We start from the raw sequence: 115,343 nt of genomic DNA on the forward strand, positions 1-115,343 counted from the left end.
ATGAGTCACGACAACGCGATCAGTCTTGCCCTCGCGACCTCCCCCACGGCCAACGCTGATCCTCTGGCCACGAGCACCCACATGCCACCGGCCCGTTTCTTCGAAGACGGCACTGCGCTCAACCGGTTATTGCTGGAAGCGCCGTACCTCGCGCGGTGCAGCGACGACAAAACCGCGACCCGCGTTCGTCCACGTGAATACGCGCTGCGTTACCCCTACATGCAGGTCAATCGTCCTGGCATGGTGTCCTGGCTGGTGTTCGACCTGGACCATGCCAACGCCTTGGCCTGGGACGATGCCGGGTTACCTGCGCCGAACCTGATGGTGCGCAATCGCAAAAGCGGCCATTCCCAGCTGTTCTATGCCGTGCCGTCCGTGTGCACCACCGAGAATGCACGGGCCAAGCCGATTCAGTACATGAAGGCGATCTATGCCGCGTTTGCTGCTCGCCTCGACGCGGACGTGGACTACCACGGTGGCCCTGTGGCCAAGACACCGGGTCACCCTTGGTGGGAGACGACCGAATTCCACAGCCACATATACGAACTGGGCGAACTGGCGAGTGCGGTGGAGTTGACCGTCAAGCCGTGGGCCACCGGCCCCAAGCTTGACCAGGTCAGTCATTCGCGGCACTGCATCCTGTTCGAGCAATTGCGTTATTTTGCGTACAGCATCGTCAATCGCGAGCGCGAGCTGGGTTCGTTCGAGTCGTTCATGCGCTCGCTCGATGCGTATGCGTACAACCACAACAGCTTTCTGAAGCAGGGGTTTTCGGAAAACCTGCCGCTGTCGTCGATACGCGCCACGGTCAAATCCGTAGGCCGCTGGACGTGGGATCGCTACACCGGTGATCGCCGTTGCCACCGAGGGGCCATGCAGCTCGATGGCAGCTTGTCGCTCACCGAACGGCAGAGCCTGGCGGCCAAGCGCACTAATGAGCTGAGGCACAAAGCCACAGAATCGAAGATCCGCGCCGCGTGCAGGCAGCTTCAGGACCAGGGCAAAGCGTTGGTGCGTTCTGCCATTGCCACGCTCGCCGGCGTTTCGGTGAGAACGGTGGCCAGCTACGCGCACATCCTCACGGAAGTCTCCCGACCGGCCACTGTGAGCGTTCTCAGGGCCAGCCGTAAGGCTGTGTCCGTACCACCTCGGCAAGATCGTTCACCTGCTACCCCACCCGTTCAGGCCCACGTTGGTCAGCCTGCTGATGGCCGCGCCTCGAGTGTGCAATCCGGTGTACATCAGATATCTGCGGTACCGCAGGGGCCGCAAGCCGGAGAGCTCTTAAAAACAGAACATGATGATTGTTCATGATGGGGCGTGGTTGAATGAGTTAATTGCGACCAGGCAGTGGTTCATGCATAGGAATTTCAAAATGCCTATGCATCAGGCTGACGCTATGACGGAGGCGTCATGCCTTCAATGCATAGGCATTTCAAAATGCCTATGCATGAACGCTTTGCTCATCTGCGCAAAATACAGTTTTTGCGCTTTGCCACGCCTTTCCATGCGTAGCGCCTCATACACCCGGGGTAGCTGTCGGCCACAGACGCGGTTGGCCAGAAATCCAAAATACCGGATCATCCGAAAGTGCTTCTCCGGGATGTGCTGCACCACCCGGAAAAGCATGTCGGCCTGGCTCAGCGTTTCCTGCTGATAGGTCTGTGTGCGGTGATCCAGGTAGGTGAAGCTCAACGTGGCCCCGTTGGTGTAATGCGCCAGACGACTGCCCGAGATGGGCGGTTTTTTCAGGTAGCGGCCCAGGTAATTGACGGTCTTTCGGCCGTTTTTCGTCTTCTTCGACAAGTGGATGTGCCAGTGCTGGCCACCAGCGGTCAGTATCAAACGGCGCCAGTCGCTTTCACAGAGGATGTGGGCCAGCGGCGGCGGCATCGTCAGTTGCGAAAGCGGCTGTCCCAGCAGGTAATCGCGCACCAGCCACATCCAGCGCCGCCGCAGGGCCTCTTTGTGGAACGACAGATTTTTCCAGACGCCCTGCTCATCCAGGCCGCCCGCGGTCACCGACAGGTGGACGTGGGGATGCCAGTTGAGCCGCCGGCCATAGGTGTGCAGCGCCCCTTAAATCCCGACGCGCAAACCGCGCCGCTTGGCGGCGTAGATCAGGTTATCGGCCGCCAGCCGAAACAGCGCATCGAGCAGCCAGCGGTTGTAGAAGAACAGGGGCCATAGCGTGTGATGTCGCGTAAGCCGCCCTCCTCGAGGAGGTGTGCCCAGCACTGGTTAGCGGTGAAGAGGTTTTTGAGCGGTCGAGGTGTGTAGGCAGGACTCATCTGAAGCAGCAGCGGTGGGTAAGCAGGCTTCATGATGGTCAATAACGGGCCTCATGGCAAAGCTCAAATCGATGTTTCTGCTGCTACGCGATCGTAAGAACGGGCGATTTGCAGCCGCAGGCTGCCCTGTTCATATGATGCGAAAATGACGTACACATGGCGTAAACGCTATGTAACAGTGATGTAAAACCCTCCCAGCTGGAGAAAGCCACATGGCCAACCTCTCACCCATCGTTTCAGAATTCGAAACCGATGAACAGGCCGCAAGCTACGACCGCTGGTTTCGCGCCAAGGTCGCCGCCAGTCTGGCCGATCCGCGTCCGGCCATCCCTCATGATGAGGTCATGGCGGAAATAGAAGCGCTGATCGATCAGGTTGAAACCCAACGTGAGAAACGCTGATGCTGCCGGTGGTCTGGCTCAGTCCCGCACTGGATGATCTGCGCGAAATCGCAACCTACATCGCATGGGAAAACCCGAGCGCAGCGCGCCGGTTGAAAAGCCTCCTGCAGGAGGCTATCGAGCCGGTAGCCGAACACCCCTATTTATATCGTTCTGGGCGAGCGCCAGGCACTCGCGAGCTGGTGGCTCACCCAAACTACGTCTTGGTCTATCGTGTCACCCTCAAGCGCATCGAGGTCGTGAACGTAATCCACGCTAGGCAGGAATACCCCTCTCCCTGATTGGTGGCGTATTTGCGGGTATTAAGCGGCTGCTTGCTGAGCGTCCGTAGGACGATCCTCTTTCGGACAGCGTATTGAGCAGATTACCGTGAGCTCAGGAGAGTCCTGCGGCTCCTTAAGTCGGTTGGCTGTTCCATTGCTCCCCGGCCCCCTAGAACGGAGCCTCAGGCACCACGGATTTCATCGGTACAAACGCTGCCGTGCAATCGACCGGTGTTCCGTTACCAGGACTTCCGGACACCGTGACGTCATCCTTTATCGAAGGCGCCAGTTTGTTGGCGAAACTGACCGGCCCTGGCCCCAATATGAAGTGGGTCGAGGTGAGTCCGGTGAAGCTGGGTTGGGTTCCGTCAAAGACAACGTTATCCAGCGTGATGAAAATCGGTCGTTTTTGGCCGTTGTCATTGTATCCGACAAAAGTCGTCTTACCGCCACCGAAGCGTTGGCTGCCCAGGTAGTGGAAGCCTTTCACGGTGATACCACTGAAATCAGGGTACGAGGTTCCGCCGGCGCTGCCGTAGTTGGTGTCGAACACTAGCGGGAATTTGACGTTGCGCATGCATATGTTCGCGTAGCTGACGCTGTCGACGGTCCCTCCGCTCTTGGCTCCTGACTTTATTCTCAATCCAATGCCGTCCTGGCTGTCTGCGCCATCTGCTGCCAGATCCACAACGCTGACATTGTGTACGCCGCCGTTGGTTTCACTGCCGATGGACAAGCCGTGCCCATAGTAGAAGTGATTGTGCGCGAACATCAGGTCCCGGCTGCCGGGGAGGCGGCTGGACTTTATCGCTACGTTGTCATCGCCTGTACTGATATAGGAGTAGGCCAGCAGTACCTTGTGTGATTGGCCGGGGTCGAAGCCATCGGTGTTCTTCACGGTTTCCGGGGTAAAGCAGGTGCCCGGGGTTTTCTGGTCAGGCGTCGAGCCGGTCGGGCAGTGATAACCCTCAACCGTATAGACGCGGCTGGGATTCAAAATCTTGATCCCCCAGACAGTCACCCCTGTCACGCCGTCAGTCACAATGTTGAAGGCCGGCGCGTTTTGCAGCGTTAGCCCCTGGATGACAAAGTCTGTCCCCCCACTGACCTGAATCAGGCGCGGTTTTTGCTGGTAAGCATTGGACAAGGTCTTCTGGTAAACAAGGTCCCACCAGCTGCGCAGATTGGCATTTGCCCCTGAGGTAAGCAGACTCCCGCCGCGACCATCAATCACGCCTTTTCCGATCACGCCGCTGGCGCGGGTGTTTTTTGCAGAAATCAGCGAGTTGCAGGCGTCCTGATTGGCGACCGTGGTCACTCCGCAGGTGCCCTTGCCGTTGTCATAGTCTTTGGGGTTGCGTGACGCGAAAAGCGTAACGCCCTCGTCGACCCACAGCGTAACGCCAGACTTCAGTTGCAGAGGACCGCTGAGGAACGCTGAGTTGTCACCTGTGCCTTTGACAAGCTGGACGGCTTGTCCGGCGGCACAACCGTCGATTGCACTCTGGATTCTGTCCTGGTCAGGTCGGGAGTCGAGCGCCGCACTGTCGACACTGTCCAGTGAGCCGTTCCTGGGCGTTAGTGTGGCCTGTATCTGCTTGCAAACTGGCGGGCTGGATGGCTCGCTTACCCTGCCCCAGGACGTGACTACTGCAGCGTCGCTGGCCGCCTGCGTGGGTAAAGTGACAGTAAGCGAAATACCCACGGAAGTGGCTATCCAGAATACGTGCCGAAACGTGCAGGCACCGTATTTTTGCCCCGCCGCGATGAAAGATTGCATGTTCATGAAAGCTTTCCTACCTATTTTTTGACCAATGAGCGCCACCGACACTTATGAATGATGACAGGCCTGGGCTTGTGTTCAGTTACCTTTCTATCAATGTCTCTGCATTGAACAATGGCGACTTTCGGTGCTTCAATCCCGATACGCACAATCTGATCGAACTCTGAAACAACGAGGACTTGGATCTCAATCCCACCCTCAATCATAATATTTTCACCTTCACGGCGAGTCAGAACAAGCATAGAGTTTTCCTCTCTTATTGATTGCCTGGAGGTGGACATGGACGAGCCTCTACTGATTAGGCCCAGCATGTAGCGGCTGGGCATGCTTGGTCACGACTCCGGATCAAGAATCTTCACGCAAGGATTTCAAGGCCGCCAAGCCTAGTTCTGCCAGAAAGATTACAATTGAAGCGATGAGCGCCAAAAGCCCCTCTTTAACAAGCACAAGGTCAGTAGTGGGAAGGCCAATTTCAAGCAGAAACTCTCCGAAAATGAGCACTCCAATGCATGCAATTGAAAGCTTCATAAGACATTTCGTGCCTCTTTTGCGGGGAGAAAATTAAGTTCTGCTAATGTGGACCTGTCTTTTCTCGTGATTTTTAGATAACGCAGTCTTTGGTTGGCGTTCATAGTCATTAGGTTCCACCAGTACGAAACCAAGAGCCCCCGTCATTGACTTGTATCAACAAAAGCATCGAGAAGGGGGGGGGGAGCCGGCCCCTTATAAAATTCCGTTCCCCCCAGCTCCAGCCTGTCCAGGTCGATCATTTGCCGCTCTGGAAGGTGTAGTGGCCGTTCAGTAGAATGTGACGCCAGGCCGCCGGTGAAATCAATGTCGGTGCGCTTGGTGAACTCCTCCTTTCCACCGACCCGCGCGATGGTCGTCCCCAGCCGGAACCAGACCCTATACACTCGCGCGCCGACTCACTACATGTTTCCTCCAAACCCTCTTAAGTCAGCTTCTGCAAGTCCAGACACTATTAATTTGCCAATGATCAGACTGCCTTCCCCCTGCAGTGACTTCCCAGCTATCTAAAACTACAGAGTGAGCATTACCGAACTGTTTTCTACAGTTATCGTAAGCTTGACTCCAGTGCGAATTCCACACCTGCTGATTTGTAGGATTTGCAGGCTTTACATCACCAAACACTGAAACTGCTCCTAGATCTTCTGCGTAGGTTGAAGTTGATATAGCGAAAAAAAAAGAAATTCCGAATACCATTGTAGCAAATAATGTAAAATTATTATTTTTGGGTAATATTTTCAGCATGAATTTTCTCCGCCATGGCTGATATTTGATAGCTTGAAGTTGATTTTTTATTTTTCGATATTAAACGATTCATTTTGCTGTTGCAAATAGAGGCCTAATCAGGGGGGGCGCAAAATTCTGAAAATAGCTAGTTGTGCGAGATCCGTAAACGGCTGGGTCTTTCTCTCCAACTCATGCTGAAGGGTAGCCAGAAGTCTTGTGAAATGCTGCGCAAAGGCAGTGGAGGTCCGTCCGAACGCCGCATTCAGTTCACCAGACGCGACGAACGCACGGGTAAGAACCTGCTGCGACGATTGCGCATGACTGTTTTCGGCTGAAGAGGAAGTACGAGAAAAACTCGGCGGGAATGAATGGGGGAAGCAGGTGATCCGAGCTGGATTCATTGGTCTATTCCTTCTCTCAGCGGTGTAGCTTTCCATAAAAATATGAGTGGTGCTCCGCCCAGAAAAGTTCCTAGAGATTGGGTGAAAATTCATCGCTGCCTAATATGTAACGGCTTGCAATCGAAAATGGGCGTGCTCGCAGCCAGCGACTTTTCAGCTCAGATTATCTGCGACTGACGGAGCCCTCGGGCTCACATTAGTTGCGAGCGAGCTTGCATTCAACTGCGTCTGCTTGCATTACATCGCTGGCAACTCACATTAGCTGCGAGTGAAAATGAGCGGGGCAGATCGGCAAATCCGCTGCGAGCATTTCGTCGCGCAGTGTGTCCATGTCAGTGGTGTGCTTCCCGCTCGACGCATTCGCCGGTTTTGAGTCTGTCTTTGGAACCCAAGAGCCCTTGCGACCACACATTGGATCTGATTAATTCATCCGGGACAGCTAATAGAGCTATGAATCCTCTACGATCTATTCAACACAACATTACAACTCCCCCAATCAGTGGCGGTCAGCCATTAGACGCGGTGGGCCCTCAGGCCCAGCAATCCCATCCTAAAAGGATTTCACCTTCTCAATTGAGCCAAAGCGCTCACCAGGCTCTAGAACGCCTTTCAGCTAATGCCGAACACCAACGCCTTGCATCACTGGTACGCAACGCTCTGCAGGATGGCACATTTCAATTTCAATCCAGTAACCACACGCAAGTAACCTATAAAGCGTCAATCTGTCTGCCAGCTGACACCGATACCGTGAGAACCGACCACTTGATTAATAACGAGCTGACGGTTCAGGCCCGATTAAATGATCAATCGGAGTACGACATCGTCAGCGCACATTTGCATGGCTCTTCGAAAGCCATATCCTTCGACGTACCCAGCCCCCCACCCGCACATGGTTCAGCATCTTCTGTCTTGAGTGAACGGACCCATCTAGGTATGAGTAGCGTTCTCTCACAAGATGCAGTGGATAGCAGTAGCCTGGAAACTCCGTTAGTGAGCTCGCCAGACCATTCTCGTCCGCCATCACAGCCAAAGCCCGTGCATATCGGGTCGGTCCGCAGGGACTCTGGTAGCCTTGTTTCCGATAACCCGGTAGTGCAGGCCCTGCTATCGTTTGTGCAGGCCGACCAGGCATTTCCACCACAGGCCGCGAGCATTGCCGGGGTCCAGCTGGAAATGCGGTCACGTCGGGATATTGAGCAAGCACTTGAGGAATTAAAAGGCGCCTTCACGGTGGAGAAGGCGCAACTGATGTCCGGGGGCAGCTCGTCGGAGCGGGTAGATGAGGACGTCAACGCAGACATCCATATACCCTTATTGCTCAAGGCTATCGAGCGGGGGGCTGGGGCATTTGGCCCAGGCGCGTTGATTGAGATCGCGGATGGCGGCCAGATAAGCGCGAAAGCATTTCTCGCCTCATGTGCTCCCACGATCACGTCCAATGACGATGTCCTCTCCGAGTTCATCAACCAGAAACTCAAGGGGGACGACGATCTTCAGGTTCGCCTGGGCGCACAGGAATTGTTGCATGTAGCCACCAAGAAGGAATTCCAGCTCGGCGGTCTAGCCGGCAGCATCGGGGTCAGCAGCATACTCGGCTCGGCATGGGAGCTTGGCGCTTCTGAGCTTTTGAAAAATGCCATCTTCGGCAAAAATTTCTCACCGAGCCAATATGCCCTGCAATTGGCTGGAATCGATTCAGTGCCTCCTTTTATTATCGAGGCCATGGACTCCTTTTGCGTACTTGTCATCATCAAAGGCATGAAAGGTGAGTTGTGGTCCATGAAAGATCTACTCCCCAAGGCGTTGAAGGCAGGCGCCATCTCCTCGGCGATGTCATTCCCCAATAATGTTTTGCAGTACGCAGGCTTCAAATCCAGAGTCGCCGATCTTGCGGCAAACTCGATAACAACTGAAGCGGCCATCTTTGGCGCCGCCTCCGGTATCCCACCCGAGGTCAAGGAAAGTGAAGAGCTGATGCGTGCTGGCTTATTCCAGAGCATGAAGGACGGCGTGATGGCTCATCCAGGCGAGGGGATGGATACCAAAGAGACGATTGAGCGGATGACGCGCCATGCGCTGGATATTGCTCCGGGTGAGAGCACCGCTGTCAAGTCCATGGGACTGGCAGCGATTGTCGGGATGATTCCACTGATTGCCAGCAGCAAGGCAACCGGGCTAGTGTCGGAACAGATACTGCGTATTTTCCGGAACGCCGTCTTCAATCCAATCGAAGCCATCGCTCTGAACGCGTTGGCGCTTGGCGGGCGTGTCAACGTTCCCGGGCTATTTGATTCCGACAATGCCAAGCATGCACGCGTGGCACAAACCATCCTTGCGCGGGCCAGCCAGCACATGGAAGCTGGAGACCGTGAAATTTCCGCAGAGGAGCTACATCAAATGCTGGCTCCCCGGAGCGAGTTCCTGCGCCATGTGGGATCTGCGATTGTCAACGGCATGAATGCCAGCTTTGAGGCAATTCCCGCCCTGGTTCGGAAGCTTGGATACGGTGAGGCTCCATTGGCCGAACGTATTCCGTATCAAGACCTGGCTGTGCCCGACACGTCGCGGCAGCCCGCACCCTGAATCATAGTCGACGCGACCTACTGGACTTCACGAGCAGCAGTCAGGCGGGTAGCATGGTTTTTCACCGTGCTACCCTCGCCATCGCGGATGCTCCCACATTTGTCGGCACTACGGGTCAATCTGGGGCTACCGTCGACTGGACAAGCGCAGATTTGGCTAAAGCGGACATCAATAACTTTGCTTTCTCTGGATGCGTCACATCATCTGGACCTACTTGCTCTACAACACCAAATCCTTCTGTGTGTATAGCTTTTGGTTTAAATAGCAGTTTTGCCGCCCCTGGCACTGAGGCCAGTAATGTCAGAGGATCATACAGGTTTAGCTTCGTCACCTTAGGCCAGATATCTTCAAACGAACTCTCTTTATTTTTATCCAGTTGTGCTGCTTCAATCTGTGCATTTGGCATGAACGTCCGAAAGAACCATGAGTCATCCAACCCGGGAAGCAATCCAGCTTGAATACCTTCCCAGAGGCCTTTCAACGCACTCTTCTGAACGTCTCTCAGGTAGTGGCCTACTGGATGTCCGCTCCCCGCTATCCCTTCGTAAAATGAAGGCGAAACCGCCGTTTTATAGGCCGCCTCCTTTGTCACTATACGAAGTGGAATGCCAAGCTCCTGCGCTTTCCGATAAAGACTGCGCGCAGCATCCATGTCGGTCGCATTGTTGTAAGCGCGTGCATCAGGCTGTACAAAACCATCTGCGTCCTTTAAAGGCTCGACGCCGCCCATGATGGTAATGTCATCAACCCGTTCGCGCACCATATCCGGGCAGGTAGTGATGAGAGCATTGATATCACTCATGCCTGCAATTACGACAATACCGACTCCATGTGGCGCACGGGCCAGGCGCCTGCTCATGTCCTGCAAGCTGTCGCGGTGTATTTCACCAGGTCCAGCCCTTAAAGCATGACCTTCCAGTAAAAATTTGGCATGTTCCTTCGACTGAAGCGAATTCATCGCGTAATCCCGACCACGCGACACATGCACGTCATGCAACCCAAGCTTGTTGAACACGCCTTTGGCCATCTCGGCACGTTGAGAGCGAACTTCAGCATCACCCAGTGTTGCCACTACGTCCGTGATGTGCACAAAGCCCTCAGCCTGCAATTGCTTGCCCAAGGTGTAGGTCACGACATCATCCGGGTCCTTGTTAGGATCAGTGAAAAACCACGTATCCTTAGGTAACCGGGGCTTGTGTAATCTCAGTTCATTGATGGCCATGTTTTCGTCTGAGGTCAGATGAGAGTTACAGGCTCCCACTTGTGCAAGCATCGTGCGCTGTGCCGCAGTCAATAAAGCTGGCGCACTTTTCGACCGCTCCAAAACTGGGCTGCTCATGCTTGCTTGCTGAGAAAGTGCTGATTGCACGCTACTTTCCGATGGGGTACGTGATATTTGTTTTAACTGATCTAGGATGAGACGTGAGGTGGTATGGCCTGCGGTGATAGGACGATGCATTGAGTCGACCTCCTGGATAGATGAACCTGCTGTGTGGCAAGCAACGCCGTTTCGGTTTCATCACCAGGGTCAAGTGCAGCTCGCTCCGGGTTAGAACAGGGCAGCCTGCGGCTGCAAATCGCCCGTTCTTGATCATCATGAAGCCTGCTTACCCACCGCTGCTTCAGATGAGTCCAGCCTACACACCTCGACCGCTCAAAAACCTCTTCACCGCCAATCAATGCTGGGCACACCTTCTCGAGGAGGGCGGCTTGCGCGACATCGAAGTCGAGTCCGTCACCAAAATGCTGGCCTGCGGCACCTCGATCCTGGGCGTCAAACACTACACCTGCGGCAACGACAGCTGCCCGCACGTCAAATACCTCTGCAACACCTGCAGTTGCCGCGCTTGTCCATCCTGCGGTAAAAAAGCTACCGATCAGTGGATCGCCAATCAACAGCACCGCTTACCCGAGTGTACCTGGCAACACCTGGTGTTCACATTGCCTGACACCCTGTGGCCGCTATTCTTTCATAACCGTCACTGGCTCGATGCCTTGTGCCGCCTGGCCGTCGACAACCTGCTCTATGCGGGCCGACGCCGGGGCGTGGAGGTGGGTGTTTTCTGCGCCATCCACCTACGGCCGGCGACTTAACTGGCACCCACACATCCATGTCTCGGTCACCTTGGGTGGAATCGATGACGCAGGTGTCTGGAAAGATCTGTCGTGTCATCCATCAGCCTTGCGTCGACGCTGGATGTGGAATGTACGCCAGTACCTGCTCAGTCAGTGGGAGCACACCACCGTCCCACCTGAAAACGCTCATCTGCAGAGCGAAAATGACTGGCGTCACCTTGTGCTCAACGCTGGTGGTCAGCACTGGCACATCCACTTGTCGAAGAAGACGAAAAACGGCAAAAAGACCGTCAATTACCTGGGCCGCTACCTGAAAAAACCGCCGATCTCGGGCAGTCGTCTGGCCCATTACACCTGCGGGGCCACGTTGAGCTTCACCTACCTGGATCACCGCACACAGACCTATCAGCAGGAAACGCTGAGCCAGGCCGACATGCTGCGCCGGGTGGTGCAGCACATCCCGGAAAAGCATTTCCGGATGATCCGGTATTTTGGATTTCTGGCCAACCGCGTCTGTGGCCGACAGCTACCCCGGGTGTATGAGGCGCTACGCATGGAAAGGCGTGGCAAAGCGCAAAAACTGTATTTTGCGCAGATGAGCAAAGCGTTCTTGTATCGGGATCCGTTCAGCTGCGTGCTGTGCGGAGCACGGATGGTTTATACCGCAGCCATCGCCGGGCTGACGGTGCAGGGACTGGTCCTCAACGCTCAGGCGATCGCGCAGATGAGGTACGTGAAGCCCTGACAGGGGGAAGGTGCGTCCGCACCTAGGCTTCGCGGTGAAATAACCTGCATTAACGCTTGCTGATAGGTATTGGGGAGTATCAGTTTTTTTGTGTTCGGGCTGGTTAGGGCCTGCCGTCAGGCAGGCCCTTGTTTTACCAGCTCGGTCTGGTAAATCGGTCTCCGTATAGGATCGCAAATTGATTCATTGCCACTTTCCAGTCGTGTGCCGCATGACCCCAGTTGGCGGTGATGTTGCGCAACCCAAGCCATATCAGTTTCGTCGCAGCCTCATCGGTCGGGAAGTGCCCTCGAGTCTTGATGATCTTGCGTAACTGGGCATTGATGCTCTCGATGGCATTGGTCGTGTAAACCACTTTGCGAATGCCCGCCGGAAAAACAAAAAACGGTATAACCCGATCCCAGGCGCGACGCCATGCAGCAACTACAGTCGGATACTGCTTGCCCCAGGGGCCCGCTTCAAAGGCGTTAAGCTCTTGCTCAGCCACATCGGCATTGATCGCCTGGTAGATCGGCTTGAGTGCTTTGGCCAGTGCCCGACGTTTATCCCAAGCGGCATAGTCCAAGCTGTTGCGGATCAGATGCACGATGCAGGTTTGCAGCGTCGTGGCAGGAAAAACCGCCCCCAACGCCTCCGGTATTCCTTTGAGGCCATCCGTGACGGCGATCAGAACATCTTCAACGCCACGAGTCTTGAGGTCGTTGAACACCTTCATCCAAAACTTGATGCATAGGAATTTCAATAATTCCTATACAGGGTAATCCTCCTAAAAAGGCACCCTCTGCGTGATGCCAACGTGGCGTCGATGTCGGCAAAAAGCTTTTTTCACCGATCACCCACGCCGAAAAATGGATTGAAAGCAACTTTTCTGTACCTTTTCCAGATTTTGGACGCACCTCTCCCGTCTAAGGCCGGCACGTACCTCAATTGCGCGATGCTTTGAGCGTTGTTGATCAAGCCCTGCACGGTCAGGCCGGCGATGGCTGCGGTATAAACCATCCGTGCTCCGCACAGCACGCAGCTGAACGGATCCCGATGCAAGAACGCTTTGCTCATCTGCGCAAAATACAGTTTTTGCGCTTTGCCACGCCTTTCCATGCGTAGCGCCTCATACACCCGGGGTAGCTGTCGGCCACAGACGCGGTTGGCCAGAAATCCAAAATACCGGATCATCCGAAAGTGCTTCTCCGGGATGTGCTGCACCCCTCGGCGCAGCATGTCGGCCTGGCTTAGTGTTTCCTGCTGATAGGTCTTGGTGCGGTGATCCAGGTAGGTGAAGCTCAACGTGGCACCGGAGGTGTAATGGGCCAGACGACTGCCCGAGATCGGCGGTTTTTTCAGGTAGCGGCCCAGGTAATTGACGGTCTTTTTGCCGTTTTTCGTCTTCTTCGACAAGTGGATGTGCCAGTGCTGACCACCGGCGTTGAGCACGAGGTGACGCCAGTCATTTTCGCTTTGCAGATGAGCGTTTTCAGGTGGGACGGTGGTGTGCTCCCACTGACTGAGCAGGTACTGGCGTACATTCCACATCCAGCGTCGACGCAAGGCTGATGGATGACACGACAGATCTTTCCAGACACCTGCGTCATCGATCCCACCCAAGGTGACCGAGACATGGATGTGGGGGTGCCAGTTAAGTCGCCGGCCGTAGGTGGATGGCGCAGAAAACACCCACCTCCACGCCCCGGCGTCGGCCCGCATAGAGCAGGTTGTCGACGGCCAGGCGGCACAAGGCATCGAGCCAGTGACGGTTATGAAAGAATAGCGGCCACAGGGTGTCAGGCAATGTGAACCTCAACGCTCAGGCGATTGCGCAGATGAGGTACGTGAAGCCCTGACAGGGGGTAGGTGCGTCCGCACCTAGGCTTCGCGGTGAAATAACCTGCATTAATGCTTGTTGATAGGGATTTTCACTGCATAAGTAACGCATCAGCGTCTTCCTACCCATCGCTTTGAAGGCATGACGCCTCCGTCATAGCATCAGCCTGATGCATAGGCATTTTGAAATTCCTATGCATGAACACCAGGTGTTGCCAGGTACACTCGGGTAAGCGGTGCTGTTGATTGGCGATCCACTGATCGGTAGCTTTTTTACCGCAGGATGGACAGGCGCGGCAGCCGCAGGTGTTGCACAGGTATTTGACGTGCGGGCAGCTGTCGTTGCCGCAGGTGTAGTGTTTGACGCCCAGGATCGAGGTGCCGCAGGCCAGCATTTTGCTGACGGCCCCGACTTCGATGTCGCGCAAGCCGCCTTCCTCGAGGAGGTGTGCCCAGCATTGATTGGCGGTGAAGAGGTTTTTGAGCGGTCGAGGTGTGTGGCTGGACTCATCTGAAGCAGCAGCGGTGGGTAAGCAGGCTTCATGATGATCAATAATGGGCCTCATGACAAAGCTCAAATCCATGCTCCTGCTGCTACGCGATCGTAAGAACGGGCGATTTGCAGCCGCAGGCTGCCCTGTTCTAAATAGGCTCCATTAGCCATCTCATTTAGCTAGTACTAAATCTTTTGCAGTGAAGGGAGGTCTTACGTTACAGTTTTTGCCATGACGCAACCCTGATTGGCTATGCCCGCTGCTCGACCGACAAACAAGACCTCGCTGTTTAGCCGGAAACGCTCCCCTTAAGTCGGTTCGCTGTTCCAGCGCTCCCCGGACCCCAAATCGTGGCCAAAGTTTCCGATCCGGAAACTTTCCTACAGAGAGGAGAAGGAGGGCCGGGCTGCACGATGGTTCACGGGCAGACACTGAGCTTAAGTGCACTTTCTGTTCCGTTGTTCCCTAACCCCAGAATCAGCCACAAAAGAATTTGCTATAAATTTTTTGTTTAAAGAAAAAATTCGGAGTTGCAAAATAAGGGTAACTGACAAAACGGCAAATGCTTGCAAGGAAATAAAAATGTATACCGACACGTTATCGAGCGAAGTAAAATATATTATTGGAATCAAAATAAAAAGCATTACTAAATTTATAATTATCTGCGGTGTTAGAGTGTCACTCATAGCGCGTAAATGGCTTGTAGTAACCATGAAGAAACCAGAGCTTGCCATAGAAAAAGAAATAACTAAAAAGGCCTTTTCTGAAAACTCTAAAGAATTATCTCCAAATACATAAAACAAGGGTTTTCCACCGATAAGCAAAAAAATAGAAACTAACAATATCAAGGCTGTACAGGTGATAATACCTTTTAAATACAAATTATTTTCAGTGGCGATATTTTTGCTAGTATAAACGCTGTGCATTTGAGAAAAAGCAACTAAAGGTATACTTAATAAGCCGATGACAGACATGCAAATAGACAAATGTCCCGCTAATGAACTATCTAAGGATAAGAGCTTTTCATTCAACAGGTAGTAGTATAGCTTTTGCCCTGCCAGACCGGCCGCTATAGGAAATCCAAGAGACACCACATCATGTAGTATTGCTGACTTTTTATTTGCTTCAAAAACATAACCTTGCCTTTTAGAGAGCAAAGCTAAAGAAACTAATATGAGTATTTCAACCAAAGAAAAATATCCAATCGCAAAATATGAAAAAAACTTATCCTTTGATATGAAAAAAGCCAGTCCTAAAACTGCGCATCCTGAAAGGATACTCCATCTCTTTATTTTTGCACAAATGTAAGAAGCCCCTGTAGACTCATGAAAAATATGTAGATAAGTGTTCAAAACCAATAATGGTATAGCGGGTATATAAATAGCGGACAACAAAAAAAATTTTTCTCCATCTATTTTTAATCCTGCTCCGGCTAAGGAAAAATATACCAAAATAGCCACAAAAAAAGCACAAACGGAAAATACAATAGATATTTTAAAGCCTTCTTCAAAGATAGCTTGAGGCGTTAATTTGTCTCGATGGAGGTGAAAAATGTTTCCAATAGATGCTAAAGGCATAGAAAATACAGTTGATACTACAGAGTATACTGCTAAAGTGTATGCGAATTCTGGAAGATCGTGAATGTTCTTATGGGCTAAGAGTGCTGCGGATATAGAGACGCCAAAAAAGGGAAATAATCGACTTTCGATAAAACTGAGCAGGTTTTTTTTTATGTTCTGTAGGTATGGAGGCATTATTACTCCCATATATTTGTCATATAGTAGCCAAATTCTTCTTTATATAAGTCTTGAACTAACTTAAAAGCGATGCGAAGATTTTTTTTATCTTTTTCTCCACGAGTTCCGAAATAAGGGTAATGATGAAAATAATAACCAAAAATATGTTCACAATCCGTAATGTATGCTCTAGTATCCAGAATGTGGTGATGCCAAATTTCATCAACTTCCAATAATGGAGGTAACACATTGTATTTACGCTGATATTTTTTGTTTATATATAAAAGATTTCTATAATACTGTATACCAATTTCAGCCTCTAGGTATCCTCTGAAAAAGCCCATTTTTTTGGAGAGGAACCGGGCTGGAGCGCCTATATTTACTGGCTTCGACTTTTGAAGAAAAGGCTTTTTCAGACCTTCCCTAGCGGTGACCATCGTCTACATAACAACGGGTCATCACTGCAAAGCTTTTCTTGTATAGCCGAAAAATCTATACGTTCTATGTACTTAACTGCCTCATCCAGACTAGGCTCACTTTCGACATTTTTAGCAACCATCGAATGTGGTAGCGTATCTACTATAGAGTAGTATTGCTCGTTCATCATAATACCTAAAAGGGTAGGTCGATCGCCCAAAGGCGACCGACGCACGAATTGCTTACCAGCCACCGCCGCCTTGGCAGTGACCACCACCACCATTATTTTTAGCGGCAGCTTGGCGAGCAGCGATATACTGCATGGCCGCTATTGAAAGTTTTTGTGCTGGTTTAGTGCTTTCAAAAGTAGTTTTCATGTTTAGTTTATCCTTAAAAAATTCTAGACTGCGAAAGCAGTCAATATCAAAAATAAACTCTCTAAATCAGCTAGTCAACGCTTCAGTGCGTCATCGTGACGGGCTACATTGGATGTCTCCGTAGAATGCTGAGTAGCCATGCTGATTTCTTCGCGTATTGCTGTGGTTAGGTGTAACGACCTGCAATCGAAATGGCCCGGACCTGCAATCATCGCGTTTTTCGACCGGGATTGATTGCGTCTATCCGGCACCGCGAACCAGCATTGACTGCAAACGAGCGTGCATCCAACCACTTCGACCTGCAATCGAGAGCGGCCGACCAGGATTAAATGCGACTGAAAACCGATGATTTTAGCGGGGTTTACGCGCATGCACTCGGCTTAGTGCACTTTCTGTTTCATTGCTCCCCGCACCCTGTACTGCGATCACACGATTCAGTCCGGTAGCCCGGTAGCCCGGTAGCGCTGCTGTTGGAAGCTCCAACCTCTTACCTCCGTAAGGTGCCATAGTCAAGTTTTTCTCTTTAGACTCTAGAATTTGTGAACGTACCGTATCAAAAATTAAAAGCCGCCCTATTGAGACGCAAAAAGCGTCTCGGCCATACGTCTCACAAGAGTGTACTTATCTGAGACATCAACGGCGAGCAATCACTTGCAAATAATTCCGGTTCATGACGGTCGATTGCAGGTCTAACCGGATGAATGCAGGTTCATTCGCAAATAATCCCGGTTTGCTGGCTCGGATAGACGCAATCAATCCCGGTCGAGAAACGCGATGATTGCAGGTCCGGGCCATTTCGATTGCAGGTCGTTACACCTAGTCGGATTAATTCCGGGCGGTCGGCATGGCTGCCACTGGCATTTTCCATGTAGCACGATGCGATGGCCTTGCCGTAGCCGGAGACAAACGTTTCCAAATAATGACGCGCTCGACTTGCGTCCTGGTCATCGGTCGATGCTCGAAGGTATGCACGAATGAACATCGGTAGATCTGTCTCATTTTGGGTGTAGTCAAATCATTGTATCAAATTGGGTGTACGTTAAGTGTGCAAAGCTGAAATCTGTTCGTGCTGATTTTTGTGTCACTTGGGGTATACCCTATGTTGACGATAATAAGTAGCACCATGTGGTGACAAAAGTGCAGGTAAAATAAAAGAGGCTAGATATACGTAATCTCGTATAATTAGTCCATGAACAAAGTCCTCAAACAAATCATCTTTATGGGCTCAGCTCTAAACGACCTGAGAGCGTTCCCGATCTCTGCCCGCCGTGAGGCCGGCTTTCAGCTGGATAGGGTGCAGGTGGGCAATGATCCTGACGATTGGAAGCCCATGTGATCTACATTGCGAAATTAGCGACGGCGGTTTATGTCCTGCACTGCTTCCAAAAGAAGACGCAAAAAACGAGCAAGCATGACCTTGACCTCGCCGCCAAGCGGATGAAAGAACTGATTAAGGAGTTGAACTAATGACTGAATCAAATCAAGCCTTCAGCAGCGTCTGGGACGCCCTGGAGGACTCACCAGCCGAAGCAGAAAACATGCGTATTCGCACCAGCCTAATGACGGCTATCCGAGACTTTATCGAGGTGCGTCAGCTCTCGCAGGCTGACGCTGCGCAGCTGTTCAACGTAACGCAACCCCGCATTTCAGAACTCCAGCGCGGGAAGATCGACCTTTTCAGCGTGGATCGATTGATCAACATGCTCGCCCAGGGCGGCATGCACGTTGAAGTCAGTGTCAAAACTGCAGCTTGATACAGGTTACATGTGGTTGCGATTCCTGTAGTTTTGACTTCTTTCAGCCTGGTCTGCCCCTATGATTGTCGATCCTGACCTGCCTGGTCTTGCAACGAAGATCACTCAGAACTACAGCAACGCCCAGATTGCCCAATTGATCAGGATGATCAGTCCTGTTTCACCCTGCGCCCTGATGGCCGCGGACGAATTTGAGCGGGTCATGGCCGTGCTTGCGGGCCAGAATCGACGTCGGGCGTTCTCCGATCGCTCGATAAGTGCTGCCAGGCTTGTCTTGGTCATGGGTGCCAGCGTGTCCGAAGCAGCCTTGGAGACTGGATTGACCCGGCAGGTGGTTCACAGGCTTATGGCACGCATTCGGGCACGCCTGGAGGATTTGCCGGCTGATTGGGTCAAGGTTGAAGCCTGGCTTCCCCCAGCAGCTGCAGGTGACGTTCTGGCTTTGGCTCAATCACTCAGATCTGCTCGATCGTAATAGGAGAGGCGTGCCCTGGCTGTTTCAGCCTCGGTGCAGCTTGACCGCTGACAACCTCTGACGTGCGTTCCCTTCGCTGCGCTCAGGGCCGGGCTTACGTGCTGCGCATTGAGCCAGGCCATGAAGCCGACCCGTCTCGCCCCTTCGGGCTTCAATCCACGCCGGCGAGTCGGCTCTAACGCCTCCGGCCTCTCGGCCTGCGCGCTGTGCAGACCAAGCGCGCCCGTAATCCTCTACCCGCGTCAGAACGATCTGGCGGTTGCTCTGCGTGAGGTTGGCCGTGTGGAGCGAACACTCTTTACTATTGAGTGGATTCTAGACACGGACATGCAGCGGCGCGCCCAGATCGGCCTTAACAAGGGTGAGGCTCACCATGCTCTCAAGAATGCGTTGCGCATCGGCCGCCAGGGCGAAATACGTGACCGCACAAGCGAAGGGCAGCATTACCTGTAACGACCTGCAATCGAAATGGCCTCGACCTGCAATCATCGCGTTTTTCGACCGGGATTGATTGCGTCTATCCGAGCCAGCAAACCGGGATTATTTGCGAATGAACCTGCGTTCATCTGGTTCGACCTGCAATCGACTGTCATGAACCGGAATTATTTGCGAGTGATCGCTCGCCGCTTATGTCTCATTTGAGCACACCCTTGCGGGACGCGTGTCTGAGGCGTTTTTTATGTCTCAATAGGGCTGATTTTCATTTTTGATATAGTACTGTCACAAAATCTAGAGCCTAAAGAGACAAAAGCGCTATTGGGGTAGAGGACTGAATCTTGTGACCGCCACTATGGTGCTCTGGAATACAGGGTTTGGGAGTAACGAAATAGAATGTGCACTTAGCCCAGCTCCTGAAGACCACTGTTTGATGGACGCTAAATCATCGGTTTTTCAGTCGCATTTAATCCTGGTCGGTTGCGCTCGATTGCAGGTCGAAGTGGCTGGGTGCAGGTTCGTTTGCAGTCAATGCTGGTTCGCGGTGCCGGATAGACGCAATCAATCCCGGTCGAAAAACGCGATGATTGCAGGTCGAGGCCATTTCGATTGCAGGCCGCTACAATTACCGGATTGCTGGGCTCAACCTGCTCACCGCAATCATTATCTACTGGAACACCATCCTCTTTCGGACAGACGCTTAGGTTCGGCTCATGGAGAAAGAAGGCCAATAGCCACTATCCTTAAGTCGGTTCGCTGTTCCATTGCTCCCCGGACCCCTAGTCCGGTTGATCAGCCCAGGCTCCAGCTGTGGCTTGATGAGTCCTGAAGCGTTTGAGCGAGTCATGGAAATAATGGCAGGCCAGAGCCGAAGCAGGGCGTTCTCTGATCGATCACGGCATGCCGCCAGGCTAATCCTGGTCATGGGGGCTAGTGTGGCCGAGGCAGCTGCAGCCACTGGTATGGCTAGGCAGGTGGTGCACCGTTTGATGGCCCGAATTAGAGCCCGAATGGAAGCATTGCCTACCGACTGGGTGAAGGTAGAGGTGTGGCTGCCGCCAACGGAAGCCCGTGAGGTCCTGGATCTGGCAAGGATGCTTAGGACTTCGCATGAACTCCCTGCAGGTTTTGCAGAAGAACGGTTAGGACCCTGGCCAGGCTAAGTAGTTGTAGCGACTTCCATCTACCTATCAATGCCGATGTTCGTGGCTAGCCGGGCAAATTATCGTGATGAGCGAGCTGCTGGGCTGAACGCACGAAGAGCGCCTGCTCGCACAGGCGTTCTTTAGGCCTCATATGAGAACGACGTGTCAGCTTAGCGTCACGTCCTTCATCGCAGGAATATAACCGTAGTCATATTCTTCCTGCACGAACGAGCGATCCCCTTTCAAGAGGATTCTCACCGTCGGCGCTTCGGTCCCGCCGATACGATAATCCTCGCCTTCGGTGGGCACGCTGTCGATGAACGAGGTCACCAGACCGTTCGGCATGACGCAGTGCGAATACGTCTGGAAAGGCTGCTCGGGCGGATTGCCGAGCACCAGGCCGGAAGCGTTCATTGGCCGGTACGGACCGAACAAATGTTCGCCGACAAAACCGTAGACACCGTCTGGCCCTGTAAGACCTTCGGCATACGTAAACTTGTGACTGATGGTGAACAAGTAATACTTGCCGTCTTGAAAGACATAGTGCGGGCGCTCGGTCTGATCGTTCACGCCGACGGCCGTCACCAATGGCGGAAGTATTTCCCACTCTTCGCCACTGAGATCTTTTGCAACCGCCAGACCGATACAACCCACCTGGAATCTGGCACCCCCCACGTCTTCATGACCCGGCGGCACAGGGCCAAGTTCGGCAGCCCCTACTGTGTGCGAGCCGCGTTCACCGGCGACATTGCCTTCAAACACCATGTACAACTTGCCGTCATTAGGATCAATGAACGGACTGGGATCGCGAAAGTTCCAGCTCGAGTTCTGCGCTTCGGTTTGATAATACGTTCCGTCGGCCTCGAACAGTTTTTTGACCTGGGTAAAGTCTTTCAACTCCACGCCTTGATCGGACGTCACAATACGGCCACGTACCTTGGCGATCGCTGCGCCGGGTGTGACGCAGGTGTAATAAAGATCAATATCGCCTTTGTCATTCAACAGTATGGGTGTGCCCGCCCACTCTCGAGTGGTGGGCGATACCCCCTCGGCCATTACACGACCACCAAAGATCCAGTCCTTGCCGGTACGCGAGTACCAGTAGCACATGCGTGCGCGGCCATGACGATCTTCCCAGTCACGCTTGATGTCATAACGGCCATTGGCGTCGAGGTATTGCGGATCATTGGGGTGACGGTCAGCCGTCAGGGTCAGGATAACCGACCAGCCGTTGACCGAAACCACCGTGCCATCCAGCTCGCGCAGCGGCATGGTATCCCAGATGAATACCGTATCACTCATGACCGGAAAGTCCGCACTGACCAGTGGCTGCGTGGTGGTCGGGTCATTTTCATTGACCTTCAGCGCATCGGCGCGGGACCAGACAGTGGGTTCGTAGTTGATGTTACCTGCTAGAGGACTATTTTTGAGCTGGCTTACAGCAGAGCTGCTAGTGGACATAATTGATACCTTTAAATAGCTTTGGGAGGCAGCAGCGACGCTGCTGTACCTCTTTCGCTCAAAGGCGATAACTCAAGGCTCACGGCCTTCACATGATTCAGCGTCCCGCAGCGGGAGCACTTGATTTGGAGTTCGGTGTAGTCACCCATGCGGGCCAGCAGCTTCTTGCACTGCCCGCATCGGTAGTCTTTCAACATTTGCATTGGTCTCCTTGTGCTTCGCCCAATAAAAAACCCCGGCTGGGCGGGGTTTGGGGGATCGCAATTTACCGTTTGGCGCTGTTTAAAAGCCCGTATCCGGCGGCTGCCCTGAGGCGCAAATCGCATATCGTGGTGCCTTTTTACCTCCCTCCGGAAAGGCTGGAAAGGGGCAGTTTCGGGGTAGGTCGAGTTTGGCCGGAGTTCAACATGAGTTCGACCACAGCTGCGCCATTGACCTGGATAAACGGTACGTGTATCAGCTTGCAATCGAAAACCTGCGGGCTCGCATTAATTGCGACTATCAGTAGCCGCTGGCTCGGATTATGTGCCACTCAGCTCATGGTATTTGCGACCAGTGTCGGTTTCTGAAATAAATGCGACATCTGATTGGCGAAGGCCTCAATCGGCGGCTTTGGATTTTCGAAATAGCTGCGACGGCTAAGGGCAATTAATGCGACTGCCTTAGGAAAGCCAGACGTTGAGCGAGTCCGGCTAACCGAACGTGCGCTCGTCATCCGGTGTTTCAATCCACACCAGTGTCTCGGCGAACGTTATCGGCGGACTGTAGAAGTTGCCTTGCACCATTGTGCAGCCCAGACTCGTCAGCATATTCAGCTCGTCCTGCGTCTCGACACCCTCGATCACGCAGTCCAACGACATGTCCAGGCTCAGGGCTACCAGCGACTTGACGATCTTGTAACTGGTCGGATTGTCATGCACGCTCGTCACAAAACTGCGAGCAATCTTCAGTTTGGTCAGCGCTAGGGCGTGCAACTGACTGAGACTGGAGTAACCGGTGCCAAAATCGTCAAGGGAGATACCGCAACCTAGCTGGCGAAACTGGGCAATCGCCTGTTGAACCTGCCCAATGTCCTGCATGACGGCCGTTTCAGTGATTTCCAGATCAAGTCGTGAGGCGTCAAAACCACTGTTCTCTATTATCTCGACAATTTTCTTGACGCTTTCCCAAGTCGCGCAGTCATGGGCCGACAAATTGAACGACAGCTTGATCGGCGACGGCCAGGACAATGCTCGCTGTAGTGCCTGCGTCAACAAAGGGGCGGTCAGCTCGTTGATCATGCCGATCCGCTCAGCAATTGGAATGAAATGCGCAGGCGATACCGCGCCGAGTTCTGGACTGTTCCAGCGTGCCAGCGCCTCGAAAGCCACTGTTTCGCGTGTACAGCTTTCAATGATCGGCTGAAACAAGACGTGAAACTCCGTCTCCAGGTTCGCCCGACGCAATGCCTGCTCGGTTACGCCATCGGCATTAAGTTGTTCACGGTGACTGGCCGAAAACAGGCAAGTGGACCCGGGGTTGTGGTTCTTCCCTTGATAAAGGGCGTAATCTGCATATTCATACAGTTGGGCGGCATTGTCGGCGGTAGCCGGAAACGTCGCGAAACCCAGGGTCGCGCCGATCTGGATCGGTATTTCCGAGAGTTCGAAACCTTCATGTATCAACGTGCAAATGTGCTTGCCAAACATCAGCAACGCTTCGTCACTGATGTCGCCCTTGACGAGCAGTGCAAACTCGTCACCGCCCAGCCGCGATACCTGCACGGTATCGCTGACAGCGCTGATCAGCCGTTCAGCGACCAGCATCAGCAGCCGGTCACCGACACTATGGCCATACAGGTCGTTGACAGGCTTGAACCCGTCCAGATCCAGCACACCCACCGCTAGCCCGCTCCGCTGTAGCAGTGCCTCGTTCATCGCCGTATCCAGTGTCTGGAAAAAATGCCGACGATTAGGTAGGCCGGTCAGGCTGTCCCGATTGGCCAACAACAGGTTCGCGTTGCTCAGTTGTTCAGTCTTGAACTGGGCGTTCACCAGGCTGGTGAAGGCGCGGTACTGATAGCGAAGAATGATCAGCATGCCGATCGATACCAGCACAATATTTGCCGCCGTGGCGATAAACGTGATGTTGTGTGTTGAGGCGAAGAAAATAACGAACGCTGTGTTGACGATCACTGCGGTAATCAAGGCTGCAGACTGCAAATGCATCATGCAGAAAATGCACACAATCACGGTGATGCCCATGAAAAACGCCACTTGCGCCTGGGTATAGGCATCGCCATAGGGGTACATTGATAAAGACCATGCCGCAAATGCGGTGGAGATGATACCCACCAGCCTATTGGTGCCGCGAAGCGTCTCGAGAATAGTGCTTGAAGCTGGCGGCGGCTTGTTTACCGTAAGCAGCCACTTGCGCGCGCGAATGCCGCACCCGATGGTAAGGACTGTCGGTACCAGCAACGTCAGCCACATCGGGGCAGTTGCCCAATGGGTAAAGGCAAGCGCCCAGGTGTTGACCAACAGCACGAAGTACATCAGCGGCAGTTGTCGGGACAATGCGATGTATTGAGCTTGCAGCAGCCGAGGATTATCGGAGGGCACGGACATCAGGGTGCGCAAGGCCCCCATCATTTTTTTCAGCATCGCAAGGCTTCTCTGTCAGTACATTCAAAGCGCAAGCGGCTTGCTGCTCATCATGCGAGCCAGGTTGTAACCTGCTCACCTGTAATGCTCTCGGCAGCGATAATTAATTCTTTACGGTAAAACAGGACTGAGCATTGGCGCGCTATGACGTGATCGAGAAGGATCACCGTCAGTATTACGGATACGACGAGCCGGAGGTGGCTGGGCAAGACGGTGCATGAGTGAACTGTTGGAGCACACCAGCCATATCGAGGATCGGCTGGTGGAACTTGATCGAGCCATCAATCAGATCGCTCGCGAAGATGATCGTAGCCGTAGGCTGCTGCAATTGCGTGGGGTTGGCTCGACCACTGCAAGTGCTTTAGTGGCCAGTATTGGAGATGGGCACGACTTCAGAAACGGACGCCAAGTGGCTGCCTGGCTCGGTTTGACGCCAGGCCAATACAGTAGCGGCGGCAAGCAGCGCCTGGGGAGTATCACCAAAGCCGGGGATGCCTATTTACGCAGTCTACTGGTGCTTGGAGCTCGATCTGTCATGGCCAACCTGGGCGATAAGCAAGACCCTCTCAGTCGCTGGATCCGCAACCTCATAGAGCGACGGGGTTACTGGCGTGCGGCCGTGGCGATTGCCGCCAAGAATGCGAGGATGGCCTGGGCCGTTCTGCATTACGGCGACACGTTCAAGCCTGAACAGGCAGAACCAACGGGCGCGTAAACACCAGAGGTCATGACTGATCACCTTGTAAGGCGTTAGGGCGAGGATCATGAGCGGATAAAAGGATCAATGTGCACTGCCGTCGTTGATGTGAAGCGGGTTGGACCTGCGTGGGGGATACCTGAAAAATCGTATGGGAAATTCAGTCCCGGTTAGCGAACGAGGCCCTCACGTGCGTCTTTCATCAGGGTCCGAGCGATCAGCTCAAGATGACCGTTTGTAGTACCGCAGTCCTTCACCTTCTTACGTCGATCCGGCATATGCAGCTGAGTCAAACAGCAACTATTGGGCTTGTGCTCAATGGGGAAGCCCTTGTAGTACGATTTTTTCCGAATTCTCTAGGCTCCCCAAGAAGGCAATCGATAACCGAGGCATACGGATCGTCTCTGTGGATCCGCCCACCAGCCATCAAGGCATGACGGCTTAGTCGGGTGATGAGTTCACCGACCGCATGTCCCATTCGTTGCGTAAGATGTTCACCCTTCTAGCATTTGTGATCAGGGTTCCTGTGTGCCCTCCCCAGGAAATCAATTGGACTGAATCATCTCACTGTCGCTCGAATTCGATCCAAACCAGAATGGGATAGTCATACATTGTCTTTGGCCTGAAGCGGCTCAGTACACGACACGTTATGAACCCCGTGACAGGGGTAGGAATCTCGTTCATAAAATGTCCCTCAGCGCTTTGGCTGTGCAGCGGCCCAGCAATCCTGCCAAGTCTATTATCAGACTCTGTTTCGAAGCTGTCTTTGGAACCCTCCTGTGATTTTCGAACACTCATTGGCGGGGCGTCGGCTCTTGCCGGCTGGTCAAATAAACAACAATGTCGAGGCAGCGATGAAGCCCGTTCAATCAGTTAGTGCAACACAACACTACAATCCTCTAACCAATCTTGGGCAAGAAGCGTCATGCTCTCATGAAATAAGTGGCATCACGCAAACAGAGGGAATGCAGGCCACCGCTGCAACGACGCAGACCGCAGAGCAACTTACCACGGCGCGCGTTAGAGACATCACGGCGGCGGCCAAGGTCATACCGGACGGGACGACTGTGATGTCGCGCAAGCCGGAAGACCTCAGCCAATTGCAGACTGCCTATCTGGCCGCCAAAAATGCGCCCACGCACCCTGACCTCTACCTTAAGCTCTGCGAAACTTTTCGGGTACACGACGAGCGCCACGCCAGCGAAGGCCATGAGAACATCTGCGCGAAGACCATGACTGCTCGGATAGACGACGATGCGATCCGTGTAATGGCATATGCCTCTAGGGGCATGCATGGCGGTGATGTGAACAATTTCCTAAAGTTCAGCTTCAACTCTGGCCTGCCAAACCCTATCAGCAGCGCGTTACCCAGTATGCTTACGTTCGGTGCGTCAAGCTTCATCGGCGCCGTCCACGGACCGTGGTCTGGTTTCGGCAGCGCGCTTGCGTTCGCGGCCGCCAAGCCGTTCATGGCCGGCGGCATTCAGCCTGCCATTGTTTCGTTGTGCGACAACATCCGCGGACGTAATGCGCCAACCGTGCTGGCCAAAGGCGAAGTCAATGACGAGATCTGGTTGGATGCCGCAGCCCAGACTCTGGAGGGCCTGAACGAGGACACGCGTCGTGCTCTGACTTCTTTCGATGATGCTGTGCAGGCCGCGATTACGTCGGTGGGGATAAGGGATCCAAAGTTTCTCGAAACGGACGAAGGACTTGAATTGTTTTTCGATCATTTGAGCGATACCCACTTCAATTGTCTGCGCGAGGCCCTAGAGGGCGTCAATAATGCGCTGCAGAACACCGCTCCGCAGACTCGGGAATCACTTAGAGCCTTGGAAGAGGCAAGCCGCCCGAACATGCTTGAGCAACGCGAGACTACGCTGAAAGCCGAGTTTTCAAACCTTCGCCAGAAGGAAGGAAATGATTGGCAGCGCATCCCGCGCAGTCTCCGCGCGTCGGGCGGTACGTTGACCTCCGGACTGTCAGGTCTGAAGAGAGACGAGATACCGACACGCATGAATCCTGCTCTTGACCGGAAAAGCCATTTTGAGGGGCTCAACGCGCTCGCAAGCCCGGCTGTCGGTACCTCCTATGCGGCAGCGATCTCGCTATTACAGTCGCCTATGGCTGGCTTGGACGAGCGGAACAAGCAGAAATTCAATGTCAAGGCAGCTATCGTGTTCTACGACGCCTTCACGCCCGAAGGTAAGCAGCGCTATTTGGCCGGTGAGGAAATGGACCCGGACCGCGACGTCGACCAAGCGAAGCTGCGCGGGGTCTTCACTTCGGTGTCGGAGTACATGGTCAAGTCGACCCAAGAGAACCTGAAACAGCGACAAAAAGTGCTTGGCGTCGAAATCAGCGAGGCGGGGCATGCGCTCAATGCCTTGCCTGAAAACACTTCAAGCATCACTCCTCCCGAGATCCGCGCAAAAGTCGAACGCTATAAGGCGCTGTCGGCCGACATGTCTGCGGTGACTCAAGCCATCCGCGAAGGGAATCCGAACTTCTTGACCGATTTGCCGGACGGAGAAGTAAAGAAGGCTTTCGACGACTGCGTAAATAGCGGCGGCATGCACGTATTGGAAAACATGACCAAGGTGAAGTACGCAAAGCAGGGCGAACTCAAGGCCCAGTGGACGCAGAAGGTCTCCACGGACGTATCCATGTTCGGCCTGGCCGGCCAGTTCACACCCTCGATCGTCAATAAACTCGCTGCAGCGATCTGCGGCGGCGCAGGTCATATCCCCAATGCGGTTGTCGGATTTCTCGGTGCCTACAGCCTTGCGGCCTCATTCATCGGTGCTCAGACGCAGTTTGCGGCAATCAACGCAAAGAATAACTTCCGCGAAGGTAACCCTAAGCCAACGAGCCTGGAGACATTCATGCGCGGCAACCTTGCGCCGGTTATGCAGGCGAGTGCCAATCGCCATAGTCAGCATGCGTTGCAGGGTGCGGAGCAAGCGATCAGCACTGCTCGACAGGCTTTAAACAGCAGTCTCGGCCAGAATTTGCGCCGTCGCCCTAGTGCCCGCACGCAGCAGGAATAAGTGTCATCTTGCTGACGCTGCTCTTGGGGCTTGCTGTAGACCTTGATCCAGGCGTAGAGGCTGTGCACGGACATGCCCAGGCGCTGGGCGACATCGGCCACAGGTTTGCCTTTTTCAGTCACTTGCTTGACCGCTTCGATCTTGAATTCTTCGGGGTAACGCTGACGACTCATGGCACCTCCTATTTGGGCCTCAGTTTAAGGCATGGAGGTGTCTACGAAACCCGGGGCGATTCATTTCTCGTGAGTTAGGTAACGCAGCCTTTAGTTGGCGTTCATAGCAATTAGGTTCCACAAGCACAAAACCAAGAGCGCCTGTCATTGACTTGCATCAACAAAAGCATCAAGTAGGGGCTGTACCCCGGAATCCCCGAAAACTCTGTCGGAAAACATCACCAGAGTGGTTGGCCGCGATCTGCGCTTGGCGCCGGCGCGCTTTCGCTGGCTCAAGGGGGTTAACCGTACTTTGTGGTATGCCTTGCACAGTGCCGACACGGCCAAGGTGTTTGTGGAAGGCGCCGGTGTTCAGGCTCAGGCGCGGGCAGAAGTCCATGCCAGTAAGCTGGGGCTGCCACGTCCTGGGTTGATGGTGACCCAGGCCATCGATGGCTTGCAGGCCGAGTTGGAAAGCATCGGTCTGGTATTTGCGCGACATGTCATCACGCCTAAACGCCGGGAGGCCTCTGACCTTCCTGTCATGACGGCGGTGTATGCCGCGCAGCCACCTGTGGTTGATGAGCCTAGTGAGTAGGAGGCTGGTATGACACGGCCATGCGGCTAGCCAAACGCTCCAGGCGCTTGTCTAACGTCCAAAGCGCTGTGCCGCTCAATAACGCGGAGGCCAGGAGCGTCATATCCACCAGTCCACAGCCCAGGCCATAGAGCTTGTGGGTGTTCAGAAAGGCTATGACTTCACTCACCGTGGGTTGTTGTGCACCTCGTAGGTCGCCAAGGTCGGTCAAGGTGTTGGAACGATCAGGCGGCGTACCACACGCCAGTTCTCCGATCACCATGGGGTGTATGAGTACCCGGTCCTGGCTGAGCAAGTTCACCAGTTCTGGACTGTTGTTGCGAAAGTGCTCAACCCAAACGGAGGTGTCTACCAGGACGCCTTTCACAGTGCCTTCTCGTGTCGGCGGGCGATGTCTTCCATCGTTGGCAGTGTGGCCCCTAAAGCCATCAATCGTTTAGCCGCTTGAATGCGCACAAACGTCTGAACGGCTTCACGGAACAGGTCGGCCTTGTCCATCGCCGGATCGGCGACTTCCAGAGCACGTTGGTACAACGCATCGTCGATGGTGACGGTCGTTCTCATGATGACTCCTTGCTTCAATTTTGATGTAACTCTACATCAAATTTGATTCCAGAAAACACTATTAATTCTTTACTTTAAAAGAGGAAACCCCATGGCCTCGGCATCTTTGCGCGCCCTGTTTTCGGTGGACATCCAAGGCGATCAGCTTGTTGTCTATCAGGCAGATCAGGCAGAAGGTATCGTGACGCGCACGATTTGCACCCTGGACCTTCGCCATCAGCACTCGTTTTATCTGAGCAATGACGGTGTGGTCTGCCGCGATGTTCAGGGTTTTGAATTCTCACTTGAAACCCATGACAGTGACGAAACCCATGAGCTACTGGCTGCCCGAACTGCCAGCGTCTGGAGTCGTCCCTCAACACGCTCTCCGACGCCTTCAACGTGGTGGTGTTTCCTGTGCCGGTGATTGGTAAGGAAAAGTCGATCGCCGCCATTACGCCCGTGCTGTGCTTGCCGCCTGAGCAGCGCAAAACCGCGTGGGATCGCCTGTTTGATGCAGCCCCCGAGGGTGTAAACCTTGGGAAAACCCAGTTAAAGCCGGCGTCGGAAGGGGTGGAAGTGAAAGCGGCGCAACCAGCAGGCACGTGCGATGTGGCAGAAAAGGCCTTGGGGATCAACCAGACGGCCTATCAGGCGTATCGCATACCGGGCACGCCTTGGGTGATCAGCGACGATGGGCGCTATGTGCCGCAGACGCTGTTGCGTGACTAAAGCCTTCCTCGATGAGCAACCTGCCCGCCAGGTTCAGGAGGTGTCGAATGCGCCCCAATGACTACGCCGTCGAACGCACGCGCCTAAATCGGCGGGTTTACCACTCGGCACTGGCTGAGTGGTTGATGGGCCCCGGTAGTCTGACGCTGGGCCTTGCCGGGTCTGTGGTGGGAGGCGTCCTGTACCCGGTCAGCCTGTGGCTCAGTCTGCCGGCCTTGCTGGTCTGGTCACCTGTCATGCTGCTCGAACCCTGGCAGATGCCCATGCGCATGCCTTCAGACATGGACCGCCTCGACCCTTCGACGCAACGCCAGGTGAGGCCTTACGCAAGATCTCGTTAGCTTGACGCAACTGACGGTTCTCACGCTCCAACAGCTTGACTCGCTCACGTTCATGCATAGGAATTTCAATAATTCCTATACAAGGTAATCCGCCGAAAAAGGTCCCCTCGGCGTGATGCCAACGTGGCGTCGATGTCGGCAAAAAGCTTTTTTAACCCATCACCCACGCCGAAAAATGGATTGAAAGCAACTTTTCTGTACCTTTTCCAGATTTTGGACGCACCTCTCCCGTATCAGGCCGGCACGTACCTCAATTGCGCGATGCTTTGAGCGTTGTTGATCAAGCCCTGCACGGTCAGGCCGGCGATGGCTGCGGTATAAACCATCCGTGCTCCGCACAGCACGCAGCTGAACGGATCCCGATGCAAGAACGCTTTGCTCATCTGCGCAAAATACAGTTTTTGCGCTTTGCCACGCCTTTCCATGCGTAGCGCCTCATACACCCGGGGTAGCTGTCGGCCACAGACGCGGTTGGCCAGAAATCCAAAATACCGGATCATCCGAAAGTGCTTCTCCGGGATGTGCTGCACCACCCGGAAAAGCATGTCGGCCTGGCTCAGCGTTTCCTGCTGATAGGTCTGTGTGCGGTGATCCAGGTAGGTGAAGCTCAACGTGGCCCCGTTGGTGTAATGCGCCAGACGACTGCCCGAGATGGGCGGTTTTTTCAGGTAGCGGCCCAGGTAATTGACGGTCTTTCGGCCGTTTTTCGTCTTCTTCGACAAGTGGATGTGCCAGTGCTGGCCACCAGCGGTCAGTATCAAACGGCGCCAGTCGCTTTCACAGAGGATGTGGGCCAGCGGCGGCGGCATCGTCAGTTGCGAAAGCGGCTGTCCCAGCAGGTAATCGCGCACCAGCCACATCCAGCGCCGCCGCAGGGCCTCTTTGTGGAACGACAGATTTTTCCAGACGCCCTGCTCATCCAGGCCGCCCGCGGTCACCGACAGGTGGACGTGGGGATGCCAGTTGAGCCGCCGGCCATAGGTGTGCAGCGCCCCTTAAATCCCGACGCGCAAACCGCGCCGCTTGGCGGCGTAGATCAGGTTATCGGCCGCCAGCCGAAACAGCGCATCGAGCAGCCAGCGGTTGTAGAAGAACAGGGGCCATAGCGTGTCGGGCAGCGTGAACACCAGATGCTGCCAGGGGCAGTCGGGCAGACGGTTGTTTTGCACGGTGATCCACTGGTCGGTGGCCTTTTTGCCGCAGGAGGGACAGGCCCGGCAATGGCAGGTGTTGCACAGGTATTTGACGTGCGGGCAGCTGTGGTTGCCGCAGGTGTAGTGTTTGACGCCCAGTATCGAGGTGCCGCAGGCGAGCATTTTGGTGACGGACTCGACTTCGATGTCGCGTAAGCCGCCCTCCTCGAGGAGGTGTGCCCAGCACTGGTTAGCGGTGAAGAGGTTTTTGAGCGGTCGAGGTGTGTAGGCAGGACTCATCTGAAGCAGCAGCGGTGGGTAAGCAGGCTTCATGATGGTCAATAACGGGCCTCATGGCAAAGCTCAAATCGATGTTTCTGCTGCTACGCGATCGTAAGAACGGGCGATTTGCAGCCGCAGGCTGCCCTGTTCACTCGCTGGTGCGTGTTACTCATCATTGTGTTGGGCGGCTATTCCTATGTACACCGTACCCGTGATGGGTACTAAGTTTTGATAGGCCCACTTGTCGCACAGGAGCACAGTCATGCCGCCGGTAACCATGATCGAAGGCTTGTCAGACGCTGAACGTGAATTGGTGATCAAAGGATTGCAAGCATTGCGTCGAGAACGCGGTTTCGCGTGGAATGTGGCGTGTGATGTGGCTGCGCGGAGTAATGTGACGGTGTCACCGTCACTTTCCCTATATGGCATCACCGAGATTGAACACCTGGCGCGCCGATTTGGTGGGTCAGCGTTGCATTGGAGCGAAGCATGACAACACGGACCGATCACCCCGATACGTCAGGCGGCGATTTTTGGTTGCCCCCTAACATTTCTGTTACCCGCCAGCCCTTGCCTGACGGGATGGTGTACGCCTTTCGTGACATAGATATGGGTGAGTTGGGCAGGTTGGTGATCGAATCCACGGTTGACGGTGAAACGCGAATCTCCAGTGAAGTCGCGGGCGATCCGCAAGACCCCATGACAGCGCAGCGTCTCAAGGTGTTTGAACCTATCAGCGAGGCACTGACCCATCGTCTGGAAACGACATTGGGTCGTGGACGTCCTACAGCCCTCCCCGTCCGGTTATCTGAGCCACGTGGGCAGGTCCCGGTTGAGGAAGTCTATTGTGAAGTATGCAATCAACTGGTGGCTTTGGTTGTATTTGCCGATGAGGCCAATGACCTTGACCAGCTGGAAGATTGTGCACGCATGATGTACATGCACTATGCCTGGCATAACGTGCCGACCTGGCTTATAGGTCCGCAATACTGCGGTGGCCCGATACCTCAGCGACGCGCCAATGTTCTCCAGGTGTGGCCGCAACACGGCCCACTGGAGAGCCTGCGGCCAGAAGAATTCAATCCGCGCATTGAGGCGTTGGCCACGCAACATTGCAAATAGGGGTCCGGGGAGCAATGGAACAGCCAACCGACTTAAGGATAGTGGCTATTGGCCTTCTTTCTCCATGAGCCGAACCTAAGGGTCTGTCCGAAAGAGGATCGCTCAACGGACGCTAAGCAATCGATCGGTCAAGGTGGCTTTACCAGCCTCATCGATGCCGTGAACGGCGAATACGGCCTTGGCTAGATCGATTCCCACGGTAATAGGGGTTGTAAGCCGGAATCCCAGAAATTTCCGTCATGGGCGGGAAGCCAGTACTGGTGCGGATTGACGCCAAACAGTTGTTTTCCGGCAGCGACGCCGCCAAGCCGAAAACGGCTTGATTGAGCGGCCAAATATGTACGGAAAACCGTATCGGGTAACACAAGCAGCCAGGAACCACTCTGGTGATGTTTTCCGACGGAATTTTCTGGGATTCCGGCGTACACCCCCTAATAATTGGCATGGACTTCCCCTCCTGTGGTTTTGATGCAGGTTTGACACTTCATCATGGCACTTCGATGCCGATTCGCGACTTTCGCCGCGCCCTTGGGACGGGGAAGTCCCTTTCATTCGCTAGCGTGAATTTTGTCAGGTTGAGGTCCTAGAAGTTGACGGCGATCCGTTAGGAAATACAGTAAATGTCCTAGTCTGACCCGGTGCCGGTGAGCGGCCTGACGCCGGGTTGAGGTGTACTTCAAACGGACACGCCTAAAAAAGTAAGTCGTTGAAAAGTATTGTTATATTGCTAAAAAAATGACCGCAAACGATAGCTAATGTACGATTTTGTCCGAATTCTGCGGGCTACCCTTAAGTGCACTTTCTGTTCCGTTACTCCCCACACCCCGTGACAGACATTTCGGCAGTTTGTGCCGGTCTGATCAGACAACCAGCTTGAAACGTGCGACGACATTGCGCATGTCGTTGGCAACCCGTGCCAGTTCGTCGGCGGTCACTGCGTTGTTGTCGATACCCAGCATCAAGGTCCCGGAGCTGTTGCGAATTTCCATGACGTTACGGTTGATGTCTTCGGAAACCGCATGCTGCTGTACGGCAGCGCTGGCGATCTGGGTGTTCATTTCGACGATACGCTCGACACCCTCGCTGATGCTCGACAGGCTGCCGGATGCTTCGCTGGCCGCACTGATGCACGCTTGAGCCTTGTGCTGCCCTGCCTGCATTTGCTGCACGGCAGCGTCGGTCGCGCTTTGCAGCTGTTGAATGATGCTGCGGATCTCTTCAGTAGACGCCTGAGTACGCGATGCCAGCGTGCGGACTTCGTCAGCCACGACCGCAAAACCACGACCCTGCTCGCCGGCACGTGCCGCCTCGATGGCCGCGTTGAGGGCCAGCAGATTGGTCTGATCGGCAATAGTGCTGATCACCTGAATGACGCCGCCAATCGACTGGCTGTGCAAGGCCAGCGCCTGAACCTTCTGGGCACTGACTTCCACTTCATCGGCCAGGGCCTGAATCGTTGTGTGGGCCTGATGCATGATGCGCAGCCCATTACGCGAAGCGGTATTGGCCTCGTCAGCAGCCGATGCTGCGCCTTCGGTGTTCTGCGCCACATCGGCAACGCTCGCAGTCATCTCGTTGATAGCGGTGGCCACCTGTTCGGTCTCGGCCTGCTGCGCGTTCATCGATTGCTTGGCCAGACCAATGGAAGTGCCCAGTCGCGCCGCCACGTCAGACAGTTCATACGAGGTACGATCCATGTGTGAGATGGAGCTTGAAAACGCTTCTGCCATCAGGTTCAGACCATTACCGATATCGGCCACTTCATCCTTGCTGACCACTTGCACTCGCGCACTCAGATCACCGTCGGCCAGTCGACGGGTGACACCCAACAGGCTGTCGATGGCGATACGCAAGGCGCGATAGATGCTACTGAACGCATAGAGCAGCAACAAACCCACGATCACGCACATGGCGATCATCATCTGGTGTAGCTCAAGCAACGAGGTGTAGCGGGAATTCAATTGGTCCTGCAGTGCAACCTGGATTTCGTCTTGTGCCTTATAAAGGGCAGCGACCACAACGTTCCCCTGAGCACCGAGCGCCTGACCCCTTTGCGCCGAGAAGTCCGGGCCTTTGACATAGGCTTGCAACTCATTGCGGAAACTGTCCATTGCCGTGGTGGCCGTGGCGATCGGATCATTGATGCGGTTGGCCAGTTCCGGAGAACGTCGTTTGAGCAAACGGACGCTCTGCTCAAGCTCGCCACGGAACAGCAACTCGAGCTTCAACAGGCTGTCGAGCGAACCGCGCATCGAGGCGGTCAGGCCCTGTCCTGTGCTAATGCCCGCAGTGATACCTCGGACCTGACCGGCCACGTTGATTTCCCTGGGCATACGAATGGTACTCAGGTCGATCAGAAACAGCGTCGCAGGATCATCGTCCAGCACCAGACCAGAGGTGGCCGATACGTAGTAGATAAAGTTGAGCGTCTGCGCCAGTTGCTCGTTCCACTGAGCAAACAAATCGTCCGGCGACAGGCCCGGTTTGACACCTTCCATCAGTGAGCGCGCACTTTCGCGAAGGCGCTGCACGCGATTCTCTGTTTCCAGCTCAGGGCCCTTGCGAGCATCCATATCGGAAAGATTATTGAAGGCCGTTTCAAGCTGGTTGCGGTTATTGGCAAGGTCTTGAGCAGCAGACGCATCACCTGACAACAGACGGTTGGTGTGCGCGCGCTGGAGCATGGAAAGCCGCAGAATAGGCGTGACGGTAAGCAGGTATTCGCGACCGACACGCTCTTGCTCGACGCTATCGATTCTTGAATTCAGGTTGCTGAACACCCTCATACCGAGAATGACCAGTGGAATAACGATAATTACGGCTAAAACGGCAAATTTGGCAGGGAAGCGCAGGCGGTTGGTAAGGCTGATACCAGGCGAAAGAATGTTCATGTATTTTCTCGTTTTAATTGAAGGTGCCTGATCAGGCTCAAGAAACACCCTTCTTTGCATCACGGTAGGTGCAGGTCAGTTTTGCGATGCCAAAACAGCTCATCTACATGAATAGATGGCGCTATGACATCGCCAGTGGCAAGTCATCATTGCGAAGTTCAATGACGGCCATAAGCTGAATATAGACCTATCGGCAATGCCACGCAGAACGTGAGCCTGAGAAGGGGTCGTTTCCGGCTGGGGCGTGCAGGCCCTCGTGCCGCTTGGGCTGTGTCCGAAAGAAGTACACCTCAACCCGGCGTCAGGCCGCTCACCAGCACCGGGTCAGACTAGGAGGGTTTTCTGTATTTCCTGACGGATCGCCGTCAACTTCTATGATCTCAACCTGACAAAATTCACGCTAGCGAATGAAAGGGACTTCCCCGTCCCAAGGGCGCGGCGAAAGTCGCGAATCGGCATCGAAGTGCCATGATGAAGCGTCAAACCTGCATCAAAACCACAGGAGGGGAAGTCCATGCCAATTATTACCGTGGGAATCGATCTAGCCAAGGCCGTATTCGCCGTTCACGGCATCGATGAGGCTGGTAAAGCCACCTTGACCGATCGATTGCTTAGCGTCCGTTGAGCGATCCTCTTTCGGACAGACCCTTAGGTTCGGCTCATGGAGAAAGAAGGCCAATAGCCACTATCCTTAAGTCGGTTGGCTGTTCCATTGCTCCCCGGACCCCTATTCTGCGGGCTCCCCTCTGAGGCGACCACCAGTAAGCTAATAATTCATGATATTTTGAGTAAGTGAGCTTTTACTTATTTGAGTTATGGCTTTGCATCCAAAGCAATAAGCAAACGTTGCAATGGTTCATAGACTATTTGTCCCTGATGCGCCCATTCCTGGACAGATGTTGAATGTAGGGCATAAGACTTTCTACATAAGCATCAATAAAAACCTCTGGATCTATGTGATCGCTGCCAGCGAAACGACTCTCTATAGCGCTCTTGGCCTTGGCAAAAACCTCTTCTTGATGCTGCTCCTGCTGCCGCTGAATCTCAGGGGCAACGGCAGCGTGCATGCATTCCAATGCACGCTGCGCATCATAAAACTCGTATTCATAGATTTTTCTGATCTCTAGCTCATCAAAATCAAGATCAAAATCGACTGCAAACTCCTCACCTTTGGTTGGATCTATTGCATACGAATGCTTGATGCATAGGAATTTCAAAATGCCTATGCATCAGGCTGACGCTATGACGGAGGCGTCATGCCTTCAAAGCGATGGGTAGGAAGACGCTGATGCGTTACTTATGCAGTGAAAATCCCTATCAACAAGCATTAATGCAGGTTATTTCACCGCGAAGCCTAGGTGCGGACGCACCTACCCCCTGTCAGGGCTTCACGTACCTCATCTGCGCAATCGCCTGAGCGTTGAGGTTCAGTCCCTGCACCGTCAGCCCGCTGATTGCCGCCGTGTATACCATCCGCGCGCCACACAGCACGCAGCGGAACGGATCGACGTTTAGAAAGGCTTTGGCCATCGGCGCAAAATACAGCTTTGGTACCGGTCCTGGCGTCGCCATCTTCAGTGCTTCATAGACCTTCGGCAGGTACTGCCCGCAGACCCGATTGGCCAGAAAACCAAAATACCGGATCATCCGGAAATGCTTTTCCGGGATGTGCTGCACCACCCGGAAAAGCATGTCGGCCTGGCTCAGCGTTTCCTGCTGATAGGTCTGTGTGCGGTGATCCAGGTAGGTGAAGCTCAACGTGGCCCCGTTGGTGTAATGCGCCAGACGACTGCCCGAGATGGGCGGTTTTTTCAGGTAGCGGCCCAGGTAATTGACGGTCTTTCGGCCGTTTTTCGTCTTCTTCGACAAGTGGATGTGCCAGTGCTGGCCACCAGCGGTCAGTATCAAACGGCGCCAGTCGCTTTCACAGAGGATGTGGGCCAGCGGCGGCGGCATCGTCAGTTGCGAAAGCGGCTGTCCCAGCAGGTAATCGCGCACCAGCCACATCCAGCGCCGCCGCAGGGCCTCTTTGTGGAACGACAGATTTTTCCAGACGCCCTGCTCATCCAGGCCGCCCGCGGTCACCGACAGGTGGACGTGGGGATGCCAGTTGAGCCGCCGGCCATAGGTGTGCAGCGCCCCTTAAATCCCGACGCGCAAACCGCGCCGCTTGGCGGCGTAGATCAGGTTATCGGCCGCCAGCCGAAACAGCGCATCGAGCAGCCAGCGGTTGTAGAAGAACAGGGGCCATAGCGTGTCGGGCAGCGTGAACACCAGATGCTGCCAGGGGCAGTCGGGCAGACGGTTGTTTTGCACGGTGATCCACTGGTCGGTGGCCTTTTTGCCGCAGGAGGGACAGGCCCGGCAATGGCAGGTGTTGCACAGGTATTTGACGTGCGGGCAGCTGTGGTTGCCGCAGGTGTAGTGTTTGACGCCCAGTATCGAGGTGCCGCAGGCGAGCATTTTGGTGACGGACTCGACTTCGATGTCGCGTAAGCCGCCCTCCTCGAGGAGGTGTGCCCAGCACTGGTTAGCGGTGAAGAGGTTTTTGAGCGGTCGAGGTGTGTAGGCAGGACTCATCTGAAGCAGCAGCGGTGGGTAAGCAGGCTTCATGATGGTCAATAACGGGCCTCATGGCAAAGCTCAAATCGATGTTTCTGCTGCTACGCGATCGTAAGAACGGGCGATTTGCAGCCGCAGGCTGCCCTGTTCAAATCATCACCCTCATAATCTGCACTCAGCGAGATAACGATTCGAAGGATGCCAAAATACTCAAGGTATGCTTGAATCGTACGCGCGGCTTTGTTTCCCTTCACGCAAATGCAATGAATGGGCATGCCGACCGGTCGTGTGATAATCAGGTCATGTGGGTGGTAGTAGTAACCGAAGCACGGCTCACCATCATCCAGGAGATAGGCATTCGCTCTCTCGCATATCTTGGGTTTGATACCGATCGCAGACAGCAGAGCTAGAGCCGATTTTACGAATGATTTGCCAACGCTCAGGCCGCCGAAGCTGAATTCAAATTGGAAATATCCATCCGGGTATTTGGGCTGTACTGTCGCATCCGCCAGAAGCTTCTCGGCATCCAGCGTGGGATAGGTGCGTTTCAAGCCTTTCAAGATTTCACGAGCCTGTTTCATGTTATTGGCACTGATTTGAAGATGAATTCCTGCGCCACGCAACTCCTGCGTGATCACTGGGGCAAAAAATTTCAGTGAATTCTTCCCATAGATCAGCTTTTCGCCGGCAGTCGTCTCAATGACCTCAGAGCGGTTTTCCCCTCTGTCACGCACGACACGGAAGAACAATGCCAATTTGTTAAATTGCTTGGCTAAATCTGAATCCCACGTCTCCCCCGCCGCACCATTGCATGCACCGCAGATGAAGCCTTTAACCTCGCGTTTTCCGCCGATTGAGTTTGGGATTATGTGTTCACCAGAATCGTTTTGGAACGTGAGAGGCTCACTGCACAGGTAGCAATCCATAGTTTTCACTCCCAATGACTCAACGAGCTTTTAAAGCTCTGAGGCCTTCTTCATAAAAATGATTGTTGGCTCACGCTGGGCCAACAATAGCGCATCTGGAGGAAATAAATTTATGAGTTTATGAGCTTTTACTTGTTTGAGTTAATGGTATACTTGCTTGAGTAAAAGCACATAAAATCATTTACTCAGGAGGTTTCATGCGAGTCATTGCGGTGTTGAACCAGAAAGGCGGCTCAGGGAAAACGACCATCGCCACGCACCTGACGCGCGCTTTCCAGTTGGATGGGTCCAGTGTGCTGCTGGTGGATTCAGACCCCCAGGGAAGCGCTCGTGATTGGGCAGCGGTGCTTGATGACAACCCTGTGACGGTTGTTGGTATCGACCGCCCTACCATTGACCGCGATCTAAAGGCGATCGGGCACAAAGATATTGTTGTTATCGATGGGGCACCCCAGGCAGCAGACTTGGCTATCTCGGCCATCAAAGCTGCCTCCTTTATTTTGATCCCAGTGCAACCGAGCCCGTATGACATTTGGGCTACAGCAGACCTCGTGGATTTGGTTAAACAGCGCATAGAAGTAACGGATGGTGCCTTGCAGGCAGCATTTGTCGTGTCGCGTGCAATCAAGGGTACGCGGATAGGTGCAGAGATTTCGGAAGCGTTGGCCGGCTATGGCCTCCCTGTACTGGAGTCGCGCATCACTCAGCGTGTGAGCTACCCAGGCACTGCCGCTCAAGGCACGACCATCCTCGATAGCGATCCAGAAAGCGACGGTGCGAAGGAAATTCGCGCGCTGATGACCGAGATAAAACAGAAACTGTTTTGAGCAAAGGAGCTAATGAGTTTATGAGTGAAAAATTAAAAGGTGCTTTGAGTGCCGGCCGACCAAGCGCGCGAAGCTCGAAGGCAACCACCTTGGCCAGCTTGGCTGATAAGCCTTCGACGGTTCGAGTCAATTTTGACTTGGATCGGGAGCAACACATGAAGCTAAAGCTTTATGCGACCAAGCAGGGAAGGAGTATCAAAGAGGTATTGAGCGATTTTGTGGCCCAACTCCCTGATTAGTAATGGTAAATCTATTTGTTCATTTGTTCATTTGTTCATTTGTTCATTTGTTCATTTGTTCATTTGTTCATTTGTTCATTTGTTCATTTGTTCATTTGTTCATTTGAGTTTATTTTTAAAAACTCACTATTGGGTTGAGCGAACGGCAACAGGCCAGAGGTGTGAAAAACTCGAGCAGCTCATGGAGGTGCTAGCCGGGAAAAATACACGCAGGCCTTGCTCTGAAAATTCGGTAGCCGCTGCCAGTCTGGTTTTCGTGAAAGGAGCCAGTGTGGCAGAAGCTGCCGCCGAATTGGGTCTGTCTCGCCAAGTGATTCACCTACTGATAGTCCGCTTACGTAGGCGGATGCCTGCGAGGCTCTATGTGCAGCCATTATGAAGCACCGTCATCCCACCAGGTCGCTGAAGCATTCGGAGTCGCTCTGTTCGACCAGGGCAGGCTCGACCTGTGGCCTGGCTACATCTGCCTATTCCTACGCCGCCCTGACAGACGTGCAGAGGACAACGATTCTTCTGCAACAATGAAAGTGCTGATCGGCTCCTTTGGGTTGATCCCGTCCTGGAGCAAGGACAGCAAATTTGCCAAGCGCACATACAATGCTCGATCAGAGACAGTGGCCGAGAACCCGTCGTTCCGACATGCATGACGACAGAACAATCAATCACTGATATTCCAGAAGCAAGGCTTGAGCAATTGGGCCTTGCTAACGCCAATTTCGGCTTCCGCTTTGAGCCGCAGTATTGCGCGATGGATGACGGTATCAATTGCCCTGGTGGTTGCTGGCACTTGTTCGAGGATCGTCCCTCATTCGATCCAGCTACGCTCTCCTAGCAAAACGAAGGCAATGCTTGGGAGATCTGTTTTGACGACTCGGAAGACCTGCATCACACGCCCAAGTTTCAGCGCTGGGTGAAGGCCGGTTTTTCGCTAGTTCGTGTTGTGAAGATAGTGGTGTAGGCAAGAGCCACCTGGCCATCGCTCTGGCCTACCGGGCAGTGATGGCCGGTATCAAAACCCGCTTCGTCACTGCGGCTGACTTGATGCTGCAACTGACCGCTGCGCACCGCCAGGAACGGCTCAAGGAATACTTCAGTCGTGTGGTGATGGCCCCCGGGTTGTTGGTCATCGATGAAATCGGTTACCTGCCGTTTGGTCGTGATGAAGCCAACCTGTTCTTCAATGTTGTCGCCAAGCGCTACGAGCAAGGCAGCCTGATCCTCACGAGTAACTTGCCGTTTACCCAGTGGGCCGGAACCTTTGCGGATGATCAAACACTGACAGCGGCCATGCTGGACAGGCTGTTACATCATGCCCATATCGTGCAGATGACAGGTGAAAGCTATCGACTCAAGGACAAGCGCAAAGCAGGAATCAAATCTTCCCGGGCCGAACCGGCTCGAAAATACGAACCCGAGGGGGGTCAAAACTAAGTTGGCGATTTAGCACGGAAGGGGGTCACTTTTTAGTTGGCGTTGACACGTAAGTTCTTAACGTGTCATTTCGCCCCCAGCCGGAACCGACCCCTATAAGTGCAACCTGGCATGGTAGGTTTACGGTCGATGAGGGCTGCAACGTCCTCAATCCAGGATGAACCTGGCGCAATTCTACTTAGCTGTAACGGCTTGCAATCGAAAACCGCCGTGCTCGCATTCAGCGCCTTTTTCGGCTCAGATTAACTGCGACTGACGGCCCCCTCGGGCTCACATTAATTGCGAACGAGCTTGCATTCAACCGCCTCGGCTTGCATTCCATTTCTGACAGCTCACATTAGCTGCGACTGAAAACGTCGGCGGCATCCCGTCCATCAAACGAGGTTTTTATCGAACCGTTGCGGCACGGTGAGGATCGAGTGTATAAACACACAAACACCTATCATTGGAAAAAGTCATGAACACCACTCGCTGGAACGTCGCCGTCTCCACCGACACCGACCAATCGCTCCGCATGTTTCTGGCCAGCCAAGGCGGTGGCCGTAAGGGCGACCTGTCGCGCTTCATCGAAGAAGCTGTGCGAGCACACATCCTAGAACTGAGCGCCGAACAGGCCAAGGCTTCTAACGCCCATCTGGGTGAGGCCGAACTAACCGAAGCGGTTGATGAAGCGCTCGACTGGGCACGTAAGCGCTGATGCGGGTCGTATTGGACACCAACATACTGTTCAGTGCGCTGATCTCACCGCATGGGGCACCCGATGCAATCTATCGAGCCTGGCGTTCGGCTCGGTTTGAGGTAGTGACCTCACGGGCACAGCTCGATGAAATTCGTCGGGCCAGTCGTTACCCCAAGCTACAGGCCATCCTGCAGCCTGCCAAAGTGGGAGCCATGATCAATAACCTGCAACGAGCGACGGTGCTGGAGCGCTTGACCATCGAGATTGAAGCCGATGATCCGGATGACTCTTTTCTGCTGGCCATGGCTTTGGCGGGCAATGCGGACTACCTGGTAACCGGTGATCGCCGCGCAGGCCTCTTGCAACGTGGGCATATCGAACGCACGCGGATTGTCACTCCGGCCGTGTTTTGCGCCGAGGCACTGTGATCGATGCCGGTTGGCTTTCTGACTCAGGAACAACGCGATGGCTTTGGTCGCTATGTCGATCCTCCTAGCCGCGAAGAGCTGGAACGCTATTTCCACTTGAGCGATGACGACCACAAAGCCCTCCTACCGCTACGCGGCGAACACAACCGTCTTGATGCATAGGAATTTCAAAATGCCTATGCATCAGGCTGACGCTATGACGGAGGCGTCATGCCTTCAAAGCGATGGGTAGGAAGACGCTGATGCGTTACTTATGCAGTGAAAATCCCTATCAACAAGCATTAATGCAGGTTATTTCACCGCGAAGCCTAGGTGCGGACGCACCTACCCCCTGTCAGGGCTTCACGTACCTCATCTGCGCAATCGCCTGAGCGTTGAGGTTCAGTCCCTGCACCGTCAGCCCGCTGATTGCCGCCGTGTATACCATCCGCGCGCCACACAGCACGCAGCGGAACGGATCGACGTTTAGAAAGGCTTTGGCCATCGGCGCAAAATACAGCTTTGGTACCGGTCCTGGCGTCGCCATCTTCAGTGCTTCATAGACCTTCGGCAGGTACTGCCCGCAGACCCGATTGGCCAGAAAACCAAAATACCGGATCATCCGGAAATGCTTTTCCGGGATGTGCTGCACCACCCGGAAAAGCATGTCGGCCTGGCTCAGCGTTTCCTGCTGATAGGTCTGTGTGCGGTGATCCAGGTAGGTGAAGCTCAACGTGGCCCCGTTGGTGTAATGCGCCAGACGACTGCCCGAGATGGGCGGTTTTTTCAGGTAGCGGCCCAGGTAATTGACGGTCTTTCGGCCGTTTTTCGTCTTCTTCGACAAGTGGATGTGCCAGTGCTGGCCACCAGCGGTCAGTATCAAACGGCGCCAGTCGCTTTCACAGAGGATGTGGGCCAGCGGCGGCGGCATCGTCAGTTGCGAAAGCGGCTGTCCCAGCAGGTAATCGCGCACCAGCCACATCCAGCGCCGCCGCAGGGCCTCTTTGTGGAACGACAGATTTTTCCAGACGCCCTGCTCATCCAGGCCGCCCGCGGTCACCGACAGGTGGACGTGGGGATGCCAGTTGAGCCGCCGGCCATAGGTGTGCAGCGCCCCTTAAATCCCGACGCGCAAACCGCGCCGCTTGGCGGCGTAGATCAGGTTATCGGCCGCCAGCCGAAACAGCGCATCGAGCAGCCAGCGGTTGTAGAAGAACAGGGGCCATAGCGTGTCGGGCAGCGTGAACACCAGATGCTGCCAGGGGCAGTCGGGCAGACGGTTGTTTTGCACGGTGATCCACTGGTCGGTGGCCTTTTTGCCGCAGGAGGGACAGGCCCGGCAATGGCAGGTGTTGCACAGGTATTTGACGTGCGGGCAGCTGTGGTTGCCGCAGGTGTAGTGTTTGACGCCCAGTATCGAGGTGCCGCAGGCGAGCATTTTGGTGACGGACTCGACTTCGATGTCGCGTAAGCCGCCCTCCTCGAGGAGGTGTGCCCAGCACTGGTTAGCGGTGAAGAGGTTTTTGAGCGGTCGAGGTGTGTAGGCAGGACTCATCTGAAGCAGCAGCGGTGGGTAAGCAGGCTTCATGATGGTCAATAACGGGCCTCATGGCAAAGCTCAAATCGATGTTTCTGCTGCTACGCGATCGTAAGAACGGGCGATTTGCAGCCGCAGGCTGCCCTGTTCAACTACGACCGTCATGAAGGTCCGCGACGAGCTGGCGCAACGTTAGTCGGTTAAGGGCACTGACCTACTCATCGTCACGAAGCACCCAGCCCGCTTTTGAAAAAGCCCACCGGTTCAGGACGAGGCTATCAAGGGGGTCATACGGGCGGTTGTCCCAGTCGTGGCTTGAGATATTCACCCTTCGAGCATTTGTGATCAGTGTTCCTGTGTGGCCTCCCCGGGAAATCAATTGGACTGAATCATCTGGCTGTCGCTCGAATTCAATCCGAACCAGGATGGGATAGTCATACCCATTGCCTTTTGCCTGAAGCGGCTCAGTACAGGTTATGAACCCCATGACAGGGGTAGCAATTGCGTTCATGGCATGTCCCTTAGTGCTTTGGCTGTGCAGCGGCTCAGCAATCTTGCCAAGTCTATTATCAGGCTCTGTTTCGGAGCTGTCTTAGGAACCCTCCTGTGCTTTTTGAACACTCAAGCGAGGCATCGGCTCTTGCCGGTTGGTCAAATGAACAACAATGTCGAGGCAGCGATTAGGAAAATCAATGATTAAGGCTAATAGTTGGAGCAGCAATCTGAATGCATACAGAATACTCCAAGAACCGCAAAGTCTGACGGAGGAGCCCCCTCCCATCCAGACCATTTGCCCTGTTCAGCCTGAAAGCATGGCGCCACCGGAGCATCACAACCACCGGCACCTTGTGACACAAGAGGAAAACCGTGGCAGACATCTTGTTGGCAATCCGATGCGGCGCACGCGCTCTGATGTCGGCGCTCACGGCTTGACGCCTCATCAGCCTTTGCTTACACGTTCAAAATCCGATCACGGATTGGAACGTGTTGCAACGCCTTTGGCGTTTGAGGTACAGAGCGTCGGATCTGAGCAAACCGCTAGTAGTGCTGAAGTTATGACAGCCGCCGGCAGGCGCCATTCGCTCCTGACCGATTACCAAGCCGCGATTGCCCGACCGCTCGACCTTGATCGCGTGCTTGCAGCCGTAAAGTTACGCGCGGCCGCCGAGATCTATTGCAAGAAAAACAACTTGGCACGTCTCTCTCCACGGCCACCACGCACGAGTGCGGGCAATCAACGCCTTGATGCCTTGGTCAACCGGCCCGTCGATGAATTGATCGCCGAAGTGCAGGCCGCCCCCCGCAAGTTCAGCCGAACGCAGCTCACCGACGTTGCACAGAGGCACCTGCTCGCCGCATTGAATATCGACATAGACCAATACAAAAAGGGCGTGCACAAAGCCGGCCTGTATGAAGGACTACACTCGGTGGCGGGACGCTTGGTTAGCGTAGCTGCCGCAGCAGTCAGCGCTGGGGTTTCCGAGGTCCCCGGCGTGAGTAAGACCGTCACCAAGACAGTCAAGATTCTTTCCCACCAACTGCCGTCCAGCGTGGTCAATCCAGCTCTGACAGGCGGCCTTCGTTCCGTCACGGACGTCATGGAATCGTTTAAGCGCGTGGGTGGACTCCCTGTCCTATCGCCGCAGATCGATAAGAGCCCCGATATGGGTAAGATAGTGAAAGCCGCGAGGGAGATGCGCGGTCAACTCGATGAGGCCGTTGGACATTTTGCGCGAGCCCATAAGAGCGACCCCCAGGCGCTGCCGCGATTGGTGGACGCCTTTCTCGCGCTGCATGGCGTAGCCGACCGACAGTATCGGCGCCGCATCGGCCTGAATCGCACGCAAACCTACGGTAAAGGTTGGGGAATGGCCGTAAATGGCGTGGCCGCCATAGGCACCGTTGTGTCCACTACCGTTCCGGTGGTGGGTCAAGTCGCGGGCCCCGCCATTCTGGCCAGCACTATCCCTTTGCAATGGGGAGCGGGCTACTTGGACGAGCGGCGCAACAAGCACCGCTACAACCTACGCGCCAACACGAAGTGGGGGGACTTTCTGAAGGACAATGCGGCGAATATCCACTTCAAGGATCTGACTGTCGAGCATATTTCCGAGTCCAAGCTGCGCCAGTCGTTCCTGACCCAGCCAGAGGTGCAGATCGCCGCGATTCGCGAGGTTTACGAGGACACCATCGGCGAGCTGATGCGGCGGCGGCTCGAGATGCAGAAGGACATTGACGTCCAGCGCGAGGCGGGCAGGCCGATGCGCGCCCTAGCTCTTAAGCAGCTGCGGGAACTAGACGCCGAGATAGACGTTACGAAGATGCACGCCGACCAATTCGAATCTTTCAACATGGACCGCTGGAGCGCTATTCCTGAGGACAGCGTAATCGGACGCTGCTTGGACGACCTCGACAATCTCCAGAAGGCCAACCGCCGAGCGCGTCTGCGCAAGCCGGGCGAAGGTGCACAGATCGTGCAGCGCTACGTGCAGGCATTCCAGGGCGGCGTATCGACGGGGACGACGCTACCGGTGGTCGATGCCGTCGCGTCGATCGACAGCTTCCACGTACATGACTCGCAAGGTCACGACCATGGCTTGCAGCCCGCGCCGCTCGCCGTGGCGGCGGGCACGGGTGCTGCGGGCGGTGCCGTCTTCACCGGTGCAACGGGCGAGGTGCGGATGAGTAAAGCTGACAATAAGAAGATCATGACGCAACTGCGCGTGGACCCCGAGGTATACACAGCCGATGCTGAGCACTGGCGATTTCGCGCCGGAAATCGCGATGTCGACCTACGTACGTCCGCCGGATATAAGCAACACGCGCATACGCGTTGGGACGAGCTTGCGCTTGTTGCCCAAGCGCTCAAACATGGCCTCACGAGTGGCCCGGTAGGACTGAAGAACCTAGCGGTCGCAAAGGTAGAGCTGCGCCAGGCACGAGCCAGCTTACAGTCGGCGCTCGACGCATTGGCCGCGTCAGGTCTGCCACACCGGACGCCGGATTCCGCCCGTGCCCCGACGATCTCGTCGATGAAGGACCAGCTCTATGACTATTCGGAAGTTCGACGGCACCTTGGTGTGTAGAGCTTTTTGAAAGTGAGGGTGTAAAACGTTAGCAGAGTATTTTCCCCTAATTGTAGCGGCCTGCAATCGAAATGGCCCCGACCTGCAATCATCGGTTTTTCAGTCGCATTTAATCCTGGTCGGTTGCGCTCGATTGCAGGTCGAAGTGGCTGGATGCAGGTTCGTTTGCAGTCAATGCTGGTTCGCGGTGCCGGATAGACGCAATCAATCCTGGTCGAAAAACGCGATGATTGCAGGTCGAGGCCATTTCGATTGCAGGTCGTTACACATAGGGCGTTCGGGCACTCAGCCACAAACTGACGGTTGACATGATCCTGCGGGCACGGCCTGGCTTGGTCGCTGACCGTCGTCTTGACGGGCTTGCCGCGTACCACGCCTTGCAGGCCCAGCTCTCCCATCAGGCGTTGCACCGTACAGCGGGCGACTTGCTGGCCTTCACGCAGCAACTGTCGCCAGACCTTGCGCACGCCATATACATGGAAGTGCTCATCCCAGACTCGCTGGATGTGCTCACCCAGTTCATCGGTAACTTTGGTTTGGAGACGTTCCGAGCTTAGGGAAGGTCTGAAGTAGCCGGATGTTTTCCGGCTACCGAGTCCTCAGCACTTTTCAAAAAACGATGCATGTCGAAATTTGCTCAATTATCTTCGCTTTTCAGCTCTTTCGGCCGCTGCAAAGCCTTTTGCGGTAACCATTTCCTGCATTACACGCGCACCTCTCCTGCGCTCGCCAACAAATGTCGACGGGCCATCCACAGGTTTGACAGGGCGAACAACGTCACCATCTGCGCGGTGTTCTTGGCCAAGCCCCGAAAGCGCACTTTTTCATAGGCCTGCAACACCTGCCTTTTCTGCACCGGCCTTGGTGCGCCGCCACACCTCGCCATCGCGAATAGTGTCGAGGAACTCATGCCCCTTGTAAGTCAGCCGCTGAGGTTGCCACAGGAATCGGTCCATTCCGCCAGTATTTAGAGCCGCCAGCAGACATGCTTCATCCAAGAGCCGAACATGATAGGAGACCTCTTCGGAAGGTCGATCGTCGATTTCCAGCACGATGAGCCCTTCTGGCTCAGCGTAGGCTTCGATACAGCCCCTACTTGATGCTTTTGTTGATGCAAGTCAATGACAGGCGCTCTTGGTTTTGTGCTTGTGGAACCTAATTGCTATGAACGCCAACTAAAGGCTGCGTTACCTAACTCACGAGAAATGAATCGCCCCTGGTTTTGTAGACACCTCCATGCCTTAAACTGAGGCCAATCAGGAGGTGCCATGAGCAACCCACGTTATCCCGAAGAATTCAAAATCCAAGCGGTCAATCAAGTGACCGAAAAGAAGCTGCCTGTCGCTGATGTGGCGGCGCGTCTTGGCGTGTCGACGCATAGCCTCTATGCCTGGATAAAGCGCTACAGCAAACCTCAGGCAGAACGGCAGCAAGACGATGATCAGCACGCTGAACTGCGTCGTCTGCGAGCGGAACTCAAGCGGGTCACTGAAGAGCGAGACATCTTAAAAAAGGCCGCCGCGTACTTTGCCAAGGAGTGCGGCTGAAGTACGCCTTTATCAAGCAGCGCGCGGGCGACTACTCCATTCGACGGTTTTGCCTGACGCTGAAAGTCCATCCCAGTGGTTATTACGCTTGGTTGTCTGAGCCGCAATCTGCACGCGCTAAAGACGACCAGCGATTGCTGGGTTTGATCAAGCACTCGTGGCTGAAGAGCGGCGGAGTTTATGGCTATCGCAAAATCCATGACGACCTGCGCGAGGTCGGTGAAGATTGTGGTCGGCATCGTGTGGCGAGGTTGATGCGTCTTGAAGGTCTGCGCTCTCAGACAGGGTATCGACGTCGTCCTGGAAAGTACGGCGGTAAGCCAGCGGTCGCCTCACCCAATTTACTGAAGCGCGAGTTCGATGTCGTGGAACCCAACAAGGTTTGGGTCACCGACATCACCTACATTCGTACGTATGAAGGCTGGCTGTATTTGGCGGTGGTGCTGGATCTGTTTTCTCGTCAGGTCGTTGGCTGGTCAATGAAGTCGCAGATGACCAGTGATTTGGCCATTGATGCGTTATTGATGGCGGTTTGGAGGCGAAAACCGAAACAAGAGGTGATGGTTCACTCCGACCAGGGCAGCCAGTACAGCAGCTCCGATTGGCGCAGTTTTTTGAAGGCAAACAATTTGGTTGCCAGCATGAGCCGCCGAGGCAATTGTCATGACAACGCCGTGGCTGAGAGCTTTTTCCAGCTTCTGAAACGGGAACGAATCAAGCGGAAAATCTACACCTCACGGCAAGATGCTCGTAGTGATGTGTTCGATTACATCGAGATGTTCTACAACCCAAAACGCCGCCATGGTTTCAACAATCAGCTGTCACCGGTAGAGTTTGAAAAACGTTACGCAATGAGCTTGCAAGGTGTCTAGAGAATCCGGGGCGATTCAAACAACCCTGCAAACCAAAAGGCCTTCCTTGCAACGTGAGGTGAAATATTGCGGACACTCGACAGCGACGAAGTGAGAAGCCCAAGATGTTTTGAGTTGCTCAGCTATTGAGTTCTTATTGGTCAGATTTAACAATCTGACACTGCTGGTAAAAAAACTAGAGGTTTCATGGACAAGGACAACAACCGCGGCATGCGGGACTGGTTAATTTTTATTCGCACTGCGGAAGCCGGAAGCCTTGGCGAGGCTGCGCGTCAATTGAACGTAAGCACAGCGGCCGTCAGCAAGGCTGTAGCTCGCTTCGAGCAATACCTTAACACGGCACTATTCACGCGTACTCCTCAAGGTATGGTTCTGACGGAAGCTGGGCAAACGACGTTGAACCGCGCGCGCGAGATCGCTTCCTCCTTCCATTCACTGCTTGAAGAAATCCGCAACCCGAGCAATGAAGTGAAAGGCAGCATCAGGCTGACCGCGCCTGCTATCGTGTGTGAGTTTCTGGCCAACGTATGGGCATATGACTACACACAGGCTCATTCTCAGGTTAAGGTTTTTCTTGACGCACGCGAGCGCAGCGAGCTGAACCGAGATTCACCCGAACTAGATGACCTGGTATTACGCAGCGGTAGGATTGAAAGCGAGGACCTGGTACACCGTAAGCTTAGTCCCCTGAAACTGGTCCTTTGCGCTAGTCAGGACTACCTACGCCAACATTCGACTATCTCTCATCCTCGCGATTTGGAAACTCATAATCTGCTTGGGCTGCACCATCACGGACTCGCTGGTCCATTGATGTTTTCTCGTGGGAGCGAATCCTACATGCTGGAGGGAATATCGGAGACGGGCGTATCCTCCAATAACCTTTTCAGCATGCTGAACCTGACCATTCAGGGATACGGGATAAGTCTTGCGACGCCGGGGTGGCTGGCTTCAGGTTACGTCGGCGGCGGCCACCTCGAAATAATTCTGCCAGATTGGAAATTACCCGATCTCCCAGTCTGGCTTATCTGGCGGCAACGTAGTCGCCAGACTCGACTCTTCAATGACTTTCGCGACTATGTTGAACAGCGATGGAATTCTCGGACGCAACTGAAGAATATTGGTAACGCTTCGAATGTGGTGCTGATGCCAGATTTCGACACATTCTATAGTCCCAAAAAAGAATAGCTCTGCCTCCGCCTCACTCTTTCCATAAAGTTAATACCCGTTTAACCATCAGAGGGTTATTCAAGCCCCCTACAACCTCTATACTGGCTCCAAGAAGAAAGCAAATTGAAAAAAGGGAAAAATGTAGATTGCCAGGAGCTACAAATCTTTACTTCCGCAAATTAAAAAATTAGCCATAGAAACGAACTTACTTGCTTTCCGCTAAAAAATTAATCATATCGTATTGACTGTTCTCAAACTTGGGAGATGTGATGGGTTTCTCAACAAAGGCTGCTTTCACTATCGCAGCAACTTTGCTCGCCATAGGTCCCTTAGCACAGGGAGCTGACCTGCAGACCGACATTAACTCGCGTTCCTTTAGCGTAAATTTAGGAGCCACTCGGATCGTCTATCCGCAAAAATCATCGGGAGAGCAACTTTCGGTTTCAAATCTGCAGGACTACCCCATCTTGGTGCAGTCGTCAGTGACCGGTGAAGATAACAAGTCAGCTGCCCCTTTTCTGGTAACACCCCCACTATTCCGGCTCGAGGCGCATCAGCAGAGTAGACTCAGGGTTATCCGCACAGACGACAACTTACCAACTGATCGCGAAAGCTTGTTCTGGATGTGTGTGAAGGCCGTCCCACCCAGTGATGACGACGCTACCACGGCTCCAGAAAAGGTTTCACTAGCCATCAACATGGCCGTTAACACCTGCGAAAAAATACTGTATCGGCCATCAGGGCTGAAAGGAACCGCCGAGGAGGCTGCGGGTTCACTTGAATGGTCACGGCACAACAACACGCTGCAGGTTTTTAACAAGACGCCTTTTTACATGAATCTGAAGTCGCTAATTATCGGGAAAACCGAACTGCACGAGGTTTCATATATTTCACCCTATGGTCAAGTGTCATGGTCAATTCCTGCTGGCGCAGATGGTGATGTGATTTGGACTGTCATCAATGATCAGGGTGGGGAAAGCAGGCGTTTTAAGGTTGCACTTATGTAACCATCCTCTACTTAAATCGTTCAGGAGGGACAAATGCGTCGCCTTGCCTATGCTCTGTCCTTACCTGCAGCATGTTTTTTTACTTCCGTTCAGGCGCAGACTTACCATTTTGATCCGGCGTTGCTAGGGAGCTCTGCGAAGCATACCGATCTTTCACTGTTCAACCGAGGGCTACAGCAGCCAGGCAGGTATCATTTAGATGTAATGCTTAATGACGAGCAGGTCGACAGCCAAGACATTACACTGAGTTTGAAAAAAAATGCTGCCGGCATCAGCGTGCTTGATCCCTGCCTCAGCTTAGAACAATTATCGCGATGGGGCATTAAAACAGAAGCAATTCCAGGTCTGAATCGCACATCAAATGCAGGGGCTTGCGTCATACTTGAGAGTATACCCGAGTCCACTGTAAACGCAGACATTGCGAACCAGCAGCTGCAACTGCAAGTACCGCAATCATTCATGCGTCCAAACTATAGAGGTTTAGCGCCTCAGGGCCTATGGGATGATGGGATCACGGCATTTTTAATGAACTACAGTGCAGGAGCATCACGCGTGGACAGCCGAGACATAGGGGCCAACGACACATCCTCTTGGGCGCAACTTCAGCCGGGCTTCAATCTCGGACCATGGCGAGCAAGAAGTTCGTTTAGTTGGAAGGATGGGGGGGATTTGCAGCGCTCTTATGCCTATGTTGAACGTGGAGTTAGGGGATTCAAAAGCCGCCTATCCTTAGGTGAACGAACGTCACCGGGTGATGTATTCGATGGCGTCCCTTTCACCGGTGTAATGCTCGCTACGGACGATACTATGTTCCCTGCCAGTGAGCGTAGCTTTGCACCTACGGTGAGCGGTGTAGCGCTTACACGTGCCAGAATCGAAGTCCGTCAGAACGGCTACATTATCAAGACCCTATCCGTACCGCCAGGACCTTTCGAAATTCAAGACCTTGCTGCTAGCAGCGGCAATGGGGATCTGCACGTGGCGGTATATGAGGCCGACGGCAGAAATCAGTTCTTTATCGTGCCTTGGAACACGCCTGCCATTGCTCTGCACAAAGACCATTTAAAATACAGCGTGACAGCTGGCCGTTATCGCTCAGCAGAAAGCCGCACACCTGAGGCCTTGTTGATCCAAGCCACAGCTATCTATGGCCTACCCTGGAATCTGACGGGTTACGGTGGTCTGCAGGGAGCCACACATTACGGCGCCGCATCGTTAGGCGTAGGTGCAATGCTGGGAGGCTGGGGCGCAGTCTCGGTGGACGCCACGGGCTCACGAAGCCAAACGCCAGGGGGGAACACGCAAGGAGGTTTGAAGTGGCGGCTACGCTACAGCACCCAACTGCCGTTAACGCATACCGCTGTTTCGCTCGCTAGCATGCAGTACGCCTCTGCTGGATACCGGTCTTTAACCGAAACGCTAGGCTCGCGACAGCGCGAGGAATTTGCGATCGACAAAGACTATAGCGGGCGCCGTCAGCGGGCGCGCAGCACATTGTCGTTGAGTCAAAAGCTGGGCCCGCTAGGCAGCTTGGGAATCAGCGCTTCGCGCACCGACTGGCGCTACGGCCAAGGACATGACGATGGAATGGGGTTCAGTTGGAGTAAATCAATTCACAGCTTATCAGTGTCGATTGAATGGCAACAAAACCGCTCTTTTGATGGCTGTCAGGACCGCACGTTGAGTGTATGGGTGAGCATTCCCATTGGCGGTAGCACAAACGCCAGTTGGACCCTTACGGCTCCCACCCGGGGCCAACAAGAACAAGAAGGCGGGCTAAATGGCCGAGCATTTGAAGACCGCTTGGCATGGGATGTCAGACAACGCTACCGCACTGACGTGTCCTCGGATCAGCGCAGCGGCAGCGATCTGCATGCAAGTTGGAATGGCGCGAGTGGGCAGGTTGGTGTCGGGTATGGCTACAGCGCGACTAGCCGACAAGCAAATATGGATGTGTCAGGCGGGGTAATTGTGCACCACGACGGGGTAACCCTGAGCCAACAGCTTTCAGACACGGTTGCACTTGTGAGCGCACCAGGTGCTGCAGGGGTGCAAGTTGAGGGATGGCCTGGCGTCGAAACAGATAGACGAGGCTACACAGTAACCTCGAATCTCGTGGGCTACCAAGAGAATACAGTGAGTTTGAATCCGATAACTGTTCCAGACAACGCGGAAATACCGCAGACCGACGTAAAGATCGTGCCGACAGCCGGGGCAGTGGTTGAAGCAGCCTTTCGAACGCGCACTGGTGCCAAGGCCTTGGTTACCCTGCACTACTCAGACGGATCTCCCGTCGCTTTCGGCTCACAGGTGACCGCAGAGGGGCGGGAAGGAAACGCCGGCATCACCGATGCAAAGGGTTTGGCCTATCTCACCGGCCTTTCCTCAAGCGGCACGCTCAGCGTACGTTCGGGCAACAAGATGTGCCATGCAAATTACGATTTGCCGGGGAATAAGGAAACGGCGGGACTTTATCAATTAGATGCCGTGTGTCTCGAGTCCTTAAAGAAGGAAATACCCCATGGCTGAAGTGATAACGAAGAAAATACGCCAAGCAATAGCTCTTCTGACGCTGCTAATAACCGTATCACCGAGCATCTGGGCGAGTGTTCCGACTCTGAAACTGCAGCCAGCGGCGGGTCTAAGAGCGGGACATATCAGGAACGGCGCATTGGTGATGATTGGACAAGTGAATGATCCCGGAATTCATACTGGGTTTCGCATCCAGCAAGAGTTACAGGCGGATACTGGTAGGCCCCAAGTACTTCGATTACATGGCCTGCGTGATTCAACCCACATACTGCAAGTACGACTGGAGGGTCAGGGGTGGCAGCCAGATCCTCGTGATGTTGCTGGCCAAGTCACCTACGTTACAGATAACAGCGTGCAGTTTCGACTGGTGGCCGATGGCGATCAGACTGTAGCAGCAGACTCATGGGAGGTAGCAATTAACGCGATTGTCATTAAATAATTTTGGCCAAGGTCGGATAACACGTCACTGCTTACACAGCTCATTAGTTGTATCAACCCAAGAAAGGAAAAAATGTGAGAACGATATTTAAGGTAGCAGCTTGTATTTGCGCGATCACCAGTTCTGTCGCTTCGGCAGATGACACTCCAGACGAACAAGCTACATTTGGCGGCATTACCAACAAAACTCGTGCAACGGCAGTCGTGGAGTTCAAGCAACCCATAACACTTATTAATACTTTAACAGCCAGTTCAGGACTACAAGCAGACGACGACCCGGACAGTTCGACAAAAATCACAATAGCGACAGGTCAAGTAAGAATTAGCGAGTCGGGTGCATCTGCTCGCCTGGCGATACTCTCGACTTTGAATGACCGTGACCCTGGTATAACTACATACGCAGAAGGTCATGAAGGGGACGATGATTATGCGCTTATTTACTCAACAGCTCCCGGAACAGGTAGGATCAATGTGAGTCTACTGAATGATTACAGTATGCACATCGAAGAGGATGGCAGTGGATATTTTGTATCCAACAAGGATATAAGCAGCTTAGATTACGGTGTGGTCGCCACTCCACCCAGAAAGGCCGGTAAATATACCATACAGACGGTAGCAGGTGTTTACGTCCCTTAGTAGTAATTCCGCACCTCCAGCAGGTGCGGATTTTAGATTTCCCACTCTCAGTTCCAACATAAATGACCTACTAAATTGAGGGCTACCAGTGTGATTGCCAAGACCCATCTCGCAAAACACAAAAAAATCAGCAGACGCAATTTGATCAGCCGTTTAATCCCGTATGGGTTTATCGAGTGTATGACTTTACGGTGCTTTGCAGAGTATGTGTGTGACTATTATCCAGGGCCATGTGAACTTGTATACATTCGGGATAAGCTGGAGGAGTGCCTTGACAAACACGACAACGGAAGCAGCTGGTTCGAAGATTTGCGCTCTATGAAAAATGAGATTGAAGACAGCACATGCCAAATTGGCTACAATTTTGTATAGCACAATCAATCCATTGACTTACCAACACTTGAATATGTATTGATGAACAAATCGCGTTCCGCTAGATACTGACACACTAAACTGTGAATTCTGTTCTGATGGCATTTAATTATTATAACTGAGAATCTTTAATCATGGATCGGTGCTCGCGTGAGATATACCCAGAGAAATGCTTAGCTTCGGCTTCGAGGGATAACACGATTTTTATCGTTTTACGGCTAATTTCAGAGTCCACAGGTCTTCGATTTGCTGCAGCCTTAAATTTTTCTCCTGCATTTAGAGCTTGTTACACCGTTGACGGAAACAAGTATGTAGAGATAAATTCCAGACACCAGTATTACATGGTGAAAATGCTTGGCCATGAAGTGAGTCGCCGTGTACATCCAAGCATTCACCATCCGCAATATCATAGATGGATACCCATAGCCACATCAAGCGGCATGGCTGTTGGCGCGCTCTGTGGGCTAGATGCTGTATCAAATCCCATTGAAAAATCTGAAGTCAATAAGGCACTTGAGCTGTTTGCTGAACTCTTGGCCGACTATATTGCCCTATACAGGCGGTAGGAGGAAACTCATGCTAAATTGAACGTGTGTGAGGAAACCGGATGTTTGCGCGAAGAGTTCTTAGCAATTTTGGAACACGATCTTAGAACGCCGATTAATGCCGTGCTTCTAAGAGGGTGTAGACAAAATAAATTAAACTTTCACTCCCTTGTCTGAATAGCCCTCAAGCCATGCCTAAAACCGGACGTCCTCGCTCGATTGCCGCCGAGCACTATCCCGTGCTGGTGAAACTCGCTCATGCACAGCCCTATTCCAGCCAGGCCGAATTGGCGCTCGTATTCTTCGCCGAAACCGGTATCACTGCGCATCCCGACACCTTTGCAAAAGCGTTGAAAATGGCAGGGATTACGCGTGTAAAGCAGCGGGCCAAGGGAAGTTTTCAGTCACCTGAACCTAATAAAGCCTATGGCTACAATGAAACCCACCGCCGCCAACTGCCGGAGCAGCTATATCCGAGTTGCTTGACAGATACCGAGTGGGCACTGGTCGCCGACCTGTTTGAAAGCCAGGGCGGACGAGGAGTGCCACCGCTTCACTCTCGGCGCACGTTGCTGGAAGCCTGTTGCTATGTCGTACGCACGGGGTGCTCATGGCGAATGCTACCCCGCGATTTTCCTCATTGGGACAATGTCTACAAAACGTTCCGCCGGTGGAGCGCTCAAGGCAAGTTCGAGCAAATGCATGATCGCTTGCGAGCTCAATGGCGTGAGCGGGAAGAACGCGCTGACAGCCCGTCAGCAGCGATCCTGGATTCACAGTCGACCCGCAGTTCTCCTCAAGGCGGTGACAGCGGCTACGACGCAGGCAAAAAAGTGAAGGGGCGTAAACGAAGTCTGATTGTCGATACATTGGGCCTGCTGCTGGCTGTCAGTATCAGTGCTGCAAGCGTGCAGGATCGTGACGCGGCGGATGATGCGGTGGCGTACTCGAAGGAAAAATATCCGTCACTGAGCACGCTTTTTGTTGATAGTGCGTACGCAGGAAAATGGGCACAGCGCACCCATCAACTGCACGCTATCGATGTTCAAGTGATCCGTGGCCCGAATAACAGAAGAACAGGGCAATGGCACTCTGAACAAGGCGATCTATTTTCCGTGGAGCCTGTTCAGACTGGATTTGTGGTCATGCCCAAGCGATGGGTAGTGGAGCGAACTCATGCCTGGAATGAGAGAGCTCGGCGACTGATCATGCATCATGATCGCCTTTTTGCGGTAAGCGAGGCATGGGTTTGGTTGGCCGAGGCTCGAATACTCGCGCGCCGACTCACTACATGATTTTGTCTACACCCTCCTAGGCTTCTCGGTGAAATAACCTGCATTAACGCTTTTTGATAGGGATTTTCACTGCACAAGTAACGCATCAGCGTCTTCCTACGCATCGCTATGAAGCCATGACGCCTCCGTCATAGCGTCAGCTTGATGCATAGGCATTTTGAAATTCCTATGCATGAACCTGCATTCATCTGATTCGACTTGCAATCGAACGTCACGAACCGGAATTAATTGCGAGTGAGCGCTCACCGCCTGTGTTTCATTTGAGTATACCAAAATGGGCCATACGATGACGACTCTCAATGTTGCGCGGGTGTACCTGCGTGTCAGTACAGAAGACCAGGACTTGCAGCGCCAAGAAGCGATCATTGGCAATGCGCGAGCATCGGACTACTACGTGGCTGCGGTCTATCGCGAAAAAGCCTCGGGCGCTCAATCCGACCGTCCCGAGCTGTTGCGCATGATCGAGGACCTGCAACCAGGTGAAGTCGTCATCGCTGAGAAGATCGACCGAATCAGCCGTCTTCCCTTGCTCGAAACAGAAAGGCTTGTAGACGCGATCAAGGCTAAGGGCGCACGCTTGGCGGTGCCCGGCATCGTCGATTTATCGGAATTGGCAGAGGCATCCAGCGGTGTCGCCAAGGTGGTGTTGGAAGGCGTACAAGACATGCTGTTGCGTGTGGCACTGCAAATAGCACGTGACGACTTCGAGGACCGGCGAGAGCGACAGCGGCAGGGCATCGACTTGGCCAAGAGCGCTGGTCTATATAGAGGACGCAAGCCGAATGCTAAAGTGCATGAACAGATCATTGCCTTTAAAAGCGGCGGGTGTAGCATTGCAGAGACTGCGCGGCTGGCGGGTGTCAGTGTCAGCCAGGTAAAACGTGTTTGGTCGCAGTACCTGGCGGCTAAGGCAGATGTCTGAGGCGCTTCCTTGGTCCAGTGCCTGTCTGTGACCTTGCTGAAGTATTTTCAGTCACTTGATTTGCAGTGTAACGATGGATGGCTCAGATTTGGCGTACATATGATGCGAAAATGACGTACACATGGCGTAAACGCTATGTAACAGTGATGTAAAACCCTCCCAGCTGGAGAAAGCCACATGGCCAACCTCTCACCCATCGTTTCAGAATTCGAAACCGATGAACAGGCCGCAAGCTACGACCGCTGGTTTCGCGCCAAGGTCGCCGCCAGTCTGGCCGATCCGCGTCCGGCCATCCCTCATGATGAGGTCATGGCGGAAATAGAAGCGCTGATCGATCAGGTTGAAACCCAACGTGAGAAACGCTGATGCTGCCGGTGGTCTGGCTCAGTCCCGCACTGGATGATCTGCGCGAAATCGCAACCTACATCGCATGGGAAAACCCGAGCGCAGCGCGCCGGTTGAAAAGCCTCCTGCAGGAGGCTATCGAGCCGGTAGCCGAACACCCCTATTTATATCGTTCTGGGCGAGCGCCAGGCACTCGCGAGCTGGTGGCTCACCCAAACTACGTCTTGGTCTATCGTGTCACCCTCAAGCGCATCGAGGTCGTGAACGTAATCCACGCTAGGCAGGAATACCCCTCTCCCTGATTGGTGGCGTATTTGCGGGTATTAAGCGGCTGCTTGCTGAGCGTCCGTAGGACGATCCTCTTTCGGACAGCGTATTGAGCAGATTACCGTGAGCTCAGGAGAGTCCTGCGGCTCCTTAAGTCGGTTGGCTGTTCCATTGCTCCCCGGCCCCCTAGAACGGAGCCTCAGGCACCACGGATTTCATCGGTACAAACGCTGCCGTGCAATCGACCGGTGTTCCGTTACCAGGACTTCCGGACACCGTGACGTCATCCTTTATCGAAGGCGCCAGTTTGTTGGCGAAACTGACCGGCCCTGGCCCCAATATGAAGTGGGTCGAGGTGAGTCCGGTGAAGCTGGGTTGGGTTCCGTCAAAGACAACGTTATCCAGCGTGATGAAAATCGGTCGTTTTTGGCCGTTGTCATTGTATCCGACAAAAGTCGTCTTACCGCCACCGAAGCGTTGGCTGCCCAGGTAGTGGAAGCCTTTCACGGTGATACCACTGAAATCAGGGTACGAGGTTCCGCCGGCGCTGCCGTAGTTGGTGTCGAACACTAGCGGGAATTTGACGTTGCGCATGCATATGTTCGCGTAGCTGACGCTGTCGACGGTCCCTCCGCTCTTGGCTCCTGACTTTATTCTCAATCCAATGCCGTCCTGGCTGTCTGCGCCATCTGCTGCCAGATCCACAACGCTGACATTGTGTACGCCGCCGTTGGTTTCACTGCCGATGGACAAGCCGTGCCCATAGTAGAAGTGATTGTGCGCGAACATCAGGTCCCGGCTGCCGGGGAGGCGGCTGGACTTTATCGCTACGTTGTCATCGCCTGTACTGATATAGGAGTAGGCCAGCAGTACCTTGTGTGATTGGCCGGGGTCGAAGCCATCGGTGTTCTTCACGGTTTCCGGGGTAAAGCAGGTGCCCGGGGTTTTCTGGTCAGGCGTCGAGCCGGTCGGGCAGTGATAACCCTCAACCGTATAGACGCGGCTGGGATTCAAAATCTTGATCCCCCAGACAGTCACCCCTGTCACGCCGTCAGTCACAATGTTGAAGGCCGGCGCGTTTTGCAGCGTTAGCCCCTGGATGACAAAGTCTGTCCCCCCACTGACCTGAATCAGGCGCGGTTTTTGCTGGTAAGCATTGGACAAGGTCTTCTGGTAAACAAGGTCCCACCAGCTGCGCAGATTGGCATTTGCCCCTGAGGTAAGCAGACTCCCGCCGCGACCATCAATCACGCCTTTTCCGATCACGCCGCTGGCGCGGGTGTTTTTTGCAGAAATCAGCGAGTTGCAGGCGTCCTGATTGGCGACCGTGGTCACTCCGCAGGTGCCCTTGCCGTTGTCATAGTCTTTGGGGTTGCGTGACGCGAAAAGCGTAACGCCCTCGTCGACCCACAGCGTAACGCCAGACTTCAGTTGCAGAGGACCGCTGAGGAACGCTGAGTTGTCACCTGTGCCTTTGACAAGCTGGACGGCTTGTCCGGCGGCACAACCGTCGATTGCACTCTGGATTCTGTCCTGGTCAGGTCGGGAGTCGAGCGCCGCACTGTCGACACTGTCCAGTGAGCCGTTCCTGGGCGTTAGTGTGGCCTGTATCTGCTTGCAAACTGGCGGGCTGGATGGCTCGCTTACCCTGCCCCAGGACGTGACTACTGCAGCGTCGCTGGCCGCCTGCGTGGGTAAAGTGACAGTAAGCGAAATACCCACGGAAGTGGCTATCCAGAATACGTGCCGAAACGTGCAGGCACCGTATTTTTGCCCCGCCGCGATGAAAGATTGCATGTTCATGAAAGCTTTCCTACCTATTTTTTGACCAATGAGCGCCACCGACACTTATGAATGATGACAGGCCTGGGCTTGTGTTCAGTTACCTTTCTATCAATGTCTCTGCATTGAACAATGGCGACTTTCGGTGCTTCAATCCCGATACGCACAATCTGATCGAACTCTGAAACAACGAGGACTTGGATCTCAATCCCACCCTCAATCATAATATTTTCACCTTCACGGCGAGTCAGAACAAGCATAGAGTTTTCCTCTCTTATTGATTGCCTGGAGGTGGACATGGACGAGCCTCTACTGATTAGGCCCAGCATGTAGCGGCTGGGCATGCTTGGTCACGACTCCGGATCAAGAATCTTCACGCAAGGATTTCAAGGCCGCCAAGCCTAGTTCTGCCAGAAAGATTACAATTGAAGCGATGAGCGCCAAAAGCCCCTCTTTAACAAGCACAAGGTCAGTAGTGGGAAGGCCAATTTCAAGCAGAAACTCTCCGAAAATGAGCACTCCAATGCATGCAATTGAAAGCTTCATAAGACATTTCGTGCCTCTTTTGCGGGGAGAAAATTAAGTTCTGCTAATGTGGACCTGTCTTTTCTCGTGATTTTTAGATAACGCAGTCTTTGGTTGGCGTTCATAGTCATTAGGTTCCACCAGTACGAAACCAAGAGCCCCCGTCATTGACTTGTATCAACAAAAGCATCGAGAAGGGGGGGGGGAGCCGGCCCCTTATAAAATTCCGTTCCCCCCAGCTCCAGCCTGTCCAGGTCGATCATTTGCCGCTCTGGAAGGTGTAGTGGCCGTTCAGTAGAATGTGACGCCAGGCCGCCGGTGAAATCAATGTCGGTGCGCTTGGTGAACTCCTCCTTTCCACCGACCCGCGCGATGGTCGTCCCCAGCCGGAACCAGACCCTATACACTCGCGCGCCGACTCACTACATGTTTCCTCCAAACCCTCTTAAGTCAGCTTCTGCAAGTCCAGACACTATTAATTTGCCAATGATCAGACTGCCTTCCCCCTGCAGTGACTTCCCAGCTATCTAAAACTACAGAGTGAGCATTACCGAACTGTTTTCTACAGTTATCGTAAGCTTGACTCCAGTGCGAATTCCACACCTGCTGATTTGTAGGATTTGCAGGCTTTACATCACCAAACACTGAAACTGCTCCTAGATCTTCTGCGTAGGTTGAAGTTGATATAGCGAAAAAAAAAGAAATTCCGAATACCATTGTAGCAAATAATGTAAAATTATTATTTTTGGGTAATATTTTCAGCATGAATTTTCTCCGCCATGGCTGATATTTGATAGCTTGAAGTTGATTTTTTATTTTTCGATATTAAACGATTCATTTTGCTGTTGCAAATAGAGGCCTAATCAGGGGGGGCGCAAAATTCTGAAAATAGCTAGTTGTGCGAGATCCGTAAACGGCTGGGTCTTTCTCTCCAACTCATGCTGAAGGGTAGCCAGAAGTCTTGTGAAATGCTGCGCAAAGGCAGTGGAGGTCCGTCCGAACGCCGCATTCAGTTCACCAGACGCGACGAACGCACGGGTAAGAACCTGCTGCGACGATTGCGCATGACTGTTTTCGGCTGAAGAGGAAGTACGAGAAAAACTCGGCGGGAATGAATGGGGGAAGCAGGTGATCCGAGCTGGATTCATTGGTCTATTCCTTCTCTCAGCGGTGTAGCTTTCCATAAAAATATGAGTGGTGCTCCGCCCAGAAAAGTTCCTAGAGATTGGGTGAAAATTCATCGCTGCCTAATATGTAACGGCTTGCAATCGAAAATGGGCGTGCTCGCAGCCAGCGACTTTTCAGCTCAGGTCATTCAGGCTCAACAGGCCGACCTTGCGCTCAATCAAATTGCCCACCAGCTCTACCAAATGCTTGAGTGATCGTCCCATCCGGTCGAGTTTCCAGATCACTAACACGTCCCCAGCTCGAACTTGGCCAAGCAGTTCGTCCAATGCGGGCCGCGCCGTTTTCGAGCCACTGGCTACATCTTGGTAAATGCGTTCGCAACCGGCGCGTTTGAGTGCATCGAGCTGCAGGTCGAGATTTTGGTCGCGCGTGCTTACGCGGGCATAGCCGATTTTCATCAAAAGTCTTCTTTACTCGTCTGATTTCGACAATATCGAACTTTGATACGTCAAACCATTATTATGAACCTGTTGTGGGCACAGACGGCGTGTACGGCTGATCGTTTGTTAAAGTTTCGAAAAACGGTGGTTTTATCGTACCGGCCAGGCGGCATGCGGGTTTACGGACAGGCACAGGCCTTAACTGACTTCCCTGTTCCATTGATCCCCGGACCCCACCTTGCAGAGGCGAACGAGCCTGACCTATTAGTCGCTATGCTTAGCCGCCTGGAAGGCTAAGAGAAATCACGGGCTGATACCCTGCATGGGGCATGCGAAAGAAACGCGTGTATCAGAAAGGCAAAAGCCCGACCATTGGCCGGGCTTTGCAGGTCCCTCTAGGGGCATAAAACTCAAGTGCCTCAAGGGCTACGTCGCAAATTCTATTATTGGGTGACACGCATGTCAACTTATTTGAGCAATGCCCCAGCGTTTACGGACTTTATGACCGCTATTTGAATAAGCGTCACGACCTCCCGCGACAGCACCTGTTCAAGATGCCCGCGCATCGCCCTAGGCTTGAAGAGGCGTTGCTTGCTGACCTGCTCCACAAGATCCGCCTTGGCCCATCTGATTTTCTGCTTGAAGTAGGGGAGTTCGTCTATCAAATCGCTGTCCAGCTCGACGTGTAGCCCTCTGCCTAGCTTTCCGAAATCCTTTGTGGTGGATAGCGGCACGACTATGCAAGCACTGGAGTCAATCCGTGCGTTCAGCACGACCACCAGTCGGTTCTTTATCATTTCGGGCTTGAGGCGAAAGTCATAGCTTCTGAATAGGATTTCTCCTGCCTCATCGTACTGATAATCCCCGTAGTTGCATTCCAGCACCTGCCCAATCTTGGGCTCAAAATTAATAGCCATCAATCGTCCTTAAAGGTGGATACCATCAAAGCATCATAATGCCATGGCCTGGCACTGCTACGGCAGTCAGTAGGAATGGGGTTTGGGGTGCAACGGAACAGAAAGTGCACTTACAGCCCAGTGCCAGTCCGTAAACCCGCGTGCAGCCTGGCTGGTACGATAACTCGTTCAGAAAATCAAAGTTCGCTAATCCCCCCCACCTGAGAGAATTAGCGACTTCTAACCGCGTCTTAAGTGCGTTGCGGTTCCATCGTTCCCCGGCCCTTACTACAAGAGCTTACCAAATTGCGCTTGATGCATAGGAATTTCAAAATGCCTATGCATCAGGCTGACGCTATGACGGAGGCGTCATGCCTTCAAAGCGATGGGTAGGAAGACGCTGATGCGTTACTTATGCAGTGAAAATCCCTATCAACAAGCATTAATGCAGGTTATTTCACCGCGAAGCCTAGGTGCGGACGCACCTACCCCCTGTCAGGGCTTCACGTACCTCATCTGCGCAATCGCCTGAGCGTTGAGGTTCAGTCCCTGCACCGTCAGCCCGCTGATTGCCGCCGTGTATACCATCCGCGCGCCACACAGCACGCAGCGGAACGGATCGACGTTTAGAAAGGCTTTGGCCATCGGCGCAAAATACAGCTTTGGTACCGGTCCTGGCGTCGCCATCTTCAGTGCTTCATAGACCTTTGGCAGGTACTGCCCGCAGACCCGATTGGCCAGAAAACCAAAATACCGGATCATCCGAAAGTGCTTCTCCGGGATGTGCTGCACCACCCGGAAAAGCATGTCGGCCTGGCTCAGCGTTTCCTGCTGATAGGTCTGTGTGCGGTGATCCAGGTAGGTGAAGCTCAACGTGGCCCCGTTGGTGTAATGCGCCAGACGACTGCCCGAGATGGGCGGTTTTTTCAGGTAGCGGCCCAGGTAATTGACGGTCTTTCGGCCGTTTTTCGTCTTCTTCGACAAGTGGATGTGCCAGTGCTGGCCACCAGCGGTCAGTATCAAACGGCGCCAGTCGCTTTCACAGAGGATGTGGGCCAGCGGCGGCGGCATCGTCAGTTGCGAAAGCGGCTGTCCCAGCAGGTAATCGCGCACCAGCCACATCCAGCGCCGCCGCAGGGCCTCTTTGTGGAACGACAGATTTTTCCAGACGCCCTGCTCATCCAGGCCGCCCGCGGTCACCGACAGGTGGACGTGGGGATGCCAGTTGAGCCGCCGGCCATAGGTGTGCAGCGCCCCTTAAATCCCGACGCGCAAACCGCGCCGCTTGGCGGCGTAGATCAGGTTATCGGCCGCCAGCCGAAACAGCGCATCGAGCAGCCAGCGGTTGTAGAAGAACAGGGGCCATAGCGTGTCGGGCAGCGTGAACACCAGATGCTGCCAGGGGCAGTCGGGCAGACGGTTGTTTTGCACGGTGATCCACTGGTCGGTGGCCTTTTTGCCGCAGGAGGGACAGGCCCGGCAATGGCAGGTGTTGCACAGGTATTTGACGTGCGGGCAGCTGTGGTTGCCGCAGGTGTAGTGTTTGACGCCCAGTATCGAGGTGCCGCAGGCGAGCATTTTGGTGACGGACTCGACTTCGATGTCGCGTAAGCCGCCCTCCTCGAGGAGGTGTGCCCAGCACTGGTTAGCGGTGAAGAGGTTTTTGAGCGGTCGAGGTGTGTAGGCAGGACTCATCTGAAGCAGCAGCGGTGGGTAAGCAGGCTTCATGATGGTCAATAACGGGCCTCATGGCAAAGCTCAAATCGATGTTTCTGCTGCTACGCGATCGTAAGAACGGGCGATTTGCAGCCGCAGGCTGCCCTGTTCGCGTAATGCGTTTGCGGACAGCTCCAGGTAAACCGTGTTCCACAGCACTATTGCAGCAGTCACCAAGTTGAGGCCGCTGGCACGGTAGCGTTGCTGTTCGAAGCTACGGTCTCGGATTTCGCCCAGCCGGTTAAAGAAGACAGCCCTGGCCAGCGCATTGCGCGCTTCGCCCTTGTTCAGTCCTGCATTCACACGACGGCGCAGCTCGGCACTTTGTAGCCAGTCCGGTCTGCTGGCTCGGATAGATGCAATTAAACCCGGTCGAAAAATGCGATGATTGCAGGTCGAGGCCATTTCGATGTATCCGCCCGGCCAAGTCACCTATGTACTCAATCGCGAGATGACGTCATTTAGACCTATAGACAGGCCACTCAGGTTATTACTCGCTTCCTGAGTGCGCTTGACGTTGTCCTGATTGTTACTGGCGATAGCCTTGATTTCTACCAAGTTGTGCGTGATACCTTCTGCCACAGAGGTCTGTTCTTCTGCGGCTGTGGCGATCTGTCGGTTCATATCGCGAATCGCCTCAACGGCAGACGTGATGCGGCGCAGCGTGGTGCTGGCGTTATTAACCTGCTCGACGCCTTCTTCGCTACGAGTCTGACCTCCCTGGATAGCGATAACCGCATCTCTGGCACTGCTCTGCACCGAATTGATGATCTGATTGATTTCTGCGGTAGATACTGCAGTGCGCTGGGCGAGACTTCGTACCTCATCCGCAACTACCGCAAACCCGCGACCAGCTTCACCGGCCCGTGCCGCTTCGATGGCCGCATTGAGCGCCAGCAGGTTGGTTTGTTCAGCGATACCACGAATCACTTCAAGAACTTTGCCGATCCGCACGCTATCGGTCTCTAGGTGCTGAATCACGTTCGCTGTATTGCTGATTTCATTGCGAATCAGACTGATGGCGGTCATGGTTGACTGCATGACCTTATCGCCCTCCTTAGAATAATGATCGGCATCATCTGCGGCCTTGGCCGCCTGAGCCGCATGCCGGGCAACTTCTTGCGCTGTAGCCGACATTTCGGTCATAGCTGTAGCCACTTGGTCGGTACGCTCGAACTGTTCGTGAGTACCTTGGGCCATAAGAGTCGCAATCGAGTTTAGTTCGTTACCGGCTGCGTCCAGCTCGGAAATGCTGTGTTTGAGGTGCTTGAAGGTATCTGTCAGAAAGTCACGCAATACATTGGCGGCTATAGCCAACTGACCTACTTCGTCCTGGCGTTTAATGTCGACACGCTCGCCAAACTTGCCTTGGCTCAGTTGCGAGATATAGCTAATCAGCATCTGAATCGGCGCGATCAGACCACGATTGACCAACAATAATGTGAGCAGCCCAACAAGTACAGCCGAAGCAATCATGATCAACGTGCCAAATAGAATCGTTTGGTCCGCAGCGTTGCTGATCAGCAACGACTGTTCGTTACTGCTCTTATGCAGGCCTTCCACCAGTTGACTCATTTGTTCGCTGACCGCTCGATCCACCCCTTTGACCACAACGTCACCGATTACTGGATCACCACCGGCCGCGACAAATGCATCACGTCCTTTGCGATAAGCCAGCCCCAGCGCCTTGTGTTCGCTGATAAGTTTCTGCACTTGGCTCTGTGTCGAGTCTGAAACACCCTGTGCTTTCATCAGCTTGTCAAGAGTTTCCTGAACCTGCTTTTCTTCCTTCTCGAATTGTGCCCAGATAGTGTTCAGGTCCGCCGACGCCTTACCGCGCAACAGTACATTCTTCCATTCCTGGACCTGAATCTTGAATTTCAAATTGGCCTCATCGACCAATTGCGAAACCTGCACCGGCCCCTCAAGCAAGCCGCGATAAGATTTTAAGTTATTGGAAAGCAAGTAAAAACAGGTCAGCGCGATCAGCAACACCACGATTCCTCCCATCATGGCAAGAACCTGAATGCGAAAAGATTTAGCCATTAAAAACACCTCATGAAGGGATTACGGCGGTGCGCAATATGAAGATTTTCTTGACCACCCAGTAGGGCGTAACAAGAATGGTTTTTTACAATATCTGCTACCCATCGGCTTCAGAAGAAAATTCTTAATGAACTTTAAGCACAAGGACGCCAAATTGCTCGACAAGTGCCTATTGATCTTAACCGACTAACGTTGCGCCAGCTCGTCGCGCGCCTTCATGGCGGTCGTAGTTGAACACGCAGCGTGCCTCGCTACGGCGCGGATCCCGAGTCCTGCAGCCAGCAGCTCTCGCACTCGGTTACGCAGTTCTGCGTCTACGGGTCTGCCTCTGATTGGCGAAGGCCTCAATCGGCGGCTTTGGATTTTCGAAATAGCCGCGACGGCTAAGGGCAATTAATGCGACTGCCTTAGAGGGTGTAGACAAAATCATGTAGTGAGTCGGCGCGCGAGTATTCGAGCCTCGGCCAACCAAACCCATGCCTCGCTTACCGCAAAAAGGCGATCATGATGCATGATCAGTCGCCGAGCTCTCTCATTCCAGGCATGAGTTCGCTCCACTACCCATCGCTTGGGCATGACCACAAATCCAGTCTGAACAGGCTCCACGGAAAATAGATCGCCTTGTTCAGAGTGCCATTGCCCTGTTCTTCTGTTATTCGGGCCACGGATCACTTGAACATCGATAGCGTGCAGTTGATGGGTGCGCTGTGCCCATTTTCCTGCGTACGCACTATCAACAAAAAGCGTGCTCAGTGACGGATATTTTTCCTTCGAGTACGCCACCGCATCATCCGCCGCGTCACGATCCTGCACGCTTGCAGCACTGATACTGACAGCCAGCAGCAGGCCCAATGTATCGACAATCAGACTTCGTTTACGCCCCTTCACTTTTTTGCCTGCGTCGTAGCCGCTGTCACCGCCTTGAGGAGAACTGCGGGTCGACTGTGAATCCAGGATCGCTGCTGACGGGCTGTCAGCGCGTTCTTCCCGCTCACGCCATTGAGCTCGCAAGCGATCATGCATTTGCTCGAACTTGCCTTGAGCGCTCCACCGGCGGAACGTTTTGTAGACATTGTCCCAATGAGGAAAATCGCGGGGTAGCATTCGCCATGAGCACCCCGTGCGTACGACATAGCAACAGGCTTCCAGCAACGTGCGCCGAGAGTGAAGCGGTGGCACTCCTCGTCCGCCCTGGCTTTCAAACAGGTCGGCGACCAGTGCCCACTCGGTATCTGTCAAGCAACTCGGATATAGCTGCTCCGGCAGTTGGCGGCGGTGGGTTTCATTGTAGCCATAGGCTTTATTAGGTTCAGGTGACTGAAAACTTCCCTTGGCCCGCTGCTTTACACGCGTAATCCCTGCCATTTTCAACGCTTTTGCAAAGGTGTCGGGATGCGCAGTGATACCGGTTTCGGCGAAGAATACGAGCGCCAATTCGGCCTGGCTGGAATAGGGCTGTGCATGAGCGAGTTTCACCAGCACGGGATAGTGCTCGGCGGCAATCGAGCGAGGACGTCCGGTTTTAGGCATGGCTTGAGGGCTATTCAGACAAGGGAGTGAAAGTTTAATTTATTTTGTCTACACCCTCTAAGGAAGGTCTGAAGTAGCCGGATGTTTTCCGGCTACCGAGAGACTGTCAGAAATTTTGTGTTCGGGCATAACATGTAGCTAGAGGTGCATGTATGCCGACCAAAAAGAAGTCCGCCAATGCAACAGCGAGGGAGTTGCCCTCGATTCCCCAAGAGCTGATCGAGCAGTTTGTTAAAGGCCCGATGAGCGCCGAAGCCATTCAAGACGCGTCCATGGCGTTCAAGAAGGCTCTGATCGAGCGTGCGCTAGGCGCCGAGCTGGGTCACCACCTTGGTTACCCTCAGGGCGCGGAGCGCCCTGAGGAGTCGACCAATCAGCGCAATGGCAAAAGCAGCAAGACGGTTCTGACCGACGACGGGCCGCTTCGCCTGGATATCCCCAGAGACCGCGATGGTAGCTTCGCCCCGATCCTGATTCCCAAGCACGAACGCCGTTTTACAGGCTTCGACGACAAGATAATTGCCATGTACGCCCGGGGCATGACGGTGCGTGAGATCCGCGCTTTTCTGTCTGAGCAGTATGGAACTGACGTGTCCCATGGGATCGATGACGCAGGTGTCTGGAAAGATCTGTCGTTTCATCCATCAGCCTTGCGTCGGCGCTGGATGTGGAATGTACGCCAGTACCTGCTCAGTCAGTGGGAGCACACCACCGTCCCACCTGAAAACGCTCATCTGCAGAGCGAAAATGACTGGCGTCACCTTGTGCTCAACGCCGGTGGTCAGCACTGGCACATCCACTTGTCGAAGAAGACGAAAAACGGCCGAAAGACCGTCAATTACCTGGGCCGCTACCTGAAAAAACCGCCCATCTCGGGCAGTTGTCTGGCGCATTACACCAACGGGGCCACGTTGAGCTTCACCTACCTGGATCACCGCACACAGACCTATCAGCAGGAAACGCTGAGCCAGGCCGACATGCTTTTCCGGGTGGTGCAGCACATCCCGGAGAAGCACTTTCGGATGATCCGGTATTTTGGATTTCTGGCCAACCGCGTCTGTGGCCGACAGCTACCCCGGGTGTATGAGGCGCTACGCATGGAAAGGCGTGGCAAAGCGCAAAAACTGTATTTTGCGCAGATGAGCAAAGCGTTCTTGCATCGGGATCCGTTCAGCTGCGTGCTGTGCGGAGCACGGATGGTTTATACCGCAGCCATCGCCGGCCTGACCGTGCAGGGCTTGATCAACAACGCTCAAAGCATCGCGCAATTGAGGTACGTGCCGGCCTTAGACGGGAGAGGTGCGTCCAAAATCTGGAAAAGGTACAGAAAAGTTGCTTTCAATCCATTTTTCGGCGTGGGTGATGGGTTAAAAAAGCTTTTTGCCGACATCGACGCCACGTTGGCATCACGCCGAGGGGACCTTTTTCGGCGGATTACCTTGTATAGGAATTATTGAAATTCCTATGCATGAACAGGGCAGCCTGCGGCTGCAAATCGCCCGTTCTTACGATCGCGTAGCAGCAGAAACATCGATTTGAGCTTTGCCATGAGGCCCGTTATTGACCATCATGAAGCCTGCTTACCCACCGCTGCTGCTTCAGATGAGTCCTGCCTACACACCTCGACCGCTCAAAAACCTCTTCACCGCTAACCAGTGCTGGGCACACCTCCTCGAGGAGGGCGGCTTACGCGACATCGAAGTCGAGTCCGTCACCAAAATGCTCGCCTGCGGCACCTCGATACTGGGCGTCAAACACTACACCTGCGGCAACCACAGCTGCCCGCACGTCAAATACCTGTGCAACACCTGCCATTGCCGGGCCTGTCCCTCCTGCGGCAAAAAGGCCACCGACCAGTGGATCACCGTGCAAAACAACCGTCTGCCCGACTGCCCCTGGCAGCATCTGGTGTTCACGCTGCCCGACACGCTATGGCCCCTGTTCTTCTACAACCGCTGGCTGCTCGATGCGCTGTTTCGGCTGGCGGCCGATAACCTGATCTACGCCGCCAAGCGGCGCGGTTTGCGCGTCGGGATTTAAGGGGCGCTGCACACCTATGGCCGGCGGCTCAACTGGCATCCCCACGTCCACCTGTCGGTGACCGCGGGCGGCCTGGATGAGCAGGGCGTCTGGAAAAATCTGTCGTTCCACAAAGAGGCCCTGCGGCGGCGCTGGATGTGGCTGGTGCGCGATTACCTGCTGGGACAGCCGCTTTCGCAACTGACGATGCCGCCGCCGCTGGCCCACATCCTCTGTGAAAGCGACTGGCGCCGTTTGATACTGACCGCTGGTGGCCAGCACTGGCACATCCACTTGTCGAAGAAGACGAAAAACGGCCGAAAGACCGTCAATTACCTGGGCCGCTACCTGAAAAAACCGCCCATCTCGGGCAGTCGTCTGGCGCATTACACCAACGGGGCCACGTTGAGCTTCACCTACCTGGATCACCGCACACAGACCTATCAGCAGGAAACGCTGAGCCAGGCCGACATGCTTTTCCGGGTGGTGCAGCACATCCCGGAAAAGCATTTCCGGATGATCCGGTATTTTGGTTTTCTGGCCAATCGGGTCTGCGGGCAGTACCTGCCGAAGGTCTATGAAGCACTGAAGATGGCGACGCCAGGACCGGTACCAAAGCTGTATTTTGCGCCGATGGCCAAAGCCTTTCTAAACGTCGATCCGTTCCGCTGCGTGCTGTGTGGCGCGCGGATGGTATACACGGCGGCAATCAGCGGGCTGACGGTGCAGGGACTGAACCTCAACGCTCAGGCGATTGCGCAGATGAGGTACGTGAAGCCCTGACAGGGGGTAGGTGCGTCCGCACCTAGGCTTCGCGGTGAAATAACCTGCATTAATGCTTGTTGATAGGGATTTTCACTGCATAAGTAACGCATCAGCGTCTTCCTACCCATCGCTTTGAAGGCATGACGCCTCCGTCATAGCGTCAGCCTGATGCATAGGCATTTTGAAATTCCTATGCATGAACGTGTCGCCGTAATGCAGAACGGCCCAGGCCATCCTCGCATTCTTGGCGGCAATCGCCACGGCCGCACGCCAGTAACCCCGTCGCTCCATGAGGTTGCGGATCCAGCGACTGAGAGGGTCTTGCTTATCGCCCAGGTTGGCCATGACAGATCGAGCTCCAAGCACCAGTAGACTGCGTAAATAGGCATCCCCGGCTTTGGTGATACTCCCCAGGCGCTGCTTGCCGCCGCTACTGTATTGGCCTGGCGTCAAACCGAGCCAGGCAGCCACTTGGCGTCCGTTTCTGAAGTCGTGCCCATCTCCAATACTGGCCACTAAAGCACTTGCAGTGGTCGAGCCAACCCCACGCAATTGCAGCAGCCTACGGCTACGATCATCTTCGCGAGCGATCTGATTGATGGCTCGATCAAGTTCCACCAGCCGATCCTCGATATGGCTGGTGTGCTCCAACAGTTCACTCATGCACCGTCTTGCCCAGCCAGGCAAGGTGTCCAGACAGGGACCAATCTCTTTTCTCAATCGCTCTGGGCTTTGTGGCAGGACCACGCCGAATTCAGAAAGTAATCCGCGCAGTCGGTTGTACGTAGAGGTGCGTTCTTCGATGAATCCCTGGCGGGTTCGATGAAGGCAAAGAGTGGCCTGCTGATGCTCGTCTTTAACAGGGACAAACCGCATGCTGGGTCGGGTCACTGCCTCACAGATCGCGGCCGCATCTGCGGCATCGTTCTTGCCGCGCTTACCCGACATTCGATAAGGCGAAACGAGTTTAGGAGCCATCAACTTGACCGTATGGCCGTGCTCGGCGAACACCCTCGCCCAATGATGAGCGCCTGAGCAAGCCTCCATACCAATCAAGCACGGGGGCAACTGGGCGATCAATGGCACCAGTTGATCCCGCGCAACCTTGGGCTTCACCAAGGTGGCTTTACCAGCCTCATCGATGCCGTGAACGGCGAATACGGCCTTGGCTAGATCGATTCCCACGGTAATAATTGGCATGGACTTCCCCTCCTGTGGTTTTGATGCAGGTTTGACACTTCATCATGGCACTTCGATGCCGATTCGCGACTTTCGCCGCGCCCTTGGGACGGGGAAGTCCCTTTCATTCGCTAAGGTTTTCCGACGTGTCGTAGCGGCCTGAATTTACCGTCGTCCAGCTTGCGGCTCTGCCGCCAGACGTAATCGCCAGTCAGGTTGATGTGCTCCCAGCCCAGCGGCGACAGGTATTGATACAGGTCGGTATTCACCGGCTTTCCGGCATCAGTCAGTCCTTGGGTTGCCCGCTCCAGATAGACGGTGTTCCACAGCACAATACCGGCGGTCACCAGGTTCAGTCCGCTGGCCCGATAGCGCTGTTGTTCGAAGCTGCGATCCCTGATTTCACCAAGGCGGTTGAAAAACACCGCCCTGGCCAAGGCATTGCGCGCTTCGCCCTTGTTCAACCCAGCGTGCACACGACGACGTAGCTCGACGCTTTGCAACCAGTCCAGGATAAATAACGTACGCTCGATCCGGCCTAGTTCCCGCAGGGCCACGGCCAGACCGTTCTGACGCGGATAGCTACCCAGCTTGCGCAGCATCAACGAGGCGGTGACAGTGCCCTGCTTGATAGATGTGGCCAGGCGCAGAATCTCGTCCCAGTGAGCACTGACGTGTTTTATGTTTAGCGTACCGCCGATCATCGGGCGCAGTGTCGGGTAGTCCTGGACGCTCTGTGGGACATACAGTTTGGTCTCGCCCAAGTCGCGGATGCGCGGGGCAAAACGAAAGCCCAGCAGATGCATCAGTGCGAAAACATGATGGGGTCGGTTCCGGCACGGTGTCCAGCTGGGTGGCCAGCGCCTGGCTCACCTGCTCAGCCGTTTTGCCTTCGCCGTACAGCGCCTCGATCGGCACCGTAACGCCCATGCGATCCGCCTAGTCGCGCACGTCCCGCGTGAAATCGTTTACGTGCCGGGTAAGGTCGTTGGCAGGACCAATGCTTAGGCCGTCACGTTCAATCGCCAGCTCTGCGCGGCGAGCCGCCAAGCTTTGGTTCATGGCCTTCGGTGAAATGCACGTCCAAACCGTTCTTGGCCACCGCCTCGATCACCAGCTTTTTGAATTCAGCAGTGCCGTTGATCGTCAGTGTGCTGCCGAACCTCTCCCGGGCCAGCTGGAGGGCTACAGACACCCCGGCTTCGGTAATGCCCGTGCGGCGCATGGAAATGGCTGTGCCTGTGTCCACAAACAGGGTCTTGTCGGTCTGCTTGTCCGGGTAATCGACGTTCTGACTGAACTTGGCCTTGCGCGTGTAAAGATCCTTGGCGCTGAGGTCGCGGGCCCGCTCACTGGCGCCGGCTGGATCAATCTGTTTGGCAAAGCGATCCATGACCCGCTTCACACGGTCGCGCACGCCTTCTGGGCCAGGCCCCCTCGCGCCGCTGATGCTGAAGCCTGGGTCTTCCTTTTCATCTTCTAAGTGTAGCGGCTTGCAATCGAAAACAGCCGTGCTCGCAATCAGCGCAAGATTGCGAGCACGCGTGTTTTCAAACGCGAGCCGCTACAGTTAATCATGTCCTTCACCTATTTAACGAATGCGAACAGCCCCCTGCGCCGTAGCGCTGGGGTCAGCGCTGCACATGATTGAGGGGGGTTGTGATGTGTATCAGGAGCCGCTTGAGTGCCCCAAAGAGCGGGGCGTATCGATCAGTCGATGATCAGGCTAGCTTTCTTGCCGGTAGCCGTATCGTCCTGCCAGTGCGCAAGTGATGCAGGTCAATAACCCCGGTAGCGAAGTGTCGTCGAATTATTAATAGCGTCTTCTTGATGCATAGGCATTTTGAAAAACCTATGCATCAAAAGACAGAGCCCTACCCGAGGATATTTAAAATGCAACTTGCCTTGGGCTTACATATTCGCTTGAGGCAGGGGCTATGATGTGTTTAAGGTTATTGGTTGATTCTGCGGTCTTCGTTTCCGAGTACCGCAAAGCGTCTCTGTAGCTCAGCAAGGTCAGACCGGGCTTGGCGCAGCTGTTGTGAAGTATTGGCTATCTCGGCTTGGTTGGCCTCATCTATAGCGTCTTGAAGCTCGTCCGTGAGATGGTTAACCATGAGTTGCTTATCTGCGATTTCTTGCCTCAATGCAGCACCAGCTCCACGTGGGCAGACTTGTACGTCGCGTGACGATGAGCCAATTTGATAGACTCGTTTACCTCCGCCCAATAGGGATTTGGGTGTAAATGGGATTTCTAGCCCGCCAGCCGCAGGTTTGAAGTCTCGTTGTTGGAGCTTGTTGAGAGCGTTCAGGTGAGGGCTATTGGAAGGGCCCGCTTGAGTGTTAATGTCTAGGCGTTGAGCATCAAAAGATTTAGCTAATAGCGCGTTCTGCCGGTACTGGTAAGATGAACTCTCACACAATTGGCGCAGTCGCTGTGCCTGCATGCTTAATACCGCCCCCGGCTTTTTTTGCCCCTCTGACGCCTGGGCGACAGCGGTTGTGGTGCCAGGTGGAGAGGAGTTGGTGGGGGCTGAGGAAACGCGGTTTTGCGCTTCCTCTGCAGGGGCCGAGTAACTGAAGCTGGAATTTACTGAACTGGTTGAAATTCGATTCATGGGGAAGCCTCTTTGTCAAAGAATTTAATGCGCATGAGCAGGCATGCGTTACTCATTTTTACCCTTATGGAAAGGAAGGAAAATTTTAGTGGCTTCGCACCTGCCGACAGTTCCTAATCTTCGGGGAAATATTCTGGCAATCTGTTGAAATTCGCCCACATGTAGCGTGGCATTAAGCGTGCTATCAGTACCGTCCCCCTTATACGAATAGTTTCTGGGAACCACCTCCAGGCAAGGAGGTGGTGTACCAAGACGACTCAGTCCATGCTCATGCCGTCTTCTTCATCCGGGGATGACAGCTCCGGTGTGCCTGCTGCTGCGGCCTGTCCCTTGGGCGTGGTCTCTGCCACTTCCCGCTCAGGCGCGGTCGGCTGCGCAGACCATTCGCGGCGGTTGACCGTTTTGTTCGTGACAGTGCCGTCCTCTTCAATGACCTGCACCACGACAGGCTGGGTGCCCAGGTCTTCCAAACGTACCTGTGAACCGCCCCGGGTTTCTCGGAGACCCTTTTGTTTGAGTCATGCCACCTGGGCAGACTCGGTGAGTTGCTGATAATAGATGGCTTCTGCCTCGACCGGTGGAATATGACCGATTGGCTCCAGCAGGCGGCGGTGATTGAACCAGTCCACCCATTTCAGCGTTTCCAGCTCCACCGCCCCCCGTGTGGGCCAAGAGCGTCGATGAATCACTTCAGCCTTGTAAAGACCATTGATGGTCTCAGCCAAGGCATTGTCGTAAGAGTCACCGACACTCCCGACCGATGGCTCAATACCGGCTTCGACAAGACGCTCGGTATAGCGAATGGACACGTACTGCACGCCACGGTCACTGTGGTGAATGAGTCCACCCTGCTTGACTGGGCGACGGGCGTAAAGGGCTTGCTCCAGTGCATCGAGTGCAAAATCGGTACGCGCTGAACTGGACACCTTCCAACCGACGATGAATCGGGCAAAGACATCAACGATGAAGGCCACGTAAACAAAACCCTGCCAGGTACTGACGTAGGTAAAGTCCGATACCCATAGGGCGTTCGGGCACTCAGCAACAAACTGACGGTTGACATGATCCTGCGGGCACGGCCTGGCTTGGTCGCTGACCGTCGTCTTGACGGGCTTGCCGCGTACCACGCCTTGCAGGCCCAGCTCTCCCATCAGGCGTTGCACCGTACAGCGGGCGACTTGCTGGCCTTCACGCAGCAACTGTCGCCAGACCTTGCGCATGCCATATACATGGAAGTGCTTATCCCAGACTCGCTGGATGTGCTCACCCAGTTCCTGGTCACGCTGCGCACGCGCTGACTGCTGGCTGGGGTCAGCCTGCTGAGCAGCGTACCGGTAGTACGTCGACGGGGCGATTGGCAACACCTTGCAAATCGGCTCGACCCCGTAAGACTGGCGGTTTTCATCAATAAACGTCTTCATCGTTTGAATGGGCGGTCGAGCTCCGCCTGGGCAAAATAGGCTGAGGCCTTGCGCAAGATCTCGTTAGCTTGACGCAACTGACGGTTCTCACGCTCCAACAGCTTGACTCGCTCACGTTCGACTGTGCTCAGCCCATCACGCTGGCCGGTGTTGCGCTCAGATTGGCGAACCCACAGCCGTAATGTCTCGGGCGTGCAGCCGATCTTGGGGGCAATGGCACTGATGGTGGCCCACTGCGACTCGTACTCAGGAAGGTGTTCGAAAACCATCCTGATGGCCCGCTCACGGACCTCTGGGGAGTACTTCGGTAGTTTTTTCATCGCTCCATCCTCTCAAAGGTTGGAGTCTCCGAGAAACCCGGGGCGGTTCATACAAATATGTCGAATTGGTATCTGTGCTGCCCGCAAAATAGAGACAGTGAGGACCTGGTCATGCTGCGGCGCGATGCAGAGCGGTACAGCTGGATTCTCGAGCGCGTTGTTTGGATAAATGGCAGAAAGGTTTGGTGGCAGGAAGACTAGACGCGTGTGGATTACGTGTCTGTGCCCATAGAGAATTTACGTATCAGATGTGTAAAGCAGTATCATCCAGAAAAACCATGGAGAGGTGCGCATGCCTATCAGTCTGCAGCAGTTAGTGGAAGAAATAACGCCCGAGAATACAGTGCTTTTCTTTGGGGCAGGATCGTCAATGCCGTCATTTGCCCCGAGTGGAGATAAGCTCAAATCCATCCTGGCTGGTAAATTTTCTATCTCGGATGACTATAGCTTAAGGGAGATTACTAGCCTGATAGAGCATAAGAGGTCGAGAAAGGAACTTATCGCTGAGCTGAGAAGTGTCATAATAGATCTTAAACCATCAGGGGGGGCTTTTGAATATCCCGTTATACCCATGGAAAACTATTTATACGACTAACTATGACAACTTAATCGGACAGAGCTTCGCATTGCATCGTCAGTCTATAAATGTTTATAGCAACAATTTTGATTTTCAAATGCACCATAAGTCCGATCCGCTAAAGCTTTTTAAAGTTCATGGTACGATTGAAAAAGATGTAGTCGATGGTGATTCTTCAAGGATCATAATAACTGATCAAGACTATGATAAAACCAATGATTACAGGGAGCATATTTGGTCAAGGTTCAAAGATGACATTTCTAGCAGCCACGTCGTCATAATCGGATATTCCTTGGCAGATCCACATATTAAAGAAACGATAGAGTCTGTTACAAGAATAAATGCCGTAAGTGGTATAGGAAAAGTAACATTTCTGCTTTTTACAAATGATAATGATCGTGCTGCTCTATATGAAATGAGAGGTATTAGAGTTTGCTTTGGAGGGATAAATGAGTTTACTGCAGCACTTGCTAAAATAACATCTTTTCCTAAAACCGACGAGGATGACAGTTTAGATGATAGCTTCAAAGATGCTGCCGAATTACGCCCTGTAACTATTGAGGTTAATCATCAACTCTTAGGTGAGCCAAATGCTGGGGCGATGTTTAATGGGTGGCCTGCATCATTCAAAGATATTGAATCGGGACTTACATTTGAGCGGGATTTAGTAGAATCATCTGTCAATTCAATAATTAATGAAAATAGAATATTTTGTGTTGTTGTGGGAGCAAGTGGTGTAGGTAAAACCACTGCGGCGAGACAGGTACTGTTGAATCTTAGATCTAAGGGGTACCAGTCTTGGGAGCATAAGGCTGATTTGAATCTTGATGTTCCCGCCTGGCTAACAGTTGCAAAAGGTTTAAAAGGACTAGGTAAAAAGGCCTGCCTTATGATCGATGAGGCGCACAGTCACCTAAATAGCATTAACGAGCTAGTCGATAGACTTATTGCTAATGAAATCAATAGCTTGGTTATGATCGCTGCAAGTGCTAGAAACTTATGGAATCCTCGAATAAAATCTCCTAACATATATAAGAAAGGTATAGAGCTATCATTAAGCAGGCTTTCTCAAAATGAGATAGACAGATTGCTTACGCTTGTTGATCGAACACCTGCATTCGAAAAGCTCACAGAGTCGACTTTCTCAGGTTTTTCTAAAATAGAAAAAAGACGCCGGCTCACGGATATATGCGAAGCAGACATGTTTGTTTGTCTAAAAAATATTTTCGCTTCAGAAAAGTTTGATGACATCATACTGCGAGAGTATGCAGCACTTCCTGAAGAACTTCAGAATATCTAAAAACTTGTCGCAGCCATGGAGAATTCTGGCATTCGAGTACACCGCCAGCTAGTGATACGTTTGTTAGGAATCCCTGCAATCACAATACAAGGGATTTTAGTCAGTCTTACTGATATTATAAGTGAATATAATCTATCTACCCGAGAAGGAATTTACATATGGCGTGGACGCCATTCGGTTATCGTAAAAATAATTTCTAAGTATAAGTTTTCGGATACAGCTAAGCTATATGATCTTTTTACAAATGTTATTGATTGTATTTCACCTACATACGAAATTGAAATTCGAACAATCAGGGAGCTATGCAATATTGATTCGGGATTGCAGATGATACCCGACAAGAATAGTCAGAATGTACTACTTCGCAAGATGATATCGATGGCTCCTGGAGAAAGAGTGCCTAGACACCGTTTGATAAGAAATTTGATCGAACTTGGAGTATACGAAAAAGCTGAAACAGAGATCCGAATATTTGAGAATGACTTTGACTCAGATGGAGCCGTTATGCGTTATAAGATAGCATTGCTAACAGCGCGAGCGGTCCACACACCGGGCATTATGGAAGAAGATAGAGTTTCTATTTTGCGAGAGGCATGTGATGTCGCACACATCGCTCTTAACAAATTTCCTGGACATAAGTACGTGCACGCAGCTCATTGCGAGCTGGACATTGAGTTTTATCGAAAAACAAAAGATTTTTCGGTGTTTGAATTTGCACTAAATGAGTTGAAGAAATCTGAAAGTAAGGTTGGAGATCCTGAATTGAGTAAATTAGTATCTAGATATGAGCGGCAGATATCAAATCTCGTCAGCAGCGAAGTAGGATTAGAGAATTATTGATAGGCGCCGCCGGCCTATCAATACTTCACTTTATAGGTCGGTGAGTCCTCCGGCCTGTTCTGCCGCCGATCGTAGATGCGCGTCGTGCTGATATTGGCATGCCCGAGCCAGACCTGAACCTTGGCGATGTCAGCTTCGTGCTCCAGGGCATTCGTTGCCGCTGTGGCCCGCAGGCCGTGCACGCCCAGCCCGGCCACCTCAATTCCCGCCTTCTTCGCGTAGGCCTCGACCACGGTATAGATGCCGTTGGCCGAAACGCCGGCACCGGTCGATTTGCCTCGTAGCGATATAAACAATGGGACCTTCCTGTCGGCCAGATGATGTTCCGAACGTTCCAGATAGAGATGGATGCGTCCGGCCGCGACGGGGTGCAGCGGTAAATACCGCACCTTCCCGCCTTTACCGTGGATTTTCAGGTGCTGGATACCGCGCCTTTCCTGGATGTCGCTGACCTGCAACTGCGCGGCCTCTTCGCGGCGCAGGCCATGGTAGAGCAGCACGGCCAGCATGGCCCGATCACGCCGTCCCTTCAGCGTGCTTTCATCCGGTGCCTCAAGCAGGGCCTTGGCCTGGTGATCACCCAGCGCCGGTGTCTTGCCTTCGTTGCTTTCTATCCTCGGTCGTTTGACCCCGTGCACCGGGTTGCCCCCGGCGACGGCGTTGTTGTCCAGAAGGTGATCGAAGAGGCTGGCCAGCGCGGCCAGTTTGCGCCGGATGGTGGCCCCGGCCAGGCCGCGTTGTTCCAGATCGGCGCGCCAGGCCAAGACGTGCGACCGGGTCACCTGGCGAAAGTCGTCGGCGCTGGCCAGCCCTATAAAGGAAGAGAAATCCGTCAGGTCATTTTGGTAGGCTCGACGCGTGCGTGGGTTGTCCAGGTTGGCAAACCACTCGACCGCGGCTGGTACCCGGGCCAAACTCTGGAATTCGACCGCCGTGAGCCTGCGTTGGTCGTGGGATCCGACTTTCGTCACTTCCTGCATGTACAGCCCTCAATCGGATTATCGGCGATCAAATATCACCATTTCAGTCATAAAAACGACGCCAGTACCCAGCAGCGTACACGATTCGGAGAAAGTCCCAATTAGTGGTGATAACATATTTTATCACCACTAATCTAGGAGAAGGTGGATGTTAAATCAATTGAGCACTGCTTGTTAAATCTCTTGACGCGATATAAAAAATGAAGGTTGCAAAAAGACTGTATTTGGTCTATATTTGGGCTTGAGGTTTAAAGCTTAGGCAAGAAGCGCAGTCAAAGCAGCCAAGTTAGGCATCTGTTTCTCGGTGCCACTATGAAGGAGATCTCAACTCATGCGAGTTGAAACAATAAGTTATCTGAAACGTAACGCAGCCGACCTGCCTCTCGATGAGCCACTGGTTGTCACGCAAAACGGTGTCCCGGCCTACGTGGTGGAGTCTTACGCAGATCGTAAGCGCCGCGATGAGTCGATCGCCTTGGTAAAGCTCCTGGCGATCAGTTCCCGCGAGTACTCCCAAGGCAAGCACTGTTCCACTGACGAACTTAAAGCCCGGTTGAGCAGGAGGTTTGCCCAAAAATAAATAGGAGCATAAATGAACACGTTTGCACTACGCTTTACCGAGGTTGCCCAGCAAAGCATTGAAGATCAGGTCGAGCACCTGGCTATCACTCAGGGATTCTCATTAGCTGCTCAACGTATAAATACCCTGATCGATGTCATCCAGGACAAGCTCTTGTCCACCCCGTTGGGCTACCCGGTCAGTCCTCAATTGAGTGAGCTGGGCGTACTGCATTATCGTGAGTTGAATGCTGACGGATACCGGATCTTTTATGAGGTGATGGATGCTGATGGCGTTACCGTCATCGTCGTGGTGCTTGTCATTAGTGGAAAACAAAGTGTTGAACAGGCACTCATCCGTTACTGCCTGCTTCAACCTATTTAGCATTATTATCTTGTCAGTGTCCTGGCACTCATTGGCGCTGACTTAGCAGAAAATAGCCCATTGCCGGTCATTCTGCGGCAGCCTAAGAAAGTAGAGCTGCCACAGTAAAATTTTATTTCTGGGCATATTTTGATGAACTCGACTTGCTGAGCTGACTCGGTTATCTCACCTGAAAAAGTAGCAAGCCCGGCCCCCCCCAACTATTGTAGTTACATAAAGGCGTGCAGTTGGTTGGGCGGAGGTAATTATCATAAAAGGTAAGTATTCCATTCGGCATGTAAGTAATTAAATTTTTACACAAAATGATCTTTCAATTACAAGCATTCTATTATATGTAATTTTGTCGATGGCTGTTAAAACAAAACTTACGAGTTGGTCGATATTTACAAATATGCAGCGATAAAATTTACCATGTCAGGTTCATGCTGCGAGAATTGGCAGTAGAACACTCCAAGTGGCTGCGCAATGGAGGCGGAGCATCCTTATAAAACTAATCAACGAAAAAGCACCATATTTTGCTACAAATGCATGCAGCAGTTCAGTAATGGGCGAGACAAAGCTTCAAATTTTTCAGAAGGTACGAAGCTGTACGTGGAACCTTTCGACGCTTACGACCACTGACTCATCACCCATTAAGCTACCGTAGGTGGATCATGAAAATTGTGCATAGTGTGATGAGTTATATTCCGTCTTGCAACGACGTGCCTTCGCCGCCCGATTCCAAGCCAGCTAATCAAAACAGAGTGGCTTCTGCTACCAGCGATAATGCCACGATGAAAAAAAATTAGTAAATCCCGAAACCCGCGCATTGCGGACAAGAAATACAGGACAAACAAACCTTTGTTAACGACCTTACTGAAGAGCTTGAAGACGCTACAGAAGAGGCCAATCCTGACGAAATGGCGAATACAACACAACAGCTGCGCCAAGCAAGAGCTGACCTTGTTGAATTACAGAGACGCCTTACGATGCTCGCACACGAAGACCGCAGAATTAACCAATAACTCCCTGCCTCAAGCCTTGGGCGTATACGCCCAAGGCACACCGAATGTAAATATCTTCGGGCAGGGCACTGTCTCTTGATGCATAAGCATTTTGAAACTTCTACACACAAGGTCTGTCGCTCTCGTCGAGCCCCCCGCCTGGGGGACTTAAAAGGGTGACGGAAATTTCTGAGATTCCGGCTTACAACCCCGACCTGTATCAGTATCTGTCGCCGTTGGGCTGGGAGCACGTCAACCTGACCGGCGATTACGTCTGGCGGCAGAGCCGCAAGCTGGAAGACGGAAAATTCAGGCCGTTACGACAGCTCGGAAAACCTTAGCGAATGAAAGGGACTTCCCCGTCCCAAGGGCGCGGCGAAAGTCGCGAATCGGCATCGAAGTGCCATGATGAAGTGTCAAACCTGCATCAAAACCACAGGAGGGGAAGTCCATGCCAATTATTACCGTGGGAATCGATCTAGCCAAGGCCGTATTCGCCGTTCACGGCATCGATGAGGCTGGTAAAGCCACCTTGGTGAAGCCCAAGGTTGCGCGGGATCAACTGGTGCCATTGATCGCCCAGTTGCCCCCGTGCTTGATTGGTATGGAGGCTTGCTCAGGCGCTCATCATTGGGCGAGGGTGTTCGCCGAGCACGGCCATACGGTCAAGTTGATGGCTCCTAAACTCGTTTCGCCTTATCGAATGTCGGGTAAGCGCGGCAAGAACGATGCCGCAGATGCGGCCGCGATCTGTGAGGCAGTGACCCGACCCAGCATGCGGTTTGTCCCTGTTAAAGACGAGCATCAGCAGGCCACTCTTTGCCTTCATCGAACCCGCCAGGGATTCATCGAAGAACGCACCTCTACGTACAACCGACTGCGCGGATTACTTTCTGAATTCGGCGTGGTCCTGCCACAAAGCCCAGAGCGATTGAGAAAAGAGATTGGTCCCTGTCTGGACACCTTGCCTGGCTGGGCAAGACGGTGCATGAGTGAACTGTTGGAGCACACCAGCCATATCGAGGATCGGCTGGTGGAACTTGATCGAGCCATCAATCAGATCGCTCGCGAAGATGATCGTAGCCGTAGGCTGCTGCAATTGCGTGGGGTTGGCTCGACCACTGCAAGTGCTTTAGTGGCCAGTATTGGAGATGGGCACGACTTCAGAAACGGACGCCAAGTGGCTGCCTGGCTCGGTTTGACGCCAGGCCAATACAGTAGCGGCGGCAAGCAGCGCCTGGGGAGTATCACCAAAGCCGGGGATGCCTATTTACGCAGTCTACTGGTGCTTGGAGCTCGATCTGTCATGGCCAACCTGGGCGATAAGCAAGACCCTCTCAGTCGCTGGATCCGCAACCTCATAGAGCGACGGGGTTACTGGCGTGCGGCCGTGGCGATTGCCGCCAAGAATGCGAGGATGGCCTGGGCCGTTCTGCATTACGGCGACACGTTCAAGCCTGAACAGGCAGAACCAACGGGCGCGTAAACACCAGAGGTCATGACTGATCACCTTGTAAGGCGTTAGGGCGAGGATCATGAGCGGATAAAAGGATCAATGTGCACTGCCGTCGTTGATGTGAAGCGGGTTGGACCTGCGTGGGGGATACCTGAAAAATCGTATGGGAAATTCAGTCCCGGTTAGCGAACGAGGCCCTCACGTGCGTCTTTCATCAGGGTCCGAGCGATCAGCTCAAGATGACCGTTTGTAGTACCGCAGTCCTTCACCTTCTTACGTCGATCCGGCATATGCAGCTGAGTCAAACAGCAACTATTGGGCTTGTGCTCAATGGGGAAGCCCTTGTAGTACGATTTTGTCCGTTTTCCCTATTCCCCCCTAAAACACCTGTTTGGCGTCAATTCGCACCAGTACTCGCTTCCCGCCCATGACGGAAATTTCTGGGATTCCGGCTTACAACCCCTGGCTGCCCTGTTTGATTTTACCGTAAAGAATTAATTATCGCTGCCGAGAGCATTACAGGTGAGCAGGTTACAACCTGGCTCGCATGATGAGCAGCAAGCCGCTTGCGCTTTGAATGTACTGACAGAGAAGCCTTGCGATGCTGAAAAAAATGATGGGGGCCTTGCGCACCCTGATGTCCGTGCCCTCCGATAATCCTCGGCTGCTGCAAGCTCAATACATCGCATTGTCCCGACAACTGCCGCTGATGTACTTCGTGCTGTTGGTCAACACCTGGGCGCTTGCCTTTACCCATTGGGCAACTGCCCCGATGTGGCTGACGTTGCTGGTACCGACAGTCCTTACCATCGGGTGCGGCATTCGCGCGCGCAAGTGGCTGCTTACGGTAAACAAGCCGCCGCCAGCTTCAAGCACTATTCTCGAGACGCTTCGCGGCACCAATAGGCTGGTGGGTATCATCTCCACCGCATTTGCGGCATGGTCTTTATCAATGTACCCCTATGGCGATGCCTATACCCAGGCGCAAGTGGCGTTTTTCATGGGCATCACCGTGATTGTGTGCATTTTCTGCATGATGCATTTGCAGTCTGCAGCCTTGATTACCGCAGTGATCGTCAACACAGCGTTCGTTATTTTCTTCGCCTCAACACACAACATCACGTTTATCGCCACGGCGGCAAATATTGTGCTGGTATCGATCGGCATGCTGATCATTCTTCGCTATCAGTACCGCGCCTTCACCAGCCTGGTGAACGCCCAGTTCAAGACTGAACAACTGAGCAACGCGAACCTGTTGTTGGCCAATCGGGACAGCCTGACCGGCCTACCTAATCGTCGGCATTTTTTCCAGACACTGGATACGGCGATGAACGAGGCACTGCTACAGCGGAGCGGGCTAGCGGTGGGTGTGCTGGATCTGGACGGGTTCAAGCCTGTCAACGACCTGTATGGCCATAGTGTCGGTGACCGGCTGCTGATGCTGGTCGCTGAACGGCTGATCAGCGCTGTCAGCGATACCGTGCAGGTATCGCGGCTGGGCGGTGACGAGTTTGCACTGCTCGTCAAGGGCGACATCAGTGACGAAGCGTTGCTGATGTTTGGCAAGCACATTTGCACGTTGATACATGAAGGTTTCGAACTCTCGGAAATACCGATCCAGATCGGCGCGACCCTGGGTTTCGCGACGTTTCCGGCTACCGCCGACAATGCCGCCCAACTGTATGAATATGCAGATTACGCCCTTTATCAAGGGAAGAACCACAACCCCGGGTCCACTTGCCTGTTTTCGGCCAGTCACCGTGAACAACTTAATGCCGATGGCGTAACCGAGCAGGCATTGCGTCGGGCGAACCTGGAGACGGAGTTTCACGTCTTGTTTCAGCCGATCATTGAAAGCTGTACACGCGAAACAGTGGCTTTCGAGGCGCTGGCACGCTGGAACAGTCCAGAACTCGGCGCGGTATCGCCTGCGCATTTCATTCCAATTGCTGAGCGGATCGGCATGATCAACGAGCTGACCGCCCCTTTGTTGACGCAGGCACTACAGCGAGCATTGTCCTGGCCGTCGCCGATCAAGCTGTCGTTCAATTTGTCGGCCCATGACTGCGCGACTTGGGAAAGCGTCAAGAAAATTGTCGAGATAATAGAGAACAGTGGTTTTGACGCCTCACGACTTGATCTGGAAATCACTGAAACGGCCGTCATGCAGGACATTGGGCAGGTTCAACAGGCGATTGCCCAGTTTCGCCAGCTAGGTTGCGGTATCTCCCTTGACGATTTTGGCACCGGTTACTCCAGTCTCAGTCAGTTGCACGCCCTAGCGCTGACCAAACTGAAGATTGCTCGCAGTTTTGTGACGAGCGTGCATGACAATCCGACCAGTTACAAGATCGTCAAGTCGCTGGTAGCCCTGAGCCTGGACATGTCGTTGGACTGCGTGATCGAGGGTGTCGAGACGCAGGACGAGCTGAATATGCTGACGAGTCTGGGCTGCACAATGGTGCAAGGCAACTTCTACAGTCCGCCGATAACGTTCGCCGAGACACTGGTGTGGATTGAAACACCGGATGACGAGCGCACGTTCGGTTAGCCGGACTCGCTCAACGTCTGGCTTTCCTAAGAGGGTGTAGACAAAATAAATTAAACTTTCACTCCCTTGTCTGAATAGCCCTCAAGCCATGCCTAAAACCGGACGTCCTCGCTCGATTGCCGCCGAGCACTATCCCGTGCTGGTGAAACTCGCTCATGCACAGCCCTATTCCAGCCAGGCCGAATTGGCGCTCGTATTCTTCGCCGAAACCGGTATCACTGCGCATCCCGACACCTTTGCAAAAGCGTTGAAAATGGCAGGGATTACGCGTGTAAAGCAGCGGGCCAAGGGAAGTTTTCAGTCACCTGAACCTAATAAAGCCTATGGCTACAATGAAACCCACCGCCGCCAACTGCCGGAGCAGCTATATCCGAGTTGCTTGACAGATACCGAGTGGGCACTGGTCGCCGACCTGTTTGAAAGCCAGGGCGGACGAGGAGTGCCACCGCTTCACTCTCGGCGCACGTTGCTGGAAGCCTGTTGCTATGTCGTACGCACGGGGTGCTCATGGCGAATGCTACCCCGCGATTTTCCTCATTGGGACAATGTCTACAAAACGTTCCGCCGGTGGAGCGCTCAAGGCAAGTTCGAGCAAATGCATGATCGCTTGCGAGCTCAATGGCGTGAGCGGGAAGAACGCGCTGACAGCCCGTCAGCAGCGATCCTGGATTCACAGTCGACCCGCAGTTCTCCTCAAGGCGGTGACAGCGGCTACGACGCAGGCAAAAAAGTGAAGGGGCGTAAACGAAGTCTGATTGTCGATACATTGGGCCTGCTGCTGGCTGTCAGTATCAGTGCTGCAAGCGTGCAGGATCGTGACGCGGCGGATGATGCGGTGGCGTACTCGAAGGAAAAATATCCGTCACTGAGCACGCTTTTTGTTGATAGTGCGTACGCAGGAAAATGGGCACAGCGCACCCATCAACTGCACGCTATCGATGTTCAAGTGATCCGTGGCCCGAATAACAGAAGAACAGGGCAATGGCACTCTGAACAAGGCGATCTATTTTCCGTGGAGCCTGTTCAGACTGGATTTGTGGTCATGCCCAAGCGATGGGTAGTGGAGCGAACTCATGCCTGGAATGAGAGAGCTCGGCGACTGATCATGCATCATGATCGCCTTTTTGCGGTAAGCGAGGCATGGGTTTGGTTGGCCGAGGCTCGAATACTCGCGCGCCGACTCACTACATGATTTTGTCTACACCCTCTTAAGCGTACAAATTTCTGCATGACGACACTTATTGGCTACGCTCGCTGCTCGACTGACAAACAGGACCTCAGCGCACAACAGGCTGCGCTCCTCGCATTAGGCGTTGCGTCTGATCGAATTTATACAGATCACGGATTAACCGGCACCCATCGCTCTAGACCAGGGCTCGATCAGGCTCTTGCTGCCGTTCGGTCTGGTGACACTCTTGTGGTTTCAAAACTCGACCGATTAGCCAGGTCAGTCCCAGATGCCCGCGACATAGCCGATGCACTGATTGCACGCGGCATAAAGTTGGCGCTTGGCTCGAGCGTGTACGACCCTACCGATCCAATGGGAAAAATGTTTTTTAACATCCTGGCTACTTTCGCCGAGTTCGAGGCTGACCTGATTCGCTTGCGCACCCGTGAAGGAATGGCCGTTGCCCGCGCTAAAGGAAAGCTGCGAGGCAAGCAGCCGAAACTCTCCATCAAACAGCAAAAGGAGTTGTGCCGAATGCATAGCTGCGGCACTTACTCCATCAGTGACCTGGCTGAACTGTTTTCGGTTTCGCGTCCTACTGTCTACCGAACGCTTGCCCGTCAGTTAGGAGCCAAAAGCGCACACCGCCTGCGCCGTGCAGAGGCCCCTTGAGCAACGATGCAACCGTCGTTTTCCATGTGTTACAATGCACTATCATTGTAATGCATGGAGGATGGCAGCATGAGTGAGGCCACATTTACGTTCCGGGTGGATGGAGTACTGAAAGACGAGTTTTCTACAGCCGCCAAGGCCCGCGACCGCAGCAGCGCGCAGCTCCTGCGGGACTTCATGCGCGAGTTCGTACAGACGCAGCGCGAAGCGTCCGAACATGAGGCTTGGTTCCGCGAGCAAGTTCAGATCGGCTTGAATTCAGCTAATGCTGGTCACCTAACTTCGGCGACCGAGGTTGAAACCAAGTTTGCGCTTAAGCGGGCAGCTACACGTCGCCGGCTTGAGGCATCCAATTGATGAAACTGTTTTGGACGCCCGAGGCAGTACAAGACCGTGACAGAATCTATGACTACATCGAGGCCGACAATCCAAGTGCGGCACTAGCCCTTGACGAGTTATTTGAAGAGCGATCTGGCCGCCTGGTCGATCATCCAGGCATAGGCAAGCCAGGCCGTATTGTTGGGACTTGCGAGTTGGTCGCCCACCGAAATTACATTCTTGTCTATGACGTGGTCGACAATGCCGTGCGAGTTTTACGTGTACTGCACGCTGCTCGGCATTGGCCACCGTCCTGATGCGCCGTCATTCTCAACTAATGTGGGCCGAGCCGGATGTAATCGGGCTGTTCTCACGCAATATGGGCTCATTCTCACTTAATGTGGGCCAAAGCGGGCCGATATTCTCAGCTAATGTGGTCCCGAAACGGGCGACGTAATCGGGTCAAGCGGTCGATGTTATCGAGCCGCTACACATAAGGCTACGGCGACCCATTGGAGCATCAGCAAGGCGTAGGGCGTAGCCGGCCAAGGACGTGCAGGAATTCATTTTCAAAGGCCACTTTTGATTCGAGGTCGCCCAACTTCTTATGGCCTTCTGCAACGCACCTCAGCAAGCTAGGCAGGTGTCCGCACTGGGGCGGCTCATTGCCGTTCGTGACCAGGTAGCCTTTGTGATACTGCGCGGCTATGTAATGTAACCCTGCGTTTCCAACGAGCGCCACCGGCGCTTATGAATAATAACAGGACCAGGCTTGCGATCAGTCACTTCGTTACCAACGTTTCTGCTCTGGGCCTCGACGACATCCGGGGCTTCAATCTGGATACGTAAATCCCCAGTCTCCTCTGAAACGCTTAGGACTTGGATCTGAATTCCATCGCCAATCATAATATTTTCACCTTCGCGGCGAGTCAGAACGAGCATACGAATTTCCTTTAATAGCAGCCACCAAGCGCTCTAGGCGCGGTAGCCGAATTTCCTATCAGACGCGTGGTGGCGTGCTGACTGTCTGCTGAAAACCGCCACCCTCCGGCAACTGGCCCGGTACCTTGAGTGCATCCCTTGCCTACACGCAACGAGCCAGAAAGGGCCCATAAACGCGAGCAAGCGGGTTTTCGATTGCAAGCCGCTACAATTCCTGTCGCCCATTAATCCAGTCCATCAGCATGAGCGCAGCGCGCCAAGGCGCAAGTGTTGAAGTATCCAGGCAAATATGGTTGATGGCATGTATGGACGCCGCATAGTTATTGTTATTTCGCAAAATATCCTCAAGGCATGTCCGACTGTTGACCTTTCTGAATGCTCGTCGGTCTTCATTCTCCGCCCTATCGAGCAGATGCTCGTTGGCAGCCGTAAGCTGAACAAAATAGGGAATCGTCTGGTATTTCTGGCACAGCACCTTCAGGGCGTCGATGTACCAGTCGTCATCAATACCACGGTAACAAAACGTTGTTACGACAACCCTGTCGTCGCATTCGAGCAACAACTCCATCGCGCTAAGCCGAAGCCTGCACGTGAACCGCTTGCAGTCCTCAAAGCTGCAGTCCGGCGGGAGCAAATTGGCGACCACGTCGAATATCAAGTGGTTGTGAAAAAGAATCGCGGATAGATGCTGCGTTAGCTCCTTGCTCACGGTCAACTTGCCAACAGCGGGCGGGCCATAGAGAAGAACCAGTTTTTTAGCATCACGTGCTTTATGGGTCGTCATCACTGAACGGTACTCGTTGTGCCCGGCTCGTAGTAGGTAATGTTAAGCGTATTGCGGGTAACAACTTCTTTGCCCGACAAACGCGTCACCTCATGCCACGTGTCCTCGTAGTGTCCGTCGCGGACTATCATGCTGGCATTGCCAACCAAAGGAAAAACGGTGTGATGGGCTTTGCAATGATCGCAAGGATCGAGAATGCGGAACAATCCACCCCAGTCTGCCTCCCAGTGTGCATTGAAATAGACGATCAAACGAAAACCGCGAGGCAGCGAAGCATCGACGTGCGGCAAGTAGTGCGCATCGCGCCCGCTGCGAAACGCAACGGCTTCCATCGGATAGTCAGTGAGATCAACTCCGCAAAACTCGGTCATGGCCGCCCGAAACGAATCAGATACAAGTTCGTTACTCATATCGACCCATGCGGCAGATAAGGTCGCTGGTTCGCGAACATGGTGCGATGCAAGTGGAATAATAGTACGTCGGTAGAAGTGGCCGCCGTTACGTTCCCGATAACTGAAACCCTCGGTCGGGAAATCGCCAGCAAGCTTATTCGCAATAGTGTCGTCACACCATATGTTGCACAGCTGTCCCCACCTGAACGGTACGTCATGTAGAGTGCCGTGTGCAATCCGTTTTAGCGCCAAGTATCCAGACACTTGGACCCTCCTTTATTACTATCAGAACCTGGGAGCTTACTGTTGCGAAACACTGCGAATTGAACTGACCAGGCGATCGGTTAACTCATCCGCTTCGGGTTCGCTGATCAAGAACGATGGCGCCAACTTCAGATGTCGATCGGCGGCCCCCACAATAACCCCCTGTCTGCGAACGGCAAGTTGGGCGCGGGTGCACGCTTGCGACGTTTCGAATGTAATCGACAACATAAGCCCTTTCCCCTGCACGCTCACGATACTGTTCGTCGTCTGCAAGTTCTCGCGAATTCCCTGCAGCAGTCGCGAACCACCCGCTGCCACTACCTCATAACTACGATGACTGTCTAGATAATCGAGAATGAACAATGCTGCACGACAGCCAAGGAGATTGCCTGACTGCGTATGCCCATGCCTGAAAAGTGGCATAGATTGCGCAGCAAAACTGTCGGTCATGTCTGCCGTCGTCACCACTGCGGTAATCGGAAAACCGCCACCAAGGCACTTGCTCAAAATGACAATATCCGGGCTAGCACCTTGGTTAATGGATTCACAAAATGCACCTGTGCGCCCTACCCCGCAATACACCTCGTCACAGATAAACGGGATATCGTACTTCTTTGCTAGCGCAGACAATTCCCGTAGGAACCCATCCGGAAACTGCCGGGTCCCGGCCATCGCCATAACAGGCTCGATGACGATTGCAGCTATGGTCGTTTCCTGTTCGGCCAGCAGCGCACGCCAGTGTGAAATATCCTCAAGGCCTGATGGAATAGGCATCGCAATCGCGTGAGCGGCAAGTAACGGCGCTGCCCCTTCATTGATGAATTCACGACGCGTGGCTATCATCGCACCCAGCGTGCAGCCGTGGTACGCACCATCAATCGCAACGACTTTGGTTCGCTGAGGGCACCCGCGGTTAATCTGATACTGCCACGCCATCTTGAGGGCGGCCTCGACACCTTCACTTCCACTCATGACGAGAAACGTATGGACAAGTCTGGCCTTCACCAGTTTGCCACTGATTCTCTCGGCAAGCGCTTCGGGGAGTACCGTATTTGAAGAAATATTACACGCATGAACGAGTGTATCAACTTGCTCCTTCACCGCCTCGATAAGCCCGAAGTGCGAGTGTCCGAGGCAATGATTATAGCTACCAGAGATACCATCAATATAGCGTCGACCCGTATCATCGTAGAGATAAACCCCCTCACCACGAACAATGCTCGGCCTGCAATCATCCATTTTCATTGGTGTGTAGGGAGGCCAATACAGTCGCGGCGTATTAGATATAGCTCTCATATTTCGTACCTGAAAGTTCTGACTTCAATTGATCGATGTTGTTGACCACCGCCGAAACCGGCGCCTTCTCCTTCTTACCTGTTCCGGACTGAAGCATTGCAGCTGACACACCAAGAAACTTGAGCATACGGGCGTGCACAACTTCTGGAGTCGCGAGCAACTCTTCGTAAGTGATCGGCAATATGTCGTGCCCGTGAAACTGGTCGCAGAATTGCGCCCGATTTACAAGATCGCGGTCAATGAAGTCGACGAGTTCATGAAGCGGAACCGACAGTTCCACATGCGGCCTCAACCTCTTATCTTCACGGCCAACGTACCAAACGTGATCGCACAGGCTTTTCTTTAGCGACACAAGTCGCTCCAGCCGGTTGCGTCGGTCGAGCAGGATTATTTTTAGGTCGCGGACATCTGCTAAGGCGCCCCACACGTTCTGGCCTGCCCAATGGGTGTCGAGATCGCGAAAGAGCACGAAACCGACGGCTTCGACATATTCGAAATACGGTCGAAATAGATGCCTTTCAAGAACCCCGGCTGCCGTCGTGTCCTGCACCGAATAAGGCAAAAGGTGCTGACCGAATCGATTAAACGCCTCACCGTGGACCTCAATACACGGATGCGAGCCAAGCAGCGTACGCAGCAGATGTGTTCCTGAACGTGGCGTAGATACGATGACAAATCGCCGATATTGCAACTGCGCTGCCATGACATTACTGTCCAAGCTGCCGCCCATCCATTTATCTTTCTCTGCCTGTGCGATCTTCGTACGAACGAGTTCAAACAGTTCAGGGGCGGTATCCCTGACGCCGAGCATTGGCGCCATGACCTCGTCGCCGCGCATCCCCCTCTCGCTCCAGCCCCGACCGCCCCTCCGATATTCGCGAACAAATTCAACAATGACCTGTTTCATGTCGTCGCTTAATGAGTAGGCGTTAAGGTCGGTCTGGATCCGCGACTTAAGCTGACTGGCGCGACACGATATCCATGAGGCCCACTGCGCCCCCGCATCTTGCTCCGGCATATGTGACATTCCCTCAGTCAAGATTGGCTACCTCGGGTACAGACCAAGTCTGTTGGTGCACCAGAATCGCATGGTGAGGACAGAAAGAGTCCTCGAAACAGGATTCGAGGCCTGGCAGGGTCGTCGACATATGAGCATCGACCATGCGACAGCTGGTCGTTTCGTATAATTAGCACCTGCCCTTTATGCAACCCAAACTTCAGAGTGTAATCGCTGTTTTCGGAGGCGAGCCGGATGAGATACGCCGCTGCGTCAATCACCCGTGCGTCCATACGACGCGAGTATTCCCAGTCAGCCGTGATATCGAGCGTGAAGCCGCCAACAATATCTCCGTCTTCGCGACGAAGAAACATCGGCCCAATGTGTTGATACTGCCTACCCGAACGCGTACTAGTAGATCGGCGCCTGAACGCATTATCGGCGAGCAAGGACCGAGCAAGATCAGGATGATCCTCGCTCAGTGCTCGAAATGCCGACACGCTATCGAACAGAATGGACTCCCCGCCGAGAGCCGCAGATTCTCTACAAAAGAGGATCGACGTCTTGATGGTGCCTATAGGTAAATAGGAACCATCGGTATGAAGCGGCACGTCTGTAGCGCCGTTGAACACGACATGGCTGCCGCTCGACAGACCTCCGACCTGGTTAATTCCCGATGATGCTATGCCTTCTGCATGCTCAAGCCGGTTGAAATCCGACTGGTACATTGGGCCCAAGCCGTAAAGTGCGGCCATGCGGTCAAAATCAGACGCATCGAATCTCCATTCCCCCGAAACGATCGCGAAACCAAACTGATCAATATGTCGACCAACCGCTGCCGTATCATCCACCTCAAGAACCTGCATTGACCATCCATTGAATCGGCTTTGCATACCTATCCCATATAAAAAAGTTAGTTTAGAAGCGCTTGCATGGATTGCCTCATGATCGAAAACCATTAATTGAGTGCTCGTTCGCTTTCGTAGGCTCCAAAGGCTAAGCACGCGAGTACCGACTCTATTTACACCCCTCTGAAATAAAGTCCCTGCTTGGTCATCACGCTGTCATGTGTCAGCTGAGCCGGTGACGGGGCATCTGATTTTTCTAGATGCTCTCCCACTGCCCCATGAATCCCTTGTCAAGATATTTTCCATAGTACGTCGCTTCCGCTATTGAATTGGGTGGAACATTCATGCCCATCAAACTAATTTCAGTCCCTGAGACCTTTATTATTAGGGCATGACCATGCTCTAGAAGGCAGGAAGTCTGTCGCACCCCTAACATGTGGTGAGCAAAAAGTGCCACAATACCTCCATGAGAAACAACAATAACCCGGCCTTGGTGATTATTTTTAATAGTATGTATTCCACGGACAAAACGCTCCAACGCTGAACGACCCGACTCCCCTCCGGATGGGGTATACTCAAGTGTTATTAACTTTCTCGATAACTCAGGATCAGCAGATATAAGAAGCTCCTTAGACTTACCGTCCAGTGCGCCCAAGTGGCGCTCCGAAAAGTCTGTGGAAACAAATCTTCTCAAGTTAACGTCAACTGTCAAAAGATTTGCGGAAACCAGTGAGCGTTTATAGTTAGAGCTATAAATAGCATCCCACTTCTCATTCTTAAGCGTTCTGGCAGTGTCCTTGAACCGATCTATCCCTACGTTATCCAGCTCAGGATCAGACTGTCCCTGAAAAACGCCAAGCAAATTTTGTGGCGTTTCACCATGTCGGATAATGACAATGATCATCGAGCGTTGTCACTTAGCATTATTATTGGATGCACAGAACTTCTATATGACGCGCAGTTATCAAAGCCTTCATTTGTGACCTCAAAAGACGACAGAGCGTTTCCCAAGGCGGCAATACGAACGTTCATGTTGCACCCCTGTGTACTATTCGCGAAATAATCTACCTATGATGTATAGAATAAGCTACTGATAAATTTTAATTTTTTCGGGAATCAGCAGCTGTTTTTTTCCGGACGCATACTAAAGGGGTAATAAATGCGCAACTGAACTAGAAAAGGTGATACCATTCATATGTCCAGCCACTTCCGCTACTCGCCAGTTTTCACCCTTTAATGAAACAATATTAGCACGTTTTAGTTCGGTTACTAGTAATCGAGTCGCCGCTCTGCGCTTTGCGGGATTCTCGGCGATAATATTCAAGTTCCTCATCCATAAGGTGTTTGATTCACCACGAGTCAAACCATCGAGTTTGTAAAGAAGTGCTTGCGCTATTTGTGCGTGACTGACAAGTGAATCTACGGGATTTATAATGTTAGGGTAATTAGCCTCGATTCCGCCAGGTAAAAAATGGGGCTCGTTATCATTAGCGACAAAAAGTTTTGATATGGCGTTGAGTGGCGAGTAAAAAATAATATCGTCGATGAATTGAGTGCGATTTTTAAAATGTAGAGAGTAACAGTTTTTCTCGGTACTATCCTTAATGGTGTCGACTTCGTGAGCGGCGGGAATGATAAACTCCAACTGCACTGTCATCGTGCCAACATTACCACCAAAAATTAAATTCGTATCCCCTTGGGAGTCCAAGCCTTGGCTTTCTTTAGTTATTTTCGCATTGATATTACGTAGATCTTCTTCAGGTTTTTTTCCGGCCCTGATAGATATTCTTCTCACCCAACAGTGATCAATACTTTTGAATCTATTCAGTAGAATATCCTGGCTTAGATTAATTGAAATTGTCAATGCGTCAATGGAGCTCAAGTGCGGTATTAGTTCGCCACTATCGTTCTTTTTTGACCAGTTGGCTGGGTAGCTAAGACTTATACTTGCGTTCGCTTCACTTTCAGTAAGATTAACATGTCTAGCACTATACTCCACATGTTTGAAACCATCACCAAAGAAACGATCTTTAGCGGGTCCCAAATGATTTTCTATAGTGCTAAAGCTAAGGTCTTGCATGGATACATTCCTTATAAACCATTGTTTACTACTTTTAAAGGTTTTCGACTGCTGAAGCTATACAGCCACCAAGTTTTAGAAAATTTGTGGCCATGTGTGGCCTTTGGGACGGATTTGGTTCCATGCAAACGTAGGTCAACGCCAAAGCTTTATTTGGCGCAGCTGACCAAACAACGCCGTACCTTTTCCGCTGAATTCAAACGCGAGGCCGCAGGCCTCGTGCTCGATCAAGGCTATAGCCACATTGAGGCCTCTCGCTCGCTGGGAGTTGTCGAGTCCGCACTGCGTCGCTGGGTTACCGACCGTGGGCTACATGACGGCCCAAGAGGCTCAGCGAGACATCAGTCATTATCTGATGCATCGCTACAACTGGATTCGGCCACACCAGTTCAATAACGGACTGGCGCCAGCTCAGTCCGAAAAAAGACTTAACGTCGTGTCCGGGATCAGTTGACCACTACAGATGCTCGTCTTTAACAGGGACAAACCGCATGCTGGGTCGGGTCACTGCCTCACAGATCAAAGCCGCCAGTTTTACCCAGGGGGGTCAATTCTAGGTTGGCGTTAGGGGGGGCATTTTTACAGTGGCGGTGACAACTGAGCTGATGAAGTCATGGGACACGTCAGTTCCATACTGCTCAGACAGAAAAGCGCGGATCTCACGCACCGTCATGCCCCGGGCGTACATGGCAATTATCTTGTCGTCGAAGCCTGTAAAACGGCGTTCGTGCTTGGGAATCAGGATCGGGGCGAAGCTACCATCGCGGTCTCTGGGGATATCCAGGCGAAGCGGCCCGTCGTCGGTCAGAACCGTCTTGCTGCTTTTGCCATTACGCTGATTGGTCGACTCCTCAGGGCGCTCCGCGCCCTGAGGGTAACCAAGGTGGTGACCCAGCTCGGCGCCTAGCGCACGCTCGATCAGAGCCTTCTTGAACGCCATGGACGCGTCTTGAATGGCTTCGGCGCTCATCGGGCCTTTAACAAACTGCTCGATCAGCTCTTGGGGAATCGAGGGCAACTCCCTCGCTGTTGCATTGGCGGACTTCTTTTTGGTCGGCATACATGCACCTCTAGCTACATGTTATGCCCGAACACAAAATTTCTGACAGTCTCGATTTTCGTGTCACTTGGGGTATACCTCAACCCGGCGTCAGGCCGCTCACCAGCCCCCTGTCAGACTAGGACGGTTTTCTGTATTTCCTGACGGATCGCCGTCAACTTCTATGACCTCAACCTGACAAAATCCACGCTAGCGAATGAAAGGGACTTCCCCGTCCCAAGGGCGCGGCGAAAGTCGCGAATCGGCATCGAAGTGCCATGATGAAGTGTCAAACCTGCATCAAAACCACAGGAGGGGAAGTCCATGCCAATTATTACCGTGGGAATCGATCTAGCCAAGGCCGTATTCGCCGTTCACGGCATCAATGAGGCTGGTAAAGCCACCTTGGTGAAGCCCAAGGTTGCGCGGGATCAACTGGTGCCATTGATCGCCCAGTTGCCCCCGTGCTTGATTGGTATGGAGGCTTGCTCAGGCGCTCATCATTGGGCGAGGGTGGGGGTATTACCTGATGGCACGCGCGACATTCTGGGTATATGGATCGAGAGCACCGAGGGTGCCAAGTTTTGGATGAAGGTGTTCAACGACCTCAAGACTCGTGGCGTTGAAGATGTTCTGATCGCCGTCACGGATGGCCTCAAAGGAATACCGGAGGCGTTGGGGGCGGTTTTTCCTGCCACGACGCTGCAAACCTGCATCGTGCATCTGATCCGCAACAGCTTGGACTATGCCGCTTGGGATAAACGTCGGGCACTGGCCAAAGCACTCAAGCCGATCTACCAGGCGATCAATGCCGATGTGGCTGAGCAAGAGCTTAACGCCTTTGAAGCGGGCCCCTGGGGCAAGCAGTATCCGACTGTAGTTGCTGCATGGCGTCGCGCCTGGGATCGGGTTATACCGTTTTTTGTTTTTCCGGCGGGCATTCGCAAAGTGGTTTACACGACCAATGCCATCGAGAGCATCAATGCCCAGTTACGCAAGATCATCAAGACTCGAGGGCACTTCCCGACCGATGAGGCTGCGACGAAACTGATATGGCTTGGGTTGCGCAACATCACCGCCAACTGGGGTCATGCGGCACACGACTGGAAAGTGGCAATGAATCAATTTGCGATCCTGTACGGAGACCGATTTACCAGACCGAGCTGGTAAAACAAGGGCCTGCCTGACGGCAGGCCCTAACCAGCCCGAACACAAAAAAACTGATACTCCCCCTTGTACAAAACACTGCGTTTTCCGTGCTTTTTGTAAGTGCTGCGGCGGGCGGCAATCTGCCAAATGACCTTGCGCCCAGCATGTTCTTCGCGCTTCTCAACCCCGGTGTAACCTGCGTCGGCGCAGACTACGTTTTCCTCGCCGTGTAGCAGTTTGGCAACCTGCGTGACGTCTGCCACATTGGCCGCTGTTACTACCACGCTGTGCACCAGGCCTGACTCGTCGTCGGCGCCGATGTGAGCCTTGGCGCCGAAATAGTACTGGTTACCTTTCTTGGTTTGATGCATCTCAGGATCGCGTTTGCCATCCTTGTTCTTGGTCGAACTGGGCGCGTGGATCAGCGTGGCATCGACGATGGTGCCTTGACGCAACGACAAGCCACGGTCGCCCAGATAACCATTAATTACGCCGAGAATCCCGGTCGCCAACTCGTGCTTTTCCAGCAGATGACGGAAGTTGAGAATCGTGGTTTCGTCTGGAATGCGCTCCAGGCTCAGGCCTGAAAACTGACGCAGGATGGTCGTCTCATACAGCGCTTCTTCCATCGCCGGATCGCTGTAGCCGAACCAGTTCTGCATCAGATGAACACGCAGCATCGCCATCAGTGGGTAGGCGGGCCGGCCACCTTCTCCTTTTGGATAATAGGGCTCAATCAGGGCAATCAAACCTTTCCAGGGCACCACCTGATCCATCTCGATCAGGAACAATTCCTTACGGGTCTGCTTGCGCTTGCCGGCATACCCGAGTTGAACGCCACAGTACGAGGTGTGGCCAGGTGATGACGGGGGCTGAACTTTAGACGTCCCCAGTCCCACAGTTCAAAGTCGATGAAAAAACGGCGTAAGGCATGCAGAAACGCTCGATGCATAGGAATTTCAAAATGCCTATGCATCAGGCTGACGCTATGACGGAGGCGTCATGCCTTCAAAGCGATGGGTAGGAAGACGCTGATGCGTTACTTATGCAGTGAAAATCCCTATCAACAAGCATTAATGCAGGTTATTTCACCGCGAAGCCTAGGTGCGGACGCACCTAGGCCCTGTCAGGGCTTCACGTACCTCATCTGCGCAATCGCCTGAGCGTTGAGGTTCAGTCCCTGCACCGTCAGCCCGCTGATTGCCGCCGTGTATACCATCCGCGCGCCACACAGCACGCAGCGGAACGCTATGGCCCCTGTTCTTCTACAACCGCTGGCTGCTCGATGCGCTGTTTCGGCTGGCGGCCGATAACCTGATCTACGCCGCCAAGCGGCGCGGTTTGCGCGTCGGGATTTAAGGGGCGCTGCACACCTATGGCCGGCGGCTCAACTGGCATCCCCACGTCCACCTGTCGGTGACCGCGGGCGGCCTGGATGAGCAGGGCGTCTGGAAAAATCTGTCGTTCCACAAAGAGGCCCTGCGGCGGCGCTGGATGTGGCTGGTGCGCGATTACCTGCTGGGACAGCCGCTTTCGCAACTGACGATGCCGCCGCCGCTGGCCCACATCCTCTGTGAAAGCGACTGGCGCCGTTTGATACTGACCGCTGGTGGCCAGCACTGGCACATCCACTTGTCGAAGAAGACGAAAAACGGCCGAAAGACCGTCAATTACCTGGGCCGCTACCTGAAAAAACCGCCCATCTCGGGCAGTCGTCTGGCGCATTACACCAACGGGGCCACGTTGAGCTTCACCTACCTGGATCACCGCACACAGACCTATCAGCAGGAAACGCTGAGCCAGGCCGACATGCTTTTCCGGGTGGTGCAGCACATCCCGGAAAAGCATTTCCGGATGATCCGGTATTTTGGTTTTCTGGCCAATCGGGTCTGCGGGCAGTACCTGCCAAAGGTCTATGAAGCACTGAAGATGGCGACGCCAGGACCGACACCGAAGCTGTATTTTGTGCAGATGGCCAAAGCCTTTCTAAACGTCGATCCGTGTCGGGCAGCGTGAACACCAGATGCTGCCAGGGGCAGTCGGGCAGACGGTTGTTTTGCACGGTGATCCACTGGTCGGTGGCCTTTTTGCCGCAGGAGGGACAGGCCCGGCAATGGCAGGTGTTGCACAGGTATTTGACGTGCGGGCAGCTGTGGTTGCCGCAGGTGTAGTGTTTGACGCCCAGTATCGAGGTGCCGCAGGCGAGCATTTTGGTGACGGACTCGACTTCGATGTCGCGTAAGCCGCCCTCCTCGAGGAGGTGTGCCCAGCACTGGTTAGCGGTGAAGAGGTTTTTGAGCGGTCGAGGTGTGTAGGCAGGACTCATCTGAAGCAGCAGCGGTGGGTAAGCAGGCTTCATGATGGTCAATAACGGGCCTCATGGCAAAGCTCAAATCGATGTTTCTGCTGCTACGCGATCGTAAGAACGGGCGATTTGCAGCCGCAGGCTGCCCTGTTCTTACTGAGGGGGCCGCTCAAAAAGGTTAGGGTAATCTTCTACAAATTGCTCTTCAGATCTGAGCATTGCTTCAATATCAGGAACTGCACCATGCTCGAATGGCGGTAGTTCAATACCATGAGCGAACGCGATTGATCTTGCGGCGAACTCTGCTTTGGCAGCACTGCCACGCCTATCTGGTGCTGCACTTGCAGCCCACCAGTGTATCCGAGCGATCAACTCGAGGGCCTCGTGCTGCTCAAGCGAAGGGTCTATCGCTTGCAAATATAATGATTCTAAATGATCCTTGATCATTGGAAGATATACTGCATCAGTGTGTGTGATCATGTTAGGGTGTGACGCCGCCATCAAATCTTTCAGGTGCCGCCGCTCATTCTTTGGCAGGCTCTTTAACCTTTCATGTATATCATCGTCATCCGCTACTGCACTTACTATCGTCATCGGAATAGTTGTACTTGAAATCGTGCCATGCTGACGATAGACCTTGGTCTCAATTCCGCCTAGATATTCTCCTTCGTATATTTCCGAATTTGCATCAGAATGATTTCTAACTCGCTCAATTACTGAGTGATACGGTCGCCTCAAAGAAGTTACGAATCTGGTATTGGGCATGCGAACAGTAGCGAAGTCGATTTTTGACGCATCGCCCGAAAGAATTCTAGATAAGCGCCATTTTGTTGCGTTTCGCCAAAGCCCATCGAAACTAGTAACTCTGCCAGACGCTATGGAGCCACCAGCAATTCGTGCTGCTTGATATAAGCTTTCACAGTATCGCTTATTTTCTTGAGTATTGCTTTTGTTGGAAATATTTAAGCCCGGCGCATCATCTGGCCAGCGCGCAGCACCGACTAGGCCAATTTCTTCTAAACTGAGCATGGAATGCTTCGCAGGACCGCGCAGGCCGCTTCTGTGACAAGCACTCGAGCTTTCTAGCCCAGCATCTAGTGATGCATCCGAGGGGCGTTCAGATGTCCTGACTGGACTGGCTGCGGAAAATTCTGATTGAGAAAATTCTTGCGAAACGTGGCTTCTACTAGGCCGGAAACAAACATTTCCCATTTTTAACCTCTGTTTCAATATATATAAAATATGAAGTATTGTTATTCTAGGTGGCATTGCAGGACGTGGAAGAACTGTACAGCAAGCGTTTCCAACAGGAAATAAGCCCTAACTTCGCCTGATTTTTCCGAATGTAGTACACATCAAGCGGTCATGCCCGATAATCGTATGACTAGAAAGTATCTACCTTCATACATGCTACCATGCACGAATAGTCAAAGCTTAGTGGCACGAGTTGCAGAACGGTTCCAAGGCAAGGCCGAGACCTGACCCTGGGGTCCGGGTAGCAATGGAACAGCGAACCGACTTAAGAATAATGGCCAGTGACTCCATTCCTGTCATTCCCTATGCCGACTGAGCTGTCCGAAAGAGGATCGTCCTACGGACGCTCAGCAAGCAGCCGCTTAATACCCGCAAATACGCCACCAATCAGGGAGAGGGGTATTCCTGCCTAGCGTGGATTACGTTCATGCATAGGAATTTCAAAATGCCTATGCATCAGGCTGACGCTATGACGGAGGCGTCATGCCTTCAAAGCGATGGGTAGGAAGACGCTGATGCGTTACTTATGCAGTGAAAATCCCTATCAACAAGCATTAATGCAGGTTATTTCACCGCGAAGCCTAGGTGCGGACGCACCTAGGCCCTGTCAGGGCTTCACGTACCTCATCTGCGCAATCGCCTGAGCGTTGAGGTTCACGACCTCGATGCGCTTGAGGGTGACACGTTAGACCAAGACGTAGTTTGGGTGAGCCACCAGCTCGCGAGTGCCTGGCGCTCGCCCAGAACGATATAAATAGGGGTGTTCGGCTACCTGTAACGACCTGCAATCGAAATGGCCCCGACCTGCAATCATCGCGTTTTTCGACCGGGATCGATTGCGTCTATCCGAGCCAGCAAACCGGGATTATTTGCGAATGAACCTGCATTCATCCGGTTAGACCTGCAATCGACCGTCATGAACCGGAATTATTTGCAAGTGATTGCTCGCCGTTGATGTCTCAGTTAAGTACGCCTAAATAGGCTACCATCATGACGACTCTCAATGTCGCGCGGATCTACCTACGTGTCAGTACCGAAGACCAGGACTTGCAGCGCCAAGAAGCAATCATTGGCAAAGCGCTAACCTCGAACCTCGGGCTACTACGTGGCTGCCGGTCTATCGCGAAAACGCCTAGGCGCTCGATCCGACCGTCCCGAGCTGTTGCGCATGATCGAGGACCTGCAACCTGGTGAAGTCGTCATCGCAGAGAAGGCCGACCGAATCAGCCGTCATTGCTCCCCAGCCCCCTGTTCACTACGCATAAACCTGTATCAAAGACTTACGAGCGCACAGGCAGAATATGTATTTCTGGGACCGGAAATCTACTCGAATAGGCTTGAATTATATCTCGCATGCTCTCCTCAACGGTACCTGTGTCAGCTTTAAAACTGTATTCTCCATGATTCGGATCAAATACATGTAATTTGTTACCAGTACAGTGCGTGGCAATCGCATGGTTATCTCCGTTCATCCTCACGATAACAAGAACATGGGACGAATTGGGATCTCGCAGCGTATTTGCCATGCTTCCCATAGCTTGTTCTTCATCGCTCATAATATCAAGAATGCGAGCATTACTGAGACGCAATGAATAATCTCGGAAGGTGGGAGAGAATAATATTTCGTACGGAGTACGAGGATTATTTATTTCATGATTACGGTACGTCTGCTGACGCTCAGCAACTTGTTCCAGGGTCGCTCTATGTCGCATATGATCGATACGTGCTTCGGCCGGTTGTGAGTGATGGTGGACGCGGTCCAACCACGCTGCGGTTAACACAACGCAGGCCGCTCGTTGATCGCCGACTCTTGCCAGCTCATCTGCTTGCTTGAAAGGTATCTCTTTGATGCGTGAAGCTGTGGAGCTGGAGCATCCCCCTATAGTTGCTTGAGTAGTATGTTCGACCGCTGGTTGCAAAGTGTTTGATACTCTCACGCGCATATCCTCTGAAAAGTAGAAACACTGAGTGGTCGAGACCTTCTATCAGTTCCGCTGAAAAGGCATGGCAGCTCAAAGCGCCAGTTTTACCCAGAGGGTCAGTTCTAGGTTGGCGTTAGGTGTAGCGGCTTGCAATCGAAAACAGCCGTGCTCGCAATCAGCGCAATTTTCACGCTTAGATTAACTGCGACCGACAGAGCCGTCTGGCTCAGATTAATTGCGAGCGAGCTTGCATTCAGCCGCATCGGCTTGCATTCCATCGTCTCCGGCTCACATTAACTGCAACTGACCGGTCTTCGGCCCGAATCAAATCGGCAGCCCTGCGGCCAGCATTTTGTCACGCAGTTCAGCGGCTCGGGCCGGATCGAGCGCGTTGCTGAACAGCGCCTTGATCTCGGTAGGCTTGGCGTCGAACTGCTCAACCAAATCTTTGATGCGGTAGCCATGGCGCGTCAGGGTTGGTTCCAGATCATCCAGTTGTCGCGACAGCACAGATTCCACCAACTCCGCTGAGACAGGTTTCTCGCCGGTCAGGTAACCGGCCTCCAGTGCCAGGCTGATGTGCAGTTGGATTTGCAGCGGTGTGCGCAACTTGGTGGCGAGCAGGTCGATGGCGTCTTCGGTCAGAATCGATTCAGCTTCAACCCTGCCCTCCGTGCAGGTCTCCAGCAGCCAGTGGATGTACTCACGCTGACTGCCAGCGATGCCGTCGAGTGAGAAGATGTCGGTGCGGTAGCCAATTTCCTCCATCGTCGGCCGGCGCAGATCGTTACGCAGTTTGGGATGCCCGGCCAGCACCACCGACAACCGACCGTCACCGTCCTCGACCAGCTCCATCAAGCGCTTAAGTCCGGTCAGCGTATGGCCATTGAGGTCATGGGCCTCATCTACGAACAGCGCCACTGGGCGTTTGTTCTTCTTCACCAGCTCGCGCAAATCGCGCTCACGCTTTTCCCCTTGGGTCGGGATGCGTACCTGTTTTTCGGTGGACAGGTCGTAGTAGAGCGCGACGATGAAGGTGGCCAGCTTGATGCTGTGCTTCTCAATGGCAAGGGAACTTGGACACGGTGATTTTCTTCTCTGCCTCCATCACCTGTTGAAGCCGTCGCAGCATCACTGTTTTGCCACTGCCGATGACGCCACAGAGTGCAATCAGGCGGCCTTCGAAGATCGCGCTCTTGATGTCTTTGATCAGTTGCTGATGGTCGGGTCAGCCTTCGGTGTCATGGCATTGAACAGAAAGCGCAGCGCCGTTTCCGCGTCTTCACCGTAAACGCAGTGGTATTCCTGGTAAGCCACACCGCTGCGGTCAGAGGGTGCCTTTTTTAGGAGGATTACCATGTATTGAAATTCCTATACATGAACGCGCGAAGCGGTTGTGCATCCCAACTACCTGGTTGTCTACCGCGTCGGTACAGAGCGCATCAGCATCGTGGACGTCCTGCACGCCCGCCAAGAGTACCCCTAGCTGCCGTCGCCAATATTCCGGCCACTACAACGACTGAAATCAGTTCAGCTTAACGTACTTTAAAATCCTTTTTCTGAGGCGGCCCCATACGGTAATGTTGACCCTCAGTGGTCCGATCACGGATTTCGCCTTGGCGACCGATGCTCTCTTGAAAAACGCTGACGGTCATGGAACAATTTTAAAAGCGTACTTAGCGATATTTTTGGCATCAAGCCTTTGTCTGTTCAGCGGATGCTCGGGCTTGTCTGCCAGGTATTGGGCAAGTTTTTTCATATCCATGAATGTAAGAGCCTTGTTTACCTCTTGGCTGTAAGGCTGCGGCTTATCCGTCGGATTAACCGCTAGACCGATTACCTGCTGATCCGGATTACTCAGTGACAATTCTTCACCAAAAAGGCAGGACGTCGCGTTGTCGGGGTGATCTGCCGCATCTCTGAAACCCAACTCTTCAGATTCAGCATCTGCCTTCGAGATTGTACGCAATTGACTAAATTGTGGAGCTATATCCAAGGCTGCGCGGATATCATTCACAACTTGCTGTCGAGCCGCCGGGTCAGTTATAAAGGATGCAACTACCCTACTTACATCCGCCCCCGGGTTCAGTCTACGCAAGCGTATTGCGTAAGCCACATTATCTTCATTTTCATTCTGCGGTGGCATCACCGCCAATCTTACAGCCCTATTGAGGCGTGAGGATTGAGGCTCTGCTTCTTGCCGCATGCTCTGCTCAATCCATTCTCTTTGGCCAGACAACAACGGTGGGGAACGTAGCAGCCTCCGGCGTCCGGATTCCGCAGAAGATGCGAGCGGCGGCAATTCCGGACTGTTCGTAGTGGTCTGACGCGAAGCGAGCATGCGGTTCAGCGCAGCACTGAAGTTCAACACGGGGTGATCCACCAAGCTCAACTCCTCTGGTATAAAGGGATTAATGCCTACACTTTCTAACGCGCGCCTCAAATCTGGGGGTAGCGGTTCAAGCGACATTATATAGCGACCAAGAGAGGTGCGCAGGCGCTCCATGTCCACTCCCTCTTGAGTCAATCTGCGCAGTGCTTCGTTAGTCTGGTTGGCACTATGATTATGCCTCGCAGCACTGGCGAGGCGTGCTGATTCCAGGTCCAGGCCTTGAGGATGCCTGTCGACCGATGTTCTAGAAGCCGCCGCGCTCGAAGACGAGCTTCGGCCCGGTGTCATCAACATAGTGGACCGCCCAATTAACGAACGCTGGCTGCTTCCTGATGATGAGTCTGCGAGGCGGGCAGGCGTTGACGATTGTATTCTTTGTTGGCGGACCGTTTGACGAAGCCTCTGTCGGAGCTCGTTAGCGAGCACCGAGTCGCTGCTGATTCCAGTCATAGGCATGTTAGGAAAATGTTGAAGCAAGATATCCCGTTCGACTCGAGAAAAAGCTACGGCGTTGTTATCCATTACATTTCTGAGCATGGTGCGAACATTATTAAGATCAGCGCCTCCCCTGACCAACTCCTGAACGATGCGCTCTGCCTGTTGTGCCTCAGGCGACTGCCTGGCTTCTGCGGGCGGAGTGGCGCCTTGGACACGGGCAGGCGTTGCCTCCAGCCATTCTCTGGTTTGCCGCGACAACGCGCTGGATCGTAGCAACCTCTGGCGTCCGGATTCCGCAGGAGATGCGGGCGGCGGCAACTCCGGACTGTTCGCCGAGCTGGCACTGCGACTGGAGTCATGTTCGCGCTCAGTTACTGGCTCGCCGTCTGTGCGCCACTGCCAAAAAAAATTTGATGGTCCTGCTCCGTTGATACCCGGCATATAGACTCTCCACTCCTGATCTCATGGTTGCGAACTGTTCCGGCTTCGGCAATTGGACATGAGTTGGCGATCGGACATAAGTGGTTCCACTACTGATGCATATGGGGTCGATAGAGAAAACGGACAAAATCGTACTACAAGGGCTTCCCCATTGAGCACAAGCCCAATAGTTGCTGTTTGACTCAGCTGCATATGCCGGATCGACGTAAGAAGGTGAAGGACTGCGGTACTACAAACGGTCATCTTGAGCTGATCGCTCGGACCCTGATGAAAGACGCACGTGAGGGCCTCGTTCGCTAACCGGGACTGAATTTCCCATACGATTTTTCAGGTATCCCCCACGCAGGTCCAACCCGCTTCACATCAACGACGGCAGTGCACATTGATCCTTTTATCCGCTCATGATCCTCGCCCTAACGCCTTACAAGGTGATCAGTCATGACCTCTGGTGTTTACGCGCCCGTTGGTTCTGCCTGTTCAGGCTTGAACGTGTCGCCGTAATGCAGAACGGCCCAGGCCATCCTCGCATTCTTGGCGGCAATCGCCACGGCCGCACGCCAGTAACCCCGTCGCTCTATGAGGTTGCGGATCCAGCGACTGAGAGGGTCTTGCTTATCGCCCAGGTTGGCCATGACAGATCGAGCTCCAAGCACCAGTAGACTGCGTAAATAGGCATCCCCGGCTTTGGTGATACTCCCCAGGCGCTGCTTGCCGCCGCTACTGTATTGGCCTGGCGTCAAACCGAGCCAGGCAGCCACTTGGCGTCCGTTTCTGAAGTCGTGCCCATCTCCAATACTGGCCACTAAAGCACTTGCAGTGGTCGAGCCAACCCCACGCAATTGCAGCAGCCTACGGCTACGATCATCTTCGCGAGCGATCTGATTGATGGCTCGATCAAGTTCCACCAGCCGATCCTCGATATGGCTGGTGTGCTCCAACAGTTCACTCATGCACCGTCTTGCCCAGCCAGGCAAGGTGTCCAGACAGGGACCAATCTCTTTTCTCAATCGCTCTGGGCTTTGTGGCAGGACCACGCCGAATTCAGAAAGTAATCCGCGCAGTCGGTTGTACGTAGAGGTGCGTTCTTCGATGAATCCCTGGCGGGTTCGATGAAGGCAAAGAGTGGCCTGCTGATGCTCGTCTTTAACAGGGACAAACCGCATGCTGGGTCGGGTCACTGCCTCACAGATCGCGGCCGCATCTGCGGCATCGTTCTTGCCGCGCTTACCCGACATTCGATAAGGCGAAACGAGTTTAGGAGCCATCAACTTGACCGTATGGCCGTGCTCGGCGAACACCCTCGCCCAATGATGAGCGCCTGAGCAAGCCTCCATACCAATCAAGCACGGGGGCAACTGGGCGATCAATGGCACCAGTTGATCCCGCGCAACCTTGGGCTTCACCAAGGTGGCTTTACCAGCCTCATCGATGCCGTGAACGGCGAATACGGCCTTGGCTAGATCGATTCCCACGGTAATAATTGGCATGGACTTCCCCTCCTGTGGTTTTGATGCAGGTTTGACACTTCATCATGGCACTTCGATGCCGATTCGCGACTTTCGCCGCGCCCTTGGGACGGGGAAGTCCCTTTCATTCGCTAAGGTTTTCCGACGTGTCGTAGCGGCCTGAATTTACCGTCGTCCAGCTTGCGGCTCTGCCGCCAGACGTAATCGCCAGTCAGGTTGACGTGCTCCCAGCCCAACGGCGACAGGTACTGATACAGGTCGGGGTTGTAAGCCGGAATCCCAGAAATTCCCGTCACCCAGTTCCAAGTCCAGCCATGAGTACATCCAAGCGGCGGTCTCGACGAGAGCGACAGACCTTATGCATAGGAATTTAAAAATGCCTATACATCAAGATGGAACTTTTTCTTGCTCGTTGCCACACACTTTAATTTTGCAGGGTCAGTTACCCTGCAAGCCAGTAAGCGGAGAAAATCAGCATATGGTGGGTATCAACAGAGCAGGGTCATCTGGCGCTTATTTAGGTGGGTACACAGAGTCTGAGCGAGCGAGCGCTCGCGACTCGAGCAGCGCTAGACCCTCGAACAGTCCGCAGGTACCGCCTACTTCGACGGCTCCAGCCGGGCGTGAAATGCTTTTGCTACGGTCCACGGAGTTGTCGCGCCGAACCAGAGAGCGGCTCGAGCAGAGCTTTTCGACAGCGGAGGAAGACAAGCAGCAGGCTACTAGCATCGTTCAACGTGGCAGAACAAGGGTCAGGTCAGGGGCTGGTCTTCATCGGTTAGAAATACTTACTCACCAATCTGTGGAACGCGGCTGTTCATCGTCCAAGGCCTTGAGTAGTTCAGATGACGACGTGTCCTCTGCTGAGTCCTCTGAGGCGGATATCGACGCAGTATTTAACTATAGAATTGCAGCGTTGAATAATGCGAACGCTAGTCAATCTTGTATGGGCTTGGCAATCCAATGGCTGCGATTGCGTGATGAGGAGGAGGCGAGTTACAGAATGGAGGCGCTGGATCTTGACCATGCTTCGGACATCCAGAACCAATACGAAAATGCAGCAGGTTCAGTGAGCGGGTCGCGGGAGCAGCGAGAAGCAGGTCGAATATCGGCGCGCAAAACCCTTTTGCGAAGTCAAGATTTGCAGCCTGTAGGTGAACCCTCGGTATTCCATGCGGATCGGCAATCGACCGCATTGCAAAAAATTGCGCGCGATGGTAGCGCCCATTTGATCAGCTTGTGCTTTGAAAACAATGGAAAGCGTGTAAGGCATGCCATCACTGCTTCCAGCTCCGAAGGCAGTGTGAACGTCTTTGATCCAAACTATGGCGAGTTCTCTACCACTTTACCGGAGTTGCCTTCGATGTTCCAGAATCTGATGACCAGATACGGCAGTCGACTGAATGGGCACCTGCAATTGGAGAGCATGGTTATTCAGCGTGTGGAGTGACGCAGCTCGATGTATAGGGATTTCAAAGTTCCTATACAGTGCAGTCCGCCGAAAAAGGCATCTTGGCCAAGTAACGTGGAGCTTACCGGGCTCGCAAGAAGACCCTGTCCGACGAACAGGCCGTCGTAGTCCGGCAACTGGGCTTCCGGGAACCGAAAGCCCAGTTGGCTCGTGAGTTCGGTATAAATAGGGAAACCCTCTACCAATACCTTCGCACGGATGACTGACACATGCCCCGTCGCTCGATCCTCTTGGCCAGTGAGCGCGACACCCTGCTTGCACTACCGGACAGCCAAGATGACCTGATCCGCTATTACACCTTCAACGAGTCCGACCTGTCGCTGATCCGTCAGCGACGGGGTGATGCCAATCGCCTCGGCTTTGCCGTGCAACTTTGTCTGTTGCGCTACCCTGGTTACGCGCTGGCCAGCGACAGCGTGTTGGCCGCTTCGATCAAACAGGGCACCGTCACCGCCTCGTTGATGTTGCGCAAACTGGGCAGTTACCCACGCCAGAACGGACTAGCCGTCGCCCTGCGGGAGTTGGGCCGGATCGAGCGCACGCTATTTATCCTGGACTTGCTGCAAAGTGCCGAGCTGCGCCGCCATGTGCATGCAGGCCTGAACAAAGGCGAGGCGCGCAACGCCTGTTCTTCAATAGCCTCGGTGAAATCAGGGATCGGAGCTTCGAGCAGCAGCGCTATCGGGCCAGCGGATTGAACCTGGTGACCGCCGCCATCGTGCTGTGGAACACGGTCTACCTAGAGCGGGCCACCCAAGGGCTGACTGAGGCCGGAAAGCCGGTGAATACCGATCTGTATAAGTAACTGTCGCCGTTGGGTTGGGAACACATCAACCTGACCGGCGATTACGTCTGGCGGCAGAGCCGCAAGCTGGAAGACGGAAAATTCAGGCCGTTACGACAGCTCGGAAAACCTTAGCGAATGAAAGGGACTTCCCCGTCCCAAGGGCGCGGCGAAAGTCGCGAATCGGCATCGAAGTGCCATGATGAAGTGTCAAACCTGCATCAAAACCACAGGAGGGGAAGTCCATGCCAATTATTACCGTGGGAATCGATCTAGCCAAGGCCGTATTCGCCGTTCACGGCATCGATGAGGCTGGTAAAGCCACCTTGGTGAAGCCCAAGGTTGCGCGGGATCAACTGGTGCCATTGATCGCCCAGTTGCCCCCGTGCTTGATTGGTATGGAGGCTTGCTCAGGCGCTCATCATTGGGCGAGGGTGTTCGCCGAGCACGGCCATACGGTCAAGTTGATGGCTCCTAAACTCGTTTCGCCTTATCGAATGTCGGGTAAGCGCGGCAAGAACGATGCCGCAGATGCGGCCGCGATCTGTGAGGCAGTGACCCGACCCAGCATGCGGTTTGTCCCTGTTAAAGACGAGCATCAGCAGGCCACTCTTTGCCTTCATCGAACCCGCCAGGGATTCATCGAAGAACGCACCTCTACGTACAACCGACTGCGCGGATTACTTTCTGAATTCGGCGTGGTCCTGCCACAAAGCCCAGAGCGATTGAGAAAAGAGATTGGTCCCTGTCTGGACACCTTGCCTGGCTGGGCAAGACGGTGCATGAGTGAACTGTTGGAGCACACCAGCCATATCGAGGATCGGCTGGTGGAACTTGATCGAGCCATCAATCAGATCGCTCGCGAAGATGATCGTAGCCGTAGGCTGCTGCAATTGCGTGGGGTTGGCTCGACCACTGCAAGTGCTTTAGTGGCCAGTATTGGAGATGGGCACGACTTCAGAAACGGACGCCAAGTGGCTGCCTGGCTCGGTTTGACGCCAGGCCAATACAGTAGCGGCGGCAAGCAGCGCCTGGGGAGTATCACCAAAGCCGGGGATGCCTATTTACGCAGTCTACTGGTGCTTGGAGCTCGATCTGTCATGGCCAACCTGGGCGATAAGCAAGACCCTCTCAGTCGCTGGATCCGCAACCTCATAGAGCGACGGGGTTACTGGCGTGCGGCCGTGGCGATTGCCGCCAAGAATGCGAGGATGGCCTGGGCCGTTCTGCATTACGGCGACACGTTCAAGCCTGAACAGGCAGAACCAACGGGCGCGTAAACACCAGAGGTCATGACTGATCACCTTGTAAGGCGTTAGGGCGAGGATCATGAGCGGATAAAAGGATCAATGTGCACTGCCGTCGTTGATGTGAAGCGGGTTGGACCTGCGTGGGGGATACCTGAAAAATCGTATGGGAAATTCAGTCCCGGTTAGCGAACGAGGCCCTCACGTGCGTCTTTCATCAGGGTCCGAGCGATCAGCTCAAGATGACCGTTTGTAGTACCGCAGTCCTTCACCTTCTTACGTCGATCCGGCATATGCAGCTGAGTCAAACAGCAACTATTGGGCTTGTGCTCAATGGGGAAGCCCTTGTAGTACGATTTTGTCCGAATTCTCTAGGCTCCCCTCTTTGCGATTGTTTGGTTGGAATTTGAAAGCCGCAGCTTTCATTGCCAAGGTCGGGACGTTCTCCTCCTCCCAGTCGTCGATATCGTTGCACTCTGGCGGTGAAGGCACGAGTCTGAAGGCGTCTTGCGCGGGCGCCTGTACTTCTCGCTGAACAGTCAGTGGGGCGCCCTGAAGCTGCAGCGCATGGCTGTGCTTGTAAAGATCATGGAATTGCTCCTTGAGCCTGAAGGTGTCAGGCGTGTGGAACTGGATCTCCCAGAGCGCGCCTTCGGGACTGCGCATAGTGACATTGACCGCTTTGAAGGCCGGCTGGTGCTTGGCAAACAGGTTGTTCAGCTTGACGCGCACATGGCCCTGATCGTCCAGTGAGGCCAGCACACCGCGCAAGCCAGCGGTGAAATCCGGCGGTTCCAGTACCACGCTGTACCGCAGCGCGTCGTTCACGCCGGCCACGGCATCTTCCAGGGCCTTGTTTTTCAAAGCCATCTGTTGCTTTAGCTTTTCCTTCAACGAGCCGACCGACTTCAGTTGATGGTCCATGCCCGCCAGTTGCCCAGCATGGGACTCGGCGACGCGCCTCAGCATGTGAGTGACCCTGGGTTCCATCTCGCGAGCACGCGTCAGTAAGTTCTGCGCCTCAAGCGCAATGTCCTCTGGCTGCACAGCGCGCAGGCGCTCGGTGGGCGGTGGCGGTGGGTCGATCAGGCCTGCTTGCCGCAGCGAGTGTAGCGCGTCTTGCATGACGCCCGCAGCCATCGTCGGCATGTTCTGCAGGTCCACCTGGGTCTGCTCGGCGTCGAAGCGACCATCGTGCATGGCCCGGGCAGTCACCTTGCCATACGGTACGCTGCGAACCCGATCAGCGAACCCTCGCTCGGATCGTTCGCACGACTCCACGATCTTGGCGAACAGCGCCGTGCCGGTGTCAGACTTCAGCGCATCGGTGCCCACCTTGATCGCGATGGTGAAGAGGTTGCGCATGCTCAGTTCCGGCTCACCGGGGATGAGCCCCGGTTGCCCTGCCGGGAACTGCGCGTGCGAGAGCCTGCACACCGGGTAGTTGTCGATGATGGCGTGAATCCGTGCCTCAGTATCAGGCGCAGCAAGGTACGCCTGGGCGAGGCGTGGGAAGGCCTCGCCCAGCGCATCCGGCAATGGCGGCACTTCGGCTCGCGATGATGCCCCCGGCTCCAGTCGAAGCAGTTGTGCATGCAGGAGCTCGGCGGCTTCACGTGCCTCGGGCAGGTGGGCGCGCCCGATGGCGTTGTATGCCTGGTTGCGCAGTTCCGTCAACACCTGAGGATCTCTGGCTTTGCCGTCGAGTGCTACACGTAGACCGTTACGCAGGTCGCGCTCAATGCCGTCATAAGTGCCGAACATCATATTGCGCGCCATTGCCTCACGCAGGTGGTCAGGCTGCGCCATGAAGCGCGCTGCCAAGGTGCTGGCCGCCCCCATGATCTGGCCGCCACGTTGCAGAGACATGATCTCGGACAGCCGCCCCGCCTGGTAATGGCCGTTGTCAGGATCAATGGCCGGCGTGG

The 115,343-nt window shown here is 53.7% G+C and carries 90 protein-coding genes, 41 pseudogenes and 1 other annotated feature (1 of these 132 running past the window's edge); of the genes and pseudogenes, 62 read left to right on the top strand and 69 right to left on the bottom strand.

From position 1 onward, the window contains the following. Positions 1-1,314: a replication initiation protein gene (locus tag FFH21_RS28680; RefSeq protein ID WP_032489053.1), complete on the top strand. Its 1,314-nt coding sequence runs from the start codon at positions 1-3 to the stop codon at positions 1,312-1,314. Between the two features lie 129 nt (positions 1,315-1,443). Here FFH21_RS28680 and FFH21_RS28685 read toward each other — a convergent pair. Next, positions 1,444-2,324, bottom strand: a pseudogene (locus FFH21_RS28685) (transposase); the annotation flags it as partial. A 179-nt stretch (positions 2,325-2,503) separates the two neighbouring features. On the opposite strand from FFH21_RS28685, the gene FFH21_RS28695 reads away from it, so the two are divergent. After that, positions 2,504-2,692 (top strand): hypothetical protein, encoded by a 189-nt coding sequence (locus FFH21_RS28695; RefSeq protein WP_002556028.1) that lies wholly within the window; start codon positions 2,504-2,506, stop codon positions 2,690-2,692. Beyond that, a complete protein-coding gene (locus FFH21_RS28700) occupies positions 2,692-2,973 on the top strand; it encodes a type II toxin-antitoxin system RelE/ParE family toxin (protein ID WP_002556029.1) in 282 nt (93 codons plus the stop codon). Before FFH21_RS28695 ends, FFH21_RS28700 begins: the two co-directional genes overlap by 1 nt. A 151-nt stretch (positions 2,974-3,124) precedes the next feature. Here the strand turns inward: FFH21_RS28700 and FFH21_RS28705 are convergent, their stop codons facing one another. The 5 genes from FFH21_RS28705 to FFH21_RS28725 all read right to left on the bottom strand — a co-directional run bounded on the left by FFH21_RS28705 (position 3,125) and on the right by FFH21_RS28725 (position 6,486). Further along, positions 3,125-4,741 carry a glycoside hydrolase family 28 protein gene (locus FFH21_RS28705; protein WP_011282450.1) on the bottom strand — a complete coding sequence of 539 codons (1,617 nt, stop codon included), beginning with the start codon at positions 4,739-4,741 and terminating at the stop codon, positions 3,125-3,127. A gap of 14 nt (positions 4,742-4,755) precedes the next feature. Beyond that, a complete protein-coding gene (locus tag FFH21_RS28710; RefSeq protein WP_041924893.1) occupies positions 4,756-4,980 on the bottom strand; it encodes a carbon storage regulator in 225 nt (74 codons plus the stop codon). A 103-nt stretch (positions 4,981-5,083) separates the two neighbouring features. Continuing rightward, entirely contained in the window at positions 5,084-5,266 is a 183-nt protein-coding gene (locus tag FFH21_RS28715; protein ID WP_004661237.1) for a hypothetical protein, read from the bottom strand. A gap of 429 nt (positions 5,267-5,695) precedes the next feature. Continuing rightward, entirely contained in the window at positions 5,696-6,010 is a 315-nt protein-coding gene (locus FFH21_RS28720) for a hypothetical protein (protein WP_081002620.1), read from the bottom strand. A 98-nt stretch (positions 6,011-6,108) separates the two neighbouring features. Further along, positions 6,109-6,486 (bottom strand): HopW family type III effector protein, encoded by a 378-nt coding sequence (locus tag FFH21_RS28725; RefSeq protein ID WP_306110115.1) that lies wholly within the window; start codon positions 6,484-6,486, stop codon positions 6,109-6,111. A gap of 357 nt (positions 6,487-6,843) precedes the next feature. Between FFH21_RS28725 and hopD1 the strand changes: the two genes are divergently transcribed. Then, positions 6,844-8,976 carry a type III secretion system effector HopD1 gene (gene hopD1 / locus FFH21_RS28730; RefSeq protein ID WP_011282444.1) on the top strand — a complete coding sequence of 711 codons (2,133 nt, stop codon included), beginning with the start codon at positions 6,844-6,846 and terminating at the stop codon, positions 8,974-8,976. Positions 8,977-9,091: 115 nt separating this feature from the next. Here hopD1 and hopQ1-1 read toward each other — a convergent pair whose 3' ends face one another. Further along, complete coding sequence (gene hopQ1-1 / locus FFH21_RS28735; protein ID WP_041924895.1) at positions 9,092-10,315, bottom strand: type III secretion system effector HopQ1-1; 1,224 nt, start codon at positions 10,313-10,315, stop codon at positions 9,092-9,094. Between the two features lie 257 nt (positions 10,316-10,572). Between hopQ1-1 and FFH21_RS28745 the strand changes: the two genes are divergently transcribed. Beyond that, positions 10,573-11,797 (top strand): IS91 family transposase gene (locus tag FFH21_RS28745; RefSeq protein ID WP_095211518.1). Its coding sequence is split into 2 segments (ribosomal slippage): positions 10,573-11,054 and positions 11,053-11,797, totalling 1,227 coding nucleotides; the frame shifts between segments, so codons are not numbered across the junction. Between the two features lie 133 nt (positions 11,798-11,930). Here the strand turns inward: FFH21_RS28745 and FFH21_RS28755 are convergent. The 7 genes and pseudogenes from FFH21_RS28755 to FFH21_RS30290 form a co-directional block, all read right to left on the bottom strand. Continuing rightward, positions 11,931-12,521, bottom strand: a pseudogene (locus tag FFH21_RS28755) (IS256-like element ISPsy17 family transposase); the annotation flags it as partial. Between the two features lie 185 nt (positions 12,522-12,706). Further along, positions 12,707-13,589 (bottom strand): annotated as a pseudogene (locus FFH21_RS28760) (IS91 family transposase); the annotation flags it as partial. 229 nt (positions 13,590-13,818) lie between these two features. Beyond that, a pseudogene (locus tag FFH21_RS28765) lies at positions 13,819-14,159 on the bottom strand (transposase zinc-binding domain-containing protein); the annotation flags it as partial. Between the two features lie 387 nt (positions 14,160-14,546). Beyond that, positions 14,547-15,863 (bottom strand): hypothetical protein, encoded by a 1,317-nt coding sequence (locus FFH21_RS28775; RefSeq protein ID WP_011282482.1) that lies wholly within the window; start codon positions 15,861-15,863, stop codon positions 14,547-14,549. Between the two features lie 2 nt (positions 15,864-15,865). Then, entirely contained in the window at positions 15,866-16,282 is a 417-nt protein-coding gene (locus FFH21_RS28780) for a hypothetical protein (protein ID WP_011282483.1), read from the bottom strand. A gap of 222 nt (positions 16,283-16,504) precedes the next feature. Beyond that, positions 16,505-16,639 (bottom strand): hypothetical protein, encoded by a 135-nt coding sequence (locus tag FFH21_RS30760; RefSeq protein WP_011282443.1) that lies wholly within the window; start codon positions 16,637-16,639, stop codon positions 16,505-16,507. Positions 16,640-17,456: 817 nt separating this feature from the next. After that, a pseudogene (locus FFH21_RS30290) lies at positions 17,457-17,621 on the bottom strand (recombinase family protein); the annotation flags it as partial. A gap of 207 nt (positions 17,622-17,828) precedes the next feature. Between FFH21_RS30290 and FFH21_RS28795 the strand changes: the two are divergent. From FFH21_RS28795 to FFH21_RS28825, 5 genes and pseudogenes are all read left to right on the top strand, one after another. Continuing rightward, positions 17,829-18,106, top strand: a pseudogene (locus FFH21_RS28795) (type II toxin-antitoxin system RelE/ParE family toxin). Then, complete coding sequence (locus FFH21_RS28800) at positions 18,106-18,393, top strand: helix-turn-helix domain-containing protein (RefSeq protein WP_005622028.1); 288 nt, start codon at positions 18,106-18,108, stop codon at positions 18,391-18,393. The pseudogene FFH21_RS28795 and the gene FFH21_RS28800 overlap by 1 nt, the downstream one beginning before the upstream one ends. A 61-nt stretch (positions 18,394-18,454) precedes the next feature. Next, on the top strand, positions 18,455-18,868 hold the full coding sequence (locus FFH21_RS28805; RefSeq protein WP_011282452.1) for a TrfB-related DNA-binding protein: 414 nt from the start codon (positions 18,455-18,457) through the stop codon (positions 18,866-18,868). 162 nt (positions 18,869-19,030) lie between these two features. Further along, positions 19,031-19,315: pseudogene (locus FFH21_RS28815) on the top strand (Tn3 family transposase); the annotation flags it as partial. Positions 19,316-20,121: 806 nt separating this feature from the next. Beyond that, positions 20,122-20,466 carry a TrfB-related DNA-binding protein gene (locus FFH21_RS28825; RefSeq protein WP_054082685.1) on the top strand — a complete coding sequence of 115 codons (345 nt, stop codon included), beginning with the start codon at positions 20,122-20,124 and terminating at the stop codon, positions 20,464-20,466. Positions 20,467-20,613: 147 nt separating this feature from the next. On the opposite strand, the gene FFH21_RS28835 is transcribed toward FFH21_RS28825, so the two are convergent. Together FFH21_RS28835 and FFH21_RS28840 are read right to left on the bottom strand one after the other, a co-directional pair. Then, complete coding sequence (locus FFH21_RS28835) at positions 20,614-21,909, bottom strand: glycoside hydrolase family 68 protein (RefSeq protein WP_011282490.1); 1,296 nt, start codon at positions 21,907-21,909, stop codon at positions 20,614-20,616. 11 nt (positions 21,910-21,920) lie between these two features. Further along, positions 21,921-22,112, bottom strand: coding sequence for a Com family DNA-binding transcriptional regulator (locus FFH21_RS28840; RefSeq protein WP_003381760.1), 192 nt, complete (start codon positions 22,110-22,112; stop codon positions 21,921-21,923). Between FFH21_RS28840 and FFH21_RS30765 the strand changes: the two genes are divergently transcribed. Continuing rightward, positions 22,035-22,478, top strand: a complete 444-nt coding sequence (locus tag FFH21_RS30765) for a hypothetical protein (protein ID WP_230851229.1) — start codon at positions 22,035-22,037, stop codon at positions 22,476-22,478. The two genes, FFH21_RS28840 and FFH21_RS30765, sit on opposite strands and share 78 nt — an antisense overlap. Positions 22,479-22,601: 123 nt before the next feature. Here FFH21_RS30765 and FFH21_RS28850 read toward each other — a convergent pair whose 3' ends face one another. Next, entirely contained in the window at positions 22,602-24,551 is a 1,950-nt protein-coding gene (locus FFH21_RS28850; RefSeq protein WP_011282440.1) for a bifunctional diguanylate cyclase/phosphodiesterase, read from the bottom strand. 199 nt (positions 24,552-24,750) lie between these two features. Between FFH21_RS28850 and FFH21_RS28855 the strand changes: the two are divergent. Next, positions 24,751-25,266: pseudogene (locus FFH21_RS28855) on the top strand (IS110-like element ISPsy16 family transposase); the annotation flags it as partial. 761 nt (positions 25,267-26,027) lie between these two features. Continuing rightward, complete coding sequence (locus tag FFH21_RS28870) at positions 26,028-28,298, top strand: hypothetical protein (protein WP_032704248.1); 2,271 nt, start codon at positions 26,028-26,030, stop codon at positions 28,296-28,298. Here the strand turns inward: FFH21_RS28870 and FFH21_RS28875 are convergent. Continuing rightward, positions 28,274-28,471 (bottom strand): annotated as a pseudogene (locus FFH21_RS28875) (transposase); the annotation flags it as partial. The gene FFH21_RS28870 and the pseudogene FFH21_RS28875 sit on opposite strands and share 25 nt — an antisense overlap. 229 nt (positions 28,472-28,700) lie before the next feature. Between FFH21_RS28875 and FFH21_RS28880 the strand changes: the two are divergent. Beyond that, positions 28,701-29,048: pseudogene (locus FFH21_RS28880) on the top strand (conjugal transfer protein); the annotation flags it as partial. Here FFH21_RS28880 and FFH21_RS28885 read toward each other — a convergent pair. Beyond that, a complete protein-coding gene (locus tag FFH21_RS28885; protein WP_003344395.1) occupies positions 29,038-29,415 on the bottom strand; it encodes a type II toxin-antitoxin system VapC family toxin in 378 nt (125 codons plus the stop codon). The pseudogene FFH21_RS28880 and the gene FFH21_RS28885 sit on opposite strands and share 11 nt — an antisense overlap. Further along, on the bottom strand, positions 29,412-29,612 hold the full coding sequence (locus FFH21_RS28890; protein ID WP_004644067.1) for a type II toxin-antitoxin system VapB family antitoxin: 201 nt from the start codon (positions 29,610-29,612) through the stop codon (positions 29,412-29,414). The genes FFH21_RS28885 and FFH21_RS28890 overlap by 4 nt, the downstream gene beginning before the upstream one ends. A 91-nt stretch (positions 29,613-29,703) precedes the next feature. Between FFH21_RS28890 and FFH21_RS30775 the strand changes: the two genes are divergently transcribed. The 3 genes from FFH21_RS30775 to FFH21_RS28900 are packed head-to-tail and all read left to right on the top strand — an operon-like array spanning position 29,704 to position 30,664. After that, a complete protein-coding gene (locus tag FFH21_RS30775) occupies positions 29,704-30,018 on the top strand; it encodes a hypothetical protein (protein ID WP_230383698.1) in 315 nt (104 codons plus the stop codon). Beyond that, positions 30,009-30,323, top strand: a complete 315-nt coding sequence (locus FFH21_RS30780; RefSeq protein ID WP_324611814.1) for a hypothetical protein — start codon at positions 30,009-30,011, stop codon at positions 30,321-30,323. The genes FFH21_RS30775 and FFH21_RS30780 overlap by 10 nt, the downstream gene beginning before the upstream one ends. Positions 30,324-30,370: 47 nt before the next feature. Continuing rightward, the gene (locus tag FFH21_RS28900; protein ID WP_011282485.1) at positions 30,371-30,664 is read left to right on the top strand and encodes a hypothetical protein; all 294 of its coding nucleotides are present in this window, start codon (positions 30,371-30,373) and stop codon (positions 30,662-30,664) included. Positions 30,665-30,897: 233 nt separating this feature from the next. Here FFH21_RS28900 and FFH21_RS28910 read toward each other — a convergent pair. Beyond that, positions 30,898-32,130: pseudogene (locus FFH21_RS28910) on the bottom strand (IS91 family transposase). A gap of 211 nt (positions 32,131-32,341) precedes the next feature. Here FFH21_RS28910 and FFH21_RS28920 point away from each other — a divergent pair. Together FFH21_RS28920 and FFH21_RS28925 are read left to right on the top strand one after the other, a co-directional pair. Then, the gene (locus tag FFH21_RS28920) at positions 32,342-32,572 is read left to right on the top strand and encodes a hypothetical protein (RefSeq protein ID WP_019331426.1); all 231 of its coding nucleotides are present in this window, start codon (positions 32,342-32,344) and stop codon (positions 32,570-32,572) included. An 89-nt stretch (positions 32,573-32,661) separates the two neighbouring features. Further along, a complete protein-coding gene (locus FFH21_RS28925) occupies positions 32,662-33,201 on the top strand; it encodes a hypothetical protein (RefSeq protein ID WP_050772298.1) in 540 nt (179 codons plus the stop codon). An 860-nt stretch (positions 33,202-34,061) separates the two neighbouring features. Here FFH21_RS28925 and FFH21_RS31240 read toward each other — a convergent pair. The 5 genes and pseudogenes from FFH21_RS31240 to FFH21_RS28955 all read right to left on the bottom strand — a co-directional run bounded on the left by FFH21_RS31240 (position 34,062) and on the right by FFH21_RS28955 (position 39,580). Beyond that, the gene (locus FFH21_RS31240) at positions 34,062-34,931 is read right to left on the bottom strand and encodes a methyl-accepting chemotaxis protein (protein WP_371217933.1); all 870 of its coding nucleotides are present in this window, start codon (positions 34,929-34,931) and stop codon (positions 34,062-34,064) included. Positions 34,932-34,976: 45 nt separating this feature from the next. Further along, positions 34,977-36,152: pseudogene (locus FFH21_RS31245) on the bottom strand (methyl-accepting chemotaxis protein); the annotation flags it as partial. Between the two features lie 803 nt (positions 36,153-36,955). Further along, entirely contained in the window at positions 36,956-37,309 is a 354-nt protein-coding gene (locus FFH21_RS28935; protein WP_011282462.1) for a hypothetical protein, read from the bottom strand. 163 nt (positions 37,310-37,472) lie between these two features. Then, positions 37,473-38,705: pseudogene (locus FFH21_RS28945) on the bottom strand (IS91-like element IS801 family transposase). A gap of 50 nt (positions 38,706-38,755) precedes the next feature. Further along, positions 38,756-39,580, bottom strand: coding sequence for an HNH endonuclease (locus FFH21_RS28955; RefSeq protein ID WP_011282453.1), 825 nt, complete (start codon positions 39,578-39,580; stop codon positions 38,756-38,758). A 197-nt stretch (positions 39,581-39,777) separates the two neighbouring features. Between FFH21_RS28955 and parA the strand changes: the two genes are divergently transcribed. The 7 genes and pseudogenes from parA to FFH21_RS28990 form a co-directional block, all read left to right on the top strand. Next, positions 39,778-40,407, top strand: a complete 630-nt coding sequence (gene parA, locus FFH21_RS28960; RefSeq protein ID WP_004666923.1) for a ParA family partition ATPase — start codon at positions 39,778-39,780, stop codon at positions 40,405-40,407. Positions 40,408-40,427: 20 nt separating this feature from the next. Then, positions 40,428-40,646 (top strand): plasmid partition protein ParG, encoded by a 219-nt coding sequence (locus FFH21_RS28965; RefSeq protein WP_011282472.1) that lies wholly within the window; start codon positions 40,428-40,430, stop codon positions 40,644-40,646. 362 nt (positions 40,647-41,008) lie between these two features. Beyond that, a pseudogene (locus tag FFH21_RS28970) lies at positions 41,009-41,290 on the top strand (SOS response-associated peptidase family protein); the annotation flags it as partial. A 304-nt stretch (positions 41,291-41,594) separates the two neighbouring features. After that, positions 41,595-42,077, top strand: a pseudogene (gene istB / locus FFH21_RS28975) (IS21-like element ISPsy4 family helper ATPase IstB); the annotation flags it as partial. A 457-nt stretch (positions 42,078-42,534) separates the two neighbouring features. Beyond that, positions 42,535-42,774, top strand: a complete 240-nt coding sequence (locus FFH21_RS28980; protein WP_041924897.1) for a ribbon-helix-helix domain-containing protein — start codon at positions 42,535-42,537, stop codon at positions 42,772-42,774. Then, positions 42,774-43,184: a putative toxin-antitoxin system toxin component, PIN family gene (locus FFH21_RS28985; RefSeq protein WP_011282461.1), complete on the top strand. Its 411-nt coding sequence runs from the start codon at positions 42,774-42,776 to the stop codon at positions 43,182-43,184. The genes FFH21_RS28980 and FFH21_RS28985 overlap by 1 nt, the downstream gene beginning before the upstream one ends. A gap of 3 nt (positions 43,185-43,187) precedes the next feature. Then, positions 43,188-43,337, top strand: a pseudogene (locus FFH21_RS28990) (DUF4158 domain-containing protein); the annotation flags it as partial. Positions 43,338-43,518: 181 nt separating this feature from the next. Here FFH21_RS28990 and FFH21_RS29000 read toward each other — a convergent pair. Both FFH21_RS29000 and FFH21_RS30920 read right to left on the bottom strand, forming a co-directional pair. Further along, positions 43,519-44,751, bottom strand: a pseudogene (locus FFH21_RS29000) (IS91-like element IS801 family transposase). A gap of 163 nt (positions 44,752-44,914) precedes the next feature. Further along, complete coding sequence (locus tag FFH21_RS30920; RefSeq protein ID WP_025992726.1) at positions 44,915-45,211, bottom strand: hypothetical protein; 297 nt, start codon at positions 45,209-45,211, stop codon at positions 44,915-44,917. 544 nt (positions 45,212-45,755) lie between these two features. On the opposite strand from FFH21_RS30920, the gene FFH21_RS29025 reads away from it, so the two are divergent. Next, a complete protein-coding gene (locus FFH21_RS29025; RefSeq protein ID WP_038820374.1) occupies positions 45,756-47,786 on the top strand; it encodes a hypothetical protein in 2,031 nt (676 codons plus the stop codon). A 260-nt stretch (positions 47,787-48,046) separates the two neighbouring features. On the opposite strand, the pseudogene FFH21_RS29030 reads toward FFH21_RS29025, so the two are convergent. The 3 genes and pseudogenes from FFH21_RS29030 to FFH21_RS29040 all read right to left on the bottom strand — a co-directional run. Then, positions 48,047-48,304, bottom strand: a pseudogene (locus FFH21_RS29030) (IS3 family transposase); the annotation flags it as partial. Positions 48,305-48,489: 185 nt separating this feature from the next. After that, positions 48,490-48,651 (bottom strand): annotated as a pseudogene (locus tag FFH21_RS29035) (IS5/IS1182 family transposase); the annotation flags it as partial. Beyond that, complete coding sequence (locus FFH21_RS29040; protein WP_011282435.1) at positions 48,611-48,838, bottom strand: DUF2513 domain-containing protein; 228 nt, start codon at positions 48,836-48,838, stop codon at positions 48,611-48,613. The gene FFH21_RS29040 and the pseudogene FFH21_RS29035, both read right to left, overlap by 41 nt. A gap of 216 nt (positions 48,839-49,054) precedes the next feature. On the opposite strand from FFH21_RS29040, the gene FFH21_RS29045 reads away from it, so the two are divergent. The 10 genes from FFH21_RS29045 to FFH21_RS29095 all read left to right on the top strand — a co-directional run bounded on the left by FFH21_RS29045 (position 49,055) and on the right by FFH21_RS29095 (position 59,766). Next, a protein-coding gene (locus FFH21_RS29045) for an IS3-like element ISPsy29 family transposase (protein ID WP_086004872.1) occupies positions 49,055-50,205 on the top strand; the annotation gives its coding sequence in 2 pieces (ribosomal slippage) (positions 49,055-49,289 and positions 49,289-50,205; 1,152 coding nt in all). Between the two features lie 186 nt (positions 50,206-50,391). After that, a complete protein-coding gene (locus FFH21_RS29050) occupies positions 50,392-51,390 on the top strand; it encodes a LysR family transcriptional regulator (RefSeq protein ID WP_011282438.1) in 999 nt (332 codons plus the stop codon). 251 nt (positions 51,391-51,641) lie between these two features. Further along, on the top strand, positions 51,642-52,379 hold the full coding sequence (locus FFH21_RS29055) for a fimbria/pilus periplasmic chaperone (protein WP_011282422.1): 738 nt from the start codon (positions 51,642-51,644) through the stop codon (positions 52,377-52,379). A 33-nt stretch (positions 52,380-52,412) separates the two neighbouring features. Beyond that, positions 52,413-54,908, top strand: coding sequence for a fimbrial biogenesis outer membrane usher protein (locus tag FFH21_RS29060; RefSeq protein ID WP_011282475.1), 2,496 nt, complete (start codon positions 52,413-52,415; stop codon positions 54,906-54,908). Next, complete coding sequence (gene afaD / locus FFH21_RS29065; protein WP_011282491.1) at positions 54,901-55,350, top strand: AfaD family invasin; 450 nt, start codon at positions 54,901-54,903, stop codon at positions 55,348-55,350. The genes FFH21_RS29060 and afaD overlap by 8 nt, the downstream gene beginning before the upstream one ends. Positions 55,351-55,424: 74 nt before the next feature. Beyond that, complete coding sequence (locus FFH21_RS29070) at positions 55,425-55,985, top strand: hypothetical protein (RefSeq protein WP_054073162.1); 561 nt, start codon at positions 55,425-55,427, stop codon at positions 55,983-55,985. 1,108 nt (positions 55,986-57,093) lie between these two features. Then, the gene (locus FFH21_RS29075; protein WP_004663854.1) at positions 57,094-58,197 is read left to right on the top strand and encodes an IS5-like element ISPsy19 family transposase; all 1,104 of its coding nucleotides are present in this window, start codon (positions 57,094-57,096) and stop codon (positions 58,195-58,197) included. A gap of 286 nt (positions 58,198-58,483) precedes the next feature. Continuing rightward, positions 58,484-59,119, top strand: a complete 636-nt coding sequence (locus FFH21_RS29085) for a recombinase family protein (RefSeq protein ID WP_011282469.1) — start codon at positions 58,484-58,486, stop codon at positions 59,117-59,119. Positions 59,120-59,296: 177 nt separating this feature from the next. Next, positions 59,297-59,485, top strand: coding sequence for a hypothetical protein (locus FFH21_RS29090; protein WP_002556028.1), 189 nt, complete (start codon positions 59,297-59,299; stop codon positions 59,483-59,485). Beyond that, entirely contained in the window at positions 59,485-59,766 is a 282-nt protein-coding gene (locus FFH21_RS29095) for a type II toxin-antitoxin system RelE/ParE family toxin (RefSeq protein ID WP_002556029.1), read from the top strand. Before FFH21_RS29090 ends, FFH21_RS29095 begins: the two co-directional genes overlap by 1 nt. Before the next feature lie 151 nt (positions 59,767-59,917). Here the strand turns inward: FFH21_RS29095 and FFH21_RS29100 are convergent, their stop codons facing one another. The 12 genes and pseudogenes from FFH21_RS29100 to FFH21_RS29165 form a co-directional block, all read right to left on the bottom strand. Continuing rightward, positions 59,918-61,534 (bottom strand): glycoside hydrolase family 28 protein, encoded by a 1,617-nt coding sequence (locus tag FFH21_RS29100; RefSeq protein ID WP_011282450.1) that lies wholly within the window; start codon positions 61,532-61,534, stop codon positions 59,918-59,920. 14 nt (positions 61,535-61,548) lie between these two features. Further along, positions 61,549-61,773, bottom strand: a complete 225-nt coding sequence (locus FFH21_RS29105; RefSeq protein ID WP_041924893.1) for a carbon storage regulator — start codon at positions 61,771-61,773, stop codon at positions 61,549-61,551. A 103-nt stretch (positions 61,774-61,876) separates the two neighbouring features. Next, the gene (locus tag FFH21_RS29110) at positions 61,877-62,059 is read right to left on the bottom strand and encodes a hypothetical protein (RefSeq protein WP_004661237.1); all 183 of its coding nucleotides are present in this window, start codon (positions 62,057-62,059) and stop codon (positions 61,877-61,879) included. A 429-nt stretch (positions 62,060-62,488) separates the two neighbouring features. Continuing rightward, positions 62,489-62,803, bottom strand: a complete 315-nt coding sequence (locus tag FFH21_RS29115) for a hypothetical protein (RefSeq protein WP_081002620.1) — start codon at positions 62,801-62,803, stop codon at positions 62,489-62,491. Positions 62,804-62,901: 98 nt separating this feature from the next. Next, positions 62,902-63,279 (bottom strand): HopW family type III effector protein, encoded by a 378-nt coding sequence (locus tag FFH21_RS29120; protein ID WP_306110115.1) that lies wholly within the window; start codon positions 63,277-63,279, stop codon positions 62,902-62,904. A 69-nt stretch (positions 63,280-63,348) separates the two neighbouring features. Further along, positions 63,349-63,624, bottom strand: a pseudogene (locus FFH21_RS29125) (recombinase family protein); the annotation flags it as partial. 449 nt (positions 63,625-64,073) lie between these two features. Further along, on the bottom strand, positions 64,074-64,523 hold the full coding sequence (locus FFH21_RS29130) for a type II toxin-antitoxin system PemK/MazF family toxin (RefSeq protein ID WP_005760341.1): 450 nt from the start codon (positions 64,521-64,523) through the stop codon (positions 64,074-64,076). Between the two features lie 474 nt (positions 64,524-64,997). Continuing rightward, a pseudogene (locus FFH21_RS29140) lies at positions 64,998-66,230 on the bottom strand (IS91-like element IS801 family transposase). Positions 66,231-66,320: 90 nt separating this feature from the next. Beyond that, positions 66,321-66,554: pseudogene (locus tag FFH21_RS29145) on the bottom strand (Tn3 family transposase); the annotation flags it as partial. A gap of 96 nt (positions 66,555-66,650) precedes the next feature. Beyond that, positions 66,651-68,264 (bottom strand): methyl-accepting chemotaxis protein, encoded by a 1,614-nt coding sequence (locus FFH21_RS29155; protein WP_041924899.1) that lies wholly within the window; start codon positions 68,262-68,264, stop codon positions 66,651-66,653. A gap of 186 nt (positions 68,265-68,450) precedes the next feature. Then, a pseudogene (locus FFH21_RS30785) lies at positions 68,451-68,651 on the bottom strand (resolvase); the annotation flags it as partial. A 39-nt stretch (positions 68,652-68,690) separates the two neighbouring features. After that, positions 68,691-69,794 (bottom strand): IS5-like element ISPsy19 family transposase, encoded by a 1,104-nt coding sequence (locus FFH21_RS29165; protein WP_004663854.1) that lies wholly within the window; start codon positions 69,792-69,794, stop codon positions 68,691-68,693. A gap of 152 nt (positions 69,795-69,946) precedes the next feature. Here FFH21_RS29165 and FFH21_RS30790 point away from each other — a divergent pair, with 152 nt between their 5' ends. Together FFH21_RS30790 and FFH21_RS29185 are read left to right on the top strand one after the other, a co-directional pair. Continuing rightward, positions 69,947-71,251, top strand: coding sequence for a transposase (locus FFH21_RS30790; RefSeq protein WP_234704571.1), 1,305 nt, complete (start codon positions 69,947-69,949; stop codon positions 71,249-71,251). Positions 71,252-71,363: 112 nt separating this feature from the next. Beyond that, positions 71,364-72,596, top strand: a pseudogene (locus FFH21_RS29185) (IS91-like element IS801 family transposase). Between the two features lie 102 nt (positions 72,597-72,698). On the opposite strand, the gene FFH21_RS29190 reads toward FFH21_RS29185, so the two are convergent. The 6 genes and pseudogenes from FFH21_RS29190 to FFH21_RS29215 form a co-directional block, all read right to left on the bottom strand. After that, positions 72,699-73,778 carry an IS110-like element ISPsy16 family transposase gene (locus tag FFH21_RS29190; RefSeq protein ID WP_050772300.1) on the bottom strand — a complete coding sequence of 360 codons (1,080 nt, stop codon included), beginning with the start codon at positions 73,776-73,778 and terminating at the stop codon, positions 72,699-72,701. A 110-nt stretch (positions 73,779-73,888) separates the two neighbouring features. After that, positions 73,889-74,578, bottom strand: a pseudogene (locus tag FFH21_RS29195) (Tn3 family transposase); the annotation flags it as partial. Positions 74,579-74,775: 197 nt separating this feature from the next. Next, positions 74,776-75,174 (bottom strand): LPD7 domain-containing protein, encoded by a 399-nt coding sequence (locus FFH21_RS31250; protein ID WP_324611810.1) that lies wholly within the window; start codon positions 75,172-75,174, stop codon positions 74,776-74,778. A 535-nt stretch (positions 75,175-75,709) separates the two neighbouring features. Beyond that, the gene (xopO, locus tag FFH21_RS29205) at positions 75,710-76,375 is read right to left on the bottom strand and encodes a XopO/AvrRps4 family type III secretion system effector (protein WP_011282487.1); all 666 of its coding nucleotides are present in this window, start codon (positions 76,373-76,375) and stop codon (positions 75,710-75,712) included. Between the two features lie 257 nt (positions 76,376-76,632). Continuing rightward, positions 76,633-76,845: a hypothetical protein gene (locus FFH21_RS29210; protein WP_041924901.1), complete on the bottom strand. Its 213-nt coding sequence runs from the start codon at positions 76,843-76,845 to the stop codon at positions 76,633-76,635. 48 nt (positions 76,846-76,893) lie between these two features. Further along, positions 76,894-78,116, bottom strand: a protein-coding gene (locus tag FFH21_RS29215) for an IS3 family transposase (protein WP_086004858.1) whose coding sequence is annotated in 2 segments (ribosomal slippage) — positions 76,894-77,831 and positions 77,831-78,116 — 1,224 coding nt in all. Because the reading frame shifts where the segments join, the coding sequence is not laid out codon by codon here. Continuing rightward, positions 77,722-77,838 (bottom strand) — a sequence feature (AL1L pseudoknot). Its footprint overlaps the gene before it by 117 nt. Positions 78,117-78,408: 292 nt before the next feature. Here FFH21_RS29215 and FFH21_RS29220 point away from each other — a divergent pair. The 3 genes from FFH21_RS29220 to FFH21_RS29230 are packed head-to-tail and all read left to right on the top strand — an operon-like array spanning position 78,409 to position 80,833. Next, complete coding sequence (locus FFH21_RS29220; RefSeq protein ID WP_050772301.1) at positions 78,409-78,711, top strand: hypothetical protein; 303 nt, start codon at positions 78,409-78,411, stop codon at positions 78,709-78,711. Further along, positions 78,668-79,993: an SIR2 family protein gene (locus FFH21_RS29225; RefSeq protein WP_011282502.1), complete on the top strand. Its 1,326-nt coding sequence runs from the start codon at positions 78,668-78,670 to the stop codon at positions 79,991-79,993. Before FFH21_RS29220 ends, FFH21_RS29225 begins: the two co-directional genes overlap by 44 nt. Before the next feature lie 15 nt (positions 79,994-80,008). Continuing rightward, on the top strand, positions 80,009-80,833 hold the full coding sequence (locus FFH21_RS29230; RefSeq protein ID WP_134933068.1) for a hypothetical protein: 825 nt from the start codon (positions 80,009-80,011) through the stop codon (positions 80,831-80,833). Between the two features lie 17 nt (positions 80,834-80,850). Here FFH21_RS29230 and FFH21_RS29235 read toward each other — a convergent pair whose 3' ends face one another. Beyond that, on the bottom strand, positions 80,851-81,813 hold the full coding sequence (locus tag FFH21_RS29235) for a tyrosine-type recombinase/integrase (RefSeq protein ID WP_054072957.1): 963 nt from the start codon (positions 81,811-81,813) through the stop codon (positions 80,851-80,853). Positions 81,814-82,144: 331 nt separating this feature from the next. On the opposite strand from FFH21_RS29235, the gene FFH21_RS29240 reads away from it, so the two are divergent. The 9 genes and pseudogenes from FFH21_RS29240 to FFH21_RS29280 all read left to right on the top strand — a co-directional run bounded on the left by FFH21_RS29240 (position 82,145) and on the right by FFH21_RS29280 (position 90,221). After that, on the top strand, positions 82,145-82,393 hold the full coding sequence (locus FFH21_RS29240; protein ID WP_004662018.1) for a type II toxin-antitoxin system prevent-host-death family antitoxin: 249 nt from the start codon (positions 82,145-82,147) through the stop codon (positions 82,391-82,393). Positions 82,394-82,405: 12 nt separating this feature from the next. After that, complete coding sequence (locus FFH21_RS29245; RefSeq protein WP_004666861.1) at positions 82,406-82,756, top strand: type II toxin-antitoxin system RelE/ParE family toxin; 351 nt, start codon at positions 82,406-82,408, stop codon at positions 82,754-82,756. Between the two features lie 1,198 nt (positions 82,757-83,954). Then, a pseudogene (locus FFH21_RS30140) lies at positions 83,955-84,080 on the top strand (hypothetical protein); the annotation flags it as partial. A gap of 110 nt (positions 84,081-84,190) precedes the next feature. Further along, the gene (locus FFH21_RS29255) at positions 84,191-85,225 is read left to right on the top strand and encodes an IS110-like element ISPsy16 family transposase (RefSeq protein WP_011168770.1); all 1,035 of its coding nucleotides are present in this window, start codon (positions 84,191-84,193) and stop codon (positions 85,223-85,225) included. A 571-nt stretch (positions 85,226-85,796) separates the two neighbouring features. Next, positions 85,797-87,746, top strand: coding sequence for a bifunctional diguanylate cyclase/phosphodiesterase (locus tag FFH21_RS29260; RefSeq protein ID WP_011282440.1), 1,950 nt, complete (start codon positions 85,797-85,799; stop codon positions 87,744-87,746). An 88-nt stretch (positions 87,747-87,834) separates the two neighbouring features. Beyond that, on the top strand, positions 87,835-88,938 hold the full coding sequence (locus FFH21_RS29265) for an IS5-like element ISPsy19 family transposase (RefSeq protein ID WP_004663854.1): 1,104 nt from the start codon (positions 87,835-87,837) through the stop codon (positions 88,936-88,938). A gap of 36 nt (positions 88,939-88,974) precedes the next feature. After that, positions 88,975-89,586 (top strand): recombinase family protein, encoded by a 612-nt coding sequence (locus FFH21_RS29270; protein WP_011282455.1) that lies wholly within the window; start codon positions 88,975-88,977, stop codon positions 89,584-89,586. A gap of 69 nt (positions 89,587-89,655) precedes the next feature. Beyond that, on the top strand, positions 89,656-89,943 hold the full coding sequence (locus FFH21_RS29275; RefSeq protein ID WP_004661624.1) for a CopG family ribbon-helix-helix protein: 288 nt from the start codon (positions 89,656-89,658) through the stop codon (positions 89,941-89,943). Further along, a complete protein-coding gene (locus tag FFH21_RS29280; protein ID WP_004661626.1) occupies positions 89,943-90,221 on the top strand; it encodes a type II toxin-antitoxin system mRNA interferase toxin, RelE/StbE family in 279 nt (92 codons plus the stop codon). Before FFH21_RS29275 ends, FFH21_RS29280 begins: the two co-directional genes overlap by 1 nt. Positions 90,222-90,609: 388 nt before the next feature. On the opposite strand, the gene FFH21_RS29290 is transcribed toward FFH21_RS29280, so the two are convergent. From FFH21_RS29290 to FFH21_RS29325, 8 genes are all read right to left on the bottom strand, one after another. Next, on the bottom strand, positions 90,610-90,846 hold the full coding sequence (locus tag FFH21_RS29290; protein WP_004667076.1) for a carbon storage regulator: 237 nt from the start codon (positions 90,844-90,846) through the stop codon (positions 90,610-90,612). Between the two features lie 205 nt (positions 90,847-91,051). Next, a complete protein-coding gene (locus FFH21_RS29295; protein WP_004661630.1) occupies positions 91,052-91,630 on the bottom strand; it encodes an AAA family ATPase in 579 nt (192 codons plus the stop codon). Continuing rightward, on the bottom strand, positions 91,630-92,286 hold the full coding sequence (locus FFH21_RS29300) for a 2OG-Fe(II) oxygenase (RefSeq protein ID WP_007247578.1): 657 nt from the start codon (positions 92,284-92,286) through the stop codon (positions 91,630-91,632). Before FFH21_RS29300 ends, FFH21_RS29295 begins: the two co-directional genes overlap by 1 nt. 36 nt (positions 92,287-92,322) lie before the next feature. After that, positions 92,323-93,525 (bottom strand): aspartate aminotransferase family protein, encoded by a 1,203-nt coding sequence (locus FFH21_RS29305; RefSeq protein ID WP_081002653.1) that lies wholly within the window; start codon positions 93,523-93,525, stop codon positions 92,323-92,325. A gap of 40 nt (positions 93,526-93,565) precedes the next feature. After that, the gene (locus FFH21_RS29310) at positions 93,566-94,600 is read right to left on the bottom strand and encodes a sulfotransferase domain-containing protein (RefSeq protein ID WP_004661635.1); all 1,035 of its coding nucleotides are present in this window, start codon (positions 94,598-94,600) and stop codon (positions 93,566-93,568) included. A gap of 17 nt (positions 94,601-94,617) precedes the next feature. Beyond that, complete coding sequence (locus FFH21_RS29315) at positions 94,618-95,445, bottom strand: TauD/TfdA family dioxygenase (protein ID WP_003381339.1); 828 nt, start codon at positions 95,443-95,445, stop codon at positions 94,618-94,620. Positions 95,446-95,683: 238 nt separating this feature from the next. Beyond that, positions 95,684-96,331 carry a histidine phosphatase family protein gene (locus tag FFH21_RS29320; RefSeq protein ID WP_004667074.1) on the bottom strand — a complete coding sequence of 216 codons (648 nt, stop codon included), beginning with the start codon at positions 96,329-96,331 and terminating at the stop codon, positions 95,684-95,686. 240 nt (positions 96,332-96,571) lie between these two features. Beyond that, positions 96,572-97,507 (bottom strand): AvrD family protein, encoded by a 936-nt coding sequence (locus tag FFH21_RS29325; protein ID WP_011282454.1) that lies wholly within the window; start codon positions 97,505-97,507, stop codon positions 96,572-96,574. 162 nt (positions 97,508-97,669) lie between these two features. On the opposite strand from FFH21_RS29325, the pseudogene FFH21_RS31255 reads away from it, so the two are divergent. Both FFH21_RS31255 and FFH21_RS29335 read left to right on the top strand, forming a co-directional pair. Then, a pseudogene (locus FFH21_RS31255) lies at positions 97,670-97,804 on the top strand (transposase); the annotation flags it as partial. Next, positions 97,803-97,961, top strand: a pseudogene (locus FFH21_RS29335) (IS3 family transposase); the annotation flags it as partial. The pseudogenes FFH21_RS31255 and FFH21_RS29335, both read left to right, overlap by 2 nt. A gap of 141 nt (positions 97,962-98,102) precedes the next feature. On the opposite strand, the pseudogene FFH21_RS29340 reads toward FFH21_RS29335, so the two are convergent. Further along, positions 98,103-98,567 (bottom strand): annotated as a pseudogene (locus tag FFH21_RS29340) (IS256 family transposase); the annotation flags it as partial. Positions 98,568-99,059: 492 nt separating this feature from the next. Here FFH21_RS29340 and FFH21_RS29345 point away from each other — a divergent pair. Continuing rightward, positions 99,060-99,716 (top strand): annotated as a pseudogene (locus tag FFH21_RS29345) (IS256-like element ISPsy17 family transposase); the annotation flags it as partial. Positions 99,717-99,778: 62 nt separating this feature from the next. On the opposite strand, the pseudogene FFH21_RS29355 reads toward FFH21_RS29345, so the two are convergent. Continuing rightward, positions 99,779-100,486, bottom strand: a pseudogene (locus tag FFH21_RS29355) (IS5-like element ISPsy2 family transposase); the annotation flags it as partial. Between the two features lie 451 nt (positions 100,487-100,937). On the opposite strand from FFH21_RS29355, the pseudogene FFH21_RS29365 reads away from it, so the two are divergent. Then, positions 100,938-101,696: pseudogene (locus FFH21_RS29365) on the top strand (transposase); the annotation flags it as partial. Here the strand turns inward: FFH21_RS29365 and FFH21_RS29370 are convergent. Both FFH21_RS29370 and xopAH read right to left on the bottom strand, forming a co-directional pair. Beyond that, positions 101,695-102,054, bottom strand: a pseudogene (locus FFH21_RS29370) (transposase zinc-binding domain-containing protein); the annotation flags it as partial. The pseudogenes FFH21_RS29365 and FFH21_RS29370 sit on opposite strands and share 2 nt — an antisense overlap. 99 nt (positions 102,055-102,153) lie before the next feature. Continuing rightward, entirely contained in the window at positions 102,154-103,269 is a 1,116-nt protein-coding gene (gene xopAH / locus FFH21_RS29380) for a XopAH/AvrB family type III secretion system effector (RefSeq protein WP_032491256.1), read from the bottom strand. Positions 103,270-104,244: 975 nt separating this feature from the next. Between xopAH and FFH21_RS29395 the strand changes: the two are divergent. Further along, positions 104,245-104,485 (top strand): annotated as a pseudogene (locus tag FFH21_RS29395) (recombinase family protein); the annotation flags it as partial. A 49-nt stretch (positions 104,486-104,534) separates the two neighbouring features. Here FFH21_RS29395 and FFH21_RS29400 read toward each other — a convergent pair. From FFH21_RS29400 to FFH21_RS30800, 3 genes and pseudogenes are all read right to left on the bottom strand, one after another. Beyond that, positions 104,535-105,191, bottom strand: a complete 657-nt coding sequence (locus FFH21_RS29400; protein WP_011282458.1) for a YopT-type cysteine protease domain-containing protein — start codon at positions 105,189-105,191, stop codon at positions 104,535-104,537. 309 nt (positions 105,192-105,500) lie between these two features. Next, positions 105,501-106,398 (bottom strand): annotated as a pseudogene (locus FFH21_RS30145) (ExeA family protein); the annotation flags it as partial. Between the two features lie 5 nt (positions 106,399-106,403). Further along, positions 106,404-106,508 (bottom strand): annotated as a pseudogene (locus FFH21_RS30800) (hypothetical protein); the annotation flags it as partial. Positions 106,509-106,557: 49 nt separating this feature from the next. Between FFH21_RS30800 and FFH21_RS29415 the strand changes: the two are divergent. Beyond that, positions 106,558-106,662: pseudogene (locus FFH21_RS29415) on the top strand (type II toxin-antitoxin system RelE/ParE family toxin); the annotation flags it as partial. A gap of 165 nt (positions 106,663-106,827) precedes the next feature. Here FFH21_RS29415 and hopAB1 read toward each other — a convergent pair. The 3 genes and pseudogenes from hopAB1 to FFH21_RS30155 all read right to left on the bottom strand — a co-directional run. Beyond that, the gene (gene hopAB1 / locus FFH21_RS29420; protein ID WP_011282445.1) at positions 106,828-108,447 is read right to left on the bottom strand and encodes a type III secretion system effector protein HopAB1; all 1,620 of its coding nucleotides are present in this window, start codon (positions 108,445-108,447) and stop codon (positions 106,828-106,830) included. Between the two features lie 452 nt (positions 108,448-108,899). Next, positions 108,900-109,934 (bottom strand): IS110-like element ISPsy16 family transposase, encoded by a 1,035-nt coding sequence (locus FFH21_RS29425; RefSeq protein WP_011168770.1) that lies wholly within the window; start codon positions 109,932-109,934, stop codon positions 108,900-108,902. A gap of 110 nt (positions 109,935-110,044) precedes the next feature. Further along, positions 110,045-110,170: pseudogene (locus FFH21_RS30155) on the bottom strand (hypothetical protein); the annotation flags it as partial. A gap of 371 nt (positions 110,171-110,541) precedes the next feature. On the opposite strand from FFH21_RS30155, the gene FFH21_RS29430 reads away from it, so the two are divergent. The 5 genes and pseudogenes from FFH21_RS29430 to FFH21_RS29450 all read left to right on the top strand — a co-directional run bounded on the left by FFH21_RS29430 (position 110,542) and on the right by FFH21_RS29450 (position 113,448). After that, complete coding sequence (locus tag FFH21_RS29430) at positions 110,542-111,363, top strand: C58 family peptidase (protein ID WP_041924904.1); 822 nt, start codon at positions 110,542-110,544, stop codon at positions 111,361-111,363. Positions 111,364-111,437: 74 nt separating this feature from the next. Continuing rightward, a pseudogene (locus FFH21_RS29435) lies at positions 111,438-111,590 on the top strand (helix-turn-helix domain-containing protein); the annotation flags it as partial. Between the two features lie 3 nt (positions 111,591-111,593). Further along, a pseudogene (locus FFH21_RS31260) lies at positions 111,594-111,752 on the top strand (DUF4158 domain-containing protein); the annotation flags it as partial. 51 nt (positions 111,753-111,803) lie between these two features. Beyond that, positions 111,804-112,303: pseudogene (locus tag FFH21_RS29445) on the top strand (Tn3 family transposase); the annotation flags it as partial. A gap of 110 nt (positions 112,304-112,413) precedes the next feature. Then, positions 112,414-113,448 (top strand): IS110-like element ISPsy16 family transposase, encoded by a 1,035-nt coding sequence (locus FFH21_RS29450; RefSeq protein ID WP_011168770.1) that lies wholly within the window; start codon positions 112,414-112,416, stop codon positions 113,446-113,448. 297 nt (positions 113,449-113,745) lie between these two features. On the opposite strand, the gene xopAD is transcribed toward FFH21_RS29450, so the two are convergent. Next, positions 113,746-115,343: the final stretch of a XopAD/skwp family type III secretion system effector gene (gene xopAD, locus FFH21_RS29455; protein ID WP_011282500.1), read on the bottom strand. 4,858 nt of this gene lie beyond the right edge of the window; 1,598 of the gene's 6,456 nt are visible here — the last part of the coding sequence; its start codon lies beyond the right edge, outside the window; it ends in the stop codon at positions 113,746-113,748.

Origin of the sequence: Pseudomonas sp. KBS0707 (assembly GCF_005937945.2) — a bacterium.
Taxonomy (GTDB): Bacteria; Pseudomonadota; Gammaproteobacteria; order Pseudomonadales; family Pseudomonadaceae; genus Aquipseudomonas; species Aquipseudomonas amygdali.

Bases quoted from the DNA above. Each gene is read 5' to 3' on its own strand.
- FFH21_RS28710 (WP_041924893.1), bottom strand. From the start codon at position 4,980: ATGCTTGTTCTGACTCGCCGTGAAGGTGAAAATATTATGATTGAGGGT.
- FFH21_RS29115 (WP_081002620.1), bottom strand. From the start codon at position 62,803: ATGCTGAAAATATTACCCAAAAATAATAATTTTACATTATTTGCTACA.
- hopD1 (WP_011282444.1), top strand. From the start codon at position 6,844: ATGAATCCTCTACGATCTATTCAACACAACATTACAACTCCCCCAATC.
- FFH21_RS29130 (WP_005760341.1), bottom strand. From the start codon at position 64,523: ATGGCTATTAATTTTGAGCCCAAGATTGGGCAGGTGCTGGAATGCAAC.
- FFH21_RS28780 (WP_011282483.1), bottom strand. From the start codon at position 16,282: ATGGTCACCGCTAGGGAAGGTCTGAAAAAGCCTTTTCTTCAAAAGTCG.
- FFH21_RS28825 (WP_054082685.1), top strand. From the start codon at position 20,122: ATGAGTCCTGAAGCGTTTGAGCGAGTCATGGAAATAATGGCAGGCCAG.
- FFH21_RS29075 (WP_004663854.1), top strand. From the start codon at position 57,094: ATGCCTAAAACCGGACGTCCTCGCTCGATTGCCGCCGAGCACTATCCC.
- FFH21_RS29260 (WP_011282440.1), top strand. From the start codon at position 85,797: ATGCTGAAAAAAATGATGGGGGCCTTGCGCACCCTGATGTCCGTGCCC.
- FFH21_RS29310 (WP_004661635.1), bottom strand. From the start codon at position 94,600: ATGCCGGAGCAAGATGCGGGGGCGCAGTGGGCCTCATGGATATCGTGT.
- FFH21_RS29290 (WP_004667076.1), bottom strand. From the start codon at position 90,846: ATGCTCGTTCTGACTCGCCGCGAAGGTGAAAATATTATGATTGGCGAT.
- FFH21_RS29190 (WP_050772300.1), bottom strand. From the start codon at position 73,778: ATGCCAATTATTACCGTGGGAATCGATCTAGCCAAGGCCGTATTCGCC.
- FFH21_RS30760 (WP_011282443.1), bottom strand. From the start codon at position 16,639: ATGAAAACTACTTTTGAAAGCACTAAACCAGCACAAAAACTTTCAATA.
- FFH21_RS29025 (WP_038820374.1), top strand. From the start codon at position 45,756: ATGACAGCCGCCGGCAGGCGCCATTCGCTCCTGACCGATTACCAAGCC.
- FFH21_RS29425 (WP_011168770.1), bottom strand. From the start codon at position 109,934: ATGCCAATTATTACCGTGGGAATCGATCTAGCCAAGGCCGTATTCGCC.
- FFH21_RS28715 (WP_004661237.1), bottom strand. From the start codon at position 5,266: ATGAAGCTTTCAATTGCATGCATTGGAGTGCTCATTTTCGGAGAGTTT.
- FFH21_RS30920 (WP_025992726.1), bottom strand. From the start codon at position 45,211: ATGAACGCAATTGCTACCCCTGTCATGGGGTTCATAACCTGTACTGAG.
- FFH21_RS29085 (WP_011282469.1), top strand. From the start codon at position 58,484: ATGACGACTCTCAATGTTGCGCGGGTGTACCTGCGTGTCAGTACAGAA.
- FFH21_RS29280 (WP_004661626.1), top strand. From the start codon at position 89,943: ATGAAACTGTTTTGGACGCCCGAGGCAGTACAAGACCGTGACAGAATC.
- FFH21_RS30775 (WP_230383698.1), top strand. From the start codon at position 29,704: ATGGCCTCGGCATCTTTGCGCGCCCTGTTTTCGGTGGACATCCAAGGC.
- FFH21_RS28705 (WP_011282450.1), bottom strand. From the start codon at position 4,741: ATGAACATGCAATCTTTCATCGCGGCGGGGCAAAAATACGGTGCCTGC.
- FFH21_RS28835 (WP_011282490.1), bottom strand. From the start codon at position 21,909: ATGTCCACTAGCAGCTCTGCTGTAAGCCAGCTCAAAAATAGTCCTCTA.
- FFH21_RS29240 (WP_004662018.1), top strand. From the start codon at position 82,145: ATGCGAGTTGAAACAATAAGTTATCTGAAACGTAACGCAGCCGACCTG.
- FFH21_RS29270 (WP_011282455.1), top strand. From the start codon at position 88,975: ATGACGACACTTATTGGCTACGCTCGCTGCTCGACTGACAAACAGGAC.
- hopQ1-1 (WP_041924895.1), bottom strand. From the start codon at position 10,315: ATGAGCAGCCCAGTTTTGGAGCGGTCGAAAAGTGCGCCAGCTTTATTG.
- FFH21_RS28680 (WP_032489053.1), top strand. From the start codon at position 1: ATGAGTCACGACAACGCGATCAGTCTTGCCCTCGCGACCTCCCCCACG.
- xopO (WP_011282487.1), bottom strand. From the start codon at position 76,375: ATGAATCGAATTTCAACCAGTTCAGTAAATTCCAGCTTCAGTTACTCG.
- FFH21_RS29325 (WP_011282454.1), bottom strand. From the start codon at position 97,507: ATGCAAGACCTTAGCTTTAGCACTATAGAAAATCATTTGGGACCCGCT.
- FFH21_RS28805 (WP_011282452.1), top strand. From the start codon at position 18,455: ATGATTGTCGATCCTGACCTGCCTGGTCTTGCAACGAAGATCACTCAG.
- FFH21_RS29245 (WP_004666861.1), top strand. From the start codon at position 82,406: ATGAACACGTTTGCACTACGCTTTACCGAGGTTGCCCAGCAAAGCATT.
- FFH21_RS29060 (WP_011282475.1), top strand. From the start codon at position 52,413: ATGCGTCGCCTTGCCTATGCTCTGTCCTTACCTGCAGCATGTTTTTTT.
- FFH21_RS29235 (WP_054072957.1), bottom strand. From the start codon at position 81,813: ATGCAGGAAGTGACGAAAGTCGGATCCCACGACCAACGCAGGCTCACG.
- FFH21_RS29155 (WP_041924899.1), bottom strand. From the start codon at position 68,264: ATGGCTAAATCTTTTCGCATTCAGGTTCTTGCCATGATGGGAGGAATC.
- FFH21_RS28700 (WP_002556029.1), top strand. From the start codon at position 2,692: ATGCTGCCGGTGGTCTGGCTCAGTCCCGCACTGGATGATCTGCGCGAA.
- FFH21_RS29320 (WP_004667074.1), bottom strand. From the start codon at position 96,331: ATGATCATTGTCATTATCCGACATGGTGAAACGCCACAAAATTTGCTT.
- FFH21_RS28725 (WP_306110115.1), bottom strand. From the start codon at position 6,486: ATGAATTTTCACCCAATCTCTAGGAACTTTTCTGGGCGGAGCACCACT.
- FFH21_RS29120 (WP_306110115.1), bottom strand. From the start codon at position 63,279: ATGAATTTTCACCCAATCTCTAGGAACTTTTCTGGGCGGAGCACCACT.
- FFH21_RS29315 (WP_003381339.1), bottom strand. From the start codon at position 95,445: ATGCAGGTTCTTGAGGTGGATGATACGGCAGCGGTTGGTCGACATATT.
- FFH21_RS29230 (WP_134933068.1), top strand. From the start codon at position 80,009: ATGGAGAATTCTGGCATTCGAGTACACCGCCAGCTAGTGATACGTTTG.
- FFH21_RS29305 (WP_081002653.1), bottom strand. From the start codon at position 93,525: ATGGATGATTGCAGGCCGAGCATTGTTCGTGGTGAGGGGGTTTATCTC.
- FFH21_RS29275 (WP_004661624.1), top strand. From the start codon at position 89,656: ATGAGTGAGGCCACATTTACGTTCCGGGTGGATGGAGTACTGAAAGAC.
- FFH21_RS29255 (WP_011168770.1), top strand. From the start codon at position 84,191: ATGCCAATTATTACCGTGGGAATCGATCTAGCCAAGGCCGTATTCGCC.
- FFH21_RS29165 (WP_004663854.1), bottom strand. From the start codon at position 69,794: ATGCCTAAAACCGGACGTCCTCGCTCGATTGCCGCCGAGCACTATCCC.
- xopAH (WP_032491256.1), bottom strand. From the start codon at position 103,269: ATGCCACCTAGAATAACAATACTTCATATTTTATATATATTGAAACAG.
- FFH21_RS29050 (WP_011282438.1), top strand. From the start codon at position 50,392: ATGGACAAGGACAACAACCGCGGCATGCGGGACTGGTTAATTTTTATT.
- parA (WP_004666923.1), top strand. From the start codon at position 39,778: ATGCGAGTCATTGCGGTGTTGAACCAGAAAGGCGGCTCAGGGAAAACG.
- FFH21_RS28920 (WP_019331426.1), top strand. From the start codon at position 32,342: ATGCCGCCGGTAACCATGATCGAAGGCTTGTCAGACGCTGAACGTGAA.
- FFH21_RS29090 (WP_002556028.1), top strand. From the start codon at position 59,297: ATGGCCAACCTCTCACCCATCGTTTCAGAATTCGAAACCGATGAACAG.
- FFH21_RS31240 (WP_371217933.1), bottom strand. From the start codon at position 34,931: ATGGCAGAAGCGTTTTCAAGCTCCATCTCACACATGGATCGTACCTCG.
- FFH21_RS30790 (WP_234704571.1), top strand. From the start codon at position 69,947: ATGCCGACCAAAAAGAAGTCCGCCAATGCAACAGCGAGGGAGTTGCCC.
- FFH21_RS29430 (WP_041924904.1), top strand. From the start codon at position 110,542: ATGCTTTTGCTACGGTCCACGGAGTTGTCGCGCCGAACCAGAGAGCGG.
- FFH21_RS28850 (WP_011282440.1), bottom strand. From the start codon at position 24,551: ATGCTGAAAAAAATGATGGGGGCCTTGCGCACCCTGATGTCCGTGCCC.
- hopAB1 (WP_011282445.1), bottom strand. From the start codon at position 108,447: ATGCCGGGTATCAACGGAGCAGGACCATCAAATTTTTTTTGGCAGTGG.
- FFH21_RS28925 (WP_050772298.1), top strand. From the start codon at position 32,662: ATGGTGTACGCCTTTCGTGACATAGATATGGGTGAGTTGGGCAGGTTG.
- FFH21_RS29265 (WP_004663854.1), top strand. From the start codon at position 87,835: ATGCCTAAAACCGGACGTCCTCGCTCGATTGCCGCCGAGCACTATCCC.
- FFH21_RS28965 (WP_011282472.1), top strand. From the start codon at position 40,428: ATGAGTGAAAAATTAAAAGGTGCTTTGAGTGCCGGCCGACCAAGCGCG.
- FFH21_RS29095 (WP_002556029.1), top strand. From the start codon at position 59,485: ATGCTGCCGGTGGTCTGGCTCAGTCCCGCACTGGATGATCTGCGCGAA.
- FFH21_RS29450 (WP_011168770.1), top strand. From the start codon at position 112,414: ATGCCAATTATTACCGTGGGAATCGATCTAGCCAAGGCCGTATTCGCC.
- FFH21_RS29220 (WP_050772301.1), top strand. From the start codon at position 78,409: ATGCCTATCAGTCTGCAGCAGTTAGTGGAAGAAATAACGCCCGAGAAT.
- FFH21_RS28720 (WP_081002620.1), bottom strand. From the start codon at position 6,010: ATGCTGAAAATATTACCCAAAAATAATAATTTTACATTATTTGCTACA.
- FFH21_RS28840 (WP_003381760.1), bottom strand. From the start codon at position 22,112: ATGCAAATGTTGAAAGACTACCGATGCGGGCAGTGCAAGAAGCTGCTG.
- FFH21_RS28900 (WP_011282485.1), top strand. From the start codon at position 30,371: ATGCGCCCCAATGACTACGCCGTCGAACGCACGCGCCTAAATCGGCGG.
- FFH21_RS28775 (WP_011282482.1), bottom strand. From the start codon at position 15,863: ATGCCTCCATACCTACAGAACATAAAAAAAAACCTGCTCAGTTTTATC.
- FFH21_RS28980 (WP_041924897.1), top strand. From the start codon at position 42,535: ATGAACACCACTCGCTGGAACGTCGCCGTCTCCACCGACACCGACCAA.
- FFH21_RS28800 (WP_005622028.1), top strand. From the start codon at position 18,106: ATGACTGAATCAAATCAAGCCTTCAGCAGCGTCTGGGACGCCCTGGAG.
- FFH21_RS29295 (WP_004661630.1), bottom strand. From the start codon at position 91,630: ATGACGACCCATAAAGCACGTGATGCTAAAAAACTGGTTCTTCTCTAT.
- FFH21_RS29100 (WP_011282450.1), bottom strand. From the start codon at position 61,534: ATGAACATGCAATCTTTCATCGCGGCGGGGCAAAAATACGGTGCCTGC.
- FFH21_RS28695 (WP_002556028.1), top strand. From the start codon at position 2,504: ATGGCCAACCTCTCACCCATCGTTTCAGAATTCGAAACCGATGAACAG.
- FFH21_RS29055 (WP_011282422.1), top strand. From the start codon at position 51,642: ATGGGTTTCTCAACAAAGGCTGCTTTCACTATCGCAGCAACTTTGCTC.
- FFH21_RS28955 (WP_011282453.1), bottom strand. From the start codon at position 39,580: ATGGATTGCTACCTGTGCAGTGAGCCTCTCACGTTCCAAAACGATTCT.
- FFH21_RS28985 (WP_011282461.1), top strand. From the start codon at position 42,774: ATGCGGGTCGTATTGGACACCAACATACTGTTCAGTGCGCTGATCTCA.
- afaD (WP_011282491.1), top strand. From the start codon at position 54,901: ATGGCTGAAGTGATAACGAAGAAAATACGCCAAGCAATAGCTCTTCTG.
- FFH21_RS28890 (WP_004644067.1), bottom strand. From the start codon at position 29,612: ATGAGAACGACCGTCACCATCGACGATGCGTTGTACCAACGTGCTCTG.
- FFH21_RS29110 (WP_004661237.1), bottom strand. From the start codon at position 62,059: ATGAAGCTTTCAATTGCATGCATTGGAGTGCTCATTTTCGGAGAGTTT.
- FFH21_RS29105 (WP_041924893.1), bottom strand. From the start codon at position 61,773: ATGCTTGTTCTGACTCGCCGTGAAGGTGAAAATATTATGATTGAGGGT.